We start from the raw sequence: 113,283 nt of genomic DNA, 5'->3' as shown, positions 1-113,283 counted from the left end.
CCAGCATGCCGGGCATAGGCGCCCTGTTGGGAGCCGAGTTCCTCGCTGCCACCGGTGGTGACCTGAGCTGCTTCTCCAACCCCGATCGGCTTGCCGCCTTCGCCGGCGCCGCTCCGGTCCCCCGGGACTCCGGCACCGTGACCGGCAACCTGCGCCGACCCCGCCGCTACCACCGCGGCCACCAGCGCGTCTTCTACCACTCCGCACTGATCAGCATCCGCAACTGCCCAGAATCCCGGATCTTCTACGACCGAAAGAGAGCCGCAAACAAGACTCACAAGCACGCTGTGCTCGCTCTCGCCCGCCGACGCGTCAACGTCCTGTTCGCCATGATCCGTGACCGACAGTGCTACCAACCCCCTTCTCCAGTCACGAATGCCGCTTGACAAGCATATGAGGAGGTGTCACCGGGTCCGAGAGGCGCCGTTGGAGACGCTGATGAGAGGTCCGACTACCGTCTGGCCTGGCGCAACGCCAGGCCGCTTGAGGGCGGCAGGTCTGCATAACGTGGATGCGCGCGTACGGCCCCAACGCCGAGGCCGGCATGGCATCGACACACGTGGGGGCACGGTGACCGACATCAGCGACGTGGGCGTCTTCCTTGGCCTGGACGTCGGCAAGAGTGCCCATCACGGGCACGGGCTCACACCGGACGGCAAGAAGGTCTTCGACAAGCAGCTGCCCAACAGCGAGCCGAAGTTGCGGGCCGTCTTCGAGAAGCTGGCCGCGAAGTTCGGCACCGTCCTGGTCGTCGTGGACCAGCCCGCCTCGATCGGCGCCCTGCCCCTGACCGTCGCCCGAGACGCTGGCTGCAAGGTCGCCTACCTGCCCGGACTGTCCATGCGGCGCATCGCCGATCTCTACCCGGGCGAAGCCAAGACCGACGCGAAAGACGCCACGGTCATCGCGGACGCCGCCCGCACCATGCCCCACACCCTGCGCTCGCTGGAACTGGCAGACGAGCTCACAGCGGAGCTGACCGTGCTCGTCGGCTTCGACCAGGACCTGGCCGCCGAGGCCACCCGCACTTCCAACCGCATCCGCGGCCTGCTCACCCAGTTCCACCCCAGCCTGGAACGTGTCCTTGGCCCGCAGCTGGACCACCGGGCGGTCACCTGGCTCCTGGAGCGCTACGGCTCCCCGGCCGCTCTGCGGAAAGCGGGTCGGCGTCGGTTGGCCGAGGTCATCCGTCCCAAAGTCCCGCGCATGGCCCAACGACTCATCGACGACGCCTCCGCCGCGCTCGTGCCCCGGTCTGAAGACGGCACTGCTACAGGCCCACCACGCCCTGACGCGCCCTCAGCCGACACACCCCGAGACAACTTGACAGTTCCCGTCCCCGCTCTCGGCTCACTGTGTACAGCGGGAAAGGGTCTCCGGCGACGTCCAGCGACCACGCCTCGGTCGGGCCGCCGGGCTGCTCACCCCGCCACGCCCCAGCAGCAGCGCCCCGAAGACCGCCACGCTCTGACTCTCCGGGGCGCACGCCCCCTCGACACGATTACGACGCCGCCCGGTTCCCCCGCGGAGCAGCGCTGTGCCGCTACTCGTCCCGGCGTCCGGAATTCCGTGCCCCCCGGCTTCCTCCTGCCTTGACGCTCCGGCCGCAGCCCGCACGCCCCCGTGACGATCATCACTTAACACAACTCGGCCGAACTCGTGGCATCCCTGTGCCGTCTTTCTCCGTATCTACGCATCCATATCCCGAACTCACCCCCGTTCACTAGCTGGGCCGGCACTTCTCGGCCCCGACTCCGCAGAAAGCACCGACATCGCATGCCTCCTGAAGAACGCGGCTTTGCGCGATCAACTCGTCGTGACGTCCTCGCGGCCACCATGGTGTGCGCCGTCGCCCCGGCAGGCATGGTGATCGGCCGGGGATGGTGGAAGTCACCGGCCGGTCCGGAGCACCGGCCGCCGGACCTGACGACGGCGGTACCCACGGGGACATGGGCGGCCGCCGGGGCACCGCCCCCTACCGCGGAGTCGATCGTGCAGATCGTCGCCCACCCCGACGACGACCTCTTCTTCATCAACCCAGAGGCCGGCCAGTCACTGCGCAGCGGCCGCCCCGTGGCCACCGTCTATCTGACGTCCGGGGAGTCCAACGGCGTCAACGGGCCGCGCCGCGGCCCGTCCCCGTTCGGGCGTGACAAGGCCAAGTTCGCCAAGGCGCGGCAGAACGGCATCCGCGCCGCATACGCCGAGATGGTCACCGGCCGTGCCACCCACCCGTGGCGGCACACCGTAATCGCCACGGCGGGCGGCGGCCAGGCGGAGCTCGACTCGCTCCGGGGGCACCCCCACATCCAGTTGGTGTGGACGCTCCTGCACGAGGCGGACAGCATCACCGGGGACCGCCCGCACAGCCTGCACGGGCTGTGGGACGGCCGCGTCGGTGCGCTCGGCACGCAGCTCGCCCACGGCGGCATGGTCACCCGTGACTTCTCGTACACCCGGGAACAGCTCATACGAACCCTGACCGGCTATCTGGAGCGCTTCCGGCCGACCCAGGTCCGAATGCAGAACCCGACGCCCGGCCGCCTCGACCGCAACCTCAAGTGCGCCGACCACCAGGACCACCTCTACGGTGCCCGGTTCGTGCAGCGGGCCCTCGCCGGCTACGCTGCCTTCGGCCCACGCCCCCACTTCACCGTGCAGACCTACATGGGGTACTTCAACGGCGGTCTGCCTCGGACCCTCGACCGGGCCTCCGGCGCTTCCAAGGCCCGCTCCCTCGAGACGTACGCTTGGAGCGGCGCCCCCCGCAACTCCTGTCAGGACCCGGTGGGCTGCGGAGACCTCAAGGTCGCCCTGCACCCGAAGCCGCACTGGTCTCACAGCATCCATCACGCAGCAGACACGGGCGCAAGCTGGCTGCTGCCGGGCAGAGGGGACAGCCTGTCGGCCTTCGCCGTGCTGGACGGCCGGATCGCGCGATGGCACCGTCCGGCGGCCACCGGCGGACGCTGGGCCAAGGCGCGGTGGGCAGGACCCACGTTCCTCACCAGAACCGGCGTCGATACCTGCATCCGCCCCGTGGCGATGCCCGACGGACGGATCGCCGTCTTCGGTATCCGCACCCTCTTCGGCGCCCGCCCCACCGACTACAGCACTGAAGTGGGCTTCACCATTCAGACGGCCCCGGACGGACCGTTCGGCCCCTGGCAGTCGCTGGGCACGCCGGAGATCTCCGACGAGGCTGGGGCGTCCGACATCAGCTCCCCCGCGGTAGCGGTGCGGCACGACGGCACGATGGCCGTGTACCTGCGGGACAGTGGCCATCGGCTGACCTCCCGCACCCAGGCACCGGACGGCACCTGGGGGCCTTGGCGCGGCCTGGGCGGCACGGCCGTCCACGGTGACCCCGTCGCCGCCACGGACGGCAACGGCCGCGGCTATGTCCTCGCTGCCACAACGCACTCGGTCCTCGCCTGGGTCCAGGACGGGCCAGGCGCCGCCGTGCGCGGCCCGCTGGCCACTGGGCTGCCGCCCACCACGCTGCCGCTCACCGTCCTGGAGGACGGCGACGGCGTCCGAGTGCTGTTCCGCGCGCCCGGCTCCGGGAACGTGCGGGCCGCCCGCCTCCGCGCGGCCGGTCTCGTTCTCGCTCCGGCAGACGTCGTCGATCTGGGCCAGACGGGCGGCTACGGCCAGGTGAGTGCCGCGGCAACCGCCTGGGGCGGCCTCCTGCTCGCGGCCCGGTCCGCCGCCGGGGACGCCGCCACGGCCTGGGGTGGGTCCGCCGCCACCGCGAAGAGCGGCCCGCGATGGAACCGCACCGGACTGCTCCTGGTCGGCGCGCCCTCCGCCGCCTCCCTTGAGTCCGGCTGCGCCGCCCTCACCGTGCTCGGCCTCGACGGCCGCCTGTACTGGACCCACGCCACCCGCGCCGGAGCCCGCCTCGCCCCTTGGCAGCCGACCGAGCCCTCAGCACCCACCAAGGCCAGGACGGGATGAGCCTGCCGACCCCGGACCCGCGCACCCGGACCACGGACTGCGCCCCGCTCTCCGGCCGCGACCCGTTCTTCGACAACGCCAAGTTCCTCCTCATCGTGCTGGTCGCGCTCGGGCACGGCTGGGAGCAGCTCAGCGTGCCCCCCGCCCTGCGGGCCGTGTACACCGTCGTGTACGGCTTCCACATGCCCGCGTTCATCCTGCTCTGCGGCTACTTCTCACGGCGCTTCACCGCCCGCCCCGACCAAATCCGCCGCCTCATCGAAGGCGTGCTTATCCCGTACCTGATCTTCGAGACACTCCACTCCGCTGCCAACAGCGCGGTGCGGGGCCAGCCCTTCGAGGTCACCTACACCCGGCCCACCTACATCTGCTGGTTCCTCGCCGCGCTGTTCCTGTGGCGGCTGACCACGCCCCTGTGGCGAGCCATCCGCTACCCCGTGGCCACATCCGTGCTGATCTCGTTCGCCGCCGGACTGACCACGATGAGCTACGACCTGGCGCTGCCGCGGGTACTGATGTTCCTGCCCTGGTTCGTGCTCGGACTATGCCTCGAACCCCGGCACTTCGAGCGGCTCGGTACCGCGCTGGCCCGCCGCTGCGCCGTCCCGGTGCTGATCCTCGCCGTGGCCGGGGCCTATCTGCTTGCTCCCGGTCCGGACGACCACTGGCTGTCCATGGACGTCGGCCGCACCGCCCTCGGCGTCAGCTGGCAGGAGTACCTTGCCCTGCGGTCCGGGCTCTTCGCGTTCAGCGGGCTGCTGGTCGCGGCCTTCCTCGCATGCGTCCCACGGCGGCGCACGCGGTTCACGACGCTGGGCGCCGGCACCATGTATCCCTATCTCCTGCATGGCCTGCTGATCCGCGCGGGCGAGGCCGCCGGTGTGTACACGGCCCTGAAAGACCATGGCCCGGCCGGGCAACTGTTCCTCTCCGCTGCCGTCGTGACGACCGTGGTCCTGCTGTCGACTGGACCGGCACGACGGGTGTTCCGCCCCCTTGTCGAACCACGCCTGCCCCGTCTGCCGGTGCCCCGCTGACGCCAGCACCGGCGGCTTGATGGGGCGTTGTCATCGGGACCGCACGGATACGGCGCCGCCGCTCGCTGTCCCGCCCCGCCGGAAGACGTCCCGGCCGGATCGGGCTATCTGCGGCGGCGTCTGGAGCCCGCTCCGTTGAAGTCGCTGTTCGACGAGATGGCCGGTCCTATCGCGCAGCACACCACTCCAGGGGTGCGCTACTGGCGGTGGCGGACCGTGGCTTTCGATGGCTGCAGCGCCGTGAGGGTGCCTGACTGCGAACGGAACCGTCCAATGAACACGGGGCGGTTCACTCCTTGGCCAGGGCGTCGGCCTGCTCGACTGCTCTCGCCGCCTGGGCCTGGCACCGAACTGCTGTCGGCAGTCCGGGCACCGGCCCGGCCTGGCGGTGGACACCGCCTCCACCACGAGCCCGTCGAAGGAGCCGTCGACGCGTTCAACCCGCACAGCGACCCTTGGGAAAAACGCATCCTCGACCATCTTGATCACCACGGAGTACACAACCCGCAGGAACGATCTTGCGTTCCCGTCAGGTGCACTCATTGGCCCGGTGGCCGAAGAAGAGCGTGCCGGCGGGTTCATCCGCGGCGCGAACTGTGGCGTTGGTCTGGTTGTTGCTGCGCAGCAGCCACTTCCGCCCGCTCTCACCGTCAGGCGTGTCTGTGGCCCGGAGGTGGGGCCGGACGGTCCACTGGCCGCCGGACCTTGTGGTGAGTGCTGGTGCCGGCCGGTGTGGGGGCTGGTGGTCTGGCGGGTTCCATCGGGTCGCTGGTCGCGGCCGGTGTGCAGGAGTCAGGTGCCGCGTTCGCGGGCGTCGGTGAGGGATTTGCGGGAGCCGGTGGGAAGGGTTCGGGTCCGCCGCCGGCGCAGACGGTGGGGACGGGCCGGTTGGTGGCGCCCCAGCCGAGGGCTTGGGCCATGGACACCCACTGGGAGCCGTTCAGGAATGGCTGGCCGAGCAGCTGGTTGCCGGTGGCGTTGGTGCGGGCGTTGCCCTCGCGAATGGCGGCGTCGAAGGCGACGATGTCGTCCCACTGGGCGAGCGGGCTGTCGTCAAGGACGGCCAGGCGGGCGAGCGCGTTGGCGATGGGTTCCTGAGTGCTGGTCAGCAGCGGCGTGGGGCGCCGCAGGGTGGCTGTGCCGGTGCCAGGCTCGGCTGCTTCCGTGGTCAGGTGTTGTCGTAGGGAGGTGAGGCGGTCGGCGAGGGTACTGGGCTGGGTGGTCTGGGCGAGAGGAGTGGCCTCTTCCATGAGGTGTTCTCTGCTGTGTCGGGCGGGGCTTCAGCGGGCGCGTCGCGGCGGCTCGTTGCCGCCGGGGGCCGCGGTTACTCGGCGCGGCGTGCTAGGTGGCCGTGCGGGATGCGGGTTCTCGGGCGCGGGGATGCCGAGGGCGACGTGGATGCGTGCGCCCGTGGTGTAGAGGTGGCTCTCGGCCTGGACGACGAGGGCGATGGCTTCGGATTCGGTCGTCTCCGGCGGCAGGACGTGGCCCGCGGGGGTGGGGCGGAAGCCGTGCAATGCCAGTACCTGTCGGATCGCACTCGATCGGGTTCTGGCGGTGACGTGCTTGCCGGTCAGGTCGAAGCGGACATCGGCCACCGCCTCGTCGCGTGCCGTGGAGGTAAGGTCGGCGATGTTGGTGGTCTTGGCGAGCAGCTGCATGAAGGCCAGCGCCGTGGCCTGGGCGGCGTCCTGGCGTGAGGTGCCGGGCGGCAGCCGGTACATCGTCCGGCCGTGCTGTGCGCAGGTCGTGAATCCGCTCTGGGTGAGGGAGCGGTGGGCGTCGCGGATATCGGCGTTGACGACGACGAACGGGGATCCGTCGTCGGCTGATCCGAAGAAGACGTCGTGATGGTCGATGAAAGCCACAGGAGTTCCCGGCGTGTTCAGCGGGCGCGCCGCGGCTGCTTGCCGCCCGGCGCGGGCGGGGGGCTGCCTGGTGCAGGGCCGGAGTGCTGACGTGCGGCCGTATCGTCTGAGGCGGTCAGGACCTCACCTGTGAGGTCGAGGGCCGTGCGGGCTTGGCGCAGGTGGCTGTGCACGGTGCGGCGCAGCCCCTCGGCTTTCCGCACGGCGGCGGTGTCCTCGTCATCCGGGGGTGTGCGCAGGTCGCCCAGCGGAGCGAGGGCTTGGACGTAGTGCTGCAGGGCCTGCGTGACGGGGCGGCACGCCGTGGCCAGCACGCCGGCCATCCGCTCGGAATCTGCGGGGCGGTGCTCGGCTTGCTCCGCATAGTGGTAGGCGTCGCCGGCGAGGCGGCGGGCCAGGTGGGACAGGAGGTTGATGTGCCGGGTGGCGGTGAACAGGCCGGTGCTGCCGACGCCGGGCTGCACGGGGTGGGCGTCGATGACGGCGTCCAGCGCCGCTGCCGGCGTGAGGTCGTCCAGATCGTCGGGTTCAGTCACCATGCTCACAGAGACCTTTCATTCGGGGGGAGTTGGGCCGTCTGCCGCGCCCCGCTCGGTGTGTGTGCGGCAGGAGAGGGCGGGCGTCAGGCGGCGGTCCCGTAGTCGTCACGGTTGGGTGCGGTCTTGTTGATGGCGCGGGCGGTGATGGCTTTGGAGGCGCGGGCGGAGGCCGCGGACAGCTCCTCGGCGCCGGGCTCGGCGTACCAGGGGCGCAGGGTGAGCATCGCGGCGCGCATGCCGGTGGCGAAGCACAGGGCGGTGCCCTTGGCCAGGGCGCGGATCGCGTCCGGGGGCAGGATCCGCTGCTGCCGCATCGAGACGGAGGTGGACTTCCCCGACTCGGAGGAGGAGACGGATTTGGTCTCGACGTCGTGCTCGCCGATGAGGCGGGAGAGTTTGTCGGCGAAGTCGGGGTCGTCGATGCCGGATCCGATGACCTTTACGGTGCTCGCGGACCACATGGCGTCCATGCCGGCCTCGCCCCACACTTTCTGGCCCTGCCGGTAGGACTGCAGGATCGTGAGCGGGATGATGCCGCGCGAGCCCAAGTGGGAGTACAGGTCGGGCAGATCGCTGATCTTGCAGACGTTCGCGGCCTCGTCCAGGACGGCCAGGGCGGGCGGGTCGAGGCGCCCGCCGGAGCGTTCGGCCTCGGCAGTTGCGGTGCGCATCACCGCATCCGCGCAGGCGGCGATCAGCGCGGACGCGCCGCCTCCGCCGTCCTTGGAGAGCAGGTAGAGGGTGTCGCGGCCGGTGACGAACTCCTCAGGCCGGAACTGCTCCACCTCGTCGTGCGGGGTGACCCAGGCGGCGATGTCGGCGTTGAGGAGGGCGGCGGCGTACTGGCGGGCGGTTTCGAAGATGCCGTCCCTTGTTTCGGGCGGTCCTTCGACGGTGCCCTTCAGTTGGGCGGCGACGGCGGCGAAGCCGGTGTCGCGGAGGATGTCGAGCGGGGTGCGGTCGCCGGGGAAGGCGAGCCAGGCCATCACGTCGGTGATGGGGCGGTGGTCGTTGGCGGCGGCGAGGAAGAGCTGGGCGAGGATGTTGGATCCGGCTTTGGACCAGAAGTCGCCGTGTTGGTTGGCGTCGACGGAGGCGGCGAGGAAGTGCCCGGCGAGCCGGTTCGCGCCTTCCAGGGTGGTCGCCGCGGAGAGCGGGTTCCACCACATGGCCCGTTCGGCGTGGGCGATCTGCTGGGGGTCCATGGTCCAGGTCCGGCCGATGGCGGCGCGGGCTTCCAGGGTGGCGGTGTAGGCGTCTCCGGCGGCTTTGTTGCTGGTGAGCAGGACGGGCCCGGGTGCGTGGAGGATGGCGGGGATGGCCAACGCGGTGGTCTTGCCCGAGCGGGGGGCCATGATGGCCACGGCGACGTCCTCGTAGCCCATGCGGACCTCGCGTCGCGTGCCTGCGAGGTTGCCGAGCAGGATGCCGGTTTCGCTGGCCGCGATGGTGGAGGCGTTCTTCAGGCTCGGCCGCAGTGAACGGGCTTTGGCCGCCGTCTGTTTGGACAGCAGCGGGGCGATGTCGCTGCGTTTGGCCATGCCCGACACTGTCTCCTTCCTTCCAGGACTGCCCTCGCGGCTCCTCCACCACAGGGCGCCCAGGGCTGCGAGCCCCAGCAGGAGGGTGATCGGCACCATGAGACGGCCGAACAGCAGGGCGGTGTCACCGGTGTGGGGCCACAGGAGCTTTGGGTGGAGCAGCGCGGCGGCCGGCTGGTAGGGCGCCCACGGGCCGGCGCCGGTCAGTCGGGTGGTGATGTTCCCGCCGAGCCAGGCCAGGTTGGACAGCGGCACGGCGATGGCCATGACGGCGAGAAGGATGCGGAAGGCGACGTCATAGCCGTCGCTGGAGGAGGGCGTGGAAGAGGAGCGGGGCAAGGGCAGGTCCGGACGTAGTACGCGGGGAGGTGAGGGGGACTCTCGGCGGAGGGAAGGGCAGTTGGGAACTCTGAGCCGGTGGCGTTCAGGAGCGGCTAGCGGCGGTCATCCGGCGGCTGCGCGTCGTCACCGGCGTCGCGGTGGCCTGCGGGGAGTGGGGGGCGGTTCCACGGCGCGGGCAGGGGCCGGGCGGTCGTGCGACGGCATGGTCTGCTCTGCGGCGGCGGCGATGTCGATCAGCCTGTGGCCCTGAATCGCCCAGGTGTCCAGGTAGTGCCAGGCATCCGCGTTGCATTCCGCGAGGGCCTCGTCGTACGCCTCGGTGCCGGGCCGCGCGTTCTCCGGCAGCGAGGCGCGGATCTCGCGCCATTCGGACTGCAGCGCGCGCATCTTGCCGAGACTGTCCCGGAGCGTGGTGAGGGCGTGTGCCCAACCTCTCGTCCGCTCGCCCGCAGGGATCGTGTCGAGCTGCGCTTGTGCGCCGTCGAGTACGTGGTGGCCGTCGTTGAGGAGGAAGCGGAAGGCGCGCCAGGTGTCCGCGTCGCGCTGGCGCTGACGCAGCCCGTAGGCGACGTCGTCGATCGGCCAGCCCTCGGCATCGCTGTGCTGGTCGGAGTAGAAGTCCCAGTCCGCCAGGATCCGTTCGGCCTCGCGGAGGTAGATGGCGAGCTGGCGCAGCCGCAGCGTCTGCAGGTTGTGTGGATGGATCGTCATGGTTCAACTCCCAGACGGGATAGGGATGGGCAGATAGGCCCGGCCAAGGGACGGGGCGCCCGGTTCGAACGGTCAGCGGCGCCGGGCCGGGGCCGCGGGTTCTGCGGCCGGTGCGGGCGTGCGCTGGGCCTGAAGAGCCGCTGTGCGGCGGGCTTTTCGGGCGGCTGTCCGTGCGCCGGCGAGCCGCTGCTGGTGGGCTTCGGCGAGCGCTTCGCCCTGGGGGCCGGTGCGCTCCTGGGTCACGAGGTGCGGGTGGGGAGCGCCGGCCATGGGGCGCTGGACCGGGCCAGTGGCGGCCAGCGCGGTGGTGAATCCGGCGAGCAAATGGCGCGGGGTGCGGTCGTCGACGAAGGCGTGCCACAGGCGCTGATGGCCGCCGAGCCCGTTGTCGAGCCGTACCTCGGCCTGCCAGTGGAAGGCCCCGTCGCCGAGTACGGCGTGGCGGCGCAGGGACAGCTGCCGGTCCGGGTGGAGGGCCTGCTGGGTGCCGTGCTGGTCTTGCGTGTGGGTCCAGCCCGCCGCGGCCAGGGGTCGCCACACATCCGGCTCCTCCTTGGGGGTGGCGCGGATGAGGGCGTCGGTGAATCCGGCGAGGATCTCGACCGGGATGTGGCCGCCGAACTCGGCGTACCAGTTCTCGTCCCAGGTCTCGGTGCGGAGACGCCACCATGCGGTGCCGGTGCGGGAGTCGGGTGCCAGGACGAGGCTGTAGCGCTGGTCGGGGCTGATCTGGACGACGTGCGGATAGTCGGGGTCGGAGAGGTTCTTCCACCCGGCCGCGCGAAGTGCCTGGGTGATGTGCCGCGGGTCGCCGCACCCGGCCAGGTGCCGGGGGCTGGTGGTGAACTGGATGCTGCGGCGCGGGTCGAGGGCCGCCACAGCGGGATGCGCCTGCTTCATCGACGCCGCCCGCCGCCGGCCAACGCAGGCGGCTTGGGTACCTGTGCCGGCTTCGGTCTCCGTGCCGGTGTGCGGGAGCGGTGGATGGCCCACGCGGATCTGACGGGTCTGGCGGCGCGGGCGGCTGTCATGCGCAGGCGCTGCCAGGCGCCGAGCTGGGAGGGCAGCACCATGTACGGCGTCCCGGTCGCCTGCCGGGCGGCGGCGAAGGGCAAGGCTCCCGGCGGGCGCAGCAGCGGCATCGGGTCGGCCAGGGCAGCGGCGAAACCTTCGACGGCCCGCATGGGCGCGTTGTGGCTGAGTACCGCGCTCCACACGCGTACCTGGTGTCCGCTGCTGGAGGTGGTGTTGGCGCTGGCCACCCAGGCCGCGGAGCCGTTCTCCTGCCGGAACTGGAGGCTCGCCCCGCCGTCGGGACTCGTCGCGGTCGGGTGGTCACTGGCGGTGGTCCAGCCCTGACCGGTCAGCGGGCGCCACACGTTCGGCGCCTGCGGGGTGGGCGCCCGGGCGAGACTGTCGGTGAATCCGGCGAGGATCTCCACCGGGATCGCGGCGCCGAACGTGGCGTGCCATGCCTGTGCCGGGTCATCCGGGCTGTTTCCGGCGACGATCCACTGCGGCGGGGTGAAGTCCCCGGCGTAGGCGACGCGTACGGTGCCGTCCGGGCTGTCGAAGACGACCCGGGTGCCGGAGCGACGGGTGAGGTTCTTCCAGCCCGCGGCGTGCAGATAGCCGGCGATGTGCGTGAGGTCGCCGCCGCCGGCAAGGTGCCGCGGCTGGATCAGGTAGTGCTGCTGTGGAACCTCCACCGGCGGGCCCCAGCCCGGTCCGGGACCACGCGGGCTCACGACGGCCCTCCGCGAACAGGTCGCGACACTGCCGTCGTTGACCGTGGCGCAGGAGAGGCGGCGAGTGTGGAGGCCCGTGTTGCGGAGATGCTGTCGGCCGGCGAAGTGATCCGGTGGATCTCGTTTCGGTGCTCGTCGAGGTCGAAGCTGATGTCGTCCAGGGCGCCTGCGGCGCCGCCGAGAGCAAGGCACAGTTCGGGCGTGAAAGTGCCCTCTGCGGCGCGGGTGTAGTGGGAGGCGGTGGCCAGCAGCACGTTCAGGCGGTCCAGGACGCCCTCGTCACCGTCGACGATGGATTCGACGATGAGGGCGGCCTGCTGCGGGCCTGCCTGGGAGAGGTGTTCGGTCAGGCGACCTAGGTCGTAGGCGATGTCCCGCGCCAGGAGCACGGGGTCGGTCGGGTCGTCGGTCATGGTCCTCCGCGAGTAGGGGAGTCGGGGGATTCCACCGTGCGCTCCTCATCGGCGACCCGGCCGGTTGTCCGGGTCGAAGGGATTGCCGTGTCCGCTCGCCGATCACGACGGTGTGCAGGTAGCGGCGGAAGAGGAAGGTCGCCAGCCGGGGACTACTCGTGGGCGACATCGGCGGCGGGCTGGTGCGGGAAGGGTGGGGGATCGTGCTGCTCCAGCGGGTGTTGGTTCAGTGGCTGCGTCGGGCCGGTGCGTGTGGGCCGGGAGCGGCCGGGGCGGGCCGCACGGGGACAGGGGCCTTCATCCCGGTCGGGGGATTGAACAGGTCCGGTGCGATGTGGATCTGGAAGCCGGTGGCTTAGAACGCCAGCGCGGCCCGTGTCGCCAAACGCTGCTTCTTCTCCGCCGTGTGGTCCGGGGGCAGTTCGAACGTGAGCGCTGCGGGCGGCAAGGGAGCGTCGGGCCGTGTGAAGCGGAGGCTTCCAGGAGGACGTAGGCGTCCGGATGGACCTCGGCGCGTGTATCAGCGCACACGCGCCCTCCCGGCCGGTGGCAGATCTCGATGTCGCTTCCGTGCTCCTCGGCCAGGTTCACAATGGCCGCTTCCTCCTGCCGCCCTGCGCCGGCGGTGGCCGAGGTGGCCTGCCGGGCCTTCACTTGGGCGAGGGCATTGTCGTAGGCGGCTTCGTCGAAGAGGTCCGGGGCGATGTTGACGCGGTATCCGGCAGCGAGCAGTGGCGGGATGACGCGGCTGGCCAGCTGATGCTGCTGGTGGCGGGGAAGGTCTTCGGGGACGACGTGCCAGATGTAGGCGGGGCCGGCCGTCACCACGCTCTTGCGCTCCAGGCCGAGGCCGTCGAGCAGATCGAGGAGGTGCTCGGGTGCCGCGGTGCGGGAGTCGGCGTAGATGGTCTGAGCGCCCAGGCGCCGGTAGATCTCCAGGTCGGTGCCGCATTCATCGGCGAGGTTTCCCACGAGGTGGTGCTCCTGTTCGTCCAGGTCAACGCCCGCGTCGGGGTGAGGAGTCGGGTCGTTCCGGCGGGGTGTTGGCGGGGGGCCTGACCGGGATTGGAGCCTGGTGTGGGGCGTGCTGCCGCCTTGTTGCGGATCTGCTCGATCTGCCAGGCGTGGCGGGAGATGCTGCTGGCGGCGTTCATCAGCCGCTCCGGCAGGACCGGTTCCTGCCCAGCGGCTTTCAGGCGTCGTGTCCAGGGCGCCCAGGCGGAAACAAGAGTCATCAGGGTCCGCGGCAGCATCCCGTCGTTGGGTGTGACGAGTTCGGTCAGTACCTCGGCCACGCGGTCGCTGGTGGCGGCGCCGGCTCGCGTGGCGAGCTGGGCCAGGTACCGGTGCGCTGCGGCACGGTCGGAGTCGACGGTGATGAGCACGTCGAGTGAGGGGTCGAGGTGGACGCTGAAGCCGGCGAGGAGCAGATGCTGCGCGGCGGCGGTGGCGCCCTGGCGCTGTTCTTCGACGGGCAGGGTGTGCGGTTGGCGGTGGTAGGTGCCCAGCGGCCCAGGGGCGGGGAGGAAGTGCCCGGTGGTCTGCAGGATCCCGGCGGCCTTGTCGTTGCCGCCGAGGGCGATGACCAGCTGGGTGCGGTGGTCGCGGCTGATGGAGATGTAGTCCTGTACGAAGAACTGCGGTTCCGGCTCCGGATCTTGACCGGTGCTCATCGCGTACGTCCCCGTGATGGGGCCTGCTGGTGTGCCAGCGGGGCGGGTGTGGTGGTCAGGGCGGTGTCGCGGGGCGGATGGTGCATGAGGACGCCGATGCCCAGGGCCGCGAGTTGTGCTCCGGCGGCCTGCACTTTGTCTGCTTGTTCAGCGATGTCCTCGCCGGGGAGGACGAAGGCGAGTTCGGCGGGGTCCCAGGTGAAGCCGTTGCTGTGCAGCGCGGTGGCTGCCTCTTGGCTGCGGGTCTTCGCGGCGATGACGCCGTCGCCGTATCAGGTCATCACCACACGGTCGGGTTTCGGAGCCGGGACGGGTGGTGGCGCGGGGGCGCAGTGTTGTGCCGGACCTGGGCGAGGGCTTGTTCGTAGCGGGGCAGCAGATCGGCTGCGACCGCGTGGGCGGCTTGCATCGGGTCGTCGCTGACTGCTATGCCGTCCGGCTCCCGGACACCGCGGAAATCCTCGGGACCGATGTCGGGTGGGGCGAGGACGCCGATGAGGTAGTGCTTCTCGTGCCCGGGGCGGTCGATGACGTACAGGCGGCTGCCGTCGTCACTGGTGAGGACGGCGTCGTGGCCCAGGACGATGTCGGTGACCGCGGCGGAGACGAGGTTGATGTCCCACAGGTCCTTGGCGATGGGGAACTGCTCGGCATAGGCGGCGTGCCAGTGGTATTCGCTCATCCAGGTTCCGGGCAGCTGCTCGGCCAGCGCGGCGGCGAAGGACTCCAGATCACGGGTATCGGTACGGGGCATTCCTCTCCAGAGGGACGGGAGTTGAGGGTTACCGCCGGCGGCCCGATGCGGCGGCAGGGCCGGGTGGCGGTTGGGCCGGTCCGGGCGTCGGTGCGGGGCAGGGGCAGCTGACCGAGGCTTCCTGCTCGTCGGAGGCGACCTGTTGCGGGCAGGGCGCGCGGTGCGGGCGCGGGGTGTGCCGGTCGGCCAGCTCGTCGCGCATGAAGCCGAGGTCGGAGACGAGGATGCTGAGGCGCTCGGAGGCCAGGTAGCGCAGGCGCATGGCGTAGTGCGGGTCGGCCTGCTCGCCGAGGTCCTGGAGGAAGTCGGCGGTGGCGGTGAGGACTTCGCCCACGGCGGCGAGCACGCCGTCGCCGGGGGCGGTCAGCTCGGTGAGAGCGTCGGTGACCTCCTCGGTGTGGTCGGCGTCGCGGATGCGCCGGGCGAGACCGGTGACGTGGTCGCCGAGGGTGGGGTCGTGCAGGATGCGGCGCCCGGTGATGAAGGCCGCGTCGTGATCGACGTCGTAACCGACCGCGGTCAGGCGGGCGACCGCATGCTTGGCGAGGCGGACCGCCTCGTCGTACTCCAGTCCGGTGGGCAGCCGGTGGTAGTGCTCGTGCAGGCGCACGACGGGAACGAACCCGCTGCGCTGGAGGATGCTGTGGGCCTCGATGTCCCCGCCGCGGGCGAGGACTTCACCGGAGCGCGGGTCGTGGCGGATGTCCAGGTGTCGGTCGGCGAGGGGCATGGCCAGGTTCCGGGTCTCTTCTCGGAGGGCAGTGGGCGTACTCGCGTTGATCGGAGTGTGTGCGAGTTCGGCCTCCAGGCGGCGCGTCTCCTCCACGAGGTGGGGGAGGAGACGGCGTGGCAGTGCGGTCCAGGTGCCGTTGGGACGCTTGAGGTTCGCGATCAGGTCCAGCCGGCCCGTCTGGCCCTGGACAGCGATCCACCGGCACCCCCGCTCGTCTCCCGGCACGGCGATGCCGGCGGTCCGCGCGAGCCGGTGCGCGATCTCGGACCACTCCGGCGAGGTGAGGGTGCGGTCGCGTGGGTGGAGCCGGAGGCTCAGGTGCCACACCGAGTCGCGGTCGCCTTCACTGCGAACGTGGTTCGGGTCGTCGAGGAGGTTGCTCCAATCGACTGCGGTCCACAGCCGCTGCTCGTCGTCCGGGGTGAGGTAGTCCAGCCCGGCCAGTGGGCGACGATCGTGTACTCGGTCAGCGCCTCTTCCGTGGTGGCTTCCCGGCCCAGCGCCCGCGCCAGGGCAGAGGCGGCGGAGACCTCATGAGGGTGAACGCGGGGGATCAACGGCCGCTGCGCTGGTCGCGGAGGTGGATGAGGTGGTCCAGGGCGTTGAGGGTGTACCAGCGGCCGTCGACGACGCGGTCCGCCGGCATCTGCGGGAGCAGCACCTCGGCGAGGGCCTTGAGGTGGCTGGTGCAGTCGGGGCAGTAGCGCTCGACGTGGATGAGGTGGCGGGGGTGGGCGGTGATAAAGGTGTGCGCTCCGCCGTGGGGGTTGCGCAGCCGCCAGCCGTCCTCGTCGGTAGGGGTGTGCCAGGAGGGGGCGACGACGGTCATCTCCTCGCCGCACAGGTCGCCGCCGAAGGCGCCTTTGATGATGACGATGCGGTCTCCGGCCGCGAAGTGGCCGTGGGTGATGTTGCGTTCGGGCGTGACGGGGTCGGCCGGTATGAGGGGCGGCCGGTAGGCGGCTTCGGACACGATCGGGTCCTTCACAGACAAGAGGGATAGGGGAGGGGGCTTTCCATGGTCCGGAGAAGGCCCGGTTTGGCTAACCGGGCTTCCGGCGCTATGGACGGGGCTGTTTACCGGAAGGGGTTCTCGGTGCCGATGTCGTCGGTGGTTGCTGCCTCGAGCAGTTCGGGCAATTCGGTTCCGTCGGCGTCGCGCTGGTCGATCCACCATCCGGCCCGGGTGATCGTGCGGGCCCGCTCCTCGATGCGGGTCCAGTCGGTCTCGCTGCAGGTGCCTTCGACGACGAGGGCGGTGTGCGCGGCGGCCATGAGCTGGTGGCGGGAGCGCTCGCCCCAATCGAGGGTCTTGGGCGGTCCGTCCAGCGGCGGCATGTCGTAGCGAGTGGCCCAGGCGCGGGCTTCTGCCTGTTCCTCGGCCCGTCGTGCCTCCAGCCATTCCTGGGTGCTGGGTCCTTCGGTCTCACGGGTGGTCTTCCAGCAGTCGGTGCATTCCCGCGCGGCGAGCCAGCGGGCGAAGGCGGCGCGCTTGTCAGCCGGGCGGGCGGACAGATCGTGCTCGATGGTGTGGCCACAGGTGTGGTCGACGTCGAACCGCGTACGGACAGCCATGTCGGGGATCTCCTTACAGGCGTAGTGAGTTGAGGGGGCTTCAGTTCGTCAGCAGGCGGCGGCCGGTGTGGAGGAGCGTCAAGGCGGCCGCGGCTCCGGCGGCGGGGAGTGCCGCGACGGCCAAGGGCCCGGCGTGGGTGGTGAGTCCGGCCAGGGCGGTGCCGGCGGCCTGGCCGATGCCGATGGCTGCGATGAGCCAGGCGGACGCTTCGGTGGTCGTGCCGGGCGGGGCGAGGGTGTGCACGGCGTGGAAGGAGGAGGTGAGCAGCGGCGCCAGGAACACTCCTGGAACGGCGACCAGAAGCACTGCCGCAGTCGGTCCGGGATCGGTCAGCAGCGGGAGCCAGCCGATCGCGAAACCGGCGGCACCGGCGGCCAGATGAGTGGGATTGGAGCCGGGCCATGTGCGGCAGGCGTAGAAGAGACCGCCGAGGAGAGTGCCTGCCGGAAGGGCGGCGGGCAGCGTCCCGGCCAGCCATTCCGCGTCATGGCGCTCGGCCGCGCCGACTGCCAGGACGTTCAGCGCGCCGATGGCGACCCCCACCCCGGCGAGCGCGGTGAAGAGCAGGCGCAGACCGCGGCTGCGCAAAGGCCCGGCCGGATCGGTGTGCCGGGGTGCGGGCCGCCAGCTGCGGGAGGGCGTCGCGGTCAGGACGAGGAAGGCGCCGATCGCGCCGAGTGCCCCTGTCGCGGTGAGCGTCAACTGCGGTCCGGCAGTGGCGTGGAGGGCCGCGGTCAGGGGCGGGCCGAGGATGTAGACCAGGCCTTGGGTGGAGGTGTCCAGGGTCAGTGCGGTGTGCCGTGGTCCCGGGGCGGGCAGCACTTTGGGCCACAGCGCGCGCAGTCCGGGTTCCAGCGGCGGGTTACTTATTCCAGCGATGAGGATGAGAGCGGCCATCTGCAGCGGCTGCTCGGTCGGGTCGGTCAGCGGCAGCGCCAGCAGGGCGGTTGTCGCCACGGCGGTGGCGGTGGTGATCACGCGGGTCTGGCCGCGCACGTCCACCATGCGCCCCAGCAGTGGCTGGGAGAGGGCGTAGGCCAGGCCGTAGACCGCGCAGAGCAGTCCACCCAGAACAAGTGGAGCCTGGCCGGCCTGCACCAGCAGGAGGATGGCGAGGGGAACCATGCCGCAGGGCGTGCGGCCGATCAGCGTGCCGATCAGCAGCCGGGCCACGTGCGGGGAGCGTAGGACAGCCCGGTAGCTGCTCGGAGTAGCTTCGGCCGGCAGTGCGTGCGGGGGGTGACGGAGAGTCAAGGGGGGATGGTGGTCTTTCGGTAGGAGAGGGGGTACGCCCGCCGTGCAGCGCTGCTGGGAGGGCCGCCTTACCGGCGCGGCCCGTTTGTCGGTGTCGGCGTGGTGGCGGGCTTGCCGGCGGCGGGCCGCTGCGGGTTCCGGGCGGGTCCGGGTGCTGGCGGCAGGTGGCGGGGCTGGGGCGTGCGGTGCGGTGGCAGCACGCCGACTGCTGCGTCCAGCACGTTTCCGGCTGTGCGCAGGTGTTGGGTGAGCAGGTTGATCTGGGTGGCGATCATGCGCAGTCGTGCGGCGGTCTGGTGGCCCTGCCTGGTCTCCAGGGCGTCGGAGAATTCGGCGCAGACCGCGACGAATTCGCTCAGGCGAGGCAGCGGGCCGCGCATGCTTCCGGAGGTCTTCGTAGCGGTATGGAGCGCTTCGGCGACTGCCCCGGTGGAGTGGGCTTCGATGACGTCCTGGGTGAAGGCCTGGAGGGTGATCTCCGGGTCGTGGACGCGCTCGTCGTAGCGGGAGACCTCTGGGCGCAGCACACCGGGAGGGACCGGTGGGGGAGCGGTCCGGTCTGCTTCGTATTCGTTGCTGTCCCCGAAGTGCCCGATCACGTACATGTCGGGGGTGTCGAGGTCGCCGGACATCGCGAGGACGGGGGCGTTCTCGCGATCGAGGTAGGCCAGGGTGATCAGAGCGCCGGTGGCGTCGTACCAGCTCTCGAAAGGCTCCAGTCCGCCGCGGGCACGGGCTTCTCGGGCCACCTATGTCCACTGCTGCCGCTCGGTCTCGGTCAGAGCGGGCGGTTCGGTGACTTCGATGCGGTGTTGTTCGAGAAGGTCGGTCAGGAGCCGGGAGTGCTCGGCCCAGGTCGTCACATACGGCCACAGCGCGGCATCCCGCGTGCCGAGCGAATCCTCATGGCTGGGGACCGGCTGGTCATCCAGGAGCTGCCGGATGCGGACGGTGGCGTGATCCACATCGTCCAGCAGGAGTCTCCAGGCGGACAGGTGTTTGGCGGGCGGCATGCCCGCCAGTGCCGTGCGCGCCTGTGAGAGAAGTGTCCCGGCGTGGGGCAGGAGCCGCTCGCAAAACTCCTGGGCGGCTTCGCGGTCGCGTTCGGCGACGGCCTGCCGGGCGGCGAGAGCGTTGGTGATGGTGCCGCGCGCATCGCGCAGGTCGGCGAGTGCGTTCACGCACCGCAGATGGATGACCGAGTACCGCACCGCCCAGCCGCGCAACTGCGCAACAAGATCCGCTGGTGAGAGAGGGTTGGTCGGTTCAGGGGTGGTGTCGGGGATGGAGAACTCCGAAGTGCGGGGTGGTCAAGGACAGGCAGCCGGGGCTTTGGCTGCTGCTGGTAACCGAGGTCAGGTTGGTCACCGGCTACGGCCACGGTTCGGGAGCGGGGCCGGCCCGGCGAGCGCGCGCAGCGGGCGGGATGCAGGGGAAGCGACCCTGGTTGTCGGCCGGGCGGTGTTCAGTACCGGTCCGTGCTGCTGTGGTGTGCGGACGGAGGCGGCCTGGGCGCGCCGGTTGCGTCCTGGGTCGGTCAACTCGCTGCGGACCGTGGCCTGTCGGGGCGCGGGAGTCAGTTCGGGGTCGAGCGCCGGGTCGGCCTGGACGCTGAAGCCGTGCGCGCGCATGTCGGTGACGGCTTGCCGGCTGCGGCGCTGACCGTCCTGCCCAGGGCGGGCGAGCCGGTACAGGACCGGTGTTCCGGGGAGTTGTTGGAACTGCTCGCGGGTCAGGCACCAATCGGCCAGGTGCGGGGAGATTCCCGGCGTTGGCCTGGCGACGATGCCGTGCTCGGGGTGGAAGCCGAGGTGGAAGTGGGGTGGGTCCACAGGCCGGGTGTCCTTGTCTCTCGGTCAGCGCCGGCCGGCGGCCGATCGCCCGCCCGCGGGCGGAGCTGGTCGGAGCCGGTAGGGCTTGGGTGTGGGGAGGGCGTGCCTGGCCTGGCGGGCGGCGAAGCAGCGGGGCAGCAGCCGGGCGTGGATGGCGTGGGCGGCGCGGGCCGGCTGGGGCTGCCTGTGGCGGCGCGGCGGGCCCGGCCGGTGTGATGTCCGCCGTAGCGTGTGTGTGGTGGGTTGGGCGGGGTGAGCGGCCGAGTCGGCCCCGAGTGCTCTCGGCCGTCCACTCCCCAGGCTGCCTGACAGGCCGTCAGCGGCGGTGAGAGCGGTCTGGTTCACGCTGTCCGGCGCCCGGCTGAGGTGGCATGCCCGCGGTAGCGGTGGGCGTCCGCGGGGGGTTGGGGAGGAGGCCGAGGTCAGTGAGGCGGACGTCGATCGCCTCGAGGAGAGGGGCGATGTGGGGGCCGTGCCGTTGGTGCGGGCCGCCGGGGCAGGAGTCGTAGATGACGTCCTGGACCTGGTCGGGGTGTTCGAGCGTGACGAGCCATCCCTCGGGCCGGCCTGGGGTCAGGTTGGGCGGGTCCTCCTGCGGGCCGATGATCAGCACGCCGTTGTCGGGGAGCCGTGCGTGGATGAGGTAGTCGCTGTTCCCGAACTCGACGTCGCAGACCAGTCCCCGCTGACGTAGTGGGGTCGTCACATGCGCGTGGCGGTGCCACAGCGAGCGCCACCGGGCGGTGTCGACGAGGCGGTGATCGGGCAGCGGAGCCAGCTGCTGCCCCTCGCGCATCGCCGGAGGACCGGATGTGACGGCGTCCAGGCCGAGTTGGACGGCGTGGTCGAGGGATTCGGCGACCGGCACTCCTGCTTGGTGCAGCTGCTCGGTGGTCTGCAGCCCGCCGGTGACCAGTATGGGATGGGCGCCGCAGGTTCGGGCAGCGTGTGCGTCATCGAGGCTGTCCCCGATCACCAGCACCTGCTCCGGGGCGATGGACGGGGCGAGCGCGAAGAGATGCTCGGCCAGCGCGCCGGCCTTGCCCGTGATCGTGCTGGTGCGCCTGCCGTCGATACGGATGAAGTGGCAACCCAGGTCCAGGGCGGCGACTTCGTCGTGCACGGTGGCATGCGAGGCCAGGGAGAGCAGGGACTGGTTGTGCCCCTGCGCCCGGACCGTCTCCAGCAGCTGCTTCGCGCCGGGCCGGAGTGTGGGAGTGCGCTGGGTCATGTGACGTGCCCAGGCGATCTCTGCGGCGGCCCATTCGGTGTCGGTCAGGGGCCGGCCGATCAGGTCGGCGTAGAAGTCCCGGACCGGTAGGCGGTGGCGGGCCCGGTAGGCCTCGACGCTGAGCGGTTCAGCTCCCAGTTCGGCAAGGGCGGCGTTGAGCGCGCCGGTCATGTCGGCGACGTCGTTCTTGAGGGTGCCGTTCCAGTCCCACACGATGTGTATGCCGGTCGGCGTGGTCATCGGCGTCTGCCCGGCGTCGACTTCGGCGCGTGCGGCGTCACGGCGGGCGGGTCGGGGGCCGGACTGGTGCGGGAGTCTGGCTCGGCAAGGACGAGATCCTCATAGAGGGTCTGCAGTGTCTGTGCCGCGGCCTGGAAGCGCGGTGCCTGCTGGGAGCGACCGTGTTCCTCGCACCAGATCTGCGCGGTCTCGAAGAACTGGTGCAGGCGGCCCAGCGCATCGTCTTCGCCGTCCAGGACCTCCCTGAGCGTCTCCTGAAATTCGCTCAGGTCACGGCTTGCGGCGAGGCGCTGGCTCCAGGCCGTCAGGACGAGGCCCGGGGGGTCCAGGCGATCGGTGCGGCCCCAGCGGCGCAGGTCGTCCTCGGTGGGGGTTCCGGTGTTGTAGGCGTGGATTTGTTCGGTGGTACGGCCGACGTTGTCGTACAGCTCGAAATCGGCAGGACGGTCGATCACAACTCCAGGTGCGTGAGGGCGGGGTCGGTTCTGTTCAGCGGCGCCGCGGTGAGCGCCGGCTGCCGGTCGCGGGCGGCATCTCGCGCTGTGTCACATCCGCGCTTGTGGCGGCGCGGGGCGTGGCGGGCTGGTGGGCGAGGTTGGTCAGGGGACCGGTCTGTCCGGTGATGACCCGGCGTACGGAGGCCAGTTGCTGGGCGGCAGCGGCCAGTTCGGCGGCGCTGCGCAGGCCGGTCGGGGTGCCTTCTGCCTGGCACCAGTGGGCGGTCTGAAGCAGGTGTCGCTGGAGCCGGGCGAGGAGACTGCCCTCATCGGCTGCCAATACGTGCAGCTGCCAGGCCACTTCACCGGGGTGCCAAATCTCCTCCAACCGACCAGTAAGGGCGGTGATTATCTCCCCGGCGGTCTTCAGCGCCGCATCTACCGGATCAGGTCCTGCTTCTTCTTTGCTCACGTCGGTCGGCTTTCAGGCGGAGTGGAAACGGGCGCGTTGGACTCCGGCAGTGAATCCGCGTCCACGCAGCGGGCACACGATGGAGTGACAGCGGACGCCGGGCCTGGCCCCGGGGCCGGGCGGGGCCCGATCGTTGATGTGACTGGAACAGGTCGGGCGCGTTGAACTCGTGTCGCCTGAGCGTGATCGCTGGGAGGTGCGTCGAGTTGGCGACGCCCGAGATGCCCATCCGCTGCCAGTCGTGCGAGGGCAGCGGTGACGGGGAGAGAGTGGTCACCGGCTCGGGGTCGTACGTCGAAGCGTGCCGCTCGTGCAAAGGAACGGGCCGACTCCGCGTCCGGCTAAGCCTGCAACGCTCCGGGCCGAGGAAGCCCCTACCCCCAGAAGTCGGTGTCACCGAGGGAGAGTGACGGCCCTCCCATGCGGCGTGCAGCGCACGCGCCCCGGCATCGGGGAACCAACTCAAGGTGCTCATAGGCGGTTTCGGCGCGAGTTACGGCGACGGCGCGTTCGTCCCGCTTTGCTGCCGGCCGGTGACTACGACGCTCATCGGCGGCGCGCGTGGCACCTACCACGAGCCCTGCCGCTCCTGCGGCGGAGCGGGCCGGTTGCGTCCTGTCTTCAAGCTGACTGGTGTGATTCAGCGATTGCGCCGTCTACCTGACGGTGCGTTGCGTTGTGGGCGGTCTGGGGTTCACTCGTCTGCGTGAGAGTCATCGGATAATTCCCATGGGGCCTGTCTCGGTCGGCACCATCGTGGTTGCAAGGCATCGCGTCCCCCGCGCGGTGCTGAGGGGGCGCCCGGGGTCGGGTCTGTTCGGCTTGTCGATCCGTGTGGACTCCGGGTCTGGCCAGAGAGCGGTCTCTGGCCGGTTCCTGTGAATCTGCTGGAGTGGCCTCCCGGATTCACAGGTACCGCCCTCCTCTTCCCGTGTGCGGTCTGCGACGTCTTCTGCTTGCGTACGTCGGACGGATGGGCGGGGTGTCATCGCCGGCGCCGGGGTGATGACGGCGCTGCCGCGCGAACTCGCTGGGTTTTCAGTGCATGCGGGCGTCGGTGTCGAACAGGGTTGCTTCGTGGGGGTGGAGGAGGTGTTGGACGATGAAGGAGCGTCCGGCGACTTTCCACAGGCCGCGTCCGCGATTGAGGTGGGAGACGGCCTGGGTCTCGACCGAGGTGAGGCCGAGGAGGCCTGCTGCGGCGGTGAGTTGGTCGGTTTCCTGGCGGTAGATGATGCGGGTGGAGCAGTCGGCGAGGAGTCCTTCGGCCAGGGCCCGTCCGCGTGATCCGGCGTCGCCGGCGGTGAGCAGGTCGCTCAGGCGGTGGATGACCATGAGGTTGGCGATGCCCAGGCCTCGGGAGAGTTTCCACTGGGCCTGCATGCGCTCCATCAGGCCGGCGTGGCGCATCAGGCGCCAGGCCTCGTCGTAGACGACCCAGCGCCGCCCTCCGTCGGGGTCGGCGAGGGCGGATTCCATCCAGGCCGAGGCGCAGGTCATGGCCAGCACGAGCGCGGTGTCGTCGCTGCCACCGCCGAGCCGCGACAGATCGATGGACAGCATCGGGGAGTTCGGGTCGAAGGCGCGGGTGGAGGGGGCGTCGAACATCCCCGCCAGGTCGCCGTGGACCATGCGGCGCAGGGCGTGCGCCAGGTCCCGTGCGGCCTCCCCGAGCCGTCCCGACATCGCACCCCCGGCAGCGTCGAGCGCGTCGGGGTCATTCAGCGTGGCGGCGACGTCGCCGAGCAGAGGCGTGGGGTTCGCCGCGCTCGCCCGGGCGACGACGGTATCCAGGGCGACGTCGAGTGCGGTGTGTTCCATCGGTTTCAGCTCCCGGCCCAGGACGGTGCGGGCGAGTGAACCGAGCAGCAGCAGACGGCGTTTGCGGATCTCACCCGCCCAGTCGGCCTCGGAGACGGAGGCCGGGCGGGGTGCGGCGTCCAGAGGGTTCAGCTTCCCGGGAAGGCCGGGGCCGAGTGCGATGGACGTGCCACCGAGTGCGGTGGCGACGGGTGTCCATTCGCCCTTGGGGTCGCAGGGGACGTAGACGCGGTAGCCGAAGGCGACCGAGCGCAGCGCGAACGACTTCGCCAGCGCACTCTTGCCCTGCCCGATGACCCCGGCCAGCAGGACGTTGGGGTTGGTGAAGCCCTCAATGCGTCCATACAGTGCGAACGGGTCGAAAGTGAAGCTGGCTTCGGCGTGCACGTCCCGGCCGATGTATATGCCCTCCGCGCCGAGGCCGCCTTCGGCGAGGAACGGATAGGCCCCGGCGGCGACCGCGGTGGTCATGCGGTGGGCAGGGAGCTTCAGCTTGTTGCCCCGGGCGGAGGCTGGGCCGGGGCGCCCGGCGGCGGGGTAGAGCGGCTGGGGCACCTCCCGCCCCGCCGCGGTGGAGGAGGCGGGGCGGGAGGTTGCTGACTCGCGGGCCTTCGCGGTGGCTTCGGCGACCTGACGCCGCGTCGCCCTGCGCTCGGCACGGTCGGTGCCGTGCGGCGTGAACAGTGCCGAGGCGCTGGCACGCCTGGCGTTGCGGTCGGCGCGGCGGTGGGTCATCGGAGGGAGGGCTCCACGGGCAGCAGGGTCAGGAACTCTCGTGTGGGGTCACACGCGGGGGGAGGCGGCGTAGAAGTAGGTGCGGTAGCCGCGTCCGTCGTTGTTCCAGTTCAGGCGCAGCTTGCCGTCGGCCCGCGCCTTGCCCTTGATGACCGCGGTGACGTGGCCGGTGGTGTAGGAGCCGTTGTGGTTGCCGTTGCTGTCGGAGCGGTTCAGCTTCGACTTGATGCCGCGGAACGTCTTCGCCTTCACGACGGGGTCGTTGCCGGCCTTGGACTTCTTGGCCTGCAGCCGGAAGTTGGCGCCGTCGAAGACCCGGGTGCCCTTGCTGTAGACGGGGCCGTCCCAGGCCACCTTTGCGATGGTGCGCACGTGGGAGCCGGAGCGCTTGGCGCACAGCTTCACCGTGATGTCCCAGTTGTCGGCCCACGGGCCGGTGTAGCCGGGGTCGTCGATGGTCTTGCTGCTGGTCTTGCAGTGGTAGTCGGCGGCTTTAGCGGCCGAGGCCGGGGAGGCACCGGCCAGACCCGCGCCAGCCAGTGACGCGAGGAGAAGGGTCGTGGTCGCGGCGGTGGAGGGCTTACGTATGGGCATGCGAATTCCTTCTGTTGAGCGGAGAGGGGAGAGCGGGCCCCGGCCAGAGGCCGGCGCGGGGAGAGGGGTCTGGGTCTTCAGCTCGACTGCTGGTGGGCCGCCGGTGGTCAGCCGCTGGCAGAGCCGTTCGGGGGTGAGTTGAGGTCAGTGGGGGTGGTCTTGCGCCGCACCGTGTGGCCGGACGCGAGGTGCCGCTGGCAGATCGTCAGCACCGGCGGCCCGTCCAACAGCCGCTGTGGGTCGCAGTCCTCGGCGCCGGCCGTGGGGCTGCCGTCGGCCAAGGGCAGGGTGTGGAAGGCCTGGTGGACTTCGGCGGTCGCCTGCCACAGGCGGGCGTGCGCGGCGGCCAGATGACGCCCGCCGGCCGGATGAGGGGGCCTGGTGGCTTCGGCGAGCTGGTCCAGAAGCTGGTGCAGGGCGGTGAGGTGGGTGTGCAGAACATCCAGGTGGACGCGGTCCGCAGACCGGTCGGCAATCGGTCTCTTGTGCTCAGGAGAGAGGGCGCGGGTGTGGTGCCGGATGCCGGTGGTGGCGGCGCGCAGATAGGGGTGCGATCCGCCCTCGGCGGGGGGTGAGGTCACGAAGGTCCTTCCTGCGCGCGGTCGCGGGCAGGGGTAGGGGAAGGCGTCCCGGCAGCGCGGGCCCGTGGGGCCTGTGGCGCTGCGCTGTTACAGGGCGGTGCGGGCCAGGGGCAGGGCGGCGAGGGTGAAGGCGTCGGGCTGCTGGAAGTTCAGGCGCCGCAGGTCGACTTGGGCGGTGGTGGCGGCGGTCTCGATCTGTGCGCAGGCCGCGTCCAGGGCAGCGTCGGTTTCGGCGGAGACGGTGAGCAGGCCTGTCAGGGCGACGTCGGCGTGGCCGGCGATGAGCTGCTTCTCACGCTGTTTGACGTCGGCGTATTCGACGCTGTCTTCCTCGGAGTCGACTTGGCCTTTGCGACGTCGTTCGGCGGCGTCGGCGAGGATCGTGGCTTTGCGGCGCTGGACGTCGCGCAGCGCGGATTCCAGGCCCTGGGGCGTGTATATGAGGGAGAGGGAGCGGCGCACGCCGGTGGTGAAGAGCAGCCCGTGCAGGAAGGAGGGGTGGGCTTCGGTGCGGGGCCAGTTCTCCACCCAGTACGTGGCGTGCTTGGCGGTGTCGGTGGCCAGCCGGTCGTACTCCTCGACCTGAACGACGGGTCCGGCCGCGGCCGGGTCGGCTTCGGCCCGGCCGCTGGGCGACCACTGCTGCAGGTGCGCCAGCGCACCAGGGTCGTAGGCAGTGCGGATCACCGCGGCCACCTCCCGGGCGGTCAGCCACCCGGTCACCATCAGCCCTGCGTTGCGGGCGGCTTGGGCGACGGAGGTGGTGGCCTGTTCCATGACGGTGAAGGCACCGGGGAGACCGCCGCCGGCCTGGGAGATCAGCCGCCGCGCAGCCTTCAAGTCCAGGGTGATCGCGATGTATGCCTCGTGCGGGGCGGCGGCCGGACCGGCTGTGCCGACCAGGTCGGCGTAGACCTGTCCGGCGACGGGCGTTTGGGGGTGTCCGTGCTGCTTCCAGTGGCGTGAGAGGGCGTCGCCGGAGTCGGGGACGGTGCGTTCCAGCACCTGCACGCAGGAGATGTGGCCGGAGCGGGCGATGCCGGCCAAGGCCCGTCCCCAGCCGGTCACGTTCGTGTTCTGCGTCGCCGGGTCCAGCAGCGCGAACGCACGGCTGCTGACTTTGGCGATGGCAGTGAGGGTCTGTGCGCGGGGGTCGTGCACAGCTGCGGCCTGGGAACCGGCAGGGGTGACGACCCGCAGTGAGGCAGTGGTGCCGGGCAGGAGCAGCAGCCCGTCCTGCCGGGGGCGGGAGACCGGGCGGGCCAGCCACAACCGCTGCCCACTCCGTCGGCGCTGTGCGTAACGGGCGATGACCGGTGCCCAGTCGATCAGCGAGCGTCCGTGCCGCCGCACCACCACCAGCGCTGCGACCGCGGCCCACAGCGGGATGAGCGCGAACGCACCGGCGAGCCCGGTGGTCACCACGGTCATCAGCAGCAGCGCCAACGCGGTGGAGACAAGGGTGAGTTGGGGCCAGGTCAGGCCGAGGAGGACGCCGCGGCGGGAGCGGTGCGGGAACGTCACCGTCAGCGGCAGGACAGCGGAAGCGTCTGACATCAAGAGAGAGGGCCGTTCGACGAGCACGGGGCTGCGGGCAGGATCCGTGGGACGCACCAGGACGCGGTGCGTCCCACGATGGTGAGGAAGAGTCAGCGGCCGGAGGGCGGCGGAGGCGGCGGGACTGCTGGACCTGCCGAGCCTGAACCGGAATTCGCACCGGAAGCCGGTGGTGCCCCCTGCGGGGTCGTTGCGTTGGCCCAGGTAGATCCACCTGATGCTCCGCCGATCTGGCCGGTGGTGTCGTCGGCGCCGGAGGTCGGCGCGGGCTGGACGCCCTGCTCGGCGGCGTTCTTGAGGCCTTCGCCGGCGGGGGAGATGCTTCCGCCTCCCTCGCCGCTGCTGCCGGGATCCTGGCCGGGCACGGAGGGCGGGCCCTGCGGTGCGGCGCCCCCCGCGGCGCCGGCGGATGCTCCGCCGGTGGCCGCACGCGTGGCGACGGAGGCGGCCTTGCGGGCGGTGCGCTCCGCATGCTGCCGGGCGATGTGGGCTCCGGCGCCGCCGGCACGGTGGAGGTCTTCGCCGGAGGTGCCCTCGGCGGCCCAGTGCACGAACTTGAACGTCGCGTACGGGCAGAGCAGGACGAGGACCATGATGACAATGCCGGCCAGGACATCGGCCAGCGCCCCGATGCCTCCCTGGACGGGCTTGGTGTTGCTCAGGGCGGAGATGCCCAGGAGGAAGACGATCGTCATCAGCAGCTCGGAGACGATGAGGGTCGCGGTCGCCTCGATCCAGCCCTTGCGCCACTTGCGGGCCATCTCCCAGCCTCCGCCGGCTCCGGCGAAGACGGCGAGGGTGACCAGGACGAGGATGCCGACCTTGCGGACCATCATCACGCACCAGTACAGGAAGGTGCCGATCGCCATGCCCCAGCCGCACAGGGTGGGGGCCAGCCATCCCAGCGCTGACATGTTGCCGAGCTGACTGACCTTCATGATGCGGCGGACCGCCTCGGCGATGCTGGTGTCGGCCGCGGCGAACAGTCCGTCGGACAGGGCGTCGACGACTTCGATGGCCACGGTGGTCAGCGCGATGGCGGAGAAGGCGAACAGGACACCTGCGGCGGTGCCGGTGAAGGCCTGAGTGAGGGCCTGTCCGTCGCGGCGTACGGCGGCGCGCACCAGCTGGGCGCAGAAGGTGGCGACCAGGACCACCAGCCCGATGGGCAGGATCAGTTCGTAATTGTCGCGGAACCATCCGGCGTTCAAGTCCACGCGGGTAGTGGTGTCGATGGCCGTGGCGGCCAGGTCGACCGCTGCGGCGGCGAGTTCACCGGCGGACTTGGCCATCCAGTCCCCGATCGCCCCGCCCGGGTCGGTGGCGAAGTCGGCCGCGTCCGAAGCCGCACACAGCCCCGCGGTGAGGGGCAGGGAGCAGAAATCCACGTCTGGTCACCGTCCCTTCGGCGTCGCAGAGGCGGTCATGGGGCGACCTGGGGGGCGATGGAGACCAGCGAGCAGGAGTGGTTGGGGCGGCACTGGATGGCGAGGGTGACGCTGCGGTCCTCGGCGCCGCCTCCGCCTCCGGCGCTCTTCCAGGCGATGTGCTGTTTGCCGGTGACGGTGACGGCGTAGATGTAGGCCTCGGTCAGCGCCGCGGGGTCCTCGGCCACGGCCTTCTCGAACGCGGCCGGATAGTGCGCCTCACTGGCCTTCGCCTTGGCGTGCTGGGCGTTGTCCCGCATCCGCGACCACAGCACCGGATCCGGCACCTGCGAGGCGATCGAGTCCCAGTCCGCATAGCGCGACTCGGAGGTCATCCACTCGCGCATGCCGGCGAGTTGCTGTTGGCGGGTGGTCTCGCGGGTGTCGTAGGTCCACAGCATCCGCGCCGCCGCCTTGCCGTAGGTGAGGGGCGCGCCGGTCTGCGGTGGCTTGGCCACCGAGCCGTCCGGTGCAGATACGGAGGGCGTGGGTGAGGAGCTGGTGGAACTTGGCGGAGTACGCGGCTCGTCGCTCTGGTCGCTGCGCCCGGTCATCCAGGCGGCGAAACCGGCGAGCGCGAGGAGCCCGGTGAGCACGACAGCGCCAGCGGTGATGCGCCGACCCGGCGACCAACTACCGGTATGGCCGGAGACCGGGACAGGGAGTCTGAAAAATCGTTTCTGCATCACTTCACCTGTGAACCGAGGGCGGAGAAGAAGGCGACGACGCCGTTGGCTGCGCCCAGGCCCAGGGCCGCGCCGGCGGAGATGACGGCGCCCTTCTTGCCGTTGGCCTCGGCCTGGTGGCCCCCGGAGTGGTGCCCCCAGGCCCATACGCCCAGGGAGACGGCGAGAGCGCCGACGACGGCGATGATGCCGAAGAGGTTGATCGAGGAGACGACCCTCTGCAGGACGGCGAGACCGGGCAGACCGCCTCCCTTGGGGGAGATGCCGGGGTCGTAGGCGAGGTGGATCAGACGGTCGGACAAAGGCATGGCGTGTCGGGGCTCCTTGCTGACGCAGGCCAGCGACGGCACTGCGGAAAGAGGGGGAGAAGGAGGAGGCGGCGCTGGAGCGTAGGCCGTGGGCGTCAGGAGGTGACGCGGCGGGCGGCGAGGATTCCCCAGTCCTTGATCGGCTCGACGCGCACCGGCTTACCGGTGCGAGGCGCGTTCAGGACGAGTCCGTCACCGAGTGCGATGCCGACGTGTTCGGGGCGTGCGGCGCTGCCGCGCGCGAAGAGCAGATCGCCGGCCTTGACTGCCGAGGGCGGGACGGCCTTGCCCTCGTTGACCTGGGTGTAGGTGGTGCGGGTCAGCTTGATCCCGGCGGCGGCGTAGGCCTGCTGCATCAGGCTCGAGCAGTCGCAGCGTTTCATCCGGTCCGGCCCGTGGGCGTCGGTGCAGCTGCCGCCCCACTGATACGGAGTGCCGAGCTGACGCATCGACCATGTGATCGCGGTGCGGACCTTGGCTGGAGCGTCCTTGGGCACCTTGTAGCCCTTCGGAACGGTGCCCTCTGGGATCGGCCCGTAGCCCGAGCCATCCTCGCCCGGAGCACACCCCGGCCCGGAAGCCAGGCCGCCGGGGGCGGAACCGGCGCCGTCCGCACCGCCGTTGTTCGGGAGGGTCTTGGCGACCGCTGTTTGGAGGGCGCGGGCCAGCTTCTCCCACTGTGCGTACGCATCCGGAAACCCGGATTTCTGCACGGCCTGGGCTGCCTGGGCGACGGTCATCTGCTGCCAGCCGTCGACGGAGAGCAGTGCCTTGTAGAACTTCGTGGAGGCGTAGACCGGGTCGCGCAACTGCTGCGGGCTTCCCCAGCCCTGGCTGGGCCGCTGCTGGAACAGGCCGAGGCTGTCGCGGTCGCCCGAGGGCAGGTTCCGCAGTCGGGATTCCTGCATCGCGGTGGCCAGCGCCACCAGTTGGCCGCGCTCGGGAACCTTCAGCGAGATACCGGTCGCGACGATGGCGTTGGCGTGGGGGATCTGCTCGCCGGGCAGGTCCAGGCCCTCGATGCGGACGTTCTTGCCGGATTTCTTGCCGTCGAGGATCGCGGCGACTTTCCGGGCGACGGCATCGGTATCGATGTCCGTGCCGGTGCCGCAGTCGGCGGTCTGAGCAGCGGCGGTGCTGTGGGCCATGGAGGCGGTGCCGACGAGGAGGAGAGGGGACAGACAGAGAGCGCCGATGACGGCGGCTGCCCCCTTCAACCGGCTGTGGCTCCGGGCGGGTTGGCCTCGTGCGGCGGGCTGTCGGGCGGGCGCGGGCAGGGGTGTGTCACAGCGGGTCCTTCGAAGCAGTGGTTGCCGACCGCATGGGTGCGAGTGGAAAGGGCGGCGGCCGGCGCGGTAGGTGATCGCAGGCTTCGGCGCATCGGTGCGAGTTGCCGCTCGCGCATGGCGCCGGGGATGTGAATGGGGGTGGGGGATGGCCCGTGGCGGAGTTCGCCGGGCGGTTGCAAAACAGTAAGCCCGGATCCCCGGTTGACCAAAAAATCGACGGTCAAGGCTCTATTCCGGGCCTCTTGGCCGGCGACCGTGGCCAACCGGCGATCGCCCCGTACAATTTGTATCCCCCTCGCCTCCGCACCGTCGCCTTCTCTGACGGCGCGTCATTCTGCGGGACCCGGTCGATCGAGCCGCGCGAAACGCGAGCGGGAGTTGTCTCCCTTCTTTCCCCTGACCCGAATTGGGGTGCCTCTTTGCCTTTTTCCCTGCACCACGGCGACGCGCTGGCAGTGCTCGCCTCACTACCGGATGACTGCGTCGACAGCGTCATCACCGACCCGCCCTACAACTCCGGCGGGCGCACCGCGAAGGAGCGCACCAGCCGCACCGCGCGGCAGAAGTACACCTCCGCCGACGCCGGACATGACCTGCCGGACTTCACCGGCGAGAACATGGACCAGCGCTCCTACGGCTTCTGGCTCACCCAGATCATGACCGAAGCCCACCGGCTGACGAAGACCGGCGGAACGGCGCTGATCTTCACCGACTGGCGGCAACTGCCCGTTTCCTCCGATGCGATCCAGGCCGCCGGATGGCTGTGGCGCGGCATCCTGACCTGGCACAAGCCGCAGGCCAGACCACAGAAGGGACGATTCACGCAGAACTGCGAGTTCATCCTGTGGGCGTCCAACGGGCCCATCGACGCCGCCCGCAACCCCGTCTACCTGCCCGGCCTCTACAGCGCCTCGCAGCCCTCGGGGAAGACTCGTCGGCACATCACGCAGAAGCCCGTCTCCGTGATGCGTGAGCTGGTGAAGATCTGCCGGCCGCAGGGCACCGTCCTGGACTTCTGCGCCGGCTCCGGCTCCACCGGAGTCGCTGCGCTGCTGGAAGGCCGCGACTTCATCGGCACCGAGAAGACAAAGCGCTACAGCGCAGTTGCGGCTGACCGGTTGAAGGAGACGCAGCAGCAGTTGCTCACCCAGGAGGACTGCGTTCTGGCAGCCTGACTCGAATTCAGGCGGGGGCGGATAGCGGGCGTCGCCGGGGGGTGTCCGCTTTCCGCAGCGCCTGGTTATAGCGGTGAATCCCCGGTTAGGCAAACCGGGGATTCACCGGATCCTTGTAGCCGCATTTCCCCGACGTGTCGAATGCGGCTGCAAGGAGAGATCTCTGTGCCTGAATCCACCGACCCTCGCGACGAGGGTGAGATGGCCCCCGTGCGGGTGCCCGAAGCGGGGCTGGAAAACCTGGAAGCCACCGTCCGTGGGCTGATGGAACAGTCCGCCCAACAGGCCGGTGTGCTCGACGACTTGGCGGGGCCATCTGCAGCCTCCCGCTCGTCGCGGACCGCGTTCCCCATACCGGGTATGCCGGAGCTTCCGGCGCCGCCGGAGCCGCGGCCGATCCTGGAGCTGGAGGGCGAAGCGTTCGAGAACGAACTCGACGCCCTCACGGACTGGGTCGATGACTTCCTGATGGACACCTACGGGACGGAGGTCTCCACCGCCGCCCCGTGGTGCATGCGCTGGCAGGAGCACGACGACGTCGTCGCCTGGCTCCACGCCCTGTGGATGGCCTACCAGCAGCACAAGGAACCCGACGCGGGTCTGTCGGGCATGGCGGTGTGGCACCGCGACTTCCTCACCCACACCATCGCCGCCATACGAGCGCCGGGCGGACCGCTGTCCGCCTGCATGACCGCCCCTGACCGCCCCTCCCACCGCGTGCTGCCCGGCCCGAAGCGCTCCACGCGCTCCACGCACACCGGCGCGCACGAACCGGAGCCGGGCGAACCGGAGCCGGGCGAGGCGGCGGCGTGAGCGGCCGGCCGCAGTACGGACTGTCCTTCGACCCACGCGCCCTGTCCGACCTGCTGCAGGCCCCGGGAGATGTCCGGGACTTGGCGCTGTCCCACCTGCAGGACGTGGTGGCCGGAGAGGTCCACGGCAGCAAGCTCACCGGCGACCTTTCCGGCTACCGCAAGCTCCTCGTCGACCGCCGCGCCCAATACCGCCTGGTCTACGCGCAGCGCCCGGCCCCGCCGACCTCCACGCATCCCACCGAGATCCACGTACTGGCGGTCCGGCCGCGCGCGGAGCACGACGTCTACGACACGGTCGCCGCCCGGCTGGGGATGAACCGCCGGCCCGTCAGCGCCGCCACCCACGCCGCCCGGGCCCGCTCCCCGCAGCTGGGGGCCCAGCGGCCGGTTCCCAAGCCCGGCCCGCCCGCGAGCCCGCGCATCCCGTCACCCGCATCAGTTGTGAAAGGCCCGGTCCGATGACCACGCTCTTCCCCACCCTGCTGGACGCCCTCACCGGCCCACTCCTGGAACAGGAGGCGGAGAAGGAGAATCCCCGGCACCGGGACATCCTGGAGACCTACCGCGACATCCAGGCCCTCGACCGGCGCCTGCGCGAGATGGGGAACACCCCGCCGCCCTCCGGCATGAGCGCCACCGGCCAGCTCAAGCAGCTCACCGACCTGATCATCGAACGCCTCGCCCTCGGTCACGTCCTGACCCAGCTGCTCTCGATCGACTGCTGCTGCGGTGAGGGGATCGGTCCGGACTTCGACGAGGACCCCGACTTCCTCTCCTGCCCCAGTGACCCGTCACGCGCCGGCAGCATTCTTGATCAGTGCCTGGAGGTCTTCGCCGACCTTGGCGACCCCGATGCGATGTCCTCAGGCGACCTGGTGGACATGCTCCGGCGGCTGCCCGGACTGGCCGGTGGGGGCTGGCCCTTCGCCGAGCTGACCCAGGCCCGGCTCGCGCAGCTGCTCGCCCCCTACGACGTGCAGACCCGCGACATCACGCTGCCTGACGGCCGCCGCCGCAAGTCCTACCGCCGCAGCGCCCTCCTATCCGCCCTGCGCACCTACACCCCCTGAGCCTGCGTACCGATCTTCGGATCCGTTCGGCCGGCCCCGGCGACTGGCCTGCGATCGACGCCTTCCACCGACGGTGCTCGCCGCACAGCCTGCACCGCCGCTGGGGCCGCCGGACCGTTCGGAGAGGCGACATCGAACAGCTGATGTCCCGCTGTGACTGCTGGATCGGCCTTGATGCCGCCACCGGCGAGGTGGTGGCCCTGGCGTCGCTCGGTGCGGTTTCCAGTGAGCCGGGCGTCGTCGACCTCGGACTTCAGGTCGCCGACGGGTTCCACGGGCAGGGCATCGGTACCGCCCTGGCCCGGCATGCAGCCGACCAGGGCCACAGCCGCGGCGCGCACATGCTGACCGCCCTCACCGAACGGGCCAACATCCCCGCCCTCGGCCTGCTCCGCGCTCTGGGCCCCACCCAGGAGACGCGGCGTGCCGGACAGGTCGAAGTACGCCTGCCGCTGCGGCACATCACCAGCTAACCAACGGCTCGACCGTAGGAAGGAATCCTCGCGAATGGCTGTCTCGCCGCCGCATCAGGCACTCATCCCGCTCGATCAGCGCATCGAAGCGGCAACCGGCCACAGCATCGAGATCCTGTGGCAGCACCACGAGCGAGGCCTGCTCGATGAACCGACCAGCCGGGTAGTCGATGCTCACCGCGACCTGGCCAGGGCCGTCACCGGCGTCACCTTCCACCGCGTCCTGCTGGCGCGCCTGGCTTCCGGCGAGTTCGAAGTCGACGCCGCACTCTTCACCCGCATCGACCGCACCCTCGCCCAGCTGCGGGGGGCCGCCACCGCGCGGGATGCCCGCCACACCGACGTCATTAGCGCACTGGAACCGCTCGAACATGCTGCCCGAAGGCAAACCCCCGACGGGACGCCGGATCTGGTGGCGTCGGAGTTCGCGGCGCTGATGGCCATCGCCCAAGGCGCCAAGCTCCACGAGCACTTGCTCACCCAGCGCCTGTCGGTGGTGACCGCTTCCGGTACCCGCGTGCCCTACAGCGAGTTCAGCGCCTGGAGAAGGCCGGCCTCCTCCAGCGCGATGAGAGCCACCCGCTGCATGCCGGTCAGCCGGTGACCGTCACCGACACCGGCCGCTCCGACCTCACCGACTCCCGCCGCCCCGCCCCTGCCGCTTCGCCGCCCGCACCTGGTGCCGGCGCTTGGCCCGCTGGCCGGCGACACCGATGACAAGGAAGGTGACTTCCCCCATGCCCGCACTGCCCACGCCCGATACCCGCCGCTTCCGCCGACGCGTAATGGACCTGGCCCAGCGCATCGAGGACACCTTCGATACTCCGGCCGATGAAGTCTCCCTGCGCCGGGAGGACTGCCCGGTGCCCCGCATGGTCGCCGCTCCCTTCCTCGAACTCCTCGCCTGGACCGAAGAGACCGAAGTCCTCCGCGCGCGGCTCTCCTCTCGCCCGCACCCGCCCGAGCGGGAGGAGGAGTTGACCCGGCAGCTGGAGCGGCAGATCGAGCGCCGCAACTTCCGCTACAACACCACCCGCATCTACCTGGAGGCCTTCACACCGGCTGTCGCCTGCACGCCCGAACCCGAGCCCTGCACCCCGGCTCCGCTGGTGCCGGGCCCCGGACCGGAGTCGGTGACCACGCGACGACGCTGACGATCCCCTCTCCACGACGGCAAGGAAGCGATGCCCGAAGACTCACCCCTGGACCACTTCCGGATCGGCGGCCTCGAACCCGCCGACGACGACCAAGCTCGCCTCTTCCACTGGCAGATCACCCTGAGCGAGCCCGAACTGATCGTCCTGGCCCAGCACCACAACGGCGACGACAGCTATCTGGCCCTGCACGACGGATCCATGACCTGGGACATCCCCGGCTCCCCGCAGTTCGTCGCCGTCCACCTCACCCGCAACGAGAGCACCGGCACCTTCCGGTACGTCTCGGAGCGGATGCCGCTGCTGCCGCTGGCCCAGCAGTGGCTGACCGAACGTGGATGCCCCACCGAACAGATCCGCACCCCGCCGGACCTTCCGGGAGTCAAGGCAGCCGACAACGCCACCCGCGTACTGGAGGCCAAGCTGGCTGCTGAGCCCGGCCGCTACCAGCTCCTGGATCACTACACCGACGACACCATCGACCACGAGACCACGGTCCTCCTCCACGACCGCCACCCCAGCGCGGCCCGGCAGCCCTACCGGGTCCTGCTGGAGCACGTCGATCTGGACGCCTTCACCTACACGTTGCGCGAGGGCGCCTTCGCCACCGAAGACGCCGCCCAGCAATGGCTGGAAGACCGCCCCGGGCCGCTACCCGGCCCACCCCCGGCCACCGCGTCACCTCTGCCGCGCCCGCCCGCCGCTCCGCACCACCGGCCCACCGGCCCAAGGCCCTGAGTCGCAATCGCAGACGTGGACAGACCTTCGGAGTCGAAGGGCGCTTCTCAACCAGCGTGCGGTGCCTGGATATAGCAGCAGATCCCCGGTTAGTCCAACCGGGAAATCTCCGGAACCTGGTAAGCGCGAGCGAACAGCTCGCACACCACCTGCCGTTCGCCGCACCGGTTTCCAACTGCATCCGCGTGGAGGCCATTTCGGGCTTGGCCGCGGCAGTCACAGCGGTCGTGCGGCGCGCGCCACCAGCGTGTTCGTCCGGTGTGCCTCCACCCCGTACCCGCACCCCCCGGGGCGTGAATTGGCTCCCTTCGCGGGCCACCAGGAATTTTCCTCAATCCCTTTCGTGAACCTGATTGGAGCGCACTGTGTCTGACGGTGTGGAAGATGTGCTGGAGGTCATCGGCCGGCAGATCGAAGAACGATTCCAGCTGCCCCTCCATGAACTCGGTGCCGCCGTTGCGGCTGACCCGGAGCACCAAGGCGAGCTCAGGGACGTCATGCACTGGTACGGCCTCCTCGCAGTCTCCCAAAGCGCTCTGGAGCGAAGCGAGAACGAACTCCTCGCAGCGCTGGGCCCGGCGCCGGATCAACTCAGCAATGAGCAGATGGATCTCGCCCACCGCGTGAACGCCGCAGTGGCCTCCCGCGACGGACGCGCCATGGTCGTTCGGCACCTCCTGGACCCGAACGCGCCCGGCAACCAATCACAAGCCATCTGGCGCGGTGCCGCCCGCAGCGCCGGCCGTCCCACCACGCTCCCCACCACCGGCCCCGCCCCGCACCCGCCTGGGTCGGCCCGGGGCATGTCGCGGTGAACGTCAAACAGATCCCGGCCGCGTGGGCCCCGTCTCGACGCGCATCTCAGCCCTCTACCTCCCTCGCCGTACCGGACTGCGTCTGCAGGCGCTGCATCCGCCCGCACCGTCAGGAGAGTCATCCGTTGGTCACCACCGCTCTGCCTCGCGCCACCGCCGCCGACCTCGCCCGCGTCGGCGAATGCCTCGACATGCTCGCCCCCCGCTGGAACGCCTGGCTGCTGATGAGCCTGGAAAGGAAGCCGCTGCGCTATTTCGAGATCAAGGCCCAGCTGCCCTGGCTGCGCAGCGGCCAGCTCACGCCCCGCCTGCACCAGCTCACCGACGACGGCTTCCTCCAGCGGGGCCAGGTGAACTGGCGGCATGTCACCTACGGCCTCACCGACCGCGGCACCGCCGCGATATCGGTGCTGGAGGAGCTCGCCGCGTGGGGGAGCGGCCACCTCGAGAAGGAGCTGGTCCTCAACCCGGACACCGGCCTTCGGGAACCCGAGCGCATCCCGAAGGCGCAGGATGCCGAGGACACCCTCGGCCTGATCAGCCCCCGGCACGCCGCCCCCGCGCTGTGGACGCTGCGGATACGCGGCGCCGCCACCGCCCGTGAGCTGGCTGCCACGGTCATGCCGAAAGCCAGCCCGACCGGCATCTACCCGCCGTTGCACCAGCTGACCGAAGACCGGCTCATCGAACGCACAGGCCCCGATGCGCCGCGCTTCCAGCTCACCGAAGCCGGAGCGTCGCTTGCCCCCGTCTTCACCGCCATATCCGCCTGGGCTGCCGGACGGGACGTCACCACTGCGCGTACGCACTCCGTGTGGGGCCAGAAGCACGCACCGGACATTGGGCAGCGCACAGCGTGGGCAACCCACCAGCCACGCTCAACAGGCCTCGCCGGCAACACGGTTCCTGTCCCGTCACAGCCGCAGCGGGAGGCCGGCGTCCCTGCATGGAAGCCGAACGACCTGTTCTCCCACCGCCCACCCGCTCAGCCCGCGGCCCCCGCGACGGCGGGAGGACACCGGCGATGACCCACACCGAGAGCGCGACATCCGATCATGTAGCCCGCGCAGCCGACCTGGTCGGGCGGCAGTGGACTACCCGCGTCATCAGCGAGATCGACGACAACGGCCCCATCCCCCGCCAGAACGTCCGAAGCGCCTTCCCCGACCTGCCACACCACGCACTGCACTACGCACTCACCGCACTGCGCCGGCGAGGCCTGCTCACCGTGGGAGCAGACGAACACGAAGAACAGCAAGAGCCCGAAGAGCTCGAAGAAGGGGACGAGGACGCCGCGGAGGAAGGGGAGGTGGCGGTGGCGTCCAGCTACGTGCTGACCGAGGCCGGAGCCGAACTTGGCGACGTACACGACGCCCTCTTCCGCTGGGCCCGCCAGCACCACTACCCGACCCCGGCCTGCGACTTCGTCACCCGCGTCGAAGCCGCCCTGGGCCTGTTGAAGAACCCACACCTGACGTCAGCTCTGACCATGCTGACCACGCCCGGTACCGGCGGCGACCTGGACGGTGAACACCTGCCTTCAGCTGACAGGCTGCAGGCGCTGGTCGAGGTCGGCCTCGCCGAGTATTCCGGCGACGGAATCTGCGTGCTCACACCGGCGGGGGAGGCGCTGCGCGTTCCGCTCGGCGTCCTGGCGGCATGGGCGCAGACGCATGCCGTCATCGTCCCCACCAGCCGGAGCCCCCGCCGCCCGGGAGCTGTGAGCCCGAAGGCATCGCCTGCTTACCGCTCTTGCTCCGGCAGCCCGGCTGCCGCGTGAGCGAGGCCGCTGACCGCTACCGCCTGCCCGAGATGCGTCTGCCCAACGCACACGCAGCCCGGCATGGCTGGCCGGGCACGGCTTCGCCTCCCTACCGCACCGCACCTCCGGCGCTCGCTCGCCCATCCCTCGCGGCGCTGACGCCCCCGCCTACTCAGCCCGCTCCCATCCCCGCGTACTTCGCTTCTGGAACCGCCCGTGCCCGACTCTGAGCTCGACCTCCGTCCTGAGCCCGAGGACGGGAATGTGTATGTTTCTCCGCGCCATCTCGCCGGCTCCACGTTCGTCGGTGACCCCGGCCTTCAGCCCCTGCTCGATCTCGGGTGGGAGCTAAGCCACGACGACCTCGGCAACGTCTACGTCTCCTCCCCGGACCACAAGGTCCGCCTGGGCTACATGCCCGAAGGAGACGACGACGGCCTGTGGCGAATCACCGCCTACACCGACAGCTTCGCCTCCCCGCGGTGGGGCGTGTGCTTCAACGACCAGGCACCCGCCGAGTTCGTCACCGCCTTCACCACCGCCCTGGCCGCCTCCTACACCGATGGCTACGACGCCCACCTGCGTGGTCAACCCGGCACCGTGCAAAGCCCCTTCGACCCGCTGCTGCAGCAGGACTGGGAAGTGCGGCCCTTCCGCCGCGTCGACAGCCTCGACCTGACCTCACCCGACGGCATGGCCCGCATCACCTACGACAGGGACGACGAGGCGCGGTTGGACCACGAAGCAGAGCTGACCACCCTGCAGGCCCGCTGGCTCCTGCGCGGCGGACCCGAGCTGAACTGGTGGTATGCCACCGCCTCGACGCACACTCCCCAACACCTGGTCACCGCGATCACGACCGCAGTCGCGGACCCGGCACCGGTGCTGCGCTGGGAAGGCGAACTGCCCCGCCACGTACGCGCCTACGCCCGCGTCACACCGGTCACGCCTTCCCGGGCGCCGATCCCGACGCCGCTGGACGTCCACCGCCGGCACACCGCCACCCGGCCCGATGCCCGCCGCCCGGTCAGTGTTCCGCGCTGGTCCACCACCACACGTCCGGCCTCCGTGCCCTCACGCACCCGGCCTGGGCCACGCCGTTGACCTGGCCGCGGGAAGCGGTGAACGAATCCTTCGCCGCCCTCGATCCTGAGACGGTCCTCCAGGTGCTTCCGCGCCATCTCGCCGGACCTGGCAGCCACCAGCTCCTCGACGTGTGGCCCTTCCCTTTCGAGCAGGGCTGGTCCCTGCACCAACCCGACGAGGGCTACCAGCTGGCCGCCAGCCCCTGCCAGCGTGTGCGCTGCGGCTTCCTTGCCATTCCCGGAAGCCGCTACGGAGGCACCTGGACGACTGCCGTCCATGAGGATCCCTTCCGCCCGGCGCGGTGGAAGGCCGTCTTCGACGTGAGCACGCCGGCAGAGGTCCAGCGCGCCTTCTATGCCGAGCTGCTGTCGGTCTACTTCGAGGCTCCGGACGGCGACCGGCGCCGGTACACCAGCGATGCCGGGCCCCACGAGGTGTACCTGCCGCTGCTGAACGCGGGCTGGAACCAGAAGATCAACCGCAACGGGCGGCAGGCGATCCGCAGCCCCGACGGACTGGCCTACCTGCACAACTGGTACCACACACCGCCCGAGTGGACCGTATGCGCCGGACACCCCAACCGGCCGCTGTGGACCGCGACATTCAGCGCCGAAACCCCTTCCCGCCTCGTCGCCGCCTTCAACGCCGCCCTCGTCGACCCGGATCCCCTCACCCGAACCGTCGGCCAACTCCCCGCCGCCACACGCGAACACCTCCACCGACACCGTCCTCCGGCCCCAACCCGCTCCCGTTGACGCGCCCCCTGAACCGGCGGTCCTCCGTCGCGCCTCTCGACAGGACCCGTGGCGGACGCGGCTGCTCTACGGCCGAACTCCACCACTCGCCCCTCGCAGGCGTTTCCCTCGACCGCACCAGGAGGCCATGTGCCGCTGCACGCACGCCAGTTCTTCCTCCAGCACCTCGCCCTGCCCTACGAGGGCGGCGCCGTCATCGGCAACAGCTACTACGCCACCCCCAACCCCGGCTCGCCGCTGCGCCTGCGCATCGACTTCCAGCCCACCATCACCGAGCACGAATTCGACGGACTGCGTCTGAGAGTGATCCACACCGACCGAGGCGCCCTGGACACGACGGTCCTCTCCTTCGCCGACCACGACACCTTCACCGCCCGCGACGCCCGCCGCGATGCAGAGGGCTTCGGGCGGGACAGCAACGACCGCTTCCGCGACTGGAACAACGACGGAAAGCCGCCCTGGCACGGTGCACACACCGAGGGACTCACGTACGCCATCGAGCAGTACGTACAGCTGTGGTTCCCACCCCCTGCAAGCCCGGCCCGCTCAGCACGCGACGCCCCGGCACGCGCCATGAGGCAGCAGCCCCCCGCACCGCCAGGCAAGAAGTCTTCGCGCCGTACCCGATGACGCGAGCCCGGCAGCCCGCTCGCCGACCACAGCGCCGTGACGAACCGGTCCGTCGCGCGACTTTCACGGGAGACCACAATGTGAAGAGGCGGCATCCGCAAGGATGCCGCCTCTTCACGTGGGCGGAGTCCCTCCCGAGGTACATGGGTTCGGCACGGACACCTCGCGCCTGCGGGTACTTCCCACCGGTGCGCTACCTCTTGGCCGCGGCAGACTGAGCACGAGCCGCGAACCCGGATCGCGTCGTCCGACTGGCTGGGTTCTTCACCCCAGCCGACTACACCCGCGAGGCGGCAGCCGCACTCATCGAGACTCGCTCCGCACCGCCGTGCCTGCCGCTGCTCGGTCACCACGCTTGCCCATGCCCATCACCTCCCCTCTCCAGTGTCCTCCCGCGCGGGGCCCGCCCGGCCCGTTCTGCGGGGCGGCTGCCGACGCCCAGGAGCGGTAAGCCACGTCGGAGGAGTTCGCCCATGGCAGACGCGAAGGCTTGCCCCAGCGCTGGAGACCTAGTGCGGGGCCATGTCAAAGTACACGCCTTCCCGGAAACCGCAGGTCATAGAAGGGATCGCGTATGGCCGCGGACGCCGACCAGCCTGGTCTGTCCACCACTGTCGAGTCGTTGCGGCTGCGCACCTGGCGCCTGGGCCCAGGATGGCCGTCACTGGTGACGGACCTGTTCGGCGACGAGGACTTCCACGTCATCGTCGATGACCGGGCGGACGTCCACATCGCTTCGCATGACGGCCGCTTCTACCTCGGCTGGTTCCCCGACGGTCGCCCCGGCACGGACGGCGAAGGATGGAAGCTCGCCGTCACCGGCACCGCCGAAGTCTCCGGCTACAGCATCACCTTCGACACCCAGACCCCGGCAGAGATCGTCGCTGCCACCGTGGCCTCCGTCCTGGCAGGCTCCCACCCGGCCCGTTGCTGAGCGTCCACGAGCGCACGACAGGTGCATTCTCCTGCTTCGACACTGACACCAAGAAGCCCGGCTGCACCTTCCGCAACCTCGACGACTTGCAGAACCCCGACAACTTCCAGGAGAAGGGGCTGCATAAGAAGGATGAAAAGGAGCTGTTCAAGTACAAGTCCGCCATCGAGTACCCGGCCAACGCAGGGCGGCTCCGAGGCGTGGAGGTAGCCACGAACGACCCCGAAGCGGTTCCCTACTGGAACGCCCTGCTCGTGGCCCACGGCGTCAACGGCTACGGCCGCCACGCACCATAGAATTTCGTGAGGGAGCAACACACAGTGACCACCGAGGACGTCGACAACTTCACCACCATGTTCATGTTCAGCCCCCCAGCAGGCCGGCCTCAGGATTGGTCCCTGACGTTCGAAGCGTTAACCGAGGCCCTGCGCCGGCGCGAGGCTGATGCCCCCTCCGAACAATGGAGCAGCCCGATCTCGCCCGGTGACACCCTGTCGTTCGTCTTCACCACGTCCGCCCGCAACAAAGCTGAAGGAATGGCAGACGCCGAGCCGAACGGAGTCGCAATCGAGGACTGCACCTGTGCCGAAGCTGCAGACTTCGCCCACTGGCTCCGACGTGGCGGGACGAACCGGGGGCCTTACCCTCGGGCGTCGTCGGCGTCCGCGTACGTCACGCTGGCGGCTGGGGCCGTGTCCGCGAGTTCCTGAGCGTCTTCTCCGACTCGTGACGCTGCTCCCGTTTCGCTCGGAGTGCACCACGTGAGGCGGCTCAGCCGCGGGCGACCGCCTGGCTGAGTGCCTTGTTCAAGTGGGTGTCGACCAGGCCCGGGGAGCCTGAGACGACCACGAGAGTGCTCCCTGTCCTGATGGCCGTCTGTTTGATGATGGTGCTGCGCCCGGCGACGGTGAAGGTGAGGAGCTGGCCCCACCGCTCCTCGCCCACCTTGGCCATAGATGTCTTGTCGGTGGTGACCTCGATGGGTGTGCTGCCGTCCGTCACCTGGTAGGACGGGCAGGAGGTCATCGCGTCGAAGATCCGCCTGGTGCCTTCGGCGAGCTTGGTCTCGGTGTCGCTGTAGAGCTCCTCGGTTACCTCCGCATCCGTCCCGCCGGCGTAGGTGAAGGTGGCCTTGGCGCGGTGTGGGAAGTCCAGCGTGCCGCCGGCTGCGGCGTCGCCGCCCAGCTTCTGAAGTGCCGGGCACCCGACCACGGTCATGTCGTCGTGGCCGACGGGACGTTCGGGCTTGAGCGTGTATCCCTCGCCCAGCTCCCCGGCGTCCAGCAGCCGCTTCTCGAGCTGACCGGAGGAGAGCGGCGCAGCCGTCGCCGCGTCGTGCCGGGATCGGGCCGAGGAGTCCGGCGTGGGCAATGTCGCCTTGTCTCCCCCGGTGTTGGGGCTGCTGTGAGAGCAGCTGGTGATGGTGAGGAGGGAGAGGACGGCGAGGCTGAACACGGCGTTGGTGGTGGCGCGTTTGGGCATGGAGGAACCCCCAGGGTCGTCGCGGTAAGTGCTGACAGACCGGCCGGATTTCCGGCCGTGGGGGTTGAAGGGATGGGGGTCAGAGGCCGAGGGCCTTGATGCCGTCTTCGAGACTGGCGTGGAGGTCCCTGACGGGACCGCTGTTGCGGTTGAACCAGACCGCATCCAGCCGCGGTTCATGCGTATCATGCCCGCCCGGGCAGCGCAGCCAGACGTCCTCGCCCGTGATGTACACGACCCATGGCCGGTATGAACCGCACTGCGGGCACTCGCGGACCTCGCCGTTGATGACGAGCGGCTGGTCGTACCGAATCATCATCCCGGCAAGATCCTCACGCGTGTGCGCCCGCAGCTCCCTGGGAAGGAACTCCTCCTCCACGGAGGGAGATTGTGCGGGTGCCGGCACGCTCCGGGAGAGCTGGATCTCGCGGGAGATGCGGTCATGCTCCGCGAGCGCTCGTTGTTCGAGCTCGTTCTGTATCCGTTCCAGCTCCCGGCGTTCGCGTAGGCGTCGGAACATGCGGTCCCCTCTCATCCGTCCGGCAGGCCACCCAGATCATCTCGCGACACCGCGACAGTTTCTAGACAAGGATTCCTCAGTATCACCGGCCCCGGCGGCGTCCTTCCTGCTGCGCTGTGACCGGCGCGGACACATGCGTGGACGACGGCGTTGCACTGCCTTGTGTGGGCGTGGCGGTGGCGTCGGCGGGCAGGTCGGCAGCGCGGCGCAGTCTCCAGACCAGGACGTCGCTGACCGACTCCGCGGAGTCCAACTCCCGCCGTGCCGCTGCGTTTCTCAGGAGTCTGGTGGAGTCGTGGCCGGCGGCTTCGGCGTCGGCGAGGGTGGCCGCGAGCGCGTGCCAGCCGGGCTCGGCCAGGATCTGTTCGGCGAGCTCGGGGACCGCCTCCCGAACAGCCGTGGCTTGCCTTTGCCGTTGCGGCGGGGGGAGTTGGCGGCCCCGGCGGTCGAGCGTGCCCATGGGGTGCCCGGCGGCGCTGAAGTAGGCGGCGCGCAGATGATCGGCTGCTTGCCGGGCCGCAGCGGCTTGCTGCGCGTGGTGGTGTCTGCTGTGCCAGTTCGCGGCGGCGATAGTGAGGAAGAAAAGCATGTCGATGACCATGGCAGTGGTGGCGCCGTCTTCCCCGCGGCCGAGCGCCGGTCCGCTCTGGACGAGGTCGCGTGCTGCCTGCCGCAGGGCGCGATCGTGGCCGCGGACGGCCCGGATGTGGGAGCGGGAGGCACGCTCGAACGCCCAGGCCGCTTCCCGCAGTTCGCGCCTGGTGTGGGCGGCGGAGGTCTTGGCAAGGGCGTCGAGGACTTCACCCCCGGCGGCGACCTGCGCCGCGATGGCGCCGTCGTCGCCCTGGTCGATGACCAGGACCGCCGACCACGCCGCCTGCGTCGCATTCCGGCGGGCCGCTGCCGCGCGGCTCACCCGGGGGCCAGCGTCCTGGCCCTCATGTTCCTCGGTGGCGGAGATATTCTGCTGGTTGGTGGTGAAGCGTTCCCGGATGCGGGGCAGGGACAGGTCCGGGGCGAGCTTGGATCCGGAGTAGAAGACGGGCGTGCCCGCCTTGTTGGAGTCCCCGGGCAGGGCGACGGTGTAGCCGAGCAGGTCACCGGAGGGGGCGATCCGTCGGCGGATGAGGAGACCGGCGGCAGCGAGCCGGTCGAAGAACTCGGCCTCACTCGCGGCGCCGGCCACTGCACCACGGACCCTCTCCCGCAACCCCTCCCGCGGTGTCCGCTCGCGTTGCTGCCGTTTCGCCTTGTGTCTCTCTGCACTGGTGGGGCGCTGCGCGGCCGTCTTGTCGCCCGGGTTGAGGCGGCGCAGGCCGTATTCGGCTTCCAGGCGGCGGGCTTGGGCTTGGGAGCGGGCTGCGTCGTGGTCCAGGTCGGGCCTGTAGCCGTCTTCGCGTACGAGGGTGGCGAGGATGTGGATGTGGTCGTCCGCGTGACGTACTGCTGCCCAGCGGCAGGCCGCCTCGTCACCGTCGGGGTCGATGCCGGTGGCGGCGACCATGCGTCGGGCGATCTCGCCCCATTCGGCGTCCGTCAGGATCCGGTCCTCGGCGGCGTTGCGGACCGAGCAGTGCCACACGTGCTTGGACGGTCGGCGCTCGGCGTCGATGTTCTCCAGCGGCTGGTCAAGCAGCCGGGCCAGCTGCTTGAGAGTGGCGTCCCGGTCGCGCCCCGGGTCAGGGGCGAGCCCGTCGAAGGAGGCCACGAGGTGCGGGTCGATGTGCTCCTCGTAGGTGCCGGGCCCGTAGAGGTAGGACAGCAGGCCGATGGTGCGCTTCCCGCGCTTGTGGATCCGGGGAATCACTCGCGGTACCTGGAGCTCATGCGCGGTCGAGGAGCTTGTCGGCGGCGTCCTGGACCCGCTGGGCGGCGCGCCGGACCGAATCGAGGACGGCATCGAGTTGCTCCGGCTGTCCGCCGGAGTTCAGGGCCTTGGTGATCTGGTTGAGGTTGCTGCCGGCCCAGCCCAGGTTGCGCCGTGCCGCGAACAGCTCGGCCACCAGCTCCCGTTGGCCTGCGATGGCCGCCGCCGTGTTCTCAGCGTCCCGTGCGGCGGCGAGACCGGCGCGGGCGAGGAAGGCGGGCAGGCTCGTACGAGTCTGCTTCGCGGCAGCGACGAGCAGTCTCTTCTCGTCGTCGTTGAGACGGACACTGATCACGTGCTCGCGCTTGTCAGGCAGGCTTTTCGGTGAACGCTTACGCGAGGGAAGCTTCGGTGAACGCGTGCGTGGCGAGGTTTCTCCCCCTGGCTGCGGTCCGCCCTCGCGCGCTGCCTTCCGGACCAGTGCCCCCCGGCGCTGGTCCGCTCCCGCCACCCCCGGGGCGGGCTCCGGCAAAGACACCTTCCCCGACGGGGAAGAGTGTCTTGGCCGATAACTTGCTCGCGCCGAGGTCGAGTTGGTGTACGGCTCCTGCTCGTCGCGGTCAGGGGTGTTGTTCGGGTTCGTCATCGGCTGCGGGCCTCCTGTCGGGTGCGGTGCTGGATGTGAGCGGCGAGTTCGATCACGGCGCTCGGCCCGTCCAGTACGCGTGTGGTGCCGTGGGGACTGTGCTGGATGAGCCACCGTCCGTTCGGGGCGCGTAGGGCGGCATGGAGGAGTCCGTAGCGGACCAGGACGTCCGCCCAGGCGCCGGCTTCGGCCTCGGTCGCACGACGCGTCCGTGCATGGTGTGAGGTCATCGGTGAGCTCCGTTGCGGGGAAGGGCTGGTGAGCCCTGGTGGGGGCTTAGCCTGGTGCTTTGCTGTCGTCAGCCGCATTCACGGCAGTGCGCCAGGTGCCGGTTGAGCGCTTGGGCCATGCGCTGCCGAGCGCCGAGGGCGGTGGTGTGGCTGACCTTGGCCGAGGTCTCGCCCTGGTGCCGCTCGGCGTGGCTGAGCAGGAAGCGGATGTCCTGCTCGAAGTCGGCTTTGATGCGCGCGAAGCGCTGACAGGTCCTCACTTCGTCCTCCTCCGCTTCGGCTGCGGCAGGTGAGCCAGGGCAGGGTCCTGGTACAGACGCTGCTGGAGCGCGGTGAACCGCTCATTGCTCAGCGGGATGCCCTTGCTGCGCAGGTGAGGGCGCAGCGCCTTGCGCGTCATGCGTCCCTCCGACAGAGCGGCCTGCCGGGCGACCGGAAGCAAGTCCTCCAGGGAGACCGGTTCACCGCCCGACTGCTCGGCTCGGTCCGCGTCTTTGTCCGCCTCTTCCTCGTCTTGATCTCGGTCCGGGGACGGTCCGGTCCGGTCGTCCGGTCCGGCCTCGGCGTCGCGGTCCGGTCCGGTGGCCTGGTCCGCGAACGGTCCCGTGGTGGTTCGGTCCGGTGACGGTCTGCCTCGGTGGTCCGCCGGACCGTTGGTGAGGTCGGGCGCGGTCCGGTCCGCGGACGGTCCCGCGGTGGCCCGGTCCGGAGAGGGTCCGGTCTTCTCCGGTCCGGCGGTCCGGTCCGGCGTCGGCGCTTGGTCTGCCGTGTGGCCTGCGGTGATGCCGGTCCGCGTACGGTCCGCAGCCCGGCGCTGCTGTTGACCGGAATTCTCGGCGGGTTGGTCTGCGTTCGCCTTGGTCGGCCACTGCGGCGGTCCGGTCCGGTGGTCCGGTCCGGCATCGGTGGTCTGGTCCGGGGAGGTGTTGGTCCGGCCTCCGTCTGGTGCGGTGGGCAGTTGGTCCGGGGACGGTCCGCCTCGGTGGTCCGCCGGACCGTGGGTGAGGTCGGGCGCGGTCCGGTGGTCCGGTCCGGCCGTGGGTACCTCGTGTGGTCCGGTCCGGGGACGATCCGCCATGGTCTCGGTCCGCGCTGGTTCGGTGTGCCGAGTGTGGTCGGTGAGTTGGGTGGTCCGGCGGCGTGCGGCGCGGCCGGTGCGGGTGCGGTCCGCGGTGTGGTGCCGGGTGATGAGGATGTAGAGGTGGACTGCTCCGGCAAGGGCGAGCGGCGCGAGGGTGGACAGGACCGCTACGACCGTGTCGCCCAGGCGCAGAGCGCCGGGGTTGGTCTGCTGGTTGAGGCGGACCGCGTGCAGGGCGTTGGCCCAGATGCTGGCTGCCGTGGCGGTGCCGAACAGCGTCCACACATACAGCCTGGCGCGCAGGGGTGCGGTGGAGAGCACGAGCAGGGCGCGGACGCCGTAGGCGATGAAGCCGTCGATGACGAGTGGGAAGAGGTAGGTCAGCAGGCCGCGGATGTGGATGGCGACGGCCATCTGCTGCAGCGCGTCGTAGCTCAGGGCGCAGCCGGCTGCGCCGAGGAGCACGATGGCCAGTCGGTCCCAGGGACCTATGGGGGCGACGGCGAGCGCCGTGTTGGTGTTGTTCATGCGGCCTCGTCGAGGGCGTCGAGGAGCTTTTGGGTGTGTTCCTGGTGGTGCAGCGGCGGCTGTGTTTCTTCGTCTTCGTCTGTCTTCGTCTTCGTCGCCTTCTTGGCCGGGCCGCTGGTGGTGTCGGTTTCCTTCTTGGTGTCGGGGTGCTCGGTGAAGTAGCGGTCGCGGTTGGCGACCTCGTGCCGGGCGGTTAGGAGCAGGTCGCGGGCCCAGGAGTAGTCCACGCGCAGCAGGGCCGCGAGGCGTTCGGGCCTCCAGCCGCAGGTGTAGGCGTGGCGGGCGACGGTGGCGCGTTCGTCCCTGCTGAGGTGGACGTCGCGGCCGTGGAAGACGGCGCGGATGCGGGCGTAGTCGATCCGGTGGGCGATCTTCTCGTGCAACGGTGTGCGTTCATCTTCGGTCAGACCGGCCCAGATGCCTTCCTTGCTCTCGGTGTCCAGGGCCGCGTTGAAGCAGGCACGCCGTACGGGGCAGCGGTTACATATCTGCTTGGCTTCTTTGATGGCGCAGATGTCGCGGGGCCGTGGGAAGAAGAGTTCGTCGGCTTCGGCGGGGTCCATGCCGGAGCACAGGGCGCGGTCGTGCCAGCTGTGGTCGGCGATGCCGCGCAGCCCGGTGGGCGGGGCTTCGTTGGTGGTGATGTAGCGCAAGGCGTTGGTCTCCGTATCCTCTGGCCGGGCAGGCTGGTGCCGGCGTGAGGGAGCTGGTGCGCGGCGTCGTGACACGCCGCGTGAGAATCGGGCGGCGGTCAGCCGGTGGCGGCGAAGCGGCGGTCGGGGCCGTGGAATTCGAAGGGCTGGCACATGCCGGAGAGGCGGGAGAGGACCCGGTCCCCGATGCGGTCGCGCAGCACCGGCTGCTTCGGGTCCATGTCCGGGGTGCGCACCGGCGGGAGGTTGCTGGTGATCAGCGTCGGAAGCCGGTTCTGGCACCGCCAGTTGAGAAGCCGGAAGGTGATCTCCTCGGTCCACTCGCTGCACTTGGCGGCGCCGAGGTCATCCAGCAGCAGCAGCGGCACCCGCGTGATGCGGCGCAGCACCAGCTCCGAGTCCCTGCCCGGCTGGGGCCGCAGCTCGCCGTAGAGGTCGGCGGCGGTGGTGGCATGCCAGCGCACACCGCATCCGGCGGCGGTCAGGGCACGGATCGCCCCGTAGGCCTGGTGGGTCTTGCCCGTGCCGGTGCTGCCCCACAGCAGCAGCGACGGGCCGTGGGTGATCTCCTGGCGCCCACGTCCGCCCCAATTGGGGTTGAGCGCATCGGAGTTCGGGGCCACCGCTCCCTCGACGATCGCCTTCACCCAGGCGGCGACACCGGGGTGGTCGGCGACCGCTTCGCGGTAGGCGTACGGGATGCGCCGCTGCGCCGCCTCCAGTGCAGGGTGCGGCTCGACCGCCTCCGGCACCGGCGACGGTTGGGCGAGGTCGATGCCCCGCTTGGCGATGGCTGCCTCCAGGCGGGCGCGGATCCTCTCAGAGACAGCCCGCTGAGGGCTCTCGAGCGTGCGGGTCACCGGCCGCCTCCGAACGTCGTCGGAGCAGGCGCCATCGGGTTGAAGTACGGCGTGCACCCGGCCCCGTTGCTGGCGCTGGCCCATGGGCCCCCGCCGGAGGCGCCGAAAGCGGGTGGGGGATCGGCGTTGAGGACCTCGTTGACCACGCTCGGCAGGACACTCGGATGCAGGCCCTTGGTCCGCAGCCGCTCCAACGCCGTGCGGATCGGCTCCGGCGCGAAGCCCTCCTCCAAGAGGACGCGGACCTTCCGCCCCAGATGCCCGATCGTGTCCTTCGGAGGACGGTGGAGGCAGGCACCGACGTACTCGCCCACCAGATCCTTCGCCGAGACCGATCCGGGGAAGGTCGGCGGCGCGGGCGCATCGCGCCCCGTAAGGAATGATCCAGGATCCAAGATCCTAGGTTCAGGCGCCGAGCCTTCGTGGAACCCTCGTCGAGGACTCGACGAGCCCTCCCCGAATTCCCTTTGACCTGCGCATTCCCCCGCCCGAGGAGCGGAGGTGGCCCCGGGAGGCTCCGGAGGCTCCCAGGAGTCCGTCTCCGCCTCCGCGACGCTGCATCCCTCGACCTGCGAATCGGTCGAATCCGTCCGATCGAGCCCTCGACGAGGATTCGCCGAACCCGATTCGCCGGCCAGAGCCGGAGCAACGGCTGGTGCGGAGGTCGGGGTGGGGAAGGAGGAGTGCTGCGGGCAGCGCTTGTCTTGGCAGGCTCCACACTCCTGTTGGACCTGATGGCGCGGGCAGCGCGGCAGACGCGAGGCGCTGGGCCGGTCGATCTTCTGGTGCCGCTCCCAGGTGACGATGTGGAAGTAGCCGCGACCGTCGCAGCCGGTGTAGCGGCAGATCAGCCCCGCTCCCTCAAGCTGCTCCAAGTCCCCGGCCACGTGCGCGGGGGTGTGCTGCGGGCGCAGTGCCCACAGCCGTCCGGCGAGGATCGCGGGATGGTCTCGTACACGTCCCTTGTCGTCGGCGAGAGTGAGCGAGCCGACGAAGGTGCGCTCGGCGGTGACGTCGACCGAGGCGAGATCCTCGCTCTCGAACATCTCCGGCTTCACGGTGCGGATGCGTGCCATCAGGCCACACCCCCATCCAGGAGCGCGGTGCTCGGATCGAAGGTGTGCGGCTGCTGCCACCCGGCGCCGGGGTAGGTGCGGATGACCCAACGGGCGGCGCTCAGCGCCTGGGTACGGGTCACCCGCACCTTCTCGCCGGTCTCGTCGGCCGCCTTCAGCTCCAGGTGCGGCCACGGCGTCCGCGGATCCAATAGGCGCACCCGGACCCGGGCGACGTGGGGAAGGATCTGCGTGAGTTGCCGGGCCAGGGCCTCGGCGCGAGGGGCAGGGACTGCCGCGCTGGCCGCGACTTCGGGCCTTTTGCGCAGGGCAGGCGTCATGCGACACTCTCCTGTGAAGTAGCGCCGCTCCGGTTGGTCCCGCTGGAAAGGGGCCGGGGCGGTGTTGGTAGGTGATCTCCACGCCCTTGCCGGGCGCGGGGTGTCATTGCCGTCCGGCGTCTGAGAGTTGCTGCTCTCAGACGCCGTCGGCGTTCAGCGGGCTAAGCGCCGCGCTGTTGGTCGCATCTTGCGGCGACCACTCCATATGGGCATCCACGACTCCTCGTCATCGACCGCCGAATCTCGAGTGCCCGGCGGGCGACCAGCAACATACGCACACCCCTGCCGAACGATCCAGAGATAGTTCCCGTGGGGCTGACTCCTCGTCGCAGCGGTCCCAACTGGTGGACCGGCACCCTTCGTGCGTCACGTCAGGCGCCACGCAGGGGCGAGCTGCGGTCAGTTCGGCTACGGCCCTCAGCGCTGTGCGCGGTCTTCGGCCCGGGCCGAGGTCTGGCGCTGCCGGCTTCCTGCCGCGCTCGCGGGTAAGGGGCTATGCAGCGGGGCTGCTGTGCGGGCGCCGTTACGCTGCGGGGAATCAGGCATGCGGTGAGGCTATGCACGGTGCTGGCGAGTTGGCGAGTTCCCACGTGCACAATCACCGGTTCCCACGTGCACTTTCGCCGCTGATTCGGTTCCCATGTGACCTGCCGTGGTTCCCGCGTGCACAACGACCGGACTGCCCGAGCCCCGAGCTCGTCTGCTGGGCGGTGTCCAGGGGCTCCGGCGCAGGCTCCCGAGCACGGGACGGTCGGGCGTGAAACCGGTTGTCCGGGCAGTGGGCTGTCCCGCAGCAGGTCCTCTGGGGGAGGATCGCCTACTGCGGCCCGGCAGTCGGTGACGGAGTACGAGGTCTCAGGCCCAGCGCGCCGGCCTGTTGTCAGGCAGCGGGATTGTGTCGGCCGGCCGGGGCGGCAGTCAGGCCGGGGTCGCATAGCAGATCCTGGCGGACGTGGCCGGTGATGACCAGCGCGACGATCACCTCATGGAGCCAGCCCCACGGCGGGCCGGACATCTGCCGGCCGATGGTCGTTCCGATGATCGTCAGCCGCTTCAACAGCGCCCGGCGGGTGATGTCCAGCGCGGCGGCGGCCTCGTCGACACTGTCGCTCGTGGCGCGGGCGATGAGGGTCTCCAGCAGGTACGCGTTCGAGGGCTTCTCCAAAGGTGCGATGACCTGGTGCGCGGCGCTTCTCGCCTCGGGGGTGGCCAGGACGTCGGCCAGCGTCGGGTTCGCGGGGCCGTCGTTGCTGGCCCCGATTTGAGGGGAGTGGGAGGCCACGTCGAGGAGGAAGTGCAGCAGCGCCCGGTCCCGCCGTGAAGAGCCCAGTCCGAGCAGACCGGCGAGTCGTGTCAACCGACTGGAGACGGTGTTGCGGTGCAGTGGATCGCTCTCCTGCTCCTGGGTGTTCAGCAGTCTCGCGGTCTGCTTCGTGCCGATCGTCAGCGCCCGGTAGGAGATCTCCAGAAGCGACTCCCGGTCGTCTTGTTCCAAGGGCTCCAGTTTCGACTGCAGGGCGGCGGCGGCCCAGCGGGATGCCCAGGCCGGGAGATGCTGAGAGATGCAGCGAGCACCGCGATCGGTGGCAAAGGGGCGCTGCGTCGTCGTCTGCGACAGTGCGTTCACCGCGGAGTTGTAGACATGCGCGGTGCGCTCCCAGCGCTGAGGCTGGCTCAGCCCGAGCGCCCTCCCGGGTCGCGCGGTCACCAGGGGAAGAAGCATTTGCGCCGTGCCGGTGTCCTCCTCATCGCTGTGAAGCCCTCGCAGGATCACCAGATCGTCAGGCTCCGCGAGACACGGCGCCACCAGAGCGCTGTTACCGAGGACGCCGGCGCACTCCTCACGCAGCTGCACTCGGTCGTCACCAATGGGGCAGCGCAGCACTCCGAACTGCATCCAGGGATGGTCGAGCAGGGTGAGCCCCAGGCCCTTCAGGGCGAGCCGGGCGTGTGCGTGTGCGCCGCGCAAGAGAGCCAGCAGGGCCGCTTCACGGATCGCACTTGCTGACTCCGCCAGGCGCCGCTGCTGAGCGCGCTGGGCAAGCGGCTGCCGCAGCAGACTGACGTGCAGGGCCGCGGTGGCGACGAATGCACGCTGATCAGGCCTCCAGGGGCCGGTGCTGACAACGGCCAGCACTGGTCTGGGGACTCCGCCGCCCAGCGCATGCAGCAACAGGTGTCCACTGGTGTCATCGGATGCGGTGTCAGCCTTGCCGCTCGCGACGCGCTTCAGCAGGCGGCCGGGAATTGGTTGTTCGCCCGGGCCCTCCTCGTCCGCATCCACGTCGATGATCCGCACGGTTGCGCCTGTCTCCCGCCGCACCAGCCGCAGCACCTCCTCCGGACCCTCCCCCTGCCGGTCGAGGCGTGAGGCGAGCTTGACGAGCTGTTCGGTGCGCTCACGAGCGCAGCGCTCGGCCCGCAACTGCATACGCAGCAGTTGCCCCTGAAGCTCCAGACCCGAACAAGCGCGGTGAGGGGCGAAGAGCGGCAGTCGCTCCCGGGCGGTCAGCAGGGCCAGCTGGCAGTCCTCCCCGACCGCCACGACGCCGACGGCGCCTGCGCCGGCCAGATGGGCAAGCAGCCGCTCCACCCGCTGCCGCGCATCGGCGGCCGACCCGAGGGGTGTTCCGGTGAGCAGTACCAACGCCCCGTGAACCGAAGGCTGTTGCTGCACTTCCTCATTCTCATCGAGATGTATCACCGCGACATCTTTGACAATAGACGAGAAGGAAGACGATTCGTGCGCCAGGGGCTTCAATACGGCCGCGTCTCCGGAAACGAGGTCCCGTACTGTCAGCATGTTTGCTCCCCCGGTGGTCGACTGGCGCGCTTGCCCATCCTGTAGTCGTGCGGGAAGTTTTTCTATAGGCGCAGTTTTTGGTTCTATACTTCGTTGCTATGAAAGAGCGGGGAACGGTTCAGACCTCGGTCCCTCCACTGCAGGGTCCGGGGGAGCGTAGGCAATGACCAGCGCATCTGATGCGCACCGCCGTCGCCTGCGGAACATGCTCGTCAGGGCCAGGGAGCGGATCGACCCGGCCGAACTCGGGCTGAATCATTCCCGTGACCCTCGCGGCAAGAAGGCGCCTGGATTGACGCAGGCTCAGATTGCGCGCGCTCTTGGATGCAGCACCGAAACGTACAACAAATTGGAACGCGGAAGAGGAGCAACTCCTTCGTTGGAGTTTTTTCAACGCGTCGCGGAAATCTTGCATTTGAATGAGTATCAGTGGCGTGAGATGTGGCTGGCCACCGTCGGCCACGGCCCGCCCTGGCCCCTGCACGCCGACGCCGGGGCGTCCGTCCCGGACCTCTGGCGGCAGGCTGTGCACCAGCTGGAGACGATGGCCTACCTCAGTGACCCTGCCTGGAACGTGCTGGAGCACAACGACGCCTTCGCGCGCATGTTCCCCGGCAAGCGGCCCCCGTCGAACGTGATGCGATGGATGCTGCTGGACCACCACGCGCGCGAAGAGGTGCTGCAGGGTTGGGAAGGACGCTGGTGCCCAGCGCTCCTCTCGCAACTGATGGCCGCCCGAGCGGCCCACCCGCACAACCCAGTGCTGCGGCAGCTCGAAGTGGACGTCCGCTCCGACGCCCTCGCCGGCCCCATCTACCCGGGAGATGCCGAGGCGTTCATCCACCCGGACGACGAACTGCCGCTCCACCACCCAGTACTCGGGCACGGATGGGCACGTTTGGCTTCCGCCGAGCCACTCGACGCCCCAGGAGTCCAGCTCATACTGATCGGCTTCCGTACAGGCGATGCCCCACCGGCCTTCGCCGAGCTCTAGCGACAGGGAGAGAGGCCGCAGGCCGCGCGCCCCGCTCCGTCCGGGGAAGCAGCCACGGTCGTTGGCGGATCCTGCGGCGTCCCCCGCCCGTTGCTGCCGCGGGCCATTCAACAGACGCATTTGTTGAGTTGGGATGGCGGCGACGGGGTGCCGACATGCAGCAGGATGCTGTCATGGCATCAGACGACTTCGACGAAGCAGTCGGGAAGGTCCTCTCCCTGGGCGAGCAGGAGGAAGCGCTGCGAGGTGAGTACCCGCTGTCCGATAACTCCTGGGAGCGGACCTCTCAGTCGCACTACACCGCCTACACTGCGATGGTGCTGGAAGACGCGGGCTGGCGAATGATGTTCCCCGCACAGCCGTCACTGGAGGAAGCAGAGGCAGCACTCGCCGACATCCTGCGCCGGCTGGCAACCAGCGCCGGCGAGCTGCGGGAGCGCTACCTGCGAGCCGCCCAGGCCATCGCGGACGGCGTGGAGTTGCAGATCGTCATCGGCGCCAGGGTGTACCGCATGGCGCGGGTGGAGCAGACGGTGATCCTCACCGGACATGGCCCGGAGACACCGCGGCCCGGAGACCGCCCCTTCCCCGAGGAGTTCGACGACCGGCGGCTCGAATCGGAATCCGGGCTCTGGTAGCTCGGCTCCGCACTTCGAATAGGTCCGACTGCTGCGCCGAACACGTCCCTCGACGGCTCGACATGGCCGACCATGGAGAGTCGGCTCAACACAGTTGACCTAGCCCTGAGGGGGACTCTTGCAGGCAGAGTTGTGCGTAGAACAGGATGCAAGTGAGCTCCGCCCACAGTGCGCGACCGCCGGCTGCGTGGCACCCGTAGCGGGACGTCCCGGTATCGCTCTACGGCAGGTTGATACACCGGAGTCCGGTGTCGGTGTCCTTCAAGGCGCTTGGCGGGGGCCTTTCGGAGCCGGCAGCTACCGGAGATCTCTGAGCATCACCGCGTACTGGGGCGAGTCGTCGTGTGACTTGGACTCGCCCACCTTTCGGTACCCCCAGCTCTCGTAGAGCCGCACGACCTTCTCGTGTGCGATCTCCACCTGAAGCGACACCACCCTCGCATCTACGGGGGCTATCAATGCATCATGGATCTTCTTGGCTCTACCAGTCCCGCGCCACTTGGGTAGCACCATGAGTTCAGACAGGGCGAACACGGGGCCTCGTAGATCACTGGGCCGGGTGCTGCCTTGCCACCAGCCACCGGGTGCGAGAACTGAGCCGTAGGCGTAGCCGACCGGGCCGCCGTTCTCCCAGCCGGATACGCACCTCCAGTTTTTCCGTGAGGACCACAGGTCTAGGAAGTACGTGAATCGCTCGCGAGAGTGGAACGGGTTGGGATCGTCCGCGTATACCTCGTCGTGGATGTCCAGCAGCATTGAACGCACGTCTTGAGCGTCGGCGTGGCCGTACCGCCTCAGATCCATTGGCGAGACTCCTCGGTCCACTCGGCTACTTCAGATGCCTTCGACCCGGAGGCGATGAGCAGGTCACGGCCTCTGGCCAAGGTCTTGGCAGTCCTTCGTGACCCAGAGTCGGGCAGCAGCAGGGCTGATGCCTTCCTCGCGGTGGCGCAGCCCAATTCAAGCTCACCCTGCCTGATCTGTGCGAGGGATAGGTGCGCGGTGAACAGCGCTCTGTCGCGGGCCATGTCCTCGGGAATGGCCGACAGTGTTCGGTGCAAACAGAACTCCGCCCGGCCGTGCTCCCCGACCGCAGTCCATACGTACGAGGACAGGGCGTCGAACTCGGCGGCACCGTAGAAGCTGATCCAGTCTGAGCGCGCAGTCTGAGCGCTGCGGCCGAAGTTCTTCTCTGCCAGTTCGAGAGCACGTAGAGAGTCTGTCTGCTGATTCAGTCGGGCCAGCGCGTTGGCGTTGCGCATATGCCCCAGAGAAACGAAGAGAGGATCACGTCGTGCTGCGGTTGAGCGCTTCATCACCTCGGCACTAGCAGCAGCCTCAGCGTGGTTCTCTCGCATGCTCGACGCGAGCATGAGGTGGTCCCACACGCGGTACATCGTCTGGCTATTCCGCGACAGGCCGGCCAGGGTCATGGCCTTGTCTAGGTGTGCACGAGCCCGCTTCGGGGAGCTTGCGTCGAGGGCGGCAAACGCCGCCGCCGCCATCGCGTCGGCAGCAAGACGATGCAGCATGTCCCGTACGCGACTGGTGACCACTCCATTGGTGAGGGCGGACTGGACCCGCGTGCCAAGCTCGATGGCCAGGTTCTCCACCCGCCTTGTGCCCCCCACCAGGCGGTCTTCCTGGAGGATCTTCACGTGGTCCTGGTGAAACCTATCGACGTCACTGACACCCAGCCGTCTCTGCGTTGCCTGCGGATTAGAGAGGGCCAAGCCCGCTCCGCCTACTGCGTTGACGAATGCGCGACGCTGCACGGGCCCGTCCTCCGATGGTGCGCGACTCTTCCTGCGTCGGGGGATGAACCCTAAGTCCTCGGACGAGGCGTCCAGCACCTCTTCGATGCAGAGCCGGATGCGGTCTTGCGGCCACTTGGTCTCGTATCGCAGCCAGCGGCGCACGTCTGCGTCAGTGACCGAGCCAGGCGAGCCGGTCAATCGTTCGACGGCAAGGTTAATTTCCCTGGCCAACCCGGCCTGGGAGAAGCCGAGTTGCTCGATCCGCGCTTCCAGCTTGGCGTTTGCGTACACATGACGAAGGTAGCGCTCCGCGATCAGGCCACGACAGCGCGAGAGTAAAAATCACCGGGGTCATGCGCTGTGGTTCCACCTGCTTTCACCTGTCGCCGCTGTCGTGCCGATCGTTCACTGGGTGTCGCCGGGAGTCACCCCCGAAACCGAAGGTGAGGGCGGTGACGGAGTGTTAGGGGAATGGGGTTGCGTCGTCGTGACTGCGCATCGGTGCACGTCAACTGTTCCTCGTCCTTGGTGGAACGGAGGCGGAGTGAACATCGTGACCGAGTCATCTGCAACTGGAGTTCCGGCGTACAGCGAAACGCTTCCTCGCGCCGCGGAGTCCGTAGCGAAGGCCCGGCGCCTGGTGTCCTCATCGCTCCGCGTATGGCACCTGGAAGGCGTGGAGTACGCGGCCTGGCTCGTGGTAAGCGAGCTGGTCACGAACACCGTGGCGCACGCTCGGATGGACTGCGTGCGGGTCACGGTTTCCCGCGTCGACGAGGACGTGGTGCGCGTCGCGGTCATCGACCGTTGTCACGCCAAACCGCATGTTCGCGAGGCCGGTCCGGATGACGAATCCGGGCGCGGCTTGGCGCTCGTAGACGCGCTGTCGACGGACTGGGGCGTGGAATCGATGCGCTGGGGGAAGCGCGTCTGGGCCGACGTGAAGTGCGGTGCCCGATGACACAGCGCTGCGCCCAACTGCTGTACGTGCTGGCCGTGATGGTGCTCATGGGCGCCTTGGCCTACGGCATCTGCTGGGGCTCCTGATGCCCCGCGTGAACCTGCCGCTGCGTGCCCTCTTGCAGCTCCCTCGCGGGACGCGGCGGTTTCCGGGCTTCGGCTGTCCCAGCCTCCCCGTTGGGGACGGTCGGAGCCACCCACCCAGGAAGGAACCCCGTGCACCGCGTCTGGCAGGACGGCGAGTGCTGGATATGCGATGCCGACGACCGGCCCGTCCTGTGGATCGGGCCCGTACAGACCGACGCTGGCAGCGCTCCGATGTTCGCCTGCAAGCCCTGCATACGCCGATTGGAGGCGCGCGTCCACCGGCACCAGGACGGCATCGACAACGCGCCTGCCCGATAAGCCCCGTGTCCTAGCCGTGCAGCGCACGGGCGCACCGCCGGGACACGGCTCCAACCCTCGGCCCCATCCACGTTCCAAGGAGTTATGCATGCCCGCCGAGACGCTGCGAGTAGGCCCCGGCGAGATCCGTCGCGGGGACCGCGCATGGCGCGGCGGCACAGAGGTCGAGGTCATCGACATGGTCGTGGCCGGTCTCACGGGGAAGATGCTGCGCTTCGACGACGGTTCGACGTACCTGCTGCGCAGCGGTGACGAGCTGCAAGTGTGGCGTGGTGCCCATGGCGCCGCCCCCGCAAGGCGGGTAGTACCGCCCGGCCGGACCGCCGGTGATGCTACCGCTGCCGAAGCATGGCACTCCGCCCGGCAGCTCGCCGAGCGAGCCGAGCGGCACTCGGAAGCCGCCATCGCCATGTGGGCCATGCGCCGCGAGCGCTTCGCGGCTGCCCGCGAACAGATCGGTGAGCATGGCGTGCCACTCGGCCCATTCCCGGGCGAGGAACGGATGCTCCACTGCGGCTATCGCATGTGGCCTAAGCCTTTGCAGGGCGGCGGCGTGCTCTACGCCTGCAACCGCTGCGACCACATCAGCGCCGGCCCCGAGCAGACCGACAACCTGCGGCGCCCCCAATGAACCCCGCGTGCCGGTCGTGCAGAGCACGGGCTGACGACAGGGACGCGGCCATCGCACGGCCAACACCGCCCATAGAACTCCCGGCGCAGACAAGCCCGCTCGCAACCGCGCCACGCGATCACGGCACATCGCGCCGGGGAGTCAGGTGCCTCGGTCGAGGCCCTGGCGCTACTGCAGTATCCGACCACGACAGGGAGTTCACGTGAGTCACAGCATCAGCACCACATCCGACGACACCCAGGTCAAGCCGCCGAAGGTGCAGGCGGGCGCGCCCGACGGCTTCCAACTGGACGTCGCTCTGGTGGAGGTCGCCGACACGGCCGGCCTGGTCAGCATCACCAACGACGGCTGCGGAAGCACCTGCGGCGCCTGCACCACGAACGTCGCCTAAAGGGGACTCCTCCCCTCGGCTGGTGCCGCCGGTCTCCACCGGCGGCACCAGCCGCCCCGTCCCGCTCCCTCATTCCCTGCGGAGGTACGCGTTGGCTGCCCCAGCGTTCCGATCCGGCCGAACCGCCCTCGTCCGCGCAGTCACCACGCCGACGCTGCCGGTCCCCACCTGGCCTGAACTTGACGACCGGTCGACTGCTGCGGCATCCACGCAAGTTCGGTGGTTGCGAGCCGTCTGGGCCATCGATCACGTCGCCGAAGGACTGCACCACGCAAGCCCTGTACTCGCCGCGGCCGTTGAGTCCCTGTGCGCCGCCGCAGCTCCCGACACGTGGCAACTCCACAAGGCAGTGCTGTCGGTGATCCGCTACCTGCTCCGGGCGCGGCATCGACCCAGCCCGTTCGGGCTGTTCGCCGGAGTGACGACCGCGACGTTCGCGCCCCGGGCACGTTCCGAATGGGGTGGCGGGCACGCCGTGACCGCACGCGCCAGCGCCGAGTGGCTGAGCGGCGTCGTCGCCCGGCTGGAGGCGTGCCCCGACTTGCTCGAACGGCTCCCCATGGTCGTGAACAACACCGTCAGTATCCGCGGGGACCGGCTCATCGTGCCGTACGAGCCCGACACCGACGACGGCCGAACGCGTGCGGTCGAGGCGTCGTTGGCGTTCACGGCCCCTGTGCGTACGGTCCTCGCCGGAGCCCCGGAGCCCATCCCTGTCGGTGCGCTCGCCGACAAGCTCTCTGCGGAATTCCCCGCCGCCAGCGCCGACAAGGTCCAGGACCTCATCGGTGAACTGCTCAACCGTCGCGTCCTCATCACGAGCCTGCACGCGCCGAGCACCGAGACCGACGCCCTCGGCTACCTACTCGACCGCCTCGACGACGCCGACGCCGACGGCATCGCTTCCATCTCGGAGACGGTGAGGGAGCTACGCGCCGTCCGGGCCGGCCTGAACGAGTGCGGCGACCGCACGGGGCGAGATCGGGTTGCGGCGCGGATGCGTACCCTGACGCCCGAACTGCGCCCACACCCTCTGGCTCTCGACGTACGCCTGGACGCACAGCTCGCCTTACCGGAGGCGGTCGCCCGCGAGGTTGAGCGTGCGGCCTGGGCGCTGACACGGGTGTGCGCCCGCCCGTACGGCACCGAGGCGTGGCGCACTTACCATCAACGGTTCTACGAGCGGTACGGCATCGGCACGATGGTGCCGCTTCGCGAGGTGGTCGCCGACAGCGGCACCGGCTTCCCCGACGCACCATCCGGCGCCGGCCGGGCGCGTCTCTCAGCCCGGGACGACGCTCTGCTGCGGACTGCGCAGGCCGCCGCGCTCGACGGCCGTACCGAAGTGGTCCTCAGCGACGAACTGCTTGCGGACGTGGACATCGGCCCCGAGCAGCCGCGCGTTCCGCCGCACCTCGAAGTCGGCGTACGCGTGCACGCCGCCAGCCTTGATGATCTCCAGCGCGGCAGGTTCCGGCTGGAAGTCGGCAGCGTCTCCCGTGGCGCCGGTGTCTCCACGGGCCGGTTCCTCAGCGTCCTGGCCCCTGACGGCCGGAAGACGCTGACCGCAGAACTGGCCGACGTACCGGCCAGCGACGAGGACACCGTTCCCGCTCAGCTCTCCTTCCCGCCGCTGCTGCCCGCGAGTACCCACGTCACCCGCAGCCCGCGCGTCCATCCGACGGTGATCAGCGTCCAGGAGCACCGCGCCCCCGACGGCGGCGACGTGCTCACCCCCGACGATCTGGCGGTGGCATGCGACGGGCGGCGGATGTACCTGGCCGTCCCTTGGCGTGGGCACCGCGTCGAGGCCGTGGGCCTGCATGCGCTGAACCTGCGTACGCACACCCCGCCCCTGGTGCGGTTCCTCACCGAGCTGTCCCGCGCCCAGGGCGCCCAGGTCACCACGTTCGACTGGGGTGCGGCGTCCGTGCTTCCGTTCCTGCCACGGCTGCTCTACGGCCGGACGGTGCTCGTACCGGCGCGGTGGCGTCTGGAGGCGGCGGAGCTATCCGAGGACGGATGGGATGCCGCGCTCGCCGGCTGGCGGGAGAGGCGACGGGCACCGCGGCGGGTCTTCGTCGTCGAAGACGATCGCCGTCTCTTCCTCGACCTCGACGATGCCGGCCACCGGACACTGCTGCGCGCCCAGCTCGATCGCGCGGGGACGGTCCAGCTCCAGGAGGCGCCGGAGCCGGACGCGTACGGGTGGTGCGAGGGCCGCGCCCACGAGGTCGTCGTACCGCTGAAAGCGACCCGGCCGACGGGATGGCCGCCGCTGCCCGCCCCCACCCTGGCCCGGACGTTCTCTCCTGAGCAGCAGCAGACGCCCGCCACCGCGCCGGTGCTGCTGGCCGCCCTGTACGGCGACGCACGCCGCCAAGACGAGCTGCTGGTACGGCATCTGCCCGAGCTGCTGTCGCGGCTGGGCAGTCCGCCGTGGTGGTTCATCCGCTTCCGCGACCCCGACCCGCACATCCGGCTTCGCATCGGCCTCCCGAGCGCCGATGCGTTCGGAGAGACCGCCCGCACCGTGAGCGCGTGGGCCGATGAGCTGGGCGCAGCTGGCCTGCTGGCGGACCTGCGCTACCCCACCTCGTACCGGGAGATGGGCCGGTGGGGCTCCGGTACGGCGTGGGACGCGGCCGAGGAAGTGTTCCGCACCGACTCCCGCGCCGTCCTCGCCCAGCTCCGCGAGCAGCGACGCCCACCCGTGCGGGCGCTCGTCGCCGCGCACACCGTAGCCATCACCGCCGGACTCCTCGGCAGCGTCGAGGCCGGGATGCGCTGGCTGATCGACCACATTCCGGCGACCGCACCCGCCCCGGTGCCCCGGCCCCAGTTCACCGAAGCCGTACGGCTCGCCGACCCCACCGATCAGTGGGCGGCGCTGCGCGGTGAGCCCGGCGGACCAGCCGTCGCCGCGGCGTGGGCGGACCGCGAAGCTGCGCTCGCCGCGTACCGGCAGCACCTACCGGGGCCGCACACCGAAGGCATCGCGCTCGACGACGTCCTGACGTCGCTGCTGCACGTCCACTTCGTACGGCACGTCGCCGTGAACTTTCCCGAAGAGGAGATCTGCCTCTACCTAGCACGGGCTGCGGCCCTGGCCTGGACAGCCCGTGCCGAGAAGCAGATGGGAACGCACCCGTGACCACCACACCCTTAGTGCTCTCGGCCGCTGTCGCTGACGCCCTGACCGACCCCGACGCCATCCCGCTGGCGCGCACGGAGCGGCAGCACCTCGCGTACGGCCTGCCGGGGATCGCGCTGCTGCACATCGAACGCGCGGCGGCCGGCCTCGCACCGTGGAGCCGCGCCCACAACTGGCTCGCCGCCGCTACCCGGCAGCCCGTCACGAGCGGACCGGACAGCCACCCCTTCTACGGAGCACCTGCGCTCGCGCACGCCGTCGCCTGCGCCGCCGACCATCAACCGGGCTCGTACGAGCGTGCCTTGACCAAGCTGGACGAGCAGATGGTTAGCGACGTCCGTCGATGCCTCTCGGCCGCACACCGTCGCCTCGACGCCGAACAGCTCCCCGAATTCGCTGAGTTCGACGCGATCCGGGGACTTGCCGGTTATGGCTCCTACCTCCTGCACCGCCAGCCCACCGGAGCCGAGATGCGTGACGTTCTGGACTACTGCGTCCGGCTGACCAGGCCCATCACCGTTCGCGGCGAGATGCTTCCGGGATGGTGGGCCCCGACTGCGCCCACGGGCCGGCCCGATGACCAATTCCCCGAAGGCCACGCCAACCACGGCATGTCGCACGGCGTTGGGGGAGTCCTCGCACTCCTTGCCCTGGCTGCCCGGCACGGCACAGTCGTCGACGGCCAGCACGACGCCATGCGCACCATCCTGGCGTGGCTGGACCGCTGGCAGCCGCGGGGGCGGGAAGCCTGGCCGTACTGGGTCACGCGGGCCGAACTGCGCGCCGACAACCTTGCCCCCTCCGCTCCGCGGCGACCGTCCTGGTGCTACGGCACCGCCGGCCTGGCCCGCGCTCAGCAACTCGCATCACTCGCCCTGGACGACGCACCTCGTCAAGTCGACGCGGAGAAAGCCCTCGTGGCCGCCCTCACCGATCCCGCCCAACTCGCGGCCACCACCGACAACGGCCTGTGCCACGGCTTCGCCGGCCTCGCACACGTCGCCGCCCGCGCTGCCGACGACGCCCACCCCTCCACTGCCGTGCTACTCCGGGCCGCCGTCCCGGCGCTCCTGAACACCGTCTGCCCGCCCGACACCGACCCCGTGGTCGTGATGGACGAGGCCGGCCCCGGATTTCTCGACGGCGCCGCAGGCATCGCGCTGGCGTTTCTGGCCCCCGCCACCGGCACGCCGCCCAACACCGTGTGGGATTCCTGCCTCCTCATCGCCTGAACCAACCCACCCACAACGTAAGGAAGTCCATGCCTCCGGACCGCTGGCACCAGCACAACGTCGTGTTTCCCAACCGCGAGATCGCGCAGCGCGTCATCGTCGAACGTCTCGGCCCCGCGCTCCTCGCGGCCGAGGAAGCCGGCGAGATCACTGGCTGGTGGTTCATGAACAAGCAGCCCTGGCCGCTGCGGTACAGGGCGCCCGAGGCGTCCCCCATCGTCCAGCGCCTCCTGAGCGACCTCGTCGCCGACGGCACCGTTCGCTCCTGGCTGCCCGGCATCTACGAACCCGAGACCTGCGCGCTAGGCGGCCAGTGGGCCATAGACGCGGCACACAGCCTGTTCCACCTGGACAGCTTCCACCTGCTCTCCTACAGCCCCGGCCCCCGCCGCCTCGGCCGGCGAGAGACCGCCGTCCTACTCGCGAGCGCCATGATGCGGGCCGCCGGCCTGGACTGGTACGAGCAGGGCGACGTCTGGGCGAAGTACGCCGACCTCCGCCGGGCTCCCGAACCCATCTCCCCGGAGCGACGCGCGGCCCTGGCCCCGGCGATGCACACGTTGATGACCGCCAACATCGCGGACCTGACCCGGCCCGGCGGCCCACTCGATGGACACACCGAGTGGGTGTCCGCCTTCGAGCGGACCGGGGCGGAACTCGCCGGACTCGCCAAGCAGGACGGACTCACCCGCGGGCTGCGCGCCGTCCTCGCCCACCACGTCCTATTCCACGCCAACCGTGCCGGCCTCCCGCCAGACGACCAGCTCACCCTGTCCCACATCGCAAGAGAGGTAGTCATGGAACCGCAGGACAACACCCCGTCAGCAGCCGGAACCCCGCGCGCCGCCGATACCGTCAGCACGGTGAACACTGACACCATCACCGCCCCCGGGGCCGATGCCGAGCGGCTTCGCAACGCCCTCGTCGACCAGATCAAGGCCGACGGCCGCGCCGGCACCACCGAGGTCGAGTCCGCTCTGCGGACCGTGCCCCGGCACCTGTTCGTCCCCGACGCGTCGCTGGACGCGGCCTACGCCAACACGGTCGTGGACGTGAAGCACGACGACGACGGCACGTCGATCTCCTGCGCCTCCCAGCCGGTCATCGTCGCGCTGATGCTGGATCAGCTCGAAGCCCAGCCCGGCGAACGCATCCTCGAACTCGGTGCCGGCACCGGCTACAACGCGGCGCTCCTCGGCCACCTCGTCGGCGAGCACGGCCATGTCACCACCATCGACGTCGACGACGATCTGGTGGAGGGCGCCCGGCAGCATCTCACCGCAGCCGGCGTCACCAACGTGACGGCACTGACGCGTGACGGCGCCGGCGGCCACGTCGAAGGGGCTCCCTACGACCGGATCATCGCCACCGTCGGCGCGCGCGGCATCCCACATGCCTGGCTCGACCAACTTGCCCCCGGCGGCCGACTCGTCGCCCCCCAGCGCCTCAACGGCAGCGTCTCCCGCTCCATCGCCTACGAGAAGCGCGACGACCGCTGGGGCTCCGTCGGCTCCGAGATGAACACCTTCATGCCCCTGCGCAGGGGCATCGCCGACGACGACCGTCGCGACGTCCCGCTCAGCAAGGACGGCACCGTACGGCTGCACGCGCCCTCCGCCCAGAACATCGACGCCGACGCCCTGGCCGGAGTGCTGGAGCAGCCGCGCGTGGAGGAATGGACCGGCATGATGGTCCGCGCCATGGAGTCCCCGGAATGGATGGAGCTGTTCGTCTCCTGCTCCATGCCGTCCGGCCTGATCCGCATGCTGTTTCCGCAGACGGCCAAGGGCACGGTGCTCACGGAGGACCCGTACCCGTCGTCGACGGCAGCCGTCGAGAAGGGCGCCGTCGCCTACCTCGCCCGCCGTGTCTCCGAGCAGACCACCCCCGAGGGCGGCAAGTTGTGGGAGTTCGGCGTCATCGGCCACGGCCCCGGCAGCGACGAGCTGGTGGCGCAGGTCGCTGACGCGGTGCGTACCTGGGATCGCGAATACCGAGGGCGCGAGGCCACCTTCGAGCTGCACGACCTCACCGCGTCCCAAGTGGAACCTCGGGACGGACTGTTCAGCATCGACACGCCGCTGAACCGGGTCGTCGTCGACTTCAACTGACGGCTGTTCAGTCCACGACGGTGCCCGTCAGCCACGCGCTGGCGGGCACCTGCCGATTCCGTACCTCGCTTCTCTGCCCCTCGGGGGAACCCATGGACCCGCACGGACCGATCGCGCAGCGCTTCCCGCTCGTCGCGCGTTTCCGCCCCGCCTGTCTCCCTCTGCCTGAGCGCATCGCCTCCATCGCCGAGCTGGCCGACATCGCCGTCCGCGAGACAGACCAAGGCGTCGGCTCCGCCGTCTACAACCAAGCCGCCCTCGTCGCGTCCGACCTCGGCCGGCCCGACCTCGCCCGCGAGATGTGCCACCAGCACGCCGCCGCGTACCTCCACGCCTGCCCCTTGCCGGGTATGAGCGCGATCCGTGCCCTGGAACCGGCCGTCAACCTCGCGCGGCTCCAGGTCCGTGCCGGCTGCGGCGACGAAGGACGCAGCCGCCTCCTCGCCCTGCACGCGGCCGTCGGGAACGGCACCGCCGTCCGCTTCGAGGACATCGCCATCCCGGCCAGCCTCACGGCGACCGCTGATGACCGTCAGGAAGTCCACGCCTGGCTGTGGCGGGTACTCCTCGCCGACGGCACCCGCACTCTCACCACCGAAGGGCGCTGGGACGAAGCCCTCGCGCACATCGAGGAACACCGCGGCATCGGAGCACGCATGTTGGACGGCCGCCAAGTCGCAGTCCTCGCAGCCCTCACTCGTGGCGACACCGGTGGTGCCCAGGACCTGCTCGACAACACGACGCCGGGTGAACCGTGGGAGCGGCGCGTCACAGGCTGCCTGACGATGCTGTGCCGCCTCGCCGCTGACGCATCGACCGGTCAGCACGTAGGCGACTTGGTCGGCGCCTACCTGGAAGCACCGGCCGGCCACGGCACGACCGTCTTCGACATGCGGCTCGGCCTCACGATCCTTGCTGCCGCCCGATCCGCCGGTCACACCGCCGCCCACGATCTCGTTGACGGACTGCACCACCGCACGGTGGAGGCACGCGACGGCTACGCGGCTCGCGAAGCCCTTGTCGACACGCAGTTCACCGAGCTCGCCAGCGACAGGCAGGCGCAGGAGTGTCGCGAGCTGCTGCACGCGTGCGCCCTCGGCTCGGGAGACTTCCCGGACGACCTGCTCGGCGCCCTTCTCGCGGCGACCCGCCGGGGCGACCGCGTGATCCGAAAAAGCTGCGCAGCACTCAACGCCGTCCGGTCGGGGTGGTGACGGCGGCGATCACCGCGACGATGTTTCGCAGGGTGGCAGGCCCTTGGAAGGGTAACGCTCGGCCTGGGCTGTGCTGGAGAACGTGGCGTGCTGGCTGCGTTTCGCCGACAGCAGACCGCACAGGGCCCACGGGGACTGGAATCACGGGGATGACCATGTGAACGTACAGCGTCCTCGAAATCAGCATGCTGGCAAAGGAGTTACGCCGTGCGATCGCCTCTTGCGGGCGCCGTGGTTCGGGCAGCCGTGAGAGAACCCGGAAGTGCCCGTTTATAGCGGCTAATGCCCGGTTAGCCAAACCGGGCTTTCTCACCACCATGGATGTCGTCAGCACCGGCTGTGCTTGGCGGTGGAGCCGTGCGAATGCAACGAACATCGGCTCGCCGGCGGAAGAGCTTCGCCGATGACTACTTGACGAATTCATCATGGAAATCAACCGCACCGGGGAGCACCGGTCATGAACCAATCACTCACAGCGCAGATCGCAGATCTGCTCAGCCGCGCCGCAATAGACCAGGAAGAAGACCTCCTGCACTGCGGTTGGTACACGACCGACGAACTCGCGCGCTTGCTCGGAGTGGACGCTTCGACGCTGCGTCGTTGGCGCACCTCGCAACCACCGCAGGGCCCTCCCTTCGTACGCCTCACCAACCGGGTGACGATGTACAGCGCTCCCGACGTGCAAGCTTGGTTGGCGGCACGACGCACCGATCCTGCACAGGCAGCCTGATGCCCCATCAGGTGACGCCACCCGTAGGCATCTCGCTCGCAGCCGATGTCGAGTTCCGCGAGGATCGCCCCAAGCCCTACCGTGCTCGGGTTCGTTGGGTGGTGCCGGGCACCAAGAAACGCCTATCGCGGTCGGAAGCCTTCTCCACCGACGACGAAGCGCAGGCCTGGATAGTCCGCTTGCAGCGTGCCGCGAGTCGCGGCGTCACGCCAGCTACGGCAACCATGATGTTGCAGGAGTACGGAGAAGAGGAATGGCATCTTGCCATGCGGGGCTTGGAAGCCAAGACGATGGATCCTTACCGTGCCGGTTGGCGGCTGCGGGTGCTCCCAACCCTCGGTCATCTTCCGGTGCGCACGATCACTAACGGTGTTGTCGACCGTGTCGTGTACGGCTGGATCGCTGACGAGTGCAGCAAGTCCACCGTCAAGAACAGCCTGGCCGTCCTGGTTAGGGTGATGGAACAAGCCGTACGGGACGGCATCATCGACGTCAACCCTGCACGGGTCGTCGGGTGGCAACAGGAATACAAGCGTGCCGAGGACGAGCTGGACGATCCGCGCTCGCTTGCCCTGCCCGACTGGGACGCCCTGGACACACTGGCCGCCGCGTTGGTAGCGCGCTCATCCGGGGAGTACCAGGGCTGGGGCGACGTGGTGAGGTTTGCCGCCTGTACAGCCACCCGGATCGGGGAGGTATCCGGCGTCCGGGCCGGGGACATCGATCGCGAGAGATGGATGTGGAATCTCTGTCGGCAGACCACTTCCGGCCCCGGCGGACTGATCGACAAGGGCACCAAAGGCAAGAGGCGACGTATGGTTCCGATCATTCCCGAGATCCGCGCCTTGGTCGCAGACCGGCTCGATACAGCAGGCCGGGATCCCATGGCTCGGCTGTTCACCGGGCCGCGAGGCGGCCGGATATCGACCGCTGTTCTGCGGGACGCCACACATTGGGACGAGGTCGTGGTCCGGCTTGGGTACGAGCACTTGCGGCGGCACGATCTGCGGCACACCGGACTGACGTGGATGGCCGATGCGGGTGTTCCCCTCCACGTGCTCAGAAAGATCGCCGGACACGGTTCCCTGAGCACCACCCAGCGTTACCTGCACCCTGATCACCAGTCTGTCGAACTGGCGGGTGCCGCGCTCAACGCTCATCTCCTCGCCGGCCGCACAGCTTCTGGTCCCCAAGTGGTCCCCAAACCGCCCCCACAGCAGCATCTGCGGATCGTGCGCTGACCCCGTAGGAGGCACAGAAGAAAGCCCGCTGACCTGGAGATTCTTGTCTCCGTCAGCGGGCTTACCGTGTTGTCGGGACGGCGGGATTTGAACCCACGACCCCTTGACCCCCAGTCAAGTGCGCTACCAAACTGCGCCACGTCCCGGTGCTCGATCCGGCCCGGGGCCTGTGGCTCCGCGCCGCTCGCGCACGAAGAACAATACATGACGTCCGGCAGTGCCCGCTCACCCCTTCTCGGCCCCCACCAGGCGGTCGGCCTGCGCGGTGTGCGGCGGGTTTGCGCCGGAGGGCCGGGGGAACCGCGGGCAGGGTCCGCGAAGGTCCCTAGGTCTGGAGTGCCAGCCGTGAGCCGGTCCCGCATTGTCATCGTCGGAGCTGGATTCGCCGGGTACAGGGCGGCGAGGACGCTCTCACGCAAGTTCCGCGGATCGGCGGAGATCGTGCTCGTCAACCCGAACGACTACTTCCTCTACCTGCCCCTGCTCCCCGAGGTCTCCGCCGGCGTACTGGAGCCGCGCCGGGTGTCGGTGTCCCTGGCGGGCACGTTGCGTGGCGTACGGCTGGTGCTCGGCGAGGTCGACGGGGTCGACCTCGGGGCGAGGAAGATCACGTACGTGGATCCCGAAGGCAACGGGGGAGAGCTGCGCTACGACCGGCTCGTGCTGACCGTGGGGAGCGTGAACAAGCTGCTGCCCATCCCCGGAGTCGCCGAGCACGCACACGGGTTCCGCGGCATGCCCGAGGCGCTGTATCTGCGTGATCACATCTCGCGGCAGATCGCGATGGCCGCTTCGAGCGAGGACTCCGCCGAGAGCGCCGCACGCTGCACCTTCGTCGTGGTCGGCGCCGGCTACACGGGCACTGAAGTCGCCGCGCACGGAAAGCTGTTCACCGATTCTCTCGCCAAGCAGCACCACCGCGCCGGCAACGGCCTGCGCAGTGACCGGTTGCCGCGCTGGTTGCTTCTGGACATCGCGCCGCGCGTGCTGCCGGAGCTCGACAGGCGTCTGTCGAGGACTGCGCACCGGGTGCTGGCCAAGCGCGGTGTGGAGATACGTACGGGTACGTCGGTGAAGGAGGCCACGAAGGAAGGTGTGCTGCTGGACGACGGCGAGTTCGTCAGCACTCACTCCCTGATCTGGTGCGTGGGTGTGCGGCCGGACCCGCTGGTCGAGGAGACCGGACTTCCCTCGGAGAAGGGCCGGTTGTGCGTCGACGAGTATCTGCAGGTGCCCGGGCACCCGGAGGTGTACGCGTGCGGGGACGCGGCCGCGGTGCCGGATCTGACGCGGCCGGGGGAGTACACGCCGATGACCGGGCAGCACGCGGTGCGGCAGGGGAAGACGGTGGCGTACAACGTCGCCGCCTCGTACGGGTACGGCGAGCGGCGCCCGTACAAGCACAGTGACTTGGGGTTCACCGTCGATCTGGGCGGGCTGCAGGCGGCAGCGAATCCGCTGGGGGTGCCGCTGGCCGGGCCGCTCGCGAACGCCGTGATGCGTGCGTATCACTTGGCGGCGCTGCCCGGGAACCGCGTGCGCGTGGCGGCCGACTGGCTGCTGGACGCGGTGCTGCCGCGGCAGGCCGTGCAGCTGGGGCTTGTGAGGTCGTGGTCGGTGCCGCTGGAGTCCTCGTCACCGGAGCTTGCGCACTCGCCGGGCGGGTCCGATGCCGGCGGCGGGGCCGGTGCCGCGAGCGGGCGGGGGCAGCGTTCCGACGAGTGAGAGCCGCTCTCACGGGTGAGTGAGTTGTCCACAACTCCCGCGCTTTCCACAGAAAGTAGCGGGCGAGCACCGTGAGTGACGGCAGGGGGCTAGCTTTTCCTCGTTCCCGGCGAGAGGCGCCGGGTGGGTTTGGAAGAGGAGGGGCCCATGCACGGGGGGCTGCCGTTCATCGGTGTCAGCGTGCTGGTCTACGGGGTGGTCGGAGCCGTCGTCATAGCGCGTGAAGCGTTGCGGCGGTGCGGGCGGGGACGGCCGGCCGGCGAAGCCCGGGCAGCCACGGCGGACCGGGGGGTGAGGGCATGGCCCGCGGCGTCACGGTGATCATCCCAGCGCACGACGAGGAAGCGGGTCTGCCCGCCACCCTGGAGTCGGTCCTCGGTCAGTCGGTGCCGCCGGAGCAGGTGATCGTTGTGGACGACGCCTCACGCGACCGGACAGGCGAAGTGGCGCGCAGTTACGGGGTGGCGGTGCTGCGTCCGCCGGAGAATCTGGGCAGCAAGGCACGGGCGCAGAATTACGCGCTGCCGCACTGTTCAGGGGAGCTGGTGCTGGCGGTCGACGCCGACACCGTGCTGGCGGGGGACTACATCGAGCGGATGCTTCCCGCCTTCGAAGATCCGGAAGTCGTCGTCGCCGCCGGCAATGTGCAGACGCGCTTCGCACGGACGGTGTGGGAGCGCGGCCGCTCGGTGGAGTATCTCTTCGGTTTTCACTGGCACAGGCCGATCCAGCAGGGTGCCAACAGCCCGATGGTCTGCTCCGGTTGCTGCTCGGTCTTCCGCAGAGGGGTGCTGGTGGACTTCGGTGGCTTCCCCGAGCGCACAATCGTGGAGGACATGGATTTCACCTGGTCACAGCAGATCGCGGGGCGTCGTGCGCGGTACGTCGGGGACGCGGTCGCCTGGGCGGCCGACCCGGAGACGCTGCTCTACATGCGCAAACAGGTGTGGCGCTGGATGGCGGGCTTCTGCCAGAACGTGCGTCTGCACACGGGGCAGTTGCTGCGAAGGAAACCGATGCTCGCGGTGTGGGTGCTGCTGGCGATACTGGAGATCCTGACCGCGCCCCTGTGGTGGAGTGCGCCCTTCGTTCTCACGCTCGGTCTGGGGCGTCCCGCGCTGCCGACGGTGCTGTGGTGGCTGGGAGCGGAACTCGTCTTCACGCTGCCGCCGCTGGTCTATGCGGCGCGCAGACGCCGACTGCCGTTGGGCCGCGTGCTGTTGAACATCCCGTGCGTCTATCCGGCCAAGGTCGTGAACCTGCTGTACGCCTGGAAGGCCGTCGCCGTGGAGCTGGTGCTCGTACCGCTGCGGCTCTCGCGGGGGCTGACGGTTTACGAGAAGGGGCGGGGGTCGGTGCTCGTGTGAGGGGGCCTGGCCGCCGGCGCTGAAGAGACGGTTCGAATGGTGGCGTCCGCACTCCCGGACGGGATGAGCGCCGACTCGCCGGCACGGAGCCGGAGACGGTCGGCCGCCCTATTCGATGAGGGCAAGTCCCGCGTAGTTCTCGGCGAGTTCGGTGGCGGCGGTGCGAGATGAGGCGATGCGTTCGAGCTGGGAGAGCTGGAGCCGGGTGTCGAACGGCGACTGGTCGGGGGAGATGTGCAGCGTGGTGGTCATGAAGTACGAGAAGTGCTCGGCGCGCCAGACCCGCCGGAGACGGTCCGCGGAGTAGCTGTCGAGCGCCCCGGTGTCGCCGGTGGCGTGATACCGGGCGAACGCGCGGGCCAGGACGGCGACATCGGCGACGGCGAGATTGAGGCCCTTCGCTCCGGTGGGCGGCACGATGTGGGCGGCGTCGCCCGCGAGGAACAGACGTCCGTGGCGCATGGGTTCGGTGACGCTGCTGCGCATGGGCAGCACCGCCTTCGAGGTGACGGGCCCGCGGTTCAGCCTCCAGTCGCTGTCGCCGCCCAGGGCGAAGCGGGCGTCGAGTTCGTCCCAGATCCGCTCTTCGGGCCACTCATCGGGGTCGGTTCCGTTCGGCACCTGCAGATAGAGGCGGCTGACGGAGGGAGAACGCATGCTGTGCAGGGCGAAACCTCGCGGCGAGTGCGCGTAGATCAACTCTTCGCAGGCGGGAGGCGCGTCGGCGAGTATGCCGAGCCAGGAGTACGGATATTCGCGCTCGTAGGTACGGGCCGCGGAAACGGGCAGCGCGTTGCGCGAGACGCCGTGGAAGCCGTCGCAACCCACGACGAAGTCGCAGCGCAGTACCCGCTCACGGCCCTCGTAGGTGTAGTGGACCTCCGGTTTCTCCGGACCGGAGAGACCGGAGGAACCGCCGGCCCCGTCCTGCTCCACACCCGGCGCGAATCCGGAGACGGAGCGGACTTCGGCACCGAAGAGCAGGGGCGCGCCGTCGGAGAGCCCGGACAGCTGCAGTGCGATGAGGTCCTTGACGATCTCCGTCTGGGCGTAGATCGTCACGCGGCGGCCGCCCGCGAGCGCGGGGAAGTCGATGTGCTGGGACCGTCCGCCGAAGCGCAGTTCGATGCCGTCGTGCACCAGGCCCTCGCTGTCGAGCCGCGCTCCGGCGCCGCAGCCGCGGAGCACGTCGACCGTCGTCTGCTCCAGCATGCCCGCCCGCTGACGCTGCTCCACGTATGAGCGGTCACGGCTCTCGAGCACGACGTTGTCGATTCCGGAGCGGTGCAGCAGCCGGGAGAGCAGCAGCCCGGCCGGACCGCCGCCGATGATGCCGACGGTGGTCTCCTCCGGGACGTGCACTGCGGGCCGGCCGTTCGAACTCTCCGTCATCACCGGGCTCCCAGGAGGCGGAGGACCGGAGCAGGGCAGAAATCAGCGGCCTTGGCGCACATGCAGTGATCGTCTCAACGGCACGGCCGCCTGACCAGACCTTACGGAAGGCTGACATACGTCCGGGTTCGGCCTGACAGGGGCTTCTCGACCGTAGCGTGGCGTCATGCGTGTACTTGTGACTGGCGGTTCGGGATTCATCGGCTCCCACATCGTGACCGTGCTCGAGGAGGCGGGGCACGAGCCCGTGGTCTTCGACACGGCCGCGGACCGGGGGATCCGCGGTGACGTCAGGGACCGGACGGCGGTTACGGAGGCCCTGCAAGGGGCCGACGCCGTCTGTCACCAGTCCGCGATGGTGGGGCTGGGCAAGGGGTTCGCCGACGCGTCCGCGTACGTCGGCAACAACGACCTCGGCACCGCCGTGCTGCTGGAGCAGATGGCCGGGACAGGGGTGCACAGGCTCGTCCTCGCCGGCTCCATGGTGGTCTACGGGGAGGGCCGGTACAGCTGTCCGGCACACGGGGTGGTGCGGCCGGGCCCGCGTTCCGTACGGGACCTGGACAGCGGCCGCTTCGAGCCGCCCTGCCCGCGGTGCGGTGCGGCGCTCGCCCCCGAACTCGTCGAGGAGGACGCCCCCGCCGACCCGCGGAACGTCTACGCGACGACGAAGCTGGCACAGGAACATCTGGCGGCAGCGTGGGCGCGCGCCACGGACGGCCGCGCCGTCAGCCTCCGCTACCACAACGTCTACGGCGACGGGATGCCGAGGGACACCCCTTACGCGGGAGTGGCCTCGTTCTTCCGTTCGGCTCTGGAGCGCGGTGAGGCGCCCCGCGTGTACGAGGACGGTGCTCAGCGCCGTGACTTCGTCCACGTCGACGATGTCGCGGCGGCGAACGTTCTGGCGCTGGAGGCCCTCGACGAGCTGCCGCGCGGCGGGCTGCGCCCGTACAACACGGGGAGCGGGCAGCCCCACACGGTGGGGGAGATGGCCCATGAGCTGGCCGAGGCGTTCGGCGGGCCCGCACCTGTGGTGACGGGGGAGTACCGCCTGGGGGACGTACGGCACATCACCGCTTCCTCCGAGCGGTTCCGCAGGGAATTGGGCTGGAGCGCACGCGTGCCGTTCGCCGAGGGAATGGCGCGCTTCGCGAAGGACGAACTGTCCGCGGCCGCCCGACCCTCAGCGGTTTCCTGAGCCGCCGGGCCCGGCAGCATTCGGCAACGCCGGGCATCCGCCTGGTACTTCGCCCTGCAGCGGGTCAGCGGGTCAGCGGGTCAGCGGGTCGACTCTGCTTGTGTGCCCGGCCCGTTGGACCGGTCGGGGCGCTGCCGGGAGCTTCCGTACTGCCGGAGCTTCAGTGCCCGTGGTTTCAGTGCCACCGGAGCTTCAGTGCCACCGGAGCTTCAGTGACAGGCCGGAAGGGTGACTTCGAACCGGCAGCCTCCCGGCACGTTGCGCACTGCGGCGCGCCCCTTGTGGGCCTCGACGATGCCGCGCACGATCGCCAGCCCGAGTCCCGCGCCACCGGGCGGTGTACGGGCATCGGTGCCGCGCCAGCCGGTGTCGAACACACGCGGAAGGTCGTCGGCCGGGATCCCGCCGCAGCCGTCGGTGACCGTGAGCACCACGGCGTTCTCCTCCCGCCTGGCGGCCACCGCGACCGTGCCGTCGGCGGGGGTGCGGTGAATGGCGTTGACGAGGAGGTTGGCCAGCACGCGGGACATCTCCTTGCCGTCCACCTCCAACGGGACCTGCTCCACGCCCTCGTCGGCGAGCCGCACTCCCAGTTCGGACGCGATGGCGTCGGCTCCCGCGATGGCGTCGCTGACGAGGTCGTACGCGGAGATGCGGGTGGGGGAGAGGACGAGCGAACCTGCCTGGATGCGGGAGAGTTCGAAGAGGTCGCCGACCATTCCGGAGAGGCGTTCGACCTCGCCTCGTATCTGCCGGTGATAGCGGGACGGGTCCTCGACCATGCCGTCCTCCAGTGCCTCGGCCATGGCGCGCAGCCCGGCGAGGGGCGACCGCAGGTCGTGCGAGATCCAGGCCACCAGCTCACGGCGTGACGACTCCAGTGCGCGCTCGCGATCCCGCGACTTGGCGAGCCTGGCGCTGGTATGCGCCAACTGGCGGGAGAGCGAGGCCAGTTCGGCCGGCATGGGAGTGGAAGGCTCCACGAATCCACCTCCCGCGATCCCCGGACCCGTACGGCCGTCCCCGCCGACCCGGCCGACCCCGCTATCCCCGCCGAGCCCGCCATACCCGGCGACCCCGCCATACCTGCCGGCCCCGCCGGCCCCGTCCACATCACCGACGTCGCCGAGCGCACGCGCCGCCTGCTCCAGTGCACGGTGCCCGCCGATGACCCAGCGTCCGAGTAGCAACGCGGTGGCCGTCGCCGTCACACCAGCCATCGCGCACACCGTCGTGACCACACCCAGGTCGTGCTTGTTGAGGAGCATCGCCCACGCCACCGACAACGTGCCGGCCAGCACGGAGCCGACGGCCACGGCGGTCAGCACCGCGAGCGACACTGCGACCGACCTGCGCCGCAGAGCCCGCAGGGCGAGCAGTCCGGCGAGTCCGACGGCCGCTGCTCCGAGCGCCGCGTAGAGCGCGATCAGCAGCAGGTCACGCATCACCGCCTCCCTCCCGGCCGCCACCGCCGCTCCCGGCAGGGGGCCCACCGCCCGCGCTGTCCGCACTGCCCGTACCGGTCACACCGCCCGGGCCGCCGTCGCCGCTGTCGTCGAAGCGGTAGCCGACACCCCACACCGTCGTGATCAGCCGGGGATGCGCGGGGTCGGCCTCGACCTTGTGCCGGAGGCGCCGTACGTGCACGGTCACCGTCGACAGGTCGCCGAAGTCCCAGCCCCACACGTCCGCCATGAGCTCCTCCCGGCTGAAGGCCCGCCCCGGATGGCGCAGGAAGTGCGCGAGCAGGTCGAACTCGCGCAGCGTCAGCGCGAGTGCGCCACGGGCGTCGGAGACCGCGCGGGCATCCGGGTCGAGCGTGATGCCGCCCCCCGTCAGCAGCGGGCCCCCTGGCGGCGGCGCACCGGCGCGGCGCAGCACCGACTCGACACGCAGCACCAGTTCTCGCGGTGAGAAGGGCTTGGTGACGTAGTCGTCGGCGCCCACTTCGAGGCCGAGGATCCGGTCCTCCTCGTCGCCGCGTGCCGTCAGCATCACCACGGGCACCGGTCCGTGCTCGCGCAATCGTCTGCACACCTGGAGGCCGTCGAGGCCCGGCAGCATCAGGTCCAGTACGACGAGGTCGGGCGGCTCGGCCTGTGCGCGGTAGAGCGCGTCGATGCCGTCCGCCGCGCGGTCGACGACGAAGCCGGAGCGGTCGAGATAGCCGGCGACCACCTCCGTGACGGTCGGATCGTCGTCCACGACCAGGACACGTCGGCGGGCCTGCGCCGAAGGCTGCGTTCGCATATGCGGATTCTGGCACCCACCCCGGTCACGGGTCCCCGGTCAGACGGGCCAGCAGCGGGGACGTCAGGCTTCCGTAAGGTGCGTCGGTCCCTTATGTCCGTTCTGGGTTCGTAGGGTGAGGCAGATGCAGACGACCACCAACTCGCAGTCCTGGCACGGGGACCTGGTGCTTCCGTGCCTCAACGAGGCCGAAGCGCTGCCATGGGTGCTGGAGAGGATTCCGGCCGGCTGGCGGGCGATCGTCGTCGACAACGGCTCGACGGACGGCTCCGCCGACATCGCACGGCAGCACGGCGCCACCGTGGTGCGCGAGGAGCGCCGCGGATTCGGAGCCGCCTGCCATGCGGGCCTGCTCGCGGCGGAAGCGGAGTTCGTCGCGTTCTGCGACTGCGACGCCACCCTCGACCCGGGCATGCTGCCGCGGGTCTCGGCTCCCGTACGGACGGGAGAGGCGGATCTCGTACTGGCACGGCGGCGGCCCACCCGGCGCGGGGCCTGGCCACTGCACGCCCGCCTGGGCAACCGCGCGCTGGCGCGGATGGTGCGGCGCCGCACGGGTGTGCGGTTGCGCGACCTGGGGCCGCTGCGCGTCGCCCGCCGGACGGCGCTGCTGGAGCTGGGCCTGACGGACCGGCGCAGCGGATATCCCTTGCAGATGGTGGTGCGCGCCGCCGACGCGGGCTGGCGCATCACCGAGACGGAGGTCGGCTACCGGCCCCGTGCGGGCAAGTCGAAGGTGACCGGCACCTGGCTCGGCACCTGGCACGCGGTTCGTGACATGCAGGCGGTGCTGCGATGACGGGCAGCCGGCCGGCGGCAGCCCCGGCAGCGGGACCCGTTCCCGCGCCGGAACCCGCACCCGTGCCGAGTCCCGCACCCGCATCGGCCCCCGCACCCGCACCCGTGCCCTCACCCACGACCGTGCTCGTGATCGCCAAGGAGCCCGTGCCCGGCCGTGCCAAGACCCGGCTGACGCCCCCGTACCGCCCCGAGGAGGCGGCGCGGCTCGCGGAGGCGGCCCTCGCGGACACCCTGGAGACGGTCGCGCGGACGCCCGCGCGCCGACGCGTGCTGGTGCTCGCGGGCCGTCCGGGACCCTGGCTGCCCGACGGATTCGAGGTGGTCCCGCAGTCCGAGGGCGGCCTCGACGCCCGGATCGCGGCGGCGTTCGGAAGATGTGACGGACCGGCACTGCTCATCGGCATGGACACCCCGCAGATCACGGCCGGCCTGCTCGCCCCCGCCACCGGGCCCGGCGCATGGGACGGTTGCGACGCCTGGTTCGGCCCGGCCGCGGACGGCGGCTTCTGGGCCCTGGGCATGGCACGCCCGCGGCCTGAACTCGTGCTCGGCGTACCGATGTCCAGGCAGGAGACGGGTGCGCTGCAGCGGCGCCGGCTCGTCGAGGCGGGCCTTTCCGTACGGGATCTGCCGGTGCTCCGCGACGTGGACACCGCCGCCGACGCCGCCGAGATCGCCGCGCTCACCCCCGGACGCTTCGCCTCCGTGCACGCGGACCTGGCCGGGGCGGTGTCGCGGTGAGCGCACCCGCACTTCCCTGGTGTACGGAGCGGGACCCGTACGCCGACGCGCTGCGCGCCGGGCGCGGACCCCTGTTCCTGCGGCGGCCCGACGGCTGGCTGCTGCCGCTGGAGGTGGAGCGGTGGTGTGCCCACGCCGACCAGGCGGACATGAGCGTCCTGGGGCGCTGCACGGGTGCCGTCCTCGACATCGGCTGCGGTCCGGGACGGCTGGTCGCGGCACTGGCCGGACTGGGCGTGCCCGCGCTGGGCGTCGACACCTCCCCTGCCGCGGTCTCCCGTACGCGCGGAGCGGGCGGTGCGGCACTGCAGCGGTCCGTATTCGAACCGCTTCCGGGCGAGGGACGCTGGCAGAGCGCACTCCTCCTGGACGGCAACATCGGCATCGGCGGCGACCCGTCGGTTCTGCTCGCACGTATACGCGAACTCCTCGCGCCCGAAGGGCTGTTGTACGTCGAGGCGTCGCCGGCGGAGGTCGAGGAGAAGACAGAGGTGTGCCTGGACGACGGCACCGGCGGTCAGGGGCCGGTCTTCCTGTGGGCGAGGCTCGGCCGCGGAGCACTGCGCGGCAGCGCCGCCGCGGCGGGGTGGAGCGTGGTCGAGGAATGGCAGTGCCTGGGGCGGCCGTTCATGTCGCTCAGCCCCGGCCGCACGGCGGCCCCGGCGGTCCCGTCGCGGAAGCCGGAGGGCGGATCAGCACGGCCCGCACTGCTCACCAGCCCGTGATCAGCAGGTGGTTGACGGTCAGCGCGAGCGCCGCCTGTGCCGCGAGCCACCAGCGGCGCGCGCCGGGCGGCAGCAGTGCCGTCGCCGGCAGCAGCCACAGGGTGAACGGCAGCCAGATGCGTTCCGTCTCGCCTTTGCTCATCCCCGACAGGTCGGCGGCGAGCACACAGCACACGCCGCCCGCGACAAGGAGGATCAGGGCCCGGTGCCGCTGCCCCAGCAGGGGCCGATTCGCCTGCTGGGCCTGCTCGTTCCCGTGGTCACCGCCGCCCTGGCGCCGGCCCACGAGTGCCCGGGCGCCGGCCGCCGCCCTGCGCAGTGACGCGACGACGGCGGGCCCCACGACGGCGGTCTGTGCCGCCAGGTTGGCCCACACGAAGTAGCCGTACGGACGGACCCGTGCCGCCCCCTGGTAATAGCGCTCGACGAGCGTCGACCAGCCCTCGAACCACCAGAAGCCGGCTGCCGTGAAGAGGACGAACCACGGCGCCATGCCCAGCAGTACGAGCGGAACCGGACGCACCGTACGCGCCGCGGTCAGCACCGCGAGCGCGAGAAACCCCGTCAGAATCAGCCCGTACGACAGATAGCAGGCCAGCCCGAACAGCAGCCCGGAACCGAGCGCGGCCCGGCGGGGTGCCCGTACCTTCCCGGTGGCCGCCAGCGCGAGCAGCGCCAGCGCCCACGCGGCGACAGCCGTGAAGTAGCCGTCGGCCGAGACGCCCGTCCACACCGCGGCCGGGGCGAGCACCGCATACGGCGCGCAACTGCGGGCGGTCTCCTCGGACACCAGGGCACGCACTGTCACCAGCACCGCCGCCACCGCCGAAGTCCCGGCGGTGATGACGAAGGCCGAGGCCCACACGCCGCCGCCGAGTCCGATTCGGTCGAGCCCCACGAAGGTCAGCAGCGCCGCAGGCGGATGACCGGCGACATGCGGGGGCCAGTTGTCCGGGGCGTCCATGAGGATGCGGCCGGTGAAGCCGCGCAGCGTGGCACCGATGTCGTGTACGTCGCCGACGGACTGCAGATACTCGTACGCCGTCGTCAGACGGGTGGCGACCCCGCGGTTCCAGCCGTCGACCAGGGTCAGCGACCAGCTCCACGCCATCGCGCCTGCCCACGCCGCGGGCAGGAGGGCGCGCCAGGTCAGCGTGCCGGCGAGGCGCGGACCGTAGGCGATCACCAGCACCGCCACGGCGCACGCGGCGACGGTGCCGGGTCCCCAGTGCGGCATCCAGTACGCGTAGAGAGGCGGCAGGCGCAGCCGCAGTGTCTGTGAGCTGTTGTCATAACCCTGGCCCACCACTGCGGCGGTCGCGAAGAACAGCGCCGCGCCTGCCACCACGGCCAGGTCGCCGGGGGTAACGGTGCGGGAAGCGGCGCCATCCGCGCCATCCGCGCCGGCCGTCCGGCCGCCTGGTTCGCGTTCCGGCCGTCCGGGCCTGTGGGTCGAAGTGGTCACAGCCCCACGGTAGGTCGCTGACCAGCGCTGTCGTGGTTCCCCGTAGCAGACGTCACTGAGCTGTCAGATCGGCCGCGTCACACAGAGCGGCCGTCAGCGCGGAGACCGCCGGATCGCGTGCCGCCCCGGCCCGTACCGCCACGGAGACCTTGCGCGTCAGCTCCAGCCCGGCAACTTCGCACAGCCGTACGTCGGTTGAGAGCGGTTCGGCGACGAGCCGAGGTATCAGGGACACACCGAGGCCCGCCTCGACGAGCGACATGATCACGGTGTAGTCGTCGCTGGTGTAGTCGAGGCGGGGCTCGAAACCCGCCTGCTGGCAGGCGCGTTCGAGTACGGCCCGCAGGGCGTTGTCGCTGTGCGGCGCGATCCACGGCTCCTCCCGCAGATCCGCCAGCGCGAGCGGGGCGCCGTCCGCCGGCGGGACGTGACCGGGCGGCAGCGCGGCGACCAGCGGCTCCTGCAGCAACTGCCGCAGACGGACACCTTCGTCGGGCAGCCTCGGCAGCAGGTTGTACTCGTAGACGAGCGCCACGTCGCAGGCGTGCTGCCGCAGACCGCGCACGGATTCCTCCGGTTCGCGCTCGTCCAGCTGCACCCGCAGATCCGGGTGTGCCGCCCGGCAGGCGGCGATCGCGGGAGCGGCGAGCGCCACGGCGGCGCTGGGGAAGCTGCTGAGCCGCACCGTTCCGCGCACGCTGCTGCTGAGAGCCGACACTTCGGCACGTGCCCGCTCCAGCTCGGCCAGGACCCGCTCCGTGGAGGCGACCAGGACGCGGGCGGCCTCGGTGAGGACCACTCGCCGCCCGTCGCGCACCAGCAGCGGCGTGCCCGCCTCCCGCTCCAGCAGCGACAGTTGCTGCGATACGGCGGACGGCGTCAGTGAGCATGCCTCGGCCGTGGCGGCGATCGTCCCGTGAGTGGCCAGTTCCCTCAGCAGACGCAGCCGCCGCACTTCGTAGAACATGTAGTCACGCTAACGGCCGCCATCGGAAATCGTCGCTGGTCGGACAGGGTCGGGACGCTCACACTGGCGCCATGACAGCCGATCTCCTGGCACACGGAGCCCAAACCGATTCCGGTTCCGGATCCGGAACCGTCGCGGACGCGTGTTCGGCCGCGGACGCTGCCTCTGTCCCGGACGCCGGCACGCCCTCCGTCTCGCCGGCCGAGTACGCGGACCGCGTCGCCGCACTGCGCGCCGCCATGCGGCGCCGCGGTCTGTCGGCACTGGCCCTCGCCAGTCCGGAGAACGTCCACTATCTGCTGGGGCTCGACCACTTGGGCCACTTCGCCTTCACGCTGCTGGTGCTGCCCCGCAGCGGGCCGCCGGTCCTGGTGGCACGCCGGATGGAGCGCCGCACGCTGCGCGATCAGGTGCCGCACGTACGTCATGCCCTGTACGGCGACGGCCGGGACCCCGCGCGGGTAGCGGCCCAGGAGCTCGGGCGCGCGTGTCCGGCCGGCGGGACCGTGGGCGTCGAGGAGCAGTCGATGGCCTTCCCGCCGGCCGTGCTGGCCCGTATCCGCGGGCATCTGCCGGGGCTGCGCTGGACGGACTGTTCTGCGCTTCCGGCACGGCTGCGGCGCATCAAGTCGCCCGCGGAGACGGCTCTTGTGCGGCGCGCCGCGGAGATCTCCGGGGTGGCGATGCGCGCCGCACTGGCCACGGCGGACGTGGGAGTCAGCGAACGGGTCGTCGCCGCGCAGGCCCAGCGGGCGATGACGGAGGCCGGCGGCCAGCAGCCCGGTTTCGTACCGCTGATCCGCTCCACCAGCAGGCTCGGGCAGGAGCACGTCACCTGGGGCGACCACCGGATCGCCCCGGGGGAAGGGCTGTTCGTCGAGCTGTCCGGGTGCGTGCACCGCTATCACGCGCCCATGAGCCGGACCGTCTACTGCGCCGCTCCGCCCGCGGGCGCGAGCGAGGCCGCAGCGGCGGCGTTCGCGGGGCTGGCGGCGGCGCGGGCGGCGCTCGTCCCCGGCGTGCGTACGGGCGAGGTGTACGCGGCCTGGGCCGGTGCCGTCGCGGGGGTCACCGGACGGCGTCCGCGCCGTCACCACTGCGGCTATCTCACCGGGGCCGGATTCCCGCCGAGCTGGGTGGGCGGCGGACCGGTGCTGGGAATCCGCGCCGGAGGCGGCACGCGCGTACGGGCCGGGATGGTCTTCCACCTCATGTCGTGGGTCGAACTCCCCGCCGGATACGTCGTCTCGGACACGGCGCTCGTCGGCGAGAGCGGGTGCGAACTGCTCACCGGGACACCGGACGCCCCGCCCGGACTGCTCGCGCCGCCGCCGGAAGCCGCGAGCCCGGACCACTGACCGCTGCCCTCGACCACGCAGCGGCACCGGGTCCCGAAGCACGCATGCCGTTCAGCCCGGAATCAGGAAGCCCGCAAGCCCGCAAGCCCCGTAAGTCCGTATGTCCGTACGCCCGAAGGAGGCCCCCTTGCGCATCACACGTGTGCGCGCCACACCCGTCGCCGTTCCCTACCGCAGGGACGAGGTCTGGGCGTTCGGACGCCGCAGCGGACTGGTCGCCCTGCTCGTCGAGGTCGACACCGACGAAGGACTGACCGGCCTGGGTGAGGCCGCGGCCTACCCGTCCGCGGACGCCGTTCTCGGCGCGCTGCGCAGTATGGAGCCTCTCGTCCTGGGCTCCGACCCGCTCCGCATCGAACAGCTCATCCAGCGCATCGACGTCGTCGGCACCTACCACCACACAGGGTCCTCCAGCCCGGCCGCCGCGGCGCTGGAGACCGCGTGCTGGGACCTGCTCGGCAAGTCCTGCGGAATGCCGGTCGTGAGCCTGCTCGGAGGGCCCTTCCGCGACCGCGTGGAGTTCTTCCACTACGTCGCCGCCGACGACCCCGACGAGGTGCGCGCGGAGGGCGCCCGCGCCGCCGGTGCCGGAGCGCGGACCTGCTATCTCAAGGTCGGCTCCGACGACTTGGGCACCGACCTCGCGCGGCTCGCCGCCCTGCGCGAGGGAGCAGGCCGGGACATCGGCATCCGTGTCGACGCCAACGAAGCCTGGTCGGCGGGGGCGGCCGTGCGCGCCGTCGCGGCGATGGAGGAGTACGGACTCGAACTCGTCGAACAGCCGGTGTCGGGACGGAATCTGCCCGAGACGGCGTACGTGCGCTCCCGCATCGACACGCCCCTGCTCGCCAACGAGGCGTCCTGGACACGCTCCGACCAGTTCGCCGTGCTGCGCGAGGGCGCCGCCGACGTCGTCTCCGCCGACCAGCAGATGGACGGGGGACTGCTCAACCTCAAGCGCTCGGCGGGAATCTGCGCGGCTGCCGGGGTGCCCGTGGTGAAGCACTCCCTCGGCGAACTCGGAGTCGCCGTCGCCGCATCCGTGCACGTCATCGCCTCGACTCCCAACTTCCGCTGTGCGAACCAGGGTTACGGCGCGCTGCTGACCGACGACATCGTGGCCGGCGGTTTCGCCGGCCCGCTGGAGAACTACACCGGCGGCTGCCTCGACGTACCGCAGGGGCCAGGACTCGGCGTCGAGCTCGACGCCGAAAAGGTCGGCCGCTACGCCGAGTTGTACCGGGAGTCGGGCGGCGCCTTCTCCTTCCACGACCCTCACGCGCTCAGCCGCGCACCCGCACTGCCCAAGCGGTAGGCAGGCGGCACGCAGCAGCCGCGCACGGGACTACGGAAGTCCGCGTACCTTCCCTGGACCCTGCGCGCACCTTCCGCGGACCGTCCCAGGACCGGCTACCTGCCCGTCCGTTCCTCGTCCGTCGCAGCCCGGACGGGCGGCATGAACTCCCGCACCAGCGTGCGGTGCCACCAGTCGCCCGTCTCCCGCCGTTCCTCGCGGGTGGTGAAGCGGTAGCGGTACAGCAGCGCCCGTACGTGCGTGGGCGGTGCGCCGGGGAAGGGATTGCGGCGAAGGAGCCGCAGCGTGTCGCAGTCGCCCTCCAGCAGCCGCGCCACGAAGGGCTCGAACCAGCCCGCCGCGTAGGCGGGCGAGAGCGCGGCGAACCACATCTGCCAGTCCAGGCGCAGATGGTACGGAGCGAACTGGCGGGGCATACGGCTCACATCGCCGGGCTTCCCCCGGAAGTCGTACTCCCGCCAGACGGCCTGCTCGCCGGGCTCCACCGCGTCCGTACCCTCGACGACGATCTCGTGCCGCACCCGGGTGACGCTGCCGAAGGCGCCGTAAGTGTTCACCAGGTGGAGGGAGTTGAAGGACGCGTTCATCTGCTGGCCGCGGCTGATCATGTTGCGGACCGGCCAGAAGCTCAGCGCGGCCACCAGGGCCGTCACCACGCAGACGAGGACCACGTACCACAGCGGCGGCGCGGCCGAGGTCGGCGGCGGCGTCCCCGTGACGAGTGAACTGTCCACGGCGGCAAGGGCGATGACGATCGTCAGCCAGTTCAGCCACGAGAAGTTGCCCGACAGCACCAGCCACAGCTGAGTGACGATGACGACCGCCGCCGCGAAGGTGGCGACAGGCTGCGGCATCAGCAGCCCGAACGGCACCACGAGCTGCGCCACATGGTTGGCTGCCACCTCGACGCGGTGGAGAGGTTTCGGCAGACGGTGGAAGAACCGGCTGAGCGGACCCGGCATCGGCTGCGTCTCGTGGTGGTGGTCCAGGCACGTCAGCTCGCGCCAGCAGCGGTCACCCCGCCACTTGATCAGACCCGCCCCGAACTCCAGCCGGAAGGCCAGCCAGCGCAGCAGCCACAGAACGAGCACCGGAGGGGCCGTCTCGTCGTTGCCGAGGAAGACCGCGAGGAATCCGGCCTCCAGCAGCAGCGACTCCCAGCCGAAGCTGTACCAGATCTGCCCGACGTTGACGATCGAGAGATAAGCGAGCCACAGCAGCGCCCACATCAGCATCGACGCCCACAGCGGCACGGCGTCCGCGGCACCGGCCACGACCGCCGCCGACAGTGCGACGCCGCCCCAGCTGACGCAGGCGAACAGCCTGTCGGAGTAGCGCCACTGGAAGAGACTCGGAAAGGCGCGGAAGGGCACGCGCCGCACGAACCGGGGTACCGGCGTCAGACCGCGCTCGCCGATCAGCGCCCGGAACTGCAGCGCCGCCGAGACGAAGGCGACCAGATAGACACCGGCCAGTGCCCGCTGGAGCACGAGCCGGGTCAGCCAGTAGTCGGATGCCGAGAACCAGTCCATGAGGCACGGATACCACCGTCACGGGCCGCGATGGGTGGCGGCACGAGCTAGTGCTGTAGCCGGGGAGGTTTGCCGGGAAGCTCGCGGCGTCCGGTGCATGGGGTCTCCCCAGGCCCGCAAGGGCCGAGGGGACGCATCGCAAGGCGGAGGATCGTCCTCGTACTGGGGTCCCCCATGCCTCGAAGGGCTGGGGTTCCCCATGCGAAGCCAGGGGCGGGAGTACTCGGGCGACTCCGACAACGCTGGGGGCACCTCCCGCGAAGCGAGGGAGAGGTGCAGGGCGTCGCGAGCCGGTGAACTTTCCGGTCACAGCACTCCGGAGGCGTCCGGCGGGCCCGGGCGGCCTCCGGCCACCGTGCGATGCTGTGGCTTCCCGGCCTGGGCATACGGAGGGCCGGAGAGTTCGCCGAGGAGATTCATGCCGCTGACCGACATGCCGCTGGAGCAACTCCGCGCCTACCGGCCCGAGACCGCCGCGCCGGAGGACTTCGAGGACTTCTGGGCCAAGACCCTCGTCCTGGCCCGCGAAGCGGCACATTCGGCTCCGCCCGCCGGTTTCGCACGGGTGACGGACTCGCCGCTGCGCACGGTGGACGTCCACGACGTCCGCTTCCCGGGCTGGGACGGCCAGCCCGTCGCGGCCTGGCTGCTGCTGCCGCGCGGCGCGGACACCCCGCTGCCCGCCGTCGTGAACTACATCGGCTACAGCGGCGGCAGAGGGCTGCACACCGAGCACCTGCTGTGGAGCGCCGCAGGCTACGCGCACCTCGTCGTCGACAGCCGCGGCCAGGGCCACGCCACTCCCGACCCGGACCCGGTGCCGGGACCGCAGTACGTCGGGGGCTTCATGACCCGCGGCATCGGCGGGCCCGGACACCACTACTACCGTCGTCTGATCACGGACGCGGTGCGCGCCGTCGACGCCGTGCGCACCCATCCCGCGGTCGATCCCGGCCGCGTCGTCGTCACCGGTCACAGTCAGGGCGGCGCCATGGCGCTGGCCGTCTCCGCGCTGGCGGGCACGGAGGTCGCGGCGGCGCTCGTCGACGTGCCGTTCCTGTGCCACATCCGGCGCGGCGCGGAGCTCGCCACTGCCGGCCCCTACTCGGAGATCACGCAGTATCTCGGCGTGCACACGCGCGACGACCCGGAGAGCCTCTTCTCCACGCTGGACTACTTCGACGGCCTGCACTTCGCCCGGCGTGCCGCCTCGGTGCCCGCGCTGTTCAGCGTCGCGCTCATGGACCCGGTCTGCCCTCCGTCCACCGGATTCGCCGCGTACAACCACTACGCCCATCCCGACAAGGACGTCGTCGTATGGCAGTTCGGCGACCACGGAGGGGGACGGGGCTCGCAGACGCCCCGGCAGCTGCAGTGGCTCGCCGCCCGCGGACTCGGACCTGACGGCGCGGAGCGGGACACCTGAGAAGGCCGGCCGGGCGCGGGGGTGTGCGCGGGGCGAGCCGGTTGTGAACGTCTGTACCGGCGGTCTGTCGGGCGAAGGTATCCGCCTCGGCGACTTCCGTCGGATGCGTGCCCGCCCGCAGTGCGTCTTCCCGCCCGGTCTTTCAGCCCGGGGCCGGCGTCTCCTCCGGCGGATCGGTCAGCGCCCGCTTGAGGACCTTGCCCATGTCGTTGCGCGGGAGGGCGTCCCGGAAGTGCACCGTGCGGGGCCGTTTGTGCGGGGCGAGCTGTGCGGCCACGAACTCTGCCAGCTCCTCCGGCCGGGGCGGCGCCGCGGGATCGGCGGGCACGACCCAGGCGACGACGTGTTCGCCCAGATCGGGGTCGGGAGCGGCGGTGACGGCGGCCTCTGCGACACCCGGATGGGACAGGAGCACGTTCTCGATCTCGCCGGCGCCGATCTTGTAGCCGCCGCTCTTGATGAGGTCGGTCGCCTTCCGCCCCACGAGCCGTACGTAGCCGTCCGCGTCCTGGGTCGCGATGTCGCCCGTACGGAACCAGCCGCCGTCGAACGCCCCGGCCGTCGCGTCCGGGCGGTTGAGGTATTCGGTGAAGAGGTTCGGCCCCCGGACCTGCACTTCCCCGATGACTTCCGCGCCGTCCCCGTTCTCCGCCGCGGCCTTCCCCTCCTCGGTCTTCTTCTCCGCGGTCTCCTTCTCCGCGGTGTCCGCGGGCCCGCCCGCGGCGCCGATCCGGCTCCCCGTCTCGTCGACGAGGCGCAGGTCCACATCGGGCAGCGGCACCCCGACCGTCCCGGGGCGCGGGTCGCCGTCGGCGCGCACGCTGGTGTTCATCAGCGTCTCCGTCATTCCGTACCGCTCGATGACGTGGCGGCCCGTCGCCGCGTGAATGCGCCGGTGGTCGGCCGGGAGGAGGGGCGCCGAGCCGGAGACCAGCAACCGGGCTCCGGAGAGCGCCCGGACCAGCTCCGGTCCGGAGTCGAGTGCCTCCGCCAGGCGGTGGTACGTCGTGGGCACCCCGAACAGCATCGTCCCGCCGCCGGCGAGGGCGCTCGCCACACCCTCCGGGGAGAACCGTCCCAGGTGGTGCACGGAGCCGCCGCGGCGAAGCGGCCCGAGGACGCCCAGGACCAGGCCGTGCACATGGAAGAGCGGCAGCGCGTGCACGACGACGTCGTCCCCGGTCCACTGCCAGGCGTCCTCCAGCGCGTCGAGTGTGCAGGCGACGGCGCGGCGGGAGAGGACGACGCCCTTGGGCGGCCCGGTGGTGCCGGAGGTGTAGACGATCAGTGCGGCCGACTCGGCGTTGGGCTCGGGTGCGGGAGACCACGCGGCGGTGCCGGTCTCACCGCTGACGACGACGTCCGTACGGGGTGTCCCGGCCAGCCCCTCCGGCAGTTCGGCCTCCGGCTGCGCCAGCACGGCCGAGGGCGCGCTGTCGGCGACGATGTGCGCCAGTTCGCGCTCGCCGCTGCGCGGGTTGAGCGGCACCACGGGGACACCGGCCAGCAGCGCGGCCACCACGGCGACAGCTGTCTCCAGGGCGGGGGTGGCCCAGACCGCGATCCGTCCCGAGTCGCCGATGCGGGCGGCCGTCTCACCTGCCGCGGCCGCCAGTTGCCGGTAGCTGAGGGTCCGCTCGCCGAAGCGCAGCGCCGTGCGGTCCGACTCGGTGTGCAGCGCGGGCAAGAGCAGTGACACCCGGTTCTCCTCAGATGATCCCGACCGTGGACGGTCAGCATCTCATCCGCCTCCGACCTCGCCGCCTGCCCGGGGAAAGAGCGCCGTGAACGCACCGGCCGGGTCCGTCAGCCCGCGCGCGAACGGCTCGTCGAAGTGCCGTACGAGGAAGAGCAGAAAGGCGATCAGCGCCGTGAACAGCCCGGCCAGCAGCAACTCCCTCGCCGAGCGCTGGATCTGGAGTGCGAAGAGCATCCCGACCGAGACGACCGCACCGGCGAACAGCCCGAACCAGACCACGCCCGGCAACGTCGGCTCCGCGCTCGCCGCACGGCCGTTGCGTGCGGCGTCGGCCGCCGCGACCCGGTCCGCCAGCGCCGCGTACGTCTGTTCCTCACGTCCCGTGCGCGGCTCCCAGTCCAGTACGTCCTTGCGCAGTTCCGCGAGCAACCGGCCGCCGCGGGCGGTGAGTTCGCCGTGCTCCACCATGTACGGCCACTCGGTGGCGACGGCATGGCGCACGTAGGCGTCCACGTCCGACCTGATCCGCTCGCGCTGGGCAGGCGGTGCGATGCGGGCGCGTTCGTGGATCTCGTGGAGGGCCTGCGCCTCGTCCTTGGCCACAGCGTCGGCCACGTTGCGTGCCTCCCACACGCCCGCGATGGCCAGTCCGAGCACGATCGCGTACACGACGCCGGTCATCATCGTCATGTACTCGATCACATCGGGGGTTTCGGACGGGTCGTCGTGGTCCGTGCGCCGCTGACGCAGTACGACGGCTGCGGTGACCGCGGCGCACGCGGTGAGGGTGGCGAGGATCAGGACCAGCCATTCGGGCACGGTTGCACTCCCGTGGTGTCGGCGGGGCAGGCAGAACGGGACCGGGACGATCGTGTTGTGAAGCGTTGCGGGTGCCGGGTGCGGCCGGACGGGTCAGCGGGTGAAGGGCGACGACGAGGCGGAGGGCGGGCCCGAACCGGGGCCGCCGCGCGGTGAGTTGCCGCTGCGGCCGCTGCGGGAGCGCAGTGCGGCGGCGGCGAGCACGGCGGGAGCCACCAGCAGCAGAAGGTACGTGGTGAGGTGGAGCCGGCCCGTGTGGTGCGGCCGGACCGGATCGAGCCGGGCGGGCGTGGTCAGCTGGGAACGGGTGGGCCCGGGGGAGTGCGATGGTGCGGCCTCACCTGACGGGCGGTCGCGGGCCGGACCCGGAGCGGCGTGCCGGGACGGCGGCGCCGGCGGCTGCTGCACCACCGGGGCCGCGGCAGGCCGGCTGCTGTGCGACGGCTCCGGAGAACCGGTGTCCGGGGGCGGTGACGGCTTCGGTGGTACGGAGGACGGCGGGGGCGTGAACGTGGGTGTCGGGGACGGGGAAGGCGGCTGTGGCACTTCCGGCCGGCAGACGCACTCTCCGCGGCAGAGCTTCGCGACGAGTGCGAGCTGCGCGAGCTGCCGGTGGCCGGCGACGAGGGAGAGCGACGCGGCGTCGCATCCGCCGAGCCGTGCCTCCAGGGCGGCCCGCGAGCCGCCCGCTTCGACCCACAGGCCGAAGTCGTCAGGGGCGGAACCAGAAGGGGCGCCGGTGACGCCGCCGAGGTTCGGTACGGGTATGGGTACGGGGCCGGCCCCGGCCGCCCCCGTCGCCGGCGGGGACCAGGCCGCAGCCGGTGCGGTGCAGATCAGAACAAGTGCCGTACCGGCCAGGGCCGTTGATGCAGTGCGGTGCCATAGGTGGCGTCGTGTCACACGACTGAGGATGTGGGGCGCCGTGGGCGCACGACACGGCATCCGTCCGGTAATCGCCCGAAGTGCTGAATGCTGACGCTCGGTTGACCAGCCGTGCCCGCCCGGCCTCTGGCCCCAACCGGTCTCCGATCCCGCCCGGCCTCCGGCCCCGATGGCCGCCGGTCTCCGGCCCCCCGCCCCAAGGGCTCAGTGTGCGACGGCGTACGGCAGCGGGTCGTCGAGCACCGCCCTTACGACCGAGTGCGCGGCCCCGAGCGAGGGACCGTCGCCGCCTGCGGCCGAGACCGCCACCTCGGGCACCGCCTCCTGTGTGGCCGTCCGCTGCCGCAACTCCCGCTCCAGCGCGGGCAGCAGCCACGGCGCCAGTCCGGCGAGTGCGCCGCCGAGCAGCACCGAGCGCGGATCGAGGAGATTGACCGCGCCGGTGAGCGCGATGCCCAGCGCCCTGCCCGCACGCTGCAGAGCCCGATGCGCGCCGTCGTCCCCGTTCTCGGCGCGGGTCCGCAGTCTCTCCAGCGCCGCGCTGCGCCCGCCGGCGCCGTGCACCGCGACCCCGGCGGCACGCAGCAGCGCCGCCTCACCGGCGTACTGCTCCAGGCATCCCGACCCGCCGCACGCACAGCGCGGTCCGTAGGGCTGCACCGGTACGTGGCCGAGCTCTCCGGCGAATCCCCTTGTGCCGCGCAGGAGTTCACCGTCGAGAACGATCCCGGCCCCGATGCCGACCTCGGCCGAGACGTGAATGAAGTCCCGCCGGGGGTTGCTCGGGTCGCCGAGCCAGAGCTCCGCCAGCGCACCGAAGTTGGCCTCGTTCTCCACCGTCAGCGGGAGGTGCTGCCGCTCCGCCGGTCCGAGATGCGCTGCGATGTCCGTGTCGTACCAGCCGAGGTTGGGGGCCCGTACGACGTTCGCCGAGGAACGTGCGACCAGCCCGGGAACAGCGACGGCCAGCCCTGCCGGACGCAGGCCCGCCGCTCCGGCCTCCGCGGTGACGCGGTCCAGGAGCGAACTCAGGCGCCGCAGCACGGAGTCGGGGCCGGCGTCGCCGTTGGGTGTCTCGTCGACGGCACGGGCACGGACCCGTCCGCCGAGGTCGACGGCGCACACGGTCAGATGGTCCACGCCGATCTCCGCACCGACACCGCACGGGCCCAGACCGGTGAGCGCCAGCGCGTTGCCGGGCCGGCCGACCCCGCCGGAGCGCCCCGGCCCCAGCTCGACGAGGAACCCCGCCCGCAGCAGCTCCTCGACGAGCGTGGACACGGACGCACGGGTCAGTCCGATCCTCGCGGCCACGGAGGCACGTGAGACCGGACCGGCGTCGGCGACCGCGTACAGCACACGGGAGAGGTTGCGCTGACGCATCTCCTGCTGCGAGTTGGGCGGGACGAGTGCCATGAACGTAACGTCCGTTCCTCCGGGGCGGATTGGATGGATCATGTGCAGGGCAGGGCCCGGGGCCGAGCGCTGGAGGGACCCCCACCCGGGCCGTCAGTCCCAGGGGGAGGGTTCCGCCGGAGGGCCGTCAGCGCTGCCGCAGCAGGGTATCCGCACCCCCAAGGGTGTCCGCGACACGGGTCACGGTGGTCTCGTCCCTCGGGACGGCGTCGTAGGCGGGGCCTTCGGCGGTGCCCCAGCGCCTCGCCACCGTGGCCGGATCCTCCTCCAGCAGCAACCCCGCCGCCTGCGCCGCCGCCCCGAGCGCCACCAGTTCCTCGGCGCGCGGCACCTGCACGGGCCGGCCCGAGAGCCGCCGCACCGTCTCGCGCCAGGCGGTGCCCTTGGCACCCCCGCCGATCAGCAGCAGCGGCGCGCTCTCATCAGCCCCCGCGCCCCTGCCCGCGTCCGCTCCCGCGCCCTGCCCGTCCAGCACCTGGTCGAGTGCCCGCAGCAGCGCGAAGACCGCTCCGTCGTAGGCGGCCTGCAGCACCTGCCCGGCGCTGGTGTCGTGCCGCAGTCCGCTCAACAGCCCGGACGCATACGGCAGGTTGGGCGTCCGCTCGCCGTCGAGGAACGGCAGCACCACCGCCTCGCCGCCGCTCTCGACGGCCTCGCGGTGGAGGGAGAGCAGCGCGGCCACGCGGTCCACGGCGAGTGTGCAGTTGAGGGTGCAGGCCAGCGGCAGCCAGTCGCCGCGTGCGTCCGCGAACCCCGCGACCGTGCCGGTCGGATCGGTGGGGCGACGGGTGGAGACGGCGTACACGGTGCCCGAGGTGCCCAGGCTGAGCACCGGCTGCCCGGGGCGCAGACCCAGCCCGAGTGCCGCCGCCATGTTGTCGCCGGTGCCGGCGGCGACGAGCGCTCCCGCGGGCAGCGGAAGCCCCGGCCGAACGGTGCCCGCCGCTTCGCCCGGAGTCAGCACTCGCGGCAGCAACTGCGGTGCGAGGCCGATGAGTTCGAGCATCTCCTCGTCGTAGCCCTCCGTGGAGCTCGCCCACCATCCGGTTCCTGACGCGTCGCCGCGGTCGGTGGTGCCCTCGCCGGTGAGGCGACCCGTCAGATAGTCGTGCGGCAGGCGGACTGCCGCGGTCGCGGCTGCGGACTGCGGCTCGTTCTCGCACAGCCACGCCCACTTGGTGACCGTGAACGCGGCGGCGGGAACGCTGCCGAACCGCTCGGCCCACACCGCGGGGCCGCCGAGCTGCCCGACAAGGCGGTCGCTCTGCGGTGCGGAGCGCACGTCGTTCCACAGCATCGCGGGACGCACCGGCCGTCCACCGCCGTCCAGCGTGACGAGCCCGTGCTGCTGGCCGCCGACGGAGACCGCCGAGGCCTGCTGCGCCGCACGGCCGCATTGTGCGAGAGCGGCCTCCAGCGCCTGCCACCACTCCTCGGGGTCGCTCTCGCGGCCCGGCCCCGGGGTCACGGTGTGCGGCGCCTGGCCGCGGGCGACCACCTGGCCGGTGGCGGCGTCCACGACGAGCGCCTTGGCGGACTGCGTGGAACTGTCCACGCCGATGACGAACGGTCCCTCTGGTGCGGACATGAAACCCCTCAGCCTTCTTGTCCCGCCGTCCGCGGTCTCTTCCCACGGTGCGGCCCTGGGCGCATACTAATTTGTCAACGGTCATGACTAATAGCTGTGTGCGCAGCGAGGCGCCACAGAGAGAGGGCGGCGCGATGAGCTACGAGCCGACGCCGGAGGACAGGTTCAGCTTCGGTCTGTGGACGGTGGGCTGGGTGGGGCGAGATCCCTTCGGCGAAGCGACCCGCACGCCCCTCGATGCCGTCGAGGCCGTTCACCGGCTCGCAGGGCTCGGCGCCTGGGGGATCACCTTCCATGACGACGACCTCATTCCGCACGGTACGGCTCAGGCCGGACGGGAAGCCCACGTCAAGCGGTTCCGGCAGGCTCTGGAGGCCACCGGCATGACCGTGCCGATGGCGACGACCAATCTCTTCTCCCATCCGGTCTTCAAGGACGGTGCCTTCACCGCCAACGACCGTGACGTGCGCCGCTACGCCCTGCGCAAGACGATGCGCAACATCGACCTCGCCGCCGAGCTGGGCGCGCGGACGTATGTGGCCTGGGGCGGCCGCGAGGGCGCCGAGTCGGGCGCGGCCAAGGACGTACGGGCGGCGCTGGACCGGATGAAGGAGGCGTTCGACCTCCTCGCCGAATACGTCACCGAGCAGGGCTACGACCTGCGGTTCGCCATCGAGCCGAAGCCGAACGAGCCACGCGGCGACATCCTTCTGCCCACCGTCGGCCACGCTCTGGCGTTCATCACCCGGCTGGAGCGGCCGGAGCTCTTCGGCGTCAATCCGGAGGTCGGCCACGAGCAGATGGCCGGGCTCAACTACCCGCACGGCATCGCCCAGGCCATGTGGGCGGGCAAGCTCATCCACCTCGACCTCAACGGCCAGTCGGGCATCAAGTACGACCAGGACCTGCGCTTCGGCGCGGGAGACCTGCGGGCCGCCTTCTGGACGGTCGACCTGCTGGAGAGCGGCGGCTACGAAGGGCCGCGCCACTTCGACTTCAAGCCGCCCCGCACCGAGGACTACGACGGAGTCTGGGCGTCGGCGGCCGGCTGCATGCGCAACTACCTGATCCTTCGCGAGCGGGCCGCCGCCTTCCGCGCCGACCCCGCGGTGCAGGAGGCGCTGCGCGATTCACGGCTCGACCAGCTCGCCCTGCCCACGCTGGCGCCCGGTGAGACGCCGGCGCAGCTCCTCGCGGACCCTTCCGCCTTCGAGGACTTCGACGCCGACGCGGCGGCCGGGCGGGGCATGGCCTTCGAACGGCTCGACCAGCTCGCGATGGACCATCTGCTCAGGGCGTGAACCGCCCGTCCGGGCCGGTCCGGACGGGCGCGAGCGCACGCAGCCGCGCACACGCGGCCGGGCTTCCGGCCCCCGCCCGTGCCCGCCGCCGCTCAGCGCGGAGCGGCGTCCGCGGGCACGGAGTCGGGCAGCCCGAACGTACGGAAGAGGTCCGCGCCGAAGAAGGCGCCCACATGTGCCACCTTGCCGTCCTCGATGGTGAGCACATGCAGCTGGAACGGCTTGTAGTCGCCGCCCTCGTGCCGGCTGTAGAGCGCGAACGCGGGCTGGCCGTTGGCGGCCACGGGCATCATCAGGCCCTCGCCGGGGCCTATGGGGCACTGTGCGCCGATGAGCCGTGCTATTTCGTCGCGGCCGCGGAACCACTCGGGGAACGGAGGCATCTCCCAGACCGCGTCTTCCTTGAAGAGCTGGACGATCGCAGTGACGTCGGAGTTCTCGAACGCCTTGGCGTAACGGTCGAGAAGCTCACGCTGCGCGGGATCGGTCGGCTCGGACAGTTCCTCCTCCGTGAGGGCGGCCTGCTGCAGCTGTGCGCGTGCGCGCTGAAGTGCGCTGTTGACGCTCGCGGTCGAGGTGTCGAGCAGCTCGGCGACCTCCGCGGCCCGCCACTTGAGGACCTCGCGCAGCAGCAGCACGGCCCGCTGTCTCGGCGGAAGATGCTGCAGAGCGGCGACGAGCGCGAGCCGCATGCTGGAGCGCGAGACGACGACCGCGGCCGGGTCGGCGGGCTGTTCGCCGCGGAACATCGCGTCGGGCACGGGCTCCAGCCACGGGACCTCGGGAGCCTCCACCACGGGGCGTTCCGGATCGTCGCTGGGTGCGCCGATCCCGGAGGGCATGGGCCGGCGGCCGCGGCTCTCGATGGCCGTCAGGCAGGCGTTCGTCGCGATCCTGTAGAGCCACGTACGCAGCGACGAGCGCCCCTCGAAGCGGTCGGCCGCACGCCATGCGCGCAGATACGTGTCCTGGACGAGGTCTTCGGCGTCGTGCACCGAGCCCATCATCCGGTAGCAGTGCGCCAGGAGTTCGCGGCGGTACGGCTGCGCCCGGTCCAGCAGATCGTCACGGCTGAGCGGGACGTCGGCGGACGCGGTGAGGGAGTCGCCGAGGGTGCTGTCTGTCATGATCCAGCCTTTCGCCTTTCGACGCCGCGGATGCGGGCGGTGGAGATCCGGCGCATCAGTATCGCAACCATGTGCGAATCCCGGGAGTCGAACGGGGAGATGTCTCGGTTCATACTGCTATTGATACGGACATTCTCCGCCCATGAGGCACCCCACCGGAATGGTCCGGGTGGTAAAGAAGAGTCGCGTGTGGACGATCGATCGCCGACGGCGCGCCTGTTCCGGGAACGGCGGCGGCCCGCGGCCCTGCCCCTGGCCGTCCAGGCGCGGGCGATGGCCGCAACGGTCCGCAGAGGTCGCGCCGGGAGGCGCGGTTTCGGGCTTCTCAGTCCTCGCCGCGGCGCCGCTTGCGCGCCCGGCGGCGGCCCTTGCTGAAGAACCAGCCCGCCGGCGGGGCGTCGGCACGCCAGGGCTGGGGCTCGGGCGGGCTCTCGCGCCAGCGCTCGCGGAGCATCCGGGTCCGTGCCGCGGGTTCCCTCACCTCGGCGCCCCGGATGAAGTCCTCGTCGAGGTCGAGCTCGTCGTCCCAGTTCGCCTTGCTCTCCCCGCTCTCCCCGCTCTCCTTCGACTCGTCCCCGTCCCCGCTGCGGCCCCGTGGCTCGATGTCCATGGGCCAGGCCTCCGTCTCTTTTATCCATATCGTCGAGATCTGATATGTGAACGCCTCGACGGGCGCATGTGTTCCACGCCCCTGTCTTCGGGGATTCCTCCGACGGAATGTGGACGGAAGTGCCGGCGGTGAACAGAGCCGGAATGTGTCGGTCCGTGCAATAGCTCCCTTAACTCGCGGCATCACTGAGGAGGCAGCTGATCACAGTCCGTAAAAGTGGCACAGATCACATTGACCTCTCGGCCGTCCTGGCTGTTCAGTGGCGCACTGACTCAGTCCGCAGAGAATTCCTTGGCAGAACCTTTGAATGAAGCTCATTTCAAGGAATTGCCCAAGGAAATGAAGGAACTTGCAATGGGCATGCGACGGCCGAATGTAACTGAGAGTGCAGATGAGAGGCGTTCCGAGCAGACGCCCGCCGAAGTGCCCGCGGAGCAGGACTCACTGAGAGCAGGCCTCAAGAACCGGCATCTGTCGATGATCGCGATCGGCGGAATCATCGGGGCGGGCCTCTTCGTCGGTTCCGGCGCCGGCATCGCCAAGGCCGGGCCGGGCATCATCGTCTCCTACGTCGTCGCCGGGCTGCTCGTCGTCCTCGTGATGCGGATGCTCGGCGAGATGGCGGCGGCCGACCCCTCCTCGGGCTCCTTCTCGACGTACGCCGACCGCGCTCTCGGACGCTGGGCGGGCTTCACCGTCGGATGGCTGTACTGGTGGTTCTGGGTGGTCGTCCTCGCGGTGGAGGCCACGGCCGCGGCGACGATCCTCACCAGCTGGGTGCCAGCCGTACCGCAGTGGAGCTGGGCGCTGATCGTCATGGTGCTGCTGACCGCGACCAACCTCGCCTCCGTGGGCTCCTACGGCGAGTTCGAGTTCTGGTTCGCCGGGATCAAGGTCGTGGCGATCGTCGCCTTCATCGTGATCGCCGGGGCGGCCGTGTTCGGGCTGATCCCCGGATCGGAGGCCTCAGGGGCCTCGAATCTGACAGAGCACGGCGGCTTCCTGCCGAACGGTCCAGGAGCGGTCCTGTCCGGGATGCTGCTGGTCGTCTTCTCCTTCATGGGCAGCGAGATCGTCACGCTCGCGGCCGGCGAGTCGCCCCATCCGGAGAAGATGGTGCGGCGCGCCACGAACAGCGTGATCTGGCGCATCGGCACCTTCTACCTGGGTTCGATCATCCTCGTGGTGATGCTGGTGCCGTGGAACTCCAAGGAAGTCGTGGACAAGGGTCCGTACGTTGCGACCCTCGACCAGATGGGGATCCCGCACGCCGGCACGATCATGGACGTCATCGTCGTGACCGCCGTGCTGTCCTGCCTCAACTCCGGTCTCTACACGGCCTCCCGTATGGCGTTCTCGCTCGGCCGCCGCGGTGATGCACCCACGTCGTTCTCGCAGGTGAACAAGCGGGGCGTGCCGGCGACGGCGATCTGGTCCTCGGTGGCCTTCGGCTTCGTCGCGGTCATCTTCAACTACACCTCGCCGGACACCGTCTTCCAGTTCCTGCTGAACTCCTCGGGAGCGGTGGCCCTCTTCGTCTGGCTCGTCATCTGCTTCTCGCAGCTGCGGCTGCGGCGGGTGATCGAGCGGGACATGCCCGAGCGGCACACGGTGAAGATGTGGCTCTTCCCGTATCTGACGTACGCGACGATCGCCCTGATGCTCTTCGTCATCGGCTACATGTTCTACGACGACGAGGGCCGCGAGCAGATGGTGATGTCCGTGGCGGTCGCGGCCGTCGTGCTCGTTCTCGGAATCCTGCTCCAGCGCAGGCACCGGCTCCAGGGGTCCGACGCGGCCCGTGAGCAGGAGTCGGCAGCCGTGGAGAGCTGACGGCACGGAGCCCGGCGTGCGGGCGGCGGCGTACCGGAGCATCCGGGGCCGCCGCCCGCACGCGTGTGCGCTCAGCTCCGCCCGTTCTCCCGCGCCGAGGCGGTCTCCGCGCGGGGTGTCCTTCGTGTGCCGCGGCGCCGGATCCGCGGCACACGTACCCGCACAGTGAGGACTAGCAGTCCCAGCAGGACCAGCCCCGTGCCCGTCCACGCCCACGCTCCGAGACGTTCGCCGACGACGGCCACGCCGAGCGCCGCGGCGACCACGGGCTCGAAGAGCGAAAGCGTCGTCGCCGTGCCCGCCGGAACGCGTGCCAGGCCGGCGCCGAAGAGCACGTACGCCAGGCACATGGGCACCACGGCCAGGTAGGCGGCGACCAGCACCCCGCGGGGCGTGCTCAGCAGAGGCGCGCCCGTGACGGCCAGTACCGGCAGCAGCACGAGGGCGCCCAGCCCGAAGAGACTGCCCATCGCCGCACGCGAGGAGTGCCCGGCGCGGATGATGCGGGCGCCGTAGCAGGTGAAGACGGCGTACGAGGCACCGGCGAGGAGCGCCAGCGCGACGCCGCCGGGCACATCGTGACCCGCCTCGGCGCCGCCCCCGGCGGTCAGCGCCAGCAGCGCACATCCCGCCCCGGCCGACACGGTCGCGGCGAACCAGCGCAGCGTCAGCCGCACCCCGACCAGCAGCCGCTCCAGCAGGGCGGCGAAGACGGGGGAGCAGCCGATGGTCACCACCGTGCCGGCGGCCACGCCCGCCCGGTCCATCGAGGAGTAGAAGGCGAGGGGATACACGGCGACGGCGGTGCCGCCGAGCAGCGCCCACAGCGGTACCTGGCGTGGGCCGCGCAGCACGCGCACCGCCGAGCGGCCCGCGATCAGAAGGGTGAGAAGGCCGCCGACGCCCATGGTGGCGGCACCGGTCGCGAGCGGGGACGCCCCGGCGGGGGCGAAGCTCGCAGCCGTGCCGGTGGTGCCCCACAGGGTCGCGGCGGCGAGCACGAGCAGTGGCCCGGCACCGCCGGGGGAGCGGTCGCTGCCGGAGGGCGAGTCCTTGGACGAGTGCGTGTGCGGGGCGGGTGAGCCGGGGTGTGCGTGCGCGCCTGGGCGCGACGCCGGACTGGCAGAGGATGACATGCGGAATGCGTCCTGATCCGTTGAAGGCCGGTGTTGACGGTCATCGGAAGGGCGCAGCAGCCGCCGGCAGCGGGTGGCAGAACCTCATGGCGCGGCCGCGGTGAGCGGCCGGCGAGGGATGGCCCGGGCTGCCGGGGGAGCGGGCGACGGCGCCTGTGCCGGCAGCCCGCGGATCAGAGTGCGCCCTCAGAGGGACGCGGGAGGCGGTGTGACCGCGTGCCAGTAGATCCTGTCCATGCCGACGAGCGTAGCCGAACCGGCAACGGGCGGGCACCCGGGCTGCCGCACATCACACGGCACAGCGCCACCGCCCCCCGTGCAGGGCGGTGGCGCTGTGCTGTGGCAGCCGGCTCGCGACGAAAGCCGGCACGTGGCTGTGGTGGCTGTTGCAGTGGCTGTTGCAGTGCTTGTGGCGGTGTGGGTGTTTGGCCGGCCGGCTGCCTCAGTGCTCACCGGCGGCAGGGGAACAGGTCAGCTCCGCCCACACCGAGTGGCCGCTGCCCGGGCCGCCGTCGAGGCTGCGGCGGATGCCCCAGTCGTCGGCGAGGACGCTGACGAGCAGCAGGCCCCGTCCGCTCTCACCGTCGGCGTCCACCGGGTCGCCCGGGCGCGGACGGAGGGGGTGCGGGCCGCCGCCCTGGTCGGTGACCTCCAGGCACAACCGCAGGCCCACCAGCCAGAGTTCACAGCTCACCTTCTCGCTGGTGGTGTGACGCACGGCGTTGGTGAAGAGCTCGGACACCAGCAACTGGGCGTCCTCGCAGATTTGTTGGTCGACTCGCCACTCGTACAGGCGGTCGACGACCCGTCTCCGCGCCTGCGCGACCGAGGTGTCGACGGCAGGCAGGCGGAACGCGTCCCTGAGCGGGCGTACCGACACAGCAGAGGGCCGATCTTCTAAAGAAAGGGCGTCATGGGGGGAAGCCACGGCTCCACTATGAGCTTGTCCGGTCACACTTGGCAAGGATCAGTCTGCAAATTACAGAATCGTTCGAGCCAGGCTGTGCTCGCGCAAGACGTCCATGCCAAACTGCTTGCCCATGACAGGAGTTGGAGGCGAGAGATAGTGGTGGACTCGCGGCCGGGCGGTGGCGCGCCCACGGTTCTGCGGGTGGTTCTCGGCCGCCGTCTGCAGCATCTGCGGGAGCGGTGCGGCCTGTCGTACGAGGAGGCAGGGCAGGCGCTCGACGTCACGCACGCCACGGTCCGGCGGATGGAGAAGGCCGAAGTCGGGCTGAAGGTCCTGTACGTGGAGAAGCTGCTGCAGACCTACGGCGTGACCGACCGTACGGAGGTCGACCAGTTCCTCTCCCTGGCGCGTCAGGCCAACCAGCCCGGCTGGTGGCACCGTTACCGCGACGTACTGCCCGAGTGGTTCAGCGCGTTCGTGAGCCTGGAGAGCGAGTCGCACGTCATTCGCGCGTACGAACCGCACTACGTACCGGGGCTGTTGCAGACCGAGGGGTACTCACGGGCGGTGCTGCGCGCCGGAATGCCCCACGCTCCGGAGGAGGAGATCCGGCGTCAGGTCGCACTGCGGATGGAGCGCCAGGCCGTTCTGGAACGGGAAGAGCCGCCCATGCTGTGGGTGGTGATGGACGAGACGGTGCTGCGCCGCTCCCTCGGCGGACCCGACGTGATGCGTGAGCAGATCGACGTCCTCATCGAGGTCGGCCGGCGTCCCCAAGTGCGGCTCCAGGTCATGCCGTTCGGTGCCGGGCCCCACCCGGCGATGTACGGCCCGTTCCACCTCTTCCGATTCCCCATCGATGAACTGCCGGATGTCGCATGCGCCGAAAGCCTGGTCGGGGCCGTCTACTTCGATCAGCGCGACGACGTGACGACCTTCCTGGAGGCACTGGACCGGATGTGTGCCCAGGCCGCGCCCGTTTCGCGGACGGAGGCGATCCTCAGTGCAATGCGCAAGGAGATCTGAACCATGGGTCGTATCTACAACGGCATGCCCGCCAAACACCTCGGCACCGAGGGCTGGCACAAGCCCTGGAGCGGCGGTAACGGCGGCAGCTGTGTGGAGGCTCTGAAGCTGGACGACGGGCGGGTCGCACTCCGCCAGTCCACGGACCCCGACGGGCCCGCTCTCATCTACACCCCCCACGAGATCAGGAAGTTCATTCAGGGCGTTCAGGCCGGCGATGCCGACTTCCTGCTCGCCTGACCTGCAACACAGGGAGGACCACGTGTCGGAGACGGGCTTCAGCCCTGAGCAGATCGACACCTCCACGCCGCATCCGGCCCGGATGTACGACTACTTCCTGGGCGGCATGGACAACTACGCGGTCGACAGGGAGGCTGCCGAACGCGTCCTCGGACACGCGCCGTTCATCCGTCCCACCGCGCAGGGGAACCGTGTCTTCCACCACCGGGCGGTGCGTACCGTGGTGCAACGCGGCATCCGGCAGATCATCGACATCGGCACGGGCATCCCCACTTCGCCCAACACCCACGAGGTGGCGCGGGCCGAAGCGCCGGACACACGCGTGGTCTACGTCGACAACGACCCCATCGTGGCGACCTACGCCGGTGCGAAGCTGACCAACTCCGGGAACGCGGGCTTCGTCCTGGGCGATCTGCGCGAACCCGACGCGCTCCTCGACGACCCCGTCACTCAGGGCCTGATCGACTTCGGTGAGCCGGTCGCTCTGACGCTCTGCGCCGTGGTCCACTTCGTCGTCGACGACGAGGGCCCCCGGGAGATCCTCTCCGCGCTCACCAGCCGTCTGCCCGAGGGCAGTTGCCTGATCCTGTCGCACATCACCGCCGACTTCGACGAGGCCGACGAGATGGCGCAGGCGTCGGAGGTGTACAAGAACTCGACGGCGCAGCTCATCTCCCGCGGATACGACGAGGTCCTGTCCTTCTTCGACGGCTTCGAGCTGCTCGAACCGGGCCTGGTCAAGCCGCCGTTGTGGCGCCCGGACGGTCCCGTTCCCGGCGAGGACGAGCTGTACGACCACCGAGGCTACGCGGGCGTCGGAGTCAAGGGCGGCGCATAACGAGGGCGACTGCCGTGACTTGCGGCCGGAGGCGGCCACGCCGGGCAGGGCCGGCAGCCGTCACGGGGGCGGCGGTGATTTCTGCCGGCGCTGTCTGTGTGTGCGGCCAGGTGTACGGGCTCCGGTGAGCGTGGGGCGACAAGTGCCGTGCCCCAGGCGATAGTCGGGCAAGCCGGGCGCTGTTCCGGGCCGCATGGACCTACGCGCGTAACTCCCGACTGCCCCTGCGTGTAGGGATCTTCGCCGTGTGGAAGCAACCTCACGGTACCCGCGCGTCATGACCGGGCTGTGAGTCGGCCTGCCTGCCTGCCTGTCTGCAGTGAAAGCGCTTGCCCGTATCCGAGGCTCCGTCAACACCCTTGCTCCGCAAGGGGTTCACGTTTTCGGCAGCATTCTTGACATGAGCACTTCCAGTTAAGCCCGGCTCCTGATAACTGTGTACATGACAAAGGAACCCTCCATGTCCACCCCCCACCATGAGAGGTCCCATGAATCGACGCAGATGGACGACCGTGGCTGCCGCCTCGGCGTCCTTCCTGGGAGTGACCACCCTTACCGGTGCCGCGCCCGCCCTCGAGCAGGACGCGGCACCGGCGTACGTCGCCCTCGGCGACTCCTACTCCTCCGGGCTGGGAGCGGGCGACTACGGTGACAGCGGTGACTGCAAGCGGAGTGCGAACGCGTACTCCGAGCAGTGGGCCGCGGCCAACTCGCCGGCCTCGTTCGACTTCACGGCGTGCTCCGGCGCCCGCACGGGCGACGTGCTCTCCGGCCAGCTGGGGCCGCTCAACTCCTCGACCGGTCTGGTGAGCATCAGCATCGGAGGAAACGACGCGGGCTTCGCCGACACCATGCAGGCATGTGTGCTGCAGGGCGAGAGCGTGTGCCTGGAGAAGATCGAGGAAGCGAAGAGCTACATCACGGGGACCCTTCCCGGTGAACTCGACTCCGTCTACAACGCCATCAGCGAGCGTGCGCCCTCCGCCAAGGTCGTGGTGCTGGGCTATCCCCGCATGTACAAGCTGGACGGCGAGTGCTCCGTCGGCATCAGCGAGGCGTCACGCGCGGCCATCAACTCCGCGTCGGACACGCTCAACGAGACGATCGCCAAGCGGGCGGCCGACCACGGCTTCTCGTTCGGCGATGTTCGCGACGCCTTCACCGGACACGAGATCTGCTCCGGCGACTCGTGGCTGCACAGCGTCACCTTCCCGATCGGGGAGTCCTACCACCCGACCGTGAACGGACAGACCAGCGGCTATCTGCCGGCCATGGAGCAGAACGCGTAACACCGCGTGCTGAACCCGTACTTCATCTGTACGTGTACGGCGCGGCACTCTCCCCGGCCGGGGCGGGCGGAGCTCAGGCTCTCCCGTCCCGGCCGGGTTCGCTGTGCCCGGCGGCGACCGCCAACGCGGCGGCCGGGTCCTGCTCGGGACCGCCGGCGGGCCACCAAGTGCCGTTCCCTTCCCGGCGGTAGGGCCACCAGCGGCCGTCACGTCCATAGCGGAGCTGGGCTTCGCCGCCGGGTGTGCTCCAGCGGTTGTCCTCGCCACGCAGGATCCAGCCTGGCAGGTCCTCGCCGTGCAGGTCCGCCGCCGGGTCCGGCAGGCCCGGCGTACCGGAAGGCTCAGGAGACGGTTCCGGCTCCGTCTCCGTCTCCGTCTCCGCGAGAGCGGTGGCGAGCCGGCCACGGACATGTGCCAGCGTCTCCGGGTCCGGGGCCCACGGTTCCTCCCATACGGACAGCCCTTCGGCACCTCCCAGTTCCCAGGCCCGTACGGCCGGCCGCAGCCGGGCCGGGGTGAGTCCGCAGCCGCTCGCGAGCCGCCCGGTGATCCGCTCGCCGGGCCCGTGCGCGGCCAGCCGCACGGCGTCGTGCCGGCGGGTGAGCGGTACGGGCAGCGCACTGACGGCGTGCGAAGGTGCCAAGGCCTCCTGGAGCATCCGCCGTGCCCGGGCAGCAGCGTCCGAGGCGAGCAACTCCAGGGCCTCGAGGTCCAGTCCCGGAGGGGCGGGGGATGTGCCGCCCGCCGGTGAGGGCGGCGTGCCCGCTTCCGTGACCGGCTCCGGAAGGGCGGGCAGCGGAGGCAGGTCGCCGGCGAGGGCGTAGGCCTCGGCGGCCGGAACGGCCGCCGGAACAGCCGCCGGGCGACGGCCAGTTGTGCGGCCGTCGCCGTCGCCGTGTGCGTCCTCCGCCCCCTCCTCGTCGGCCGGGTCCCCTGGAGCGGCGGGTGCGGCTCCGGCGGAGCCGCGCATGCCGAGTCCGGCGAGGAACCTGCTCTCCGTACGCCCCCGCAGCAACAGCAGTACGAAAGGGTCCTCGTCGAGCAGTCGCGCCGTCTGGTAGCACAGCGCGGCCGTGTGCGGGCACAGGTCCCAGGCCCCGCAGTCACATGTGGCGTCCAAGTCGCCGATGCCCGGGAGGAGTTCGACGCCGGCGCTCTCTGCGTCCTCCACGAGGCGCGGCGGCATGTCCCGGTCGAGCAGTGCGGCGACGTGTCCCGCCTCGCGCCCCGCGACCCCCTGCAGCCGTTCCCACTCGGCGTCTGTGAACTCCCGTAGCAGCACATCGGCGCGCTGCGGTGCGCCGTCCGCTCCGCGCACCACTGCGGTGATGCTCCCCGGACGCACCGAGACCGCGCCGACGGCACCCTGGCGCGCCAACCGGCGTCCCCGTCGCAGCTGTTCGGCCTCCAGCGCCGTGTCCTCAAGCGCCTTCAGCCACCGCAGGCCCCACCACGTACGCGCGAAGGCCCGGCCACGCGCGGGCGGCAGTGCGGCGAAGATGCGTTCACCGTCGCCGCCGTGCCGCCCGGCGTCCCCGAAGCCGCTGTCGCCGTCGTCCCCGTCCCCGTCTCCGGGCCGCGTTCCGCCGGTCCGTGTCATGTGCGGCTCCTTCGCAGTTCGACGAGGTCCGCGAGCTCGCTGTCGGAGAGCTCCGTCAGCGCCGCCTCGCCGGAGCCGAGCACCGCGTCGGCGAGAGCCTGCTTGCGCTCCAGCATCGCGGCGATGCGGTCCTCGACGGTCCCTTCGGTGATGAGTCTGTGCACCTGCACCGGCCTGTCCTGCCCGATGCGGTAGGCGCGGTCGGTGGCCTGTGCCTCGACGGCCGGATTCCACCAGCGGTCGTAGTGGACGACATGGGTTGCCCGGGTCAGATTGAGGCCCGTGCCCGCCGCCTTGAGGGAGAGCAGGAAGACCGGCGCTCCGCCGGCCTGGAACTCCCGCACCATCTCCTCCCGTTGTGCGACGGGCGTACCGCCGTGCAGCAGGCGCGACCGCACGCCACGGCCGGTGAGATGCCGCTCAAGCAGCCGTGCCATCCGTACGTACTGAGTGAAGACCAGGACGCCGCCCGGGTCCTCCCCGGCGAGGATCGCTTCGAGCAACTCGTCCAGCAGCTCCAGCTTTCCGGAGCGTCCTGCCAGTACGGGAGCGTCCTCCTTGAGGTAATGCGCCGGATGGTTGCAGATCTGCTTGAGGGAGGTCAGCAGCTTCACGACGAGGCCGCGGCGGGCGAAGCCGCCGGTTCCGCCGAGTTCGGCGAGGCCCTCGCGGACGACCGCTTCGTAGAGTCCGGCCTGCTCGGCGGTGAGGGAGACGGCCCGGTCGGTCTCGGTCTTCGGCGGCAGTTCGGGCGCGACGCCCGGGTCGCTCTTGCGGCGGCGCAGCAGGAACGGGCGCACGAGCCGGGCCAGCCGCTCGGCACCTGCCGGGTCACCGCCCTCGGCGGCCTCCGCGTAGCGTCTGCGGAAGGTGCCCAGACGGCCGAGCAGCCCCGGAGTGGCCCAGTCGAGGACGGACCACAGCTCGGAGAGGTTGTTCTCCACCGGGGTGCCGGTGAGGGCGACGCGTGCGCCGCCGGGGACCGTTCGCAGCGCCCTGGCGGTCGCGGAGAAGGGGTTCTTCACATGCTGGGCCTCGTCGGCGACGACCATGCCCCAGCTCCGCTCACCCGGAGGGGCGGCGAGCCGGGCGGCGTCCAGCCGCATCGTGCCGTACGTCGTCAGTACGAACTCGCCGTCCTCCAGGTCCTCCAGGCTGCGCGACGGTCCGTGGTAGCGGCGTACCGGTGTGCCTGGAGCGAACCGTTCCGTCTCACGCTGCCAGTTGCCCATCAGCGACGCCGGACAGACCACCAGCGTGGGGCCGCTCGTGGCGGGATCCAGCTGCCGGTGCAGATGGAGAGCGATCAGCGTGACGGTCTTGCCCAGGCCCATGTCGTCGGCGAGACAGGCGCCCAGACCGAGTGACGTCATCGTCTCGAGCCAGTCCAGGCCGCGGAGTTGATAGTCGCGCAGCGTCGCACGGAGGGCTTGCGGCTGCCGGACCGCGGGAACGCCCGCGGACCGCGGGTCCGACAGCTCCGACAGGCGGGCGCGCAGCGCCTCCAGCCGGCCGGAGGCACGCACCTCGACGAGCCCGCCCCCGAGCCCGCCCCCGGCCTCGGTCGTGCCCGTGAGAGCCGCGCCCAGCGCTTCGAGGGGGGTGACGCCGGTGTGCCGCCGCTGCCTGGCGCGGCGGACGGCTGCGGGATCGATCAGCACCCACCGGCCGCGCAGCCGGGCCAACGGCCGCCCGGCCTCCGCCAGTTGCTCCAGCTCCTGTGCGGTCAGCTCCGTTCCGCCGACCGCGAGACGCCAGTCGAAACCGAGCAGCGTGCCGGCACCCAGGAGCGAGGGCGGAGCGGTCGGGTGGCTGTCCGCGTCTGCTCGCGGTCCGGCGCCGGCGGCCGTCGTGATGACCGCATGCGTCGTCACCTCGCGGGCGAGCCGGCCGGGCCAGTGCACCTGTACTCCTGCGGCTTCCAGGGCCTCGGACACCGGGGCGGAGAGGAGTTCGGAGATCTCCTCGTCGTCCAGTTCGACGCGGTCCGGGACCGGGGCCGACAGCAGCGGGGTCAGCGCGTCCCAGGCTGCTGCGGCCCGGCGCAGCGTCAGGAGAGTGTCGGTACGGACGCGTGGGCCGAAGGCCTCCGCGGCGCGTGAGGCACCGGGCCAGACCTCGGCGGCGTCGGCGACGAGCCCGGGATCGGTGAGGCTGTGCAGCTGAAGCACGGCGCGGAAGCGCGCGGCGTCCGGTGCGGGCTCCACGTCCGCCGCCGCCTCCTTGTCGGGGGAGGCCTCCTTGTCGGGTGCGGCACCCAGGTCCCTTGCCGCTTCCTCCATGTGCGGTGCGGCCTGTGGACAGGCTGCCGCGGACTCGTCCACGGGCCTGGGCGCGTCCTGGGAATCGTCGTCCGGGAGCCCGCCGACCTCGATGCGCAGGGACAGCCGTACGCCCGCGTCATGTCCGGCGGCGACGTCCGCGGCCCACTCCTGCTGCTCGGGAATGTGCTGCGGAGGCACGCCGGCGAACGCGGGATGACCCGTGGCGAGGTCCGCCGCGGGCGTGCGGGGCAGCACGTCGGCGACGGCGTCGAGGAAGGCACGGAGCTGCGCCTCGGGGGCGGAAAGCAGCAGTGGGGACGAACCGGAAGGGCTTCCCGCTGCCGCGGGCAGTGGCACGGCGTACGCGTGCGGAGGCATCGCCGCCGCCAGCTGCCGCAGCGCTTCGTTCTCCGGCGGCCCGAGAGGGGCGAGCCGCCAGGCGTCGTACCCGGCGGGGCTGAGCCCGGGCAGCAGCCTGCCCTGCGCGGCGAACCGGAGGGCGAGGAGGGCCGCCGCACCCCAGAAGACCGCTGCGGGCGGCCGCTGCCCGGGCGGAGGCGCCGTACGGGCGGCACGGGTCAGTACCGGCAGCGCTTCGCTCACGGTCAGCACGGCGGCAGGGACGGTGCGGGCGCGGACGGAGCCGTCCTCGCCGGGCAGCGCGACGGTCAGCTCTTCGAGGTCTCCGTCCCCGTGTGGGAGCGGTGGTGGCTCCCCGTCCGTACGCCAGAACGCAATGCGTGAGGTGCGGGGCGGGTCGCCGGGCAGCAGCACGGCTTCCGAGAGGGCGAGGGAGGCGAGGTGGGAGGCGGTATGGGAGGCGGTATGGGAGGCGGGGTGGTGGGTGCCGGAGGGCGTTGTCACGGTAGGGGTCGCAGTACCCACGCAATTCCTCAAATTTGACTAGCCGACGTGAGGGGCAGAGGCTACCGCAGGGGAGCGCGAAGCCGGAAACGCAGAGGGAACCCCGGCGGCGGAATCGGCGTTCTAATGGACAGAGGGCGGGCATGCTGACCTGCTCTGAAGGAGGAGACATGACCAACAGAGGCAAGATCGCCGTGACCGGCGTGGCCGTCGGGCTGCTCCTGTGGTGGCTGACCTCGTTCTGGATCGCCCTCGCAGTGATCGTCGGCGTCCCCGTTGTCGCGTACCTGGCTCTCGACCCGTCGCAGCGGAGCCGGCTCCGCAGGCTGAACCGCAAGGAACTCGGCCGCTGACCTCGCCCGGCGGACCTCCCGCCGGTGCGAGAGGTCCCTGTACGCAACCTGCCGCCGGTTCCATAGAGTTGGGCCATGAGTTGGTTGGCGCTGGAGGCCGGTGACGCCGCGACGTGGGGCGGCACCGTGGTCACGTTCGGCATGGCCTGTTACGCGATCGCGCAAGGCGTCGGCCAGCGGCGCGACCTGCGCCGGCAGAACGAACTGCAGGCAGAGGCCTCGCAGTTGCAGCGTCGCCATATCGAGACCACCGAGCGGCGCGCGCTCGCCATGGAGCAGCTTCTGGCACAGGTGACGACTGGGTCCCGGCCGGAGGTGCCGGCTCCGGCGGCGGAGCCGGCTGCATGGCAGCCCGTCCCTCCTCCCCCTCCCGCACAGCAGCAGCCGGTACCGCCTCCGCTTCCGTGGACGGCGTCCGAGGAGGCCCCCGCCGACGAAGACCACTGGGCAGACTCCGGCGCAGTCGAACGGGCAGACTCCGCCGAGCCCTCTCCGCGCGCCGGGGCCGGCCGACCGGACGGCACGGAGGACCGCCACCCGCAGCCCGGCCCATACGGACATCCGGTCCCCGCCGGACCGCCGCCCTCAGCCCCGCCGCCCATTCCCGCGTACGCATACCCGCAGCAAGGCGGATACGCGGCTCCACCGGCGCAGCAGCCTCCGGGCCCGGCCTACACCGGGACTGGTCCGGCTTCGCCGGCTCCCGTGCCGCCCTTTGCGCCGCCGGGCATCTGGCGCATCGAGCGCGTCGGGCGGCACGGCTTCGCCTTGCGCAACACCGGCACCGAGACCCGCACAGGCGTCCGCGTCAGCCGCGAGAACCTGCCCTCCTCCGCCCGCGGTGTCCCGGAGGACGCCGTCGTACGGCCCGGGGAGTCGGCCGAGTTCCTGATGGCCGCCGAGCGGGGGCGGCCGGTGCCGGGCACGGTTCTCGTCTCGTGGCACGGGCAGTTCGGTGAGGTGCAGGTGCCGGTCCCGCAGAGCTGAACCGGCACGGAGCAGGCGGACGAGGCTCGAGACGGAGCGCCGAGGCAGCCAGAGCGACGAGGCGGACAGAGGGCGAACCGGCCAGAGCGCCAAGGCAGGCAGGCAGGCGCGCCGCAGCAGGGCGGTGTCAGGCCGCCGGGCGCAGCGCCATGCCGTCCAACGCCTCCAGAAGGCCGGGCAGTTCGGCCCCCCGTCCCACCGGCAGGACCTCTCCCGGCTCGTCGTCCAGAAGCAGGAACGCGATGTCGTCGGTACGAGCCACCATGCTCCAGCCGGGGCCGTCCGCGCGCAGCGTGCGCGCCTCCCCGGAGGCGAACGCGGAGCGGACGCGGCCGGGGGGCGGCGGGGTGTGCAGATATTCCCGCACTTGTTTCAGCACCCGCTTCACCGACTCGTTGGGGCTCTCACCCGCGTCGACGAACTCCACGTCGTCCTCGACCTGTTCGCGCCACACCGCCCACTGCAGCGCGATCTCGTCGGCGCCGAGCCGCCGCTGCGCGGGCCCCCAGTGCTCCGTGTCCGGCGGTACGAGCGCGGCGCGGCCGCCGTCCGTCTCCGGGTCCGGCGCGGGGTCGTGAGGCGCGGGGACCCCGGGGGCGGAGACGGCCACGTTCAGCGGCCAGCCGGGCAGCGCCGCGGCCACGGAACGGTCGGAGGGGGAGAGGTCGTAATCCATGCCGCAGTCCCACGCGGCGACCGCGCAGGCGACCAGGGTGACGTCGTCGGTGGCCACGGTCCAGCGGGCGCCTGAGCCGTCCTGGCCGAGAACCAGCCCGTATCCCTCGGCGTACGGCTCGAGGCCGAGTCTCGCGCACGCCTCTGGGTAGTCGTCGCCCAGAACGCTCGGAAACTGGGCGGGAGTCAGAAGTACAGCCGTCAGCACATACAGCGCGTCATCGTCCTCGGCGGCCACGGCGCCTCCCCTTCCGTGAGTTCTGGGGAACCTTAACTCTAGAGTCAGTTCGTTCACAGACCAGGGCTGCTGACGGAGGGGACGCGACGTGGGGCGCTACGACCGGCTCAGGCACATCCTGCAACTCGACCCGGAAGAGGACTTCCTGGAGATCTACCGGCTCTCGGCGACCTACGAGTTCCCCTGGGACTTCGCACGCTCGCTGGAACTGGCTCTCTACCGCACCTACGCGGTGCCCAGCATCGGACGGCTGCTGGCCCGTACGGCGGAGCTGACCGACCGTACGCAGAAGCGCTACGACGACACGGCGCTGCTGCTGGACGCCGTGGTCGAGCACGGTTTCACCTCCGCCGAGGGCCGCACCGCCATCCGCCGCATCAACCAGATGCACAACAGCTACGACATCACGAACGACGACATGCGCTATGTGCTCTGCACGTTCGTCGTGATGCCGAAGCGGTGGCTCGACACGTACGGCTGGCGGCGTCTTTCACGTCACGAGCAGGAGGCCTCGGCCGTCTACTACCGCACGCTCGGACGGCACATGGGGATCACCGGAATCCCCGGCGGCTACGGCGAATTCGAGACGTGTCTCGACGAGTACGAAGCCGCACACTTCGGCTGGGACCCGGACTCCCGGCATGTTTCGGACTCGACGCTGGAGCTCATGGCGTCCTGGTATCCGTCGGTGCTCGCTCCGGCGGTACGCGGCGCGAGCAAGGCGCTGCTGGACGACTCGCTGCTGCGGGCCTTCCGTTACGGACCGCCACGGCCGGGCGTTCGCAAGCTCGTACGGGGTGCCCTGCGGGCGCGGGCGCGTGCCGTACGGCTGATGCCGCCGCGGCGCACGCCGCACTACGCACGGCAGAACCCGGAGATCAAGGGGTATCCGGGCTATCCGGTGGGCTACCGCCTGGAGGACCTGGGCACGTTCCCCGGGCGTGAGGCGCGGGGCGCCGGCGGATGTCCGGTGCCGCACGGCAAGGCGTAGCGGAACGGCGGAGTGGAGTCACCCCGTCCCTGCTGCGTTCACCGTGTCCGTGACGCCAGTGCCAGATAGCGGTCCTCGTCGTCGGCCAGCGACGTCAAC

At 70.6% G+C, this 113,283-nt stretch carries 110 protein-coding genes, 1 tRNA gene and 3 pseudogenes (2 of these 114 only partly in view); 52 read left to right on the top strand and 62 right to left on the bottom strand.

The window, feature by feature from the left end; translation table 11 throughout:
* The 4 genes and pseudogenes from ACSMXX_RS01465 to ACSMXX_RS01450 all read left to right on the top strand — a co-directional run.
* Positions 1-386 carry the end of an IS110 family RNA-guided transposase gene (locus ACSMXX_RS01465; protein WP_473182195.1) on the top strand. Its footprint begins 805 nt before the window's first position, so the window shows 386 of its 1,191 coding nt (coding positions 806-1,191); its start codon lies beyond the left edge, outside the window; the stop codon is at positions 384-386.
* A gap of 184 nt (positions 387-570) precedes the next feature.
* Positions 571-1,245: pseudogene (locus ACSMXX_RS01460) on the top strand (IS110 family transposase); the annotation flags it as partial.
* Positions 1,246-1,776: 531 nt separating this feature from the next.
* Positions 1,777-3,960: a PIG-L family deacetylase gene (locus ACSMXX_RS01455; RefSeq protein ID WP_473182194.1), complete on the top strand. Its 2,184-nt coding sequence runs from the start codon at positions 1,777-1,779 to the stop codon at positions 3,958-3,960.
* Complete coding sequence (locus ACSMXX_RS01450) at positions 3,957-4,997, top strand: acyltransferase family protein (protein WP_473182193.1); 1,041 nt, start codon at positions 3,957-3,959, stop codon at positions 4,995-4,997. Before ACSMXX_RS01455 ends, ACSMXX_RS01450 begins: the two co-directional genes overlap by 4 nt.
* 532 nt (positions 4,998-5,529) lie before the next feature.
* Here the strand turns inward: ACSMXX_RS01450 and ACSMXX_RS01445 are convergent.
* From ACSMXX_RS01445 to ACSMXX_RS01310, 28 genes and pseudogenes are all read right to left on the bottom strand, one after another.
* Positions 5,530-5,932 (bottom strand): annotated as a pseudogene (locus tag ACSMXX_RS01445) (DNA cytosine methyltransferase); the annotation flags it as partial.
* 345 nt (positions 5,933-6,277) lie between these two features.
* The gene (locus ACSMXX_RS01440; protein ID WP_473182192.1) at positions 6,278-6,865 is read right to left on the bottom strand and encodes a hypothetical protein; all 588 of its coding nucleotides are present in this window, start codon (positions 6,863-6,865) and stop codon (positions 6,278-6,280) included.
* Between the two features lie 17 nt (positions 6,866-6,882).
* Positions 6,883-7,404: a hypothetical protein gene (locus tag ACSMXX_RS01435; protein WP_473182191.1), complete on the bottom strand. Its 522-nt coding sequence runs from the start codon at positions 7,402-7,404 to the stop codon at positions 6,883-6,885.
* An 83-nt stretch (positions 7,405-7,487) separates the two neighbouring features.
* Positions 7,488-9,284 (bottom strand): type IV secretory system conjugative DNA transfer family protein, encoded by a 1,797-nt coding sequence (locus ACSMXX_RS01430; protein WP_473182190.1) that lies wholly within the window; start codon positions 9,282-9,284, stop codon positions 7,488-7,490.
* Between the two features lie 126 nt (positions 9,285-9,410).
* The gene (locus ACSMXX_RS01425) at positions 9,411-9,998 is read right to left on the bottom strand and encodes a hypothetical protein (protein ID WP_473182189.1); all 588 of its coding nucleotides are present in this window, start codon (positions 9,996-9,998) and stop codon (positions 9,411-9,413) included.
* Between the two features lie 72 nt (positions 9,999-10,070).
* Positions 10,071-10,898: an SPDY domain-containing protein gene (locus tag ACSMXX_RS01420; protein ID WP_473182188.1), complete on the bottom strand. Its 828-nt coding sequence runs from the start codon at positions 10,896-10,898 to the stop codon at positions 10,071-10,073.
* The gene (locus ACSMXX_RS01415) at positions 10,895-11,746 is read right to left on the bottom strand and encodes an SPDY domain-containing protein (protein ID WP_473182187.1); all 852 of its coding nucleotides are present in this window, start codon (positions 11,744-11,746) and stop codon (positions 10,895-10,897) included. Before ACSMXX_RS01415 ends, ACSMXX_RS01420 begins: the two co-directional genes overlap by 4 nt.
* Complete coding sequence (locus ACSMXX_RS01410) at positions 11,743-12,159, bottom strand: hypothetical protein (protein ID WP_473182186.1); 417 nt, start codon at positions 12,157-12,159, stop codon at positions 11,743-11,745. The genes ACSMXX_RS01415 and ACSMXX_RS01410 overlap by 4 nt, the downstream gene beginning before the upstream one ends.
* 821 nt (positions 12,160-12,980) lie before the next feature.
* Positions 12,981-13,832, bottom strand: a complete 852-nt coding sequence (locus ACSMXX_RS01405) for a hypothetical protein (protein WP_473182185.1) — start codon at positions 13,830-13,832, stop codon at positions 12,981-12,983.
* 280 nt (positions 13,833-14,112) lie between these two features.
* Positions 14,113-14,586, bottom strand: a complete 474-nt coding sequence (locus ACSMXX_RS01400; RefSeq protein ID WP_473182184.1) for a hypothetical protein — start codon at positions 14,584-14,586, stop codon at positions 14,113-14,115.
* A 28-nt stretch (positions 14,587-14,614) separates the two neighbouring features.
* On the bottom strand, positions 14,615-15,646 hold the full coding sequence (locus ACSMXX_RS01395) for a hypothetical protein (RefSeq protein WP_473182183.1): 1,032 nt from the start codon (positions 15,644-15,646) through the stop codon (positions 14,615-14,617).
* Positions 15,647-15,872: 226 nt separating this feature from the next.
* Positions 15,873-16,292 (bottom strand): hypothetical protein, encoded by a 420-nt coding sequence (locus tag ACSMXX_RS01390; RefSeq protein ID WP_473182182.1) that lies wholly within the window; start codon positions 16,290-16,292, stop codon positions 15,873-15,875.
* Between the two features lie 104 nt (positions 16,293-16,396).
* Positions 16,397-16,894: a hypothetical protein gene (locus ACSMXX_RS01385; RefSeq protein ID WP_473182181.1), complete on the bottom strand. Its 498-nt coding sequence runs from the start codon at positions 16,892-16,894 to the stop codon at positions 16,397-16,399.
* A gap of 40 nt (positions 16,895-16,934) precedes the next feature.
* Entirely contained in the window at positions 16,935-18,068 is a 1,134-nt protein-coding gene (locus tag ACSMXX_RS01380) for an MFS transporter (RefSeq protein ID WP_473182180.1), read from the bottom strand.
* A gap of 149 nt (positions 18,069-18,217) precedes the next feature.
* Positions 18,218-18,898 carry a hypothetical protein gene (locus tag ACSMXX_RS01375; RefSeq protein ID WP_473182179.1) on the bottom strand — a complete coding sequence of 227 codons (681 nt, stop codon included), beginning with the start codon at positions 18,896-18,898 and terminating at the stop codon, positions 18,218-18,220.
* Positions 18,899-19,330: a hypothetical protein gene (locus ACSMXX_RS01370; protein WP_473182178.1), complete on the bottom strand. Its 432-nt coding sequence runs from the start codon at positions 19,328-19,330 to the stop codon at positions 18,899-18,901.
* 183 nt (positions 19,331-19,513) lie between these two features.
* Positions 19,514-19,981 carry a hypothetical protein gene (locus ACSMXX_RS01365; RefSeq protein WP_473182177.1) on the bottom strand — a complete coding sequence of 156 codons (468 nt, stop codon included), beginning with the start codon at positions 19,979-19,981 and terminating at the stop codon, positions 19,514-19,516.
* A gap of 316 nt (positions 19,982-20,297) precedes the next feature.
* Positions 20,298-21,452: an HAD family hydrolase gene (locus ACSMXX_RS01360; RefSeq protein WP_473182176.1), complete on the bottom strand. Its 1,155-nt coding sequence runs from the start codon at positions 21,450-21,452 to the stop codon at positions 20,298-20,300.
* Positions 21,449-21,907 carry a hypothetical protein gene (locus tag ACSMXX_RS01355; RefSeq protein ID WP_473182175.1) on the bottom strand — a complete coding sequence of 153 codons (459 nt, stop codon included), beginning with the start codon at positions 21,905-21,907 and terminating at the stop codon, positions 21,449-21,451. The genes ACSMXX_RS01360 and ACSMXX_RS01355 overlap by 4 nt, the downstream gene beginning before the upstream one ends.
* A gap of 34 nt (positions 21,908-21,941) precedes the next feature.
* Positions 21,942-22,277 (bottom strand): hypothetical protein, encoded by a 336-nt coding sequence (locus ACSMXX_RS01350; protein WP_473182174.1) that lies wholly within the window; start codon positions 22,275-22,277, stop codon positions 21,942-21,944.
* A gap of 1,122 nt (positions 22,278-23,399) precedes the next feature.
* Positions 23,400-24,917, bottom strand: coding sequence for a VirB4 family type IV secretion system protein (locus tag ACSMXX_RS01345; protein WP_473182173.1), 1,518 nt, complete (start codon positions 24,915-24,917; stop codon positions 23,400-23,402).
* A 48-nt stretch (positions 24,918-24,965) separates the two neighbouring features.
* Positions 24,966-25,511 (bottom strand): hypothetical protein, encoded by a 546-nt coding sequence (locus ACSMXX_RS01340; protein WP_473182172.1) that lies wholly within the window; start codon positions 25,509-25,511, stop codon positions 24,966-24,968.
* Positions 25,512-25,618: 107 nt separating this feature from the next.
* Entirely contained in the window at positions 25,619-26,092 is a 474-nt protein-coding gene (locus tag ACSMXX_RS01335; protein WP_473182171.1) for a DUF6238 family protein, read from the bottom strand.
* A gap of 87 nt (positions 26,093-26,179) precedes the next feature.
* Positions 26,180-27,649, bottom strand: a complete 1,470-nt coding sequence (locus ACSMXX_RS01330; RefSeq protein WP_473182170.1) for an SCO6880 family protein — start codon at positions 27,647-27,649, stop codon at positions 26,180-26,182.
* Between the two features lie 92 nt (positions 27,650-27,741).
* Complete coding sequence (locus ACSMXX_RS01325; protein ID WP_473182169.1) at positions 27,742-29,037, bottom strand: SCO6881 family protein; 1,296 nt, start codon at positions 29,035-29,037, stop codon at positions 27,742-27,744.
* Between the two features lie 35 nt (positions 29,038-29,072).
* Entirely contained in the window at positions 29,073-29,672 is a 600-nt protein-coding gene (locus tag ACSMXX_RS01320; protein WP_473182168.1) for a hypothetical protein, read from the bottom strand.
* Positions 29,673-29,761: 89 nt separating this feature from the next.
* Entirely contained in the window at positions 29,762-30,070 is a 309-nt protein-coding gene (locus ACSMXX_RS01315; RefSeq protein ID WP_473182167.1) for a DUF6112 family protein, read from the bottom strand.
* Between the two features lie 95 nt (positions 30,071-30,165).
* The gene (locus ACSMXX_RS01310; protein WP_473182166.1) at positions 30,166-31,287 is read right to left on the bottom strand and encodes a C40 family peptidase; all 1,122 of its coding nucleotides are present in this window, start codon (positions 31,285-31,287) and stop codon (positions 30,166-30,168) included.
* A 491-nt stretch (positions 31,288-31,778) separates the two neighbouring features.
* Here ACSMXX_RS01310 and ACSMXX_RS01305 point away from each other — a divergent pair, with 491 nt between their 5' ends.
* The 17 genes from ACSMXX_RS01305 to ACSMXX_RS01225 all read left to right on the top strand — a co-directional run bounded on the left by ACSMXX_RS01305 (position 31,779) and on the right by ACSMXX_RS01225 (position 43,476).
* Positions 31,779-32,534 (top strand): DNA-methyltransferase, encoded by a 756-nt coding sequence (locus tag ACSMXX_RS01305; protein ID WP_473184587.1) that lies wholly within the window; start codon positions 31,779-31,781, stop codon positions 32,532-32,534.
* A 264-nt stretch (positions 32,535-32,798) separates the two neighbouring features.
* Complete coding sequence (locus tag ACSMXX_RS01300; RefSeq protein WP_473184586.1) at positions 32,799-33,347, top strand: DUF4913 domain-containing protein; 549 nt, start codon at positions 32,799-32,801, stop codon at positions 33,345-33,347.
* A complete protein-coding gene (locus ACSMXX_RS01295; protein ID WP_473182165.1) occupies positions 33,344-33,811 on the top strand; it encodes a hypothetical protein in 468 nt (155 codons plus the stop codon). Before ACSMXX_RS01300 ends, ACSMXX_RS01295 begins: the two co-directional genes overlap by 4 nt.
* A complete protein-coding gene (locus ACSMXX_RS01290; protein ID WP_473182164.1) occupies positions 33,808-34,419 on the top strand; it encodes a DUF3631 domain-containing protein in 612 nt (203 codons plus the stop codon). The genes ACSMXX_RS01295 and ACSMXX_RS01290 overlap by 4 nt, the downstream gene beginning before the upstream one ends.
* On the top strand, positions 34,392-34,892 hold the full coding sequence (locus tag ACSMXX_RS01285) for a GNAT family N-acetyltransferase (RefSeq protein ID WP_473184585.1): 501 nt from the start codon (positions 34,392-34,394) through the stop codon (positions 34,890-34,892). Before ACSMXX_RS01290 ends, ACSMXX_RS01285 begins: the two co-directional genes overlap by 28 nt.
* A 34-nt stretch (positions 34,893-34,926) precedes the next feature.
* Positions 34,927-35,496 carry a hypothetical protein gene (locus ACSMXX_RS01280; protein ID WP_473182163.1) on the top strand — a complete coding sequence of 190 codons (570 nt, stop codon included), beginning with the start codon at positions 34,927-34,929 and terminating at the stop codon, positions 35,494-35,496.
* Between the two features lie 133 nt (positions 35,497-35,629).
* On the top strand, positions 35,630-36,046 hold the full coding sequence (locus ACSMXX_RS01275) for a hypothetical protein (protein ID WP_473182162.1): 417 nt from the start codon (positions 35,630-35,632) through the stop codon (positions 36,044-36,046).
* Between the two features lie 30 nt (positions 36,047-36,076).
* Positions 36,077-36,784: a hypothetical protein gene (locus tag ACSMXX_RS01270; protein ID WP_473182161.1), complete on the top strand. Its 708-nt coding sequence runs from the start codon at positions 36,077-36,079 to the stop codon at positions 36,782-36,784.
* A gap of 365 nt (positions 36,785-37,149) precedes the next feature.
* Positions 37,150-37,599 (top strand): hypothetical protein, encoded by a 450-nt coding sequence (locus ACSMXX_RS01265; RefSeq protein ID WP_473182160.1) that lies wholly within the window; start codon positions 37,150-37,152, stop codon positions 37,597-37,599.
* A 125-nt stretch (positions 37,600-37,724) separates the two neighbouring features.
* Complete coding sequence (locus ACSMXX_RS01260; protein ID WP_473182159.1) at positions 37,725-38,627, top strand: winged helix-turn-helix transcriptional regulator; 903 nt, start codon at positions 37,725-37,727, stop codon at positions 38,625-38,627.
* Complete coding sequence (locus ACSMXX_RS01255) at positions 38,624-39,379, top strand: hypothetical protein (RefSeq protein WP_473182158.1); 756 nt, start codon at positions 38,624-38,626, stop codon at positions 39,377-39,379. The genes ACSMXX_RS01260 and ACSMXX_RS01255 overlap by 4 nt, the downstream gene beginning before the upstream one ends.
* A 246-nt stretch (positions 39,380-39,625) precedes the next feature.
* Positions 39,626-40,465 (top strand): SPDY domain-containing protein, encoded by an 840-nt coding sequence (locus tag ACSMXX_RS01250; protein WP_473182157.1) that lies wholly within the window; start codon positions 39,626-39,628, stop codon positions 40,463-40,465.
* A 17-nt stretch (positions 40,466-40,482) separates the two neighbouring features.
* Complete coding sequence (locus ACSMXX_RS01245; protein WP_473182156.1) at positions 40,483-41,202, top strand: SPDY domain-containing protein; 720 nt, start codon at positions 40,483-40,485, stop codon at positions 41,200-41,202.
* 129 nt (positions 41,203-41,331) lie between these two features.
* Entirely contained in the window at positions 41,332-41,832 is a 501-nt protein-coding gene (locus ACSMXX_RS01240; RefSeq protein ID WP_473182155.1) for a hypothetical protein, read from the top strand.
* 574 nt (positions 41,833-42,406) lie between these two features.
* Entirely contained in the window at positions 42,407-42,766 is a 360-nt protein-coding gene (locus ACSMXX_RS01235) for an SPDY domain-containing protein (protein ID WP_473182154.1), read from the top strand.
* Positions 42,760-43,062, top strand: coding sequence for a restriction endonuclease fold toxin-2 domain-containing protein (locus tag ACSMXX_RS01230; RefSeq protein WP_473182153.1), 303 nt, complete (start codon positions 42,760-42,762; stop codon positions 43,060-43,062). Before ACSMXX_RS01235 ends, ACSMXX_RS01230 begins: the two co-directional genes overlap by 7 nt.
* Before the next feature lie 24 nt (positions 43,063-43,086).
* On the top strand, positions 43,087-43,476 hold the full coding sequence (locus ACSMXX_RS01225; protein WP_473182152.1) for a hypothetical protein: 390 nt from the start codon (positions 43,087-43,089) through the stop codon (positions 43,474-43,476).
* A gap of 61 nt (positions 43,477-43,537) precedes the next feature.
* Here ACSMXX_RS01225 and ACSMXX_RS01220 read toward each other — a convergent pair whose 3' ends face one another.
* From ACSMXX_RS01220 to ACSMXX_RS01165, 12 genes are all read right to left on the bottom strand, one after another.
* A complete protein-coding gene (locus ACSMXX_RS01220) occupies positions 43,538-44,248 on the bottom strand; it encodes a hypothetical protein (RefSeq protein ID WP_473182151.1) in 711 nt (236 codons plus the stop codon).
* A gap of 79 nt (positions 44,249-44,327) precedes the next feature.
* Positions 44,328-44,768, bottom strand: coding sequence for a hypothetical protein (locus ACSMXX_RS01215; protein WP_473182150.1), 441 nt, complete (start codon positions 44,766-44,768; stop codon positions 44,328-44,330).
* An 82-nt stretch (positions 44,769-44,850) separates the two neighbouring features.
* A complete protein-coding gene (locus ACSMXX_RS01210) occupies positions 44,851-46,575 on the bottom strand; it encodes a relaxase/mobilization nuclease domain-containing protein (RefSeq protein WP_473182149.1) in 1,725 nt (574 codons plus the stop codon).
* A gap of 16 nt (positions 46,576-46,591) precedes the next feature.
* Positions 46,592-46,930, bottom strand: a complete 339-nt coding sequence (locus ACSMXX_RS01205; protein ID WP_473182148.1) for a type II toxin -antitoxin system TacA 1-like antitoxin — start codon at positions 46,928-46,930, stop codon at positions 46,592-46,594.
* Between the two features lie 287 nt (positions 46,931-47,217).
* Positions 47,218-47,451 (bottom strand): hypothetical protein, encoded by a 234-nt coding sequence (locus ACSMXX_RS01200; protein WP_473182147.1) that lies wholly within the window; start codon positions 47,449-47,451, stop codon positions 47,218-47,220.
* 68 nt (positions 47,452-47,519) lie between these two features.
* Positions 47,520-47,711 carry a hypothetical protein gene (locus tag ACSMXX_RS01195; protein WP_473182146.1) on the bottom strand — a complete coding sequence of 64 codons (192 nt, stop codon included), beginning with the start codon at positions 47,709-47,711 and terminating at the stop codon, positions 47,520-47,522.
* Entirely contained in the window at positions 47,708-49,060 is a 1,353-nt protein-coding gene (locus tag ACSMXX_RS01190; protein WP_473182145.1) for a DUF2637 domain-containing protein, read from the bottom strand. The genes ACSMXX_RS01195 and ACSMXX_RS01190 overlap by 4 nt, the downstream gene beginning before the upstream one ends.
* On the bottom strand, positions 49,057-49,713 hold the full coding sequence (locus ACSMXX_RS01185; protein WP_473182144.1) for a WhiB family transcriptional regulator: 657 nt from the start codon (positions 49,711-49,713) through the stop codon (positions 49,057-49,059). The genes ACSMXX_RS01190 and ACSMXX_RS01185 overlap by 4 nt, the downstream gene beginning before the upstream one ends.
* Positions 49,714-49,811: 98 nt before the next feature.
* On the bottom strand, positions 49,812-50,573 hold the full coding sequence (locus ACSMXX_RS01180) for an ATP-binding protein (protein WP_473182143.1): 762 nt from the start codon (positions 50,571-50,573) through the stop codon (positions 49,812-49,814).
* Complete coding sequence (locus tag ACSMXX_RS01175) at positions 50,570-51,649, bottom strand: hypothetical protein (protein ID WP_473182142.1); 1,080 nt, start codon at positions 51,647-51,649, stop codon at positions 50,570-50,572. The genes ACSMXX_RS01180 and ACSMXX_RS01175 overlap by 4 nt, the downstream gene beginning before the upstream one ends.
* Positions 51,649-51,969, bottom strand: a complete 321-nt coding sequence (locus tag ACSMXX_RS01170) for a transcriptional regulator (RefSeq protein ID WP_473182141.1) — start codon at positions 51,967-51,969, stop codon at positions 51,649-51,651. The genes ACSMXX_RS01175 and ACSMXX_RS01170 overlap by 1 nt, the downstream gene beginning before the upstream one ends.
* Before the next feature lie 880 nt (positions 51,970-52,849).
* On the bottom strand, positions 52,850-54,772 hold the full coding sequence (locus ACSMXX_RS01165; RefSeq protein WP_473182140.1) for a hypothetical protein: 1,923 nt from the start codon (positions 54,770-54,772) through the stop codon (positions 52,850-52,852).
* 163 nt (positions 54,773-54,935) lie between these two features.
* Here ACSMXX_RS01165 and ACSMXX_RS01160 point away from each other — a divergent pair.
* From ACSMXX_RS01160 to ACSMXX_RS01150, 3 genes and pseudogenes are all read left to right on the top strand, one after another.
* Positions 54,936-55,178 (top strand): annotated as a pseudogene (locus ACSMXX_RS01160) (helix-turn-helix transcriptional regulator); the annotation flags it as partial.
* Positions 55,179-55,187: 9 nt separating this feature from the next.
* Positions 55,188-55,766: an MmyB family transcriptional regulator gene (locus ACSMXX_RS01155; protein WP_473184584.1), complete on the top strand. Its 579-nt coding sequence runs from the start codon at positions 55,188-55,190 to the stop codon at positions 55,764-55,766.
* A 173-nt stretch (positions 55,767-55,939) separates the two neighbouring features.
* Positions 55,940-56,404, top strand: coding sequence for a DUF5954 family protein (locus tag ACSMXX_RS01150; RefSeq protein WP_473182139.1), 465 nt, complete (start codon positions 55,940-55,942; stop codon positions 56,402-56,404).
* Between the two features lie 297 nt (positions 56,405-56,701).
* Here ACSMXX_RS01150 and ACSMXX_RS01145 read toward each other — a convergent pair whose 3' ends face one another.
* Complete coding sequence (locus ACSMXX_RS01145) at positions 56,702-57,208, bottom strand: GNAT family N-acetyltransferase (protein ID WP_473182138.1); 507 nt, start codon at positions 57,206-57,208, stop codon at positions 56,702-56,704.
* Positions 57,199-58,452, bottom strand: a complete 1,254-nt coding sequence (locus tag ACSMXX_RS01140; protein ID WP_473182137.1) for an XRE family transcriptional regulator — start codon at positions 58,450-58,452, stop codon at positions 57,199-57,201. The genes ACSMXX_RS01145 and ACSMXX_RS01140 overlap by 10 nt, the downstream gene beginning before the upstream one ends.
* A gap of 253 nt (positions 58,453-58,705) precedes the next feature.
* Between ACSMXX_RS01140 and ACSMXX_RS01135 the strand changes: the two genes are divergently transcribed.
* From ACSMXX_RS01135 to ACSMXX_RS01090, 10 genes are all read left to right on the top strand, one after another.
* A complete protein-coding gene (locus tag ACSMXX_RS01135) occupies positions 58,706-59,122 on the top strand; it encodes an ATP-binding protein (protein ID WP_473182136.1) in 417 nt (138 codons plus the stop codon).
* 215 nt (positions 59,123-59,337) lie between these two features.
* On the top strand, positions 59,338-59,526 hold the full coding sequence (locus ACSMXX_RS01130; RefSeq protein WP_473182135.1) for a hypothetical protein: 189 nt from the start codon (positions 59,338-59,340) through the stop codon (positions 59,524-59,526).
* Between the two features lie 88 nt (positions 59,527-59,614).
* Positions 59,615-60,157, top strand: a complete 543-nt coding sequence (locus tag ACSMXX_RS01125) for a hypothetical protein (protein WP_473182134.1) — start codon at positions 59,615-59,617, stop codon at positions 60,155-60,157.
* 256 nt (positions 60,158-60,413) lie between these two features.
* A complete protein-coding gene (locus ACSMXX_RS01120) occupies positions 60,414-60,548 on the top strand; it encodes an FxLD family lanthipeptide (protein ID WP_473184583.1) in 135 nt (44 codons plus the stop codon).
* A gap of 223 nt (positions 60,549-60,771) precedes the next feature.
* Positions 60,772-63,702, top strand: coding sequence for a lantibiotic dehydratase (locus ACSMXX_RS01115; protein WP_473182133.1), 2,931 nt, complete (start codon positions 60,772-60,774; stop codon positions 63,700-63,702).
* Positions 63,699-64,934 (top strand): lanthionine synthetase C family protein, encoded by a 1,236-nt coding sequence (locus ACSMXX_RS01110; protein ID WP_473182132.1) that lies wholly within the window; start codon positions 63,699-63,701, stop codon positions 64,932-64,934. The genes ACSMXX_RS01115 and ACSMXX_RS01110 overlap by 4 nt, the downstream gene beginning before the upstream one ends.
* A 29-nt stretch (positions 64,935-64,963) precedes the next feature.
* Positions 64,964-67,045: a methyltransferase, FxLD system gene (gene fxlM, locus ACSMXX_RS01105; protein ID WP_473182131.1), complete on the top strand. Its 2,082-nt coding sequence runs from the start codon at positions 64,964-64,966 to the stop codon at positions 67,043-67,045.
* Between the two features lie 92 nt (positions 67,046-67,137).
* A complete protein-coding gene (locus tag ACSMXX_RS01100; RefSeq protein WP_473182130.1) occupies positions 67,138-68,259 on the top strand; it encodes a hypothetical protein in 1,122 nt (373 codons plus the stop codon).
* 457 nt (positions 68,260-68,716) lie between these two features.
* On the top strand, positions 68,717-68,989 hold the full coding sequence (locus ACSMXX_RS01095) for a helix-turn-helix domain-containing protein (RefSeq protein ID WP_473182129.1): 273 nt from the start codon (positions 68,717-68,719) through the stop codon (positions 68,987-68,989).
* A complete protein-coding gene (locus ACSMXX_RS01090) occupies positions 68,989-70,230 on the top strand; it encodes a tyrosine-type recombinase/integrase (RefSeq protein ID WP_473182128.1) in 1,242 nt (413 codons plus the stop codon). Before ACSMXX_RS01095 ends, ACSMXX_RS01090 begins: the two co-directional genes overlap by 1 nt.
* Before the next feature lie 72 nt (positions 70,231-70,302).
* Here the strand turns inward: ACSMXX_RS01090 and ACSMXX_RS01085 are convergent.
* Positions 70,303-70,376, bottom strand: a tRNA-Pro gene (locus ACSMXX_RS01085).
* 199 nt (positions 70,377-70,575) lie between these two features.
* Between ACSMXX_RS01085 and ACSMXX_RS01080 the strand changes: the two genes are divergently transcribed.
* Together ACSMXX_RS01080 and ACSMXX_RS01075 are read left to right on the top strand one after the other, a co-directional pair.
* On the top strand, positions 70,576-71,955 hold the full coding sequence (locus ACSMXX_RS01080; RefSeq protein WP_473182127.1) for an NAD(P)/FAD-dependent oxidoreductase: 1,380 nt from the start codon (positions 70,576-70,578) through the stop codon (positions 71,953-71,955).
* Between the two features lie 299 nt (positions 71,956-72,254).
* Complete coding sequence (locus tag ACSMXX_RS01075) at positions 72,255-73,322, top strand: glycosyltransferase family 2 protein (protein WP_473182126.1); 1,068 nt, start codon at positions 72,255-72,257, stop codon at positions 73,320-73,322.
* 108 nt (positions 73,323-73,430) lie between these two features.
* Here ACSMXX_RS01075 and ACSMXX_RS01070 read toward each other — a convergent pair whose 3' ends face one another.
* On the bottom strand, positions 73,431-74,714 hold the full coding sequence (locus tag ACSMXX_RS01070) for a 4-hydroxybenzoate 3-monooxygenase (protein ID WP_473182125.1): 1,284 nt from the start codon (positions 74,712-74,714) through the stop codon (positions 73,431-73,433).
* 166 nt (positions 74,715-74,880) lie between these two features.
* Here ACSMXX_RS01070 and ACSMXX_RS01065 point away from each other — a divergent pair, with 166 nt between their 5' ends.
* A complete protein-coding gene (locus ACSMXX_RS01065; RefSeq protein WP_473182124.1) occupies positions 74,881-75,915 on the top strand; it encodes an NAD-dependent epimerase/dehydratase family protein in 1,035 nt (344 codons plus the stop codon).
* 209 nt (positions 75,916-76,124) lie between these two features.
* Here the strand turns inward: ACSMXX_RS01065 and ACSMXX_RS01060 are convergent, their stop codons facing one another.
* Both ACSMXX_RS01060 and ACSMXX_RS01055 read right to left on the bottom strand, forming a co-directional pair.
* Positions 76,125-77,360 (bottom strand): sensor histidine kinase, encoded by a 1,236-nt coding sequence (locus ACSMXX_RS01060; protein WP_473182123.1) that lies wholly within the window; start codon positions 77,358-77,360, stop codon positions 76,125-76,127.
* Entirely contained in the window at positions 77,353-78,165 is an 813-nt protein-coding gene (locus ACSMXX_RS01055; RefSeq protein ID WP_473182122.1) for a response regulator transcription factor, read from the bottom strand. The genes ACSMXX_RS01060 and ACSMXX_RS01055 overlap by 8 nt, the downstream gene beginning before the upstream one ends.
* Positions 78,166-78,289: 124 nt before the next feature.
* Here ACSMXX_RS01055 and ACSMXX_RS01050 point away from each other — a divergent pair, with 124 nt between their 5' ends.
* The 3 genes from ACSMXX_RS01050 (at position 78,290) to ACSMXX_RS01040 (ending at position 80,432) form a co-directional block, all read left to right on the top strand.
* Positions 78,290-78,964, top strand: coding sequence for a glycosyltransferase family 2 protein (locus ACSMXX_RS01050; RefSeq protein ID WP_473182121.1), 675 nt, complete (start codon positions 78,290-78,292; stop codon positions 78,962-78,964).
* A 104-nt stretch (positions 78,965-79,068) separates the two neighbouring features.
* On the top strand, positions 79,069-79,707 hold the full coding sequence (locus ACSMXX_RS01045) for a TIGR04282 family arsenosugar biosynthesis glycosyltransferase (protein WP_473182120.1): 639 nt from the start codon (positions 79,069-79,071) through the stop codon (positions 79,705-79,707).
* A complete protein-coding gene (locus ACSMXX_RS01040; protein WP_473182119.1) occupies positions 79,704-80,432 on the top strand; it encodes a class I SAM-dependent methyltransferase in 729 nt (242 codons plus the stop codon). Before ACSMXX_RS01045 ends, ACSMXX_RS01040 begins: the two co-directional genes overlap by 4 nt.
* Here ACSMXX_RS01040 and ACSMXX_RS01035 read toward each other — a convergent pair.
* Positions 80,419-81,897, bottom strand: a complete 1,479-nt coding sequence (locus ACSMXX_RS01035) for a hypothetical protein (RefSeq protein ID WP_473182118.1) — start codon at positions 81,895-81,897, stop codon at positions 80,419-80,421. The two genes, ACSMXX_RS01040 and ACSMXX_RS01035, sit on opposite strands and share 14 nt — an antisense overlap.
* Before the next feature lie 52 nt (positions 81,898-81,949).
* A complete protein-coding gene (locus ACSMXX_RS01030; RefSeq protein ID WP_473182117.1) occupies positions 81,950-82,864 on the bottom strand; it encodes a LysR family transcriptional regulator in 915 nt (304 codons plus the stop codon).
* A 71-nt stretch (positions 82,865-82,935) separates the two neighbouring features.
* Here ACSMXX_RS01030 and ACSMXX_RS01025 point away from each other — a divergent pair, with 71 nt between their 5' ends.
* Together ACSMXX_RS01025 and ACSMXX_RS01020 are read left to right on the top strand one after the other, a co-directional pair.
* On the top strand, positions 82,936-84,222 hold the full coding sequence (locus tag ACSMXX_RS01025; protein WP_473182116.1) for a M24 family metallopeptidase: 1,287 nt from the start codon (positions 82,936-82,938) through the stop codon (positions 84,220-84,222).
* Between the two features lie 127 nt (positions 84,223-84,349).
* Complete coding sequence (locus ACSMXX_RS01020; RefSeq protein WP_473182115.1) at positions 84,350-85,537, top strand: mandelate racemase/muconate lactonizing enzyme family protein; 1,188 nt, start codon at positions 84,350-84,352, stop codon at positions 85,535-85,537.
* Between the two features lie 95 nt (positions 85,538-85,632).
* Here the strand turns inward: ACSMXX_RS01020 and ACSMXX_RS01015 are convergent, their stop codons facing one another.
* Positions 85,633-87,069 carry a lipase maturation factor family protein gene (locus tag ACSMXX_RS01015; protein WP_473182114.1) on the bottom strand — a complete coding sequence of 479 codons (1,437 nt, stop codon included), beginning with the start codon at positions 87,067-87,069 and terminating at the stop codon, positions 85,633-85,635.
* A gap of 418 nt (positions 87,070-87,487) precedes the next feature.
* Here ACSMXX_RS01015 and ACSMXX_RS01010 point away from each other — a divergent pair, with 418 nt between their 5' ends.
* The gene (locus tag ACSMXX_RS01010) at positions 87,488-88,495 is read left to right on the top strand and encodes an acetylxylan esterase (RefSeq protein ID WP_473182113.1); all 1,008 of its coding nucleotides are present in this window, start codon (positions 87,488-87,490) and stop codon (positions 88,493-88,495) included.
* 142 nt (positions 88,496-88,637) lie between these two features.
* Here the strand turns inward: ACSMXX_RS01010 and ACSMXX_RS01005 are convergent, their stop codons facing one another.
* The 5 genes from ACSMXX_RS01005 to xylB all read right to left on the bottom strand — a co-directional run bounded on the left by ACSMXX_RS01005 (position 88,638) and on the right by xylB (position 94,902).
* The gene (locus ACSMXX_RS01005; RefSeq protein ID WP_473182112.1) at positions 88,638-90,194 is read right to left on the bottom strand and encodes an acyl-CoA synthetase; all 1,557 of its coding nucleotides are present in this window, start codon (positions 90,192-90,194) and stop codon (positions 88,638-88,640) included.
* 42 nt (positions 90,195-90,236) lie between these two features.
* Positions 90,237-91,013 carry a bestrophin-like domain gene (locus tag ACSMXX_RS01000; protein WP_473182111.1) on the bottom strand — a complete coding sequence of 259 codons (777 nt, stop codon included), beginning with the start codon at positions 91,011-91,013 and terminating at the stop codon, positions 90,237-90,239.
* 93 nt (positions 91,014-91,106) lie between these two features.
* Complete coding sequence (locus tag ACSMXX_RS00995) at positions 91,107-91,916, bottom strand: hypothetical protein (RefSeq protein ID WP_473182110.1); 810 nt, start codon at positions 91,914-91,916, stop codon at positions 91,107-91,109.
* A gap of 186 nt (positions 91,917-92,102) precedes the next feature.
* The gene (locus ACSMXX_RS00990) at positions 92,103-93,314 is read right to left on the bottom strand and encodes an ROK family protein (RefSeq protein WP_473182109.1); all 1,212 of its coding nucleotides are present in this window, start codon (positions 93,312-93,314) and stop codon (positions 92,103-92,105) included.
* A 127-nt stretch (positions 93,315-93,441) separates the two neighbouring features.
* Positions 93,442-94,902: a xylulokinase gene (gene xylB, locus ACSMXX_RS00985; protein ID WP_473182108.1), complete on the bottom strand. Its 1,461-nt coding sequence runs from the start codon at positions 94,900-94,902 to the stop codon at positions 93,442-93,444.
* A gap of 134 nt (positions 94,903-95,036) precedes the next feature.
* Between xylB and xylA the strand changes: the two genes are divergently transcribed.
* Positions 95,037-96,203, top strand: a complete 1,167-nt coding sequence (gene xylA, locus ACSMXX_RS00980; RefSeq protein ID WP_473182107.1) for a xylose isomerase — start codon at positions 95,037-95,039, stop codon at positions 96,201-96,203.
* A 92-nt stretch (positions 96,204-96,295) separates the two neighbouring features.
* On the opposite strand, the gene ACSMXX_RS00975 is transcribed toward xylA, so the two are convergent.
* The gene (locus tag ACSMXX_RS00975; RefSeq protein ID WP_473182106.1) at positions 96,296-97,330 is read right to left on the bottom strand and encodes a sigma-70 family RNA polymerase sigma factor; all 1,035 of its coding nucleotides are present in this window, start codon (positions 97,328-97,330) and stop codon (positions 96,296-96,298) included.
* Positions 97,331-97,655: 325 nt separating this feature from the next.
* Positions 97,656-97,940, bottom strand: coding sequence for an SGM_3592 family protein (locus tag ACSMXX_RS00970; protein ID WP_473182105.1), 285 nt, complete (start codon positions 97,938-97,940; stop codon positions 97,656-97,658).
* 477 nt (positions 97,941-98,417) lie between these two features.
* On the opposite strand from ACSMXX_RS00970, the gene ACSMXX_RS00965 reads away from it, so the two are divergent.
* Positions 98,418-99,773 carry an amino acid permease gene (locus ACSMXX_RS00965; protein WP_473184582.1) on the top strand — a complete coding sequence of 452 codons (1,356 nt, stop codon included), beginning with the start codon at positions 98,418-98,420 and terminating at the stop codon, positions 99,771-99,773.
* Between the two features lie 71 nt (positions 99,774-99,844).
* Here ACSMXX_RS00965 and ACSMXX_RS00960 read toward each other — a convergent pair whose 3' ends face one another.
* Positions 99,845-100,909 carry a DMT family transporter gene (locus tag ACSMXX_RS00960; protein ID WP_473182104.1) on the bottom strand — a complete coding sequence of 355 codons (1,065 nt, stop codon included), beginning with the start codon at positions 100,907-100,909 and terminating at the stop codon, positions 99,845-99,847.
* Positions 100,910-101,351: 442 nt separating this feature from the next.
* Positions 101,352-101,789, bottom strand: coding sequence for an ATP-binding protein (locus tag ACSMXX_RS00955; RefSeq protein WP_473182103.1), 438 nt, complete (start codon positions 101,787-101,789; stop codon positions 101,352-101,354).
* Between the two features lie 231 nt (positions 101,790-102,020).
* Here ACSMXX_RS00955 and ACSMXX_RS00950 point away from each other — a divergent pair, with 231 nt between their 5' ends.
* The 4 genes from ACSMXX_RS00950 to ACSMXX_RS00935 all read left to right on the top strand — a co-directional run bounded on the left by ACSMXX_RS00950 (position 102,021) and on the right by ACSMXX_RS00935 (position 105,212).
* Positions 102,021-102,845 carry a helix-turn-helix domain-containing protein gene (locus tag ACSMXX_RS00950; RefSeq protein WP_473182102.1) on the top strand — a complete coding sequence of 275 codons (825 nt, stop codon included), beginning with the start codon at positions 102,021-102,023 and terminating at the stop codon, positions 102,843-102,845.
* A gap of 3 nt (positions 102,846-102,848) precedes the next feature.
* Entirely contained in the window at positions 102,849-103,085 is a 237-nt protein-coding gene (locus ACSMXX_RS00945; protein ID WP_473182101.1) for a DUF397 domain-containing protein, read from the top strand.
* Positions 103,063-103,923 carry an SAM-dependent methyltransferase gene (locus ACSMXX_RS00940; RefSeq protein WP_473182100.1) on the top strand — a complete coding sequence of 287 codons (861 nt, stop codon included), beginning with the start codon at positions 103,063-103,065 and terminating at the stop codon, positions 103,921-103,923. Before ACSMXX_RS00945 ends, ACSMXX_RS00940 begins: the two co-directional genes overlap by 23 nt.
* Positions 103,924-104,411: 488 nt before the next feature.
* Positions 104,412-105,212 carry an SGNH/GDSL hydrolase family protein gene (locus tag ACSMXX_RS00935; RefSeq protein WP_473182099.1) on the top strand — a complete coding sequence of 267 codons (801 nt, stop codon included), beginning with the start codon at positions 104,412-104,414 and terminating at the stop codon, positions 105,210-105,212.
* 73 nt (positions 105,213-105,285) lie between these two features.
* Here the strand turns inward: ACSMXX_RS00935 and ACSMXX_RS00930 are convergent, their stop codons facing one another.
* Positions 105,286-106,812, bottom strand: a complete 1,527-nt coding sequence (locus ACSMXX_RS00930; RefSeq protein ID WP_473182098.1) for an SWIM zinc finger family protein — start codon at positions 106,810-106,812, stop codon at positions 105,286-105,288.
* Positions 106,809-109,940 (bottom strand): DEAD/DEAH box helicase, encoded by a 3,132-nt coding sequence (locus ACSMXX_RS00925; protein ID WP_473182097.1) that lies wholly within the window; start codon positions 109,938-109,940, stop codon positions 106,809-106,811. The genes ACSMXX_RS00930 and ACSMXX_RS00925 overlap by 4 nt, the downstream gene beginning before the upstream one ends.
* A 170-nt stretch (positions 109,941-110,110) precedes the next feature.
* On the opposite strand from ACSMXX_RS00925, the gene ACSMXX_RS00920 reads away from it, so the two are divergent.
* On the top strand, positions 110,111-110,293 hold the full coding sequence (locus tag ACSMXX_RS00920; RefSeq protein ID WP_473182096.1) for a hypothetical protein: 183 nt from the start codon (positions 110,111-110,113) through the stop codon (positions 110,291-110,293).
* Between the two features lie 75 nt (positions 110,294-110,368).
* A complete protein-coding gene (locus tag ACSMXX_RS00915; RefSeq protein WP_473182095.1) occupies positions 110,369-111,280 on the top strand; it encodes a hypothetical protein in 912 nt (303 codons plus the stop codon).
* Between the two features lie 127 nt (positions 111,281-111,407).
* Here ACSMXX_RS00915 and ACSMXX_RS00910 read toward each other — a convergent pair whose 3' ends face one another.
* Positions 111,408-112,193 carry a hypothetical protein gene (locus tag ACSMXX_RS00910; protein ID WP_473182094.1) on the bottom strand — a complete coding sequence of 262 codons (786 nt, stop codon included), beginning with the start codon at positions 112,191-112,193 and terminating at the stop codon, positions 111,408-111,410.
* 88 nt (positions 112,194-112,281) lie between these two features.
* Between ACSMXX_RS00910 and ACSMXX_RS00905 the strand changes: the two genes are divergently transcribed.
* On the top strand, positions 112,282-113,184 hold the full coding sequence (locus tag ACSMXX_RS00905) for an oxygenase MpaB family protein (RefSeq protein ID WP_473182093.1): 903 nt from the start codon (positions 112,282-112,284) through the stop codon (positions 113,182-113,184).
* 38 nt (positions 113,185-113,222) lie between these two features.
* Here the strand turns inward: ACSMXX_RS00905 and ACSMXX_RS00900 are convergent, their stop codons facing one another.
* Positions 113,223-113,283: the end of a class I SAM-dependent methyltransferase gene (locus ACSMXX_RS00900; protein WP_473182092.1), read on the bottom strand. It continues 551 nt past the right edge of the window; 61 of the gene's 612 nt are visible here — the last part of the coding sequence; its start codon lies beyond the right edge, outside the window; the stop codon is at positions 113,223-113,225.

The sequence above is a fragment of the Streptomyces sp. DSM 116795 genome (assembly GCF_055792905.1).
This window is presented reverse-complemented; position numbering and strand designations above follow the sequence as displayed.

Bases quoted from the DNA above. Each gene is read 5' to 3' on its own strand.
- ACSMXX_RS01455 (WP_473182194.1), top strand. From the start codon at position 1,777: ATGCCTCCTGAAGAACGCGGCTTTGCGCGATCAACTCGTCGTGACGTC.
- ACSMXX_RS01450 (WP_473182193.1), top strand. From the start codon at position 3,957: ATGAGCCTGCCGACCCCGGACCCGCGCACCCGGACCACGGACTGCGCC.
- ACSMXX_RS01435 (WP_473182191.1), bottom strand. From the start codon at position 7,404: ATGGTGACTGAACCCGACGATCTGGACGACCTCACGCCGGCAGCGGCG.
- ACSMXX_RS01425 (WP_473182189.1), bottom strand. From the start codon at position 9,998: ATGACGATCCATCCACACAACCTGCAGACGCTGCGGCTGCGCCAGCTC.
- ACSMXX_RS01420 (WP_473182188.1), bottom strand. From the start codon at position 10,898: ATGAAGCAGGCGCATCCCGCTGTGGCGGCCCTCGACCCGCGCCGCAGC.
- ACSMXX_RS01410 (WP_473182186.1), bottom strand. From the start codon at position 12,159: ATGACCGACGACCCGACCGACCCCGTGCTCCTGGCGCGGGACATCGCC.
- ACSMXX_RS01405 (WP_473182185.1), bottom strand. From the start codon at position 13,832: ATGAGCACCGGTCAAGATCCGGAGCCGGAACCGCAGTTCTTCGTACAG.
- ACSMXX_RS01400 (WP_473182184.1), bottom strand. From the start codon at position 14,586: ATGCCCCGTACCGATACCCGTGATCTGGAGTCCTTCGCCGCCGCGCTG.
- ACSMXX_RS01385 (WP_473182181.1), bottom strand. From the start codon at position 16,894: ATGGCTGTCCGTACGCGGTTCGACGTCGACCACACCTGTGGCCACACC.
- ACSMXX_RS01360 (WP_473182176.1), bottom strand. From the start codon at position 21,452: ATGACCACGCCGACCGGCATACACATCGTGTGGGACTGGAACGGCACC.
- ACSMXX_RS01345 (WP_473182173.1), bottom strand. From the start codon at position 24,917: ATGACCCACCGCCGCGCCGACCGCAACGCCAGGCGTGCCAGCGCCTCG.
- ACSMXX_RS01340 (WP_473182172.1), bottom strand. From the start codon at position 25,511: ATGCCCATACGTAAGCCCTCCACCGCCGCGACCACGACCCTTCTCCTC.
- ACSMXX_RS01330 (WP_473182170.1), bottom strand. From the start codon at position 27,649: ATGTCAGACGCTTCCGCTGTCCTGCCGCTGACGGTGACGTTCCCGCAC.
- ACSMXX_RS01315 (WP_473182167.1), bottom strand. From the start codon at position 30,070: ATGCCTTTGTCCGACCGTCTGATCCACCTCGCCTACGACCCCGGCATC.
- ACSMXX_RS01300 (WP_473184586.1), top strand. From the start codon at position 32,799: ATGGAACAGTCCGCCCAACAGGCCGGTGTGCTCGACGACTTGGCGGGG.
- ACSMXX_RS01290 (WP_473182164.1), top strand. From the start codon at position 33,808: ATGACCACGCTCTTCCCCACCCTGCTGGACGCCCTCACCGGCCCACTC.
- ACSMXX_RS01280 (WP_473182163.1), top strand. From the start codon at position 34,927: ATGGCTGTCTCGCCGCCGCATCAGGCACTCATCCCGCTCGATCAGCGC.
- ACSMXX_RS01275 (WP_473182162.1), top strand. From the start codon at position 35,630: ATGCCCGCACTGCCCACGCCCGATACCCGCCGCTTCCGCCGACGCGTA.
- ACSMXX_RS01270 (WP_473182161.1), top strand. From the start codon at position 36,077: ATGCCCGAAGACTCACCCCTGGACCACTTCCGGATCGGCGGCCTCGAA.
- ACSMXX_RS01255 (WP_473182158.1), top strand. From the start codon at position 38,624: ATGACCCACACCGAGAGCGCGACATCCGATCATGTAGCCCGCGCAGCC.
- ACSMXX_RS01235 (WP_473182154.1), top strand. From the start codon at position 42,407: ATGGCCGCGGACGCCGACCAGCCTGGTCTGTCCACCACTGTCGAGTCG.
- ACSMXX_RS01220 (WP_473182151.1), bottom strand. From the start codon at position 44,248: ATGCCCAAACGCGCCACCACCAACGCCGTGTTCAGCCTCGCCGTCCTC.
- ACSMXX_RS01215 (WP_473182150.1), bottom strand. From the start codon at position 44,768: ATGTTCCGACGCCTACGCGAACGCCGGGAGCTGGAACGGATACAGAAC.
- ACSMXX_RS01200 (WP_473182147.1), bottom strand. From the start codon at position 47,451: ATGACCTCACACCATGCACGGACGCGTCGTGCGACCGAGGCCGAAGCC.
- ACSMXX_RS01190 (WP_473182145.1), bottom strand. From the start codon at position 49,060: ATGAACAACACCAACACGGCGCTCGCCGTCGCCCCCATAGGTCCCTGG.
- ACSMXX_RS01175 (WP_473182142.1), bottom strand. From the start codon at position 51,649: ATGGCACGCATCCGCACCGTGAAGCCGGAGATGTTCGAGAGCGAGGAT.
- ACSMXX_RS01170 (WP_473182141.1), bottom strand. From the start codon at position 51,969: ATGACGCCTGCCCTGCGCAAAAGGCCCGAAGTCGCGGCCAGCGCGGCA.
- ACSMXX_RS01165 (WP_473182140.1), bottom strand. From the start codon at position 54,772: ATGCTGACAGTACGGGACCTCGTTTCCGGAGACGCGGCCGTATTGAAG.
- ACSMXX_RS01150 (WP_473182139.1), top strand. From the start codon at position 55,940: ATGGCATCAGACGACTTCGACGAAGCAGTCGGGAAGGTCCTCTCCCTG.
- ACSMXX_RS01145 (WP_473182138.1), bottom strand. From the start codon at position 57,208: ATGGATCTGAGGCGGTACGGCCACGCCGACGCTCAAGACGTGCGTTCA.
- ACSMXX_RS01125 (WP_473182134.1), top strand. From the start codon at position 59,615: ATGCCCGCCGAGACGCTGCGAGTAGGCCCCGGCGAGATCCGTCGCGGG.
- fxlM (WP_473182131.1), top strand. From the start codon at position 64,964: ATGCCTCCGGACCGCTGGCACCAGCACAACGTCGTGTTTCCCAACCGC.
- ACSMXX_RS01100 (WP_473182130.1), top strand. From the start codon at position 67,138: ATGGACCCGCACGGACCGATCGCGCAGCGCTTCCCGCTCGTCGCGCGT.
- ACSMXX_RS01095 (WP_473182129.1), top strand. From the start codon at position 68,717: ATGAACCAATCACTCACAGCGCAGATCGCAGATCTGCTCAGCCGCGCC.
- ACSMXX_RS01090 (WP_473182128.1), top strand. From the start codon at position 68,989: ATGCCCCATCAGGTGACGCCACCCGTAGGCATCTCGCTCGCAGCCGAT.
- ACSMXX_RS01075 (WP_473182126.1), top strand. From the start codon at position 72,255: ATGGCCCGCGGCGTCACGGTGATCATCCCAGCGCACGACGAGGAAGCG.
- ACSMXX_RS01070 (WP_473182125.1), bottom strand. From the start codon at position 74,714: ATGACGGAGAGTTCGAACGGCCGGCCCGCAGTGCACGTCCCGGAGGAG.
- ACSMXX_RS01065 (WP_473182124.1), top strand. From the start codon at position 74,881: ATGCGTGTACTTGTGACTGGCGGTTCGGGATTCATCGGCTCCCACATC.
- ACSMXX_RS01060 (WP_473182123.1), bottom strand. From the start codon at position 77,360: ATGCGTGACCTGCTGCTGATCGCGCTCTACGCGGCGCTCGGAGCAGCG.
- ACSMXX_RS01055 (WP_473182122.1), bottom strand. From the start codon at position 78,165: ATGCGAACGCAGCCTTCGGCGCAGGCCCGCCGACGTGTCCTGGTCGTG.
- ACSMXX_RS01050 (WP_473182121.1), top strand. From the start codon at position 78,290: ATGCAGACGACCACCAACTCGCAGTCCTGGCACGGGGACCTGGTGCTT.
- ACSMXX_RS01030 (WP_473182117.1), bottom strand. From the start codon at position 82,864: ATGTTCTACGAAGTGCGGCGGCTGCGTCTGCTGAGGGAACTGGCCACT.
- ACSMXX_RS01025 (WP_473182116.1), top strand. From the start codon at position 82,936: ATGACAGCCGATCTCCTGGCACACGGAGCCCAAACCGATTCCGGTTCC.
- ACSMXX_RS01015 (WP_473182114.1), bottom strand. From the start codon at position 87,069: ATGGACTGGTTCTCGGCATCCGACTACTGGCTGACCCGGCTCGTGCTC.
- ACSMXX_RS01010 (WP_473182113.1), top strand. From the start codon at position 87,488: ATGCCGCTGACCGACATGCCGCTGGAGCAACTCCGCGCCTACCGGCCC.
- ACSMXX_RS00990 (WP_473182109.1), bottom strand. From the start codon at position 93,314: ATGGCACTCGTCCCGCCCAACTCGCAGCAGGAGATGCGTCAGCGCAAC.
- xylB (WP_473182108.1), bottom strand. From the start codon at position 94,902: ATGTCCGCACCAGAGGGACCGTTCGTCATCGGCGTGGACAGTTCCACG.
- xylA (WP_473182107.1), top strand. From the start codon at position 95,037: ATGAGCTACGAGCCGACGCCGGAGGACAGGTTCAGCTTCGGTCTGTGG.
- ACSMXX_RS00975 (WP_473182106.1), bottom strand. From the start codon at position 97,330: ATGACAGACAGCACCCTCGGCGACTCCCTCACCGCGTCCGCCGACGTC.
- ACSMXX_RS00970 (WP_473182105.1), bottom strand. From the start codon at position 97,940: ATGGACATCGAGCCACGGGGCCGCAGCGGGGACGGGGACGAGTCGAAG.
- ACSMXX_RS00965 (WP_473184582.1), top strand. From the start codon at position 98,418: ATGATCGCGATCGGCGGAATCATCGGGGCGGGCCTCTTCGTCGGTTCC.
- ACSMXX_RS00960 (WP_473182104.1), bottom strand. From the start codon at position 100,909: ATGTCATCCTCTGCCAGTCCGGCGTCGCGCCCAGGCGCGCACGCACAC.
- ACSMXX_RS00945 (WP_473182101.1), top strand. From the start codon at position 102,849: ATGGGTCGTATCTACAACGGCATGCCCGCCAAACACCTCGGCACCGAG.
- ACSMXX_RS00940 (WP_473182100.1), top strand. From the start codon at position 103,063: ATGCCGACTTCCTGCTCGCCTGACCTGCAACACAGGGAGGACCACGTG.
- ACSMXX_RS00935 (WP_473182099.1), top strand. From the start codon at position 104,412: ATGAATCGACGCAGATGGACGACCGTGGCTGCCGCCTCGGCGTCCTTC.
- ACSMXX_RS00930 (WP_473182098.1), bottom strand. From the start codon at position 106,812: ATGACACGGACCGGCGGAACGCGGCCCGGAGACGGGGACGGGGACGAC.
- ACSMXX_RS00920 (WP_473182096.1), top strand. From the start codon at position 110,111: ATGACCAACAGAGGCAAGATCGCCGTGACCGGCGTGGCCGTCGGGCTG.
- ACSMXX_RS00915 (WP_473182095.1), top strand. From the start codon at position 110,369: ATGAGTTGGTTGGCGCTGGAGGCCGGTGACGCCGCGACGTGGGGCGGC.